We start from the raw sequence: 111338 nt of genomic DNA on the forward strand, positions 1-111338 counted from the left end.
AACCCCTACACCCGCCCGCCGATCGCCGAGTGCCTCGCCGCGCTCGGAGCGGCCGCCGCGCCGCTGCGGGACCTGGCCGAGGCGGAACTGGCCACCCGCCGCCGGCACACGGCGCGGACGGACGGCTACGGCAGCCATGACGTCCTGGGCGACGAGGAGCTGCTGCGGCTGTGCCGTGCGGTGGCGGCGGGATAGCGGTCCGGCCGCCGACACCGCCGTCGACCTGCGGCGACGGCGTCCTGAGGGGTGACTGTCAGTGATGGGGTGCAGACTGGCCGGTGGCTGGGACGAATACGTCAGAGCACAGCGGAGGTGATCGGCATGACCGAGGTACTGCTCGCCGTGGGCACGCGCAAAGGCCTGTTCATCGGGCGCCGGCGCGGTGGCGCCTGGCAGTTCGACGAGAATCCCTACTTCAACGCGCAGGCCGTGTACTCGGTCGCCATCGACACCCGCGGCTCGACCCCACGGCTGCTGGCCGGTGGCGACAGCGCGCACTGGGGCCCCTCCGTCTTCCACTCCGACGACCTCGGCCGCACCTGGACCGAGCCGGCGCGGCCGGCCGTCAAGTTCCCGCCGGACACCGAGGCTTCGCTGGAGCGGGTGTGGCAGCTGCACCCGGCGGCGGCCGAGCCGGACGTGGTCTACGCGGGCACCCAACCGGCAGCGCTGTACCGCTCGGAGGACCGCGGGGAGAGCTTCACCCTCGTCCGCCCCCTGTGGGAGCACCCGACGCGGTCCCGGTGGATGCCGGGTTTCGGCGGGGAGTGCCTGCACACCGTCCTGACCGACCACCGCGACCCACGGTGGGTGACCGTCGCCGTGTCGGCCGCCGGGGTCTTCCGCACCACCGACGGCGGCGCCGCCTGGGTCCCTTCCAACTCCGGTGTCTCCGCGGTGTTCCTGCCCGACCCGAACCCGGAGTTCGGCCAGTGCGTCCACAAGATCGCCCGGGACGCGGCCAACCCGGACCGGCTGTATCTCCAGAACCACTGGGGGGTGTACCGCAGCGACGACGCGGGCGTGCACTGGACCGACATCGGGGAGGGCCTGCCGTCCACGTTCGGCTTCGCCGCCGTGGCCCATCCGCACCGCGGGGACACGGCGTACGTCTTCCCGATCACCGCGGACTCCGACCGCGTGCCCGCCGACCGGCGCTGCCGGGTGTTCCGCACCGCGGACGCGGGCAAGACCTGGGAGCCGCTGACGGCGGGCCTGCCGCAGGGGGACCACTACGGCACGGTGCTGCGCGACGCCATGTGCACGGACGACGCCGACCCGGCGGGCGTCTACTTCGGCAACCGCACCGGTGAGGTGTACGCGTCGGCCGACGACGGCGACAGCTGGCGGCAGTTGGCCTCGCGGCTGCCGGACGTGCTGTGCGTGCGGGCGGCGGTGGTCGGATGAGCCGGGGACGGCCGTCCGGGCCTAGGTCGTGTCCGCAAAGTCCCGTCGTCCGCCCGGAGGGCGGGCCCCGCGGCGTCTGGTGCGTGCTCTCGGCGTGCCGGGCGGAAGCCCTCGTACTGGACGTACTTGGGCTTTCGCTCGGTGCGGCGAGAGCACGTGCCAGGCGTCGCGGGGCAGGCGGGACTTTGCGGACACGGCCTAGGGGCCTTGGCCACCGGTTGATCGCCTGCTGCCGTACGGCAGTAGGGTGACGCCCGTGGCACCACGACCGTTGCATGAAATCGTCGAACCGGGCTGGGCGAAGGCCCTCGAACCCGTCGCCGGAAGGATCGCCGAGATGGGCGACTTCCTGCGCGCGGAGATCGCCGCGGGACGCACCTATCTTCCGGCCGGACAGAACGTCCTGCGGGCCTTCCAGCAGCCCTTCGACGAGGTGAGGGTCCTGATCGTCGGACAGGACCCTTATCCGACCCCGGGGCACGCGGTGGGTCTGTCGTTCTCCGTCGCCCCGGAGGTGCGGCCGCTGCCCGGCAGCCTGATCAACATCTTCCGCGAACTCCACACCGACCTGGGGATCCCCCAGCCGTCGAACGGCGATCTGACGCCGTGGACCCAGCAGGGGGTGCTGCTGCTCAACAGGGCGCTCACCACGGCTCCCCGCAAGCCGGGAGCGCACCGCGGCAAGGGCTGGGAGGAGGTCACCGAGCAGGCCATCCGCGCGCTGGCCGCCCGCGGCAAGCCGCTGGTGTCCATCCTGTGGGGCCGGGACGCCCGCAACCTCCGCCCGCTTCTCGGCGACCTGCCGTCGGTGGAGTCCGCGCATCCCTCCCCCATGTCGGCGGACCGCGGCTTCTTCGGCTCGCGTCCGTTCAGCCGCGCCAACGACCTGCTGATCCGTCAGGGCGGCCAACCGGTGGACTGGCGCCTGCCGTGACGGGCGAGGCCGGCTCCGCCGGGTTCCTCGCCGTCGACTCGGGCGGCTCCGGGCTCCGGGTCGTCGTCGGGACGCCGGGCTCCGGGCCGCTCGGACAGCGGGAGTCGCGGGTCCCGGTGCGGACCGGTGCGCGGGGGATCGACGCCGGGCATCTGATGGAACAACTGGTGCCCCTGGTCCGGGCGTTGACGGCCGAGGCCGACAGGACGGAGTTGGGCGCCGCGGTCGTCGGCGCCGCCGGCTTCGGCACCCTGGGCGACGCGCTGCGCGCCGAACTGCCGGACGCCCTGCGGCGGGAGTTCGGGATCCGCCGGGTCGCCCTCGCCGCCGACGCCGTCACCGCGTACGTCGGCGCGCTCGGCCCGCGGCCCGGCGCCGTGATCGCCGCCGGCACGGGTCTGATCGCGATCGGCACGGATCTGACCGGATGGCGGCGGGCGGACGGCTGGGGCCATCTGCTCGGCGACTGCGGCAGCGGTGCGTGGATCGGCCGCGCGGGGCTGGAGGCCGCGCTGCGGGCGCACGACGGGCGGGAGTGCGGCTCGGCCCGGCTGCTGGCTTGCGCCCAGGAGCAGTTCGGCCCGCTGCCCGGGCTCCCCGGCGTGCTGTATCCGCGGACGGACCGCCCCGCCGTGCTCGCCTCCTTCGCGCCCCAAGTGGCGGCCTGCGCCGGCAGCGACCCCGTCGCCGCGGACATCCTGCGGGCGGCGGCCCGGCACATGGCCGACTCGGCGGCAGCGGTCTGTCCCGAGCGAAGCACGCCGGAAGTGGGCCTCACCGGAGGGCTGTTCAAGATGGGCGAGCCGCTGCTCGCCCCGGTGCGGGAGGAACTGGCGCACCGGCTGCCGCACGCCCGCTGTGTGCCGGCCGAAGGCGATCCCCTGCACGGTGCGGTCCGGATCGCCACCGCGCTGGCGACGGGCACGCTCACCCTTCCGAGGGACGAGAAGATGCTCTGCGTGACCTCTCGGGAGGGGTGATCCGGCCGCACGGATCCGGCCACTCCGGCATGGCTCCTCGGGGCCCGCCGCGAGGAAAACCCGCTGATCAGTTCTGATTTCCGCGTAACTCATCAGACAAAACCGGACGGATACCGCTCACCTGCACCCTCCCCGAACAGGGGAGCCACGGAAGCCAGTAACATGCGGCGCCATGAGCTCCCCCACTGGGCCCGCGTCCGGCCTGCCAGTACGAATGCCGCGCCCCCGCCAGCCCGGGCGGCACCGCCGACCCGAGCCCCTGGCGGCTCCCGAGGGCGCGCCCGCGCTCGTCCTCGCGGTGCCCGGCACGCCCAGCGCCGCCACCCGCGGCCTCGCCGAGGAGATCGTGAGCATCGCCCGCTCCGAGCTGCCCGGCCTCGACGCCCGGATCGGGTACGTCGACGGGGACGACACCGAGTTCCCCACGCTCCAGGCCGTGCTGGCGCACGCTGCCGACGAGCGCACCGCCCGCTACGAGCAGGCGCTCGCCGCGGGCGTGGAGGCCAAGGAGCCCGAGGGCCCCGTCGCCGTCGTGGTGCCCCTGCTGGCCGGTCCGGACGCCGCGCTGCTGCGCCAGGTCCGCCAGGCCGTGATGGACAGCCGGGTCGCCGCCGAGCTGACCGATGTGCTCGGCCCGCACCCGCTGCTCGCCGAGGCGCTGCACGTCCGGCTGTCCGAGGCCGGTCTGGCCCGCGCCGACCGTGCCCGGCTGTTCACCGTGGCGACCGCCGCGGACGGCATCATCCTGGCCTCCGTCGGCGGCGAGGAGGCCGTGCAGGCCGCCGGGATCACCGGCATGCTGCTGGCCGCGCGGCTCGCCGTGCCGGTGATGGCGGCGGCGCTCGACCAGGAGGGCTCGATCGCCTCCGTGGCCGAGCAGCTGCGCTCCTCCGGCTCGCAGCAGCTGGCGCTGGCGCCGTACCTGATCGGCCCGGAGATCGACGCCGCGCTGATCGAGGCGGCCGCCGCCGAGGCCGGCTGCTCCGCCTCCGAGGCGCTGGGCCCGTACCCGGCGATCGGCAAGCTCGCCCTGGCCAAGTACACGACGGCCCTGGGCATCGCCCCGCAGCAGGCACAGGGCGCACCGGTCCGCTGACCCGGCCGGTATCGCCGTACGACGACAAGGGCCCGCTCCGCACCCGGAGCGGGCCCTTCGCACATCGCGCCGGCGGGCGCTCAGTCGAACACCACGCAGGACGCCGCCGTCACCGCGACCGCCCCGGCGCGCCGCGGCCACCCCGTCCCCGGGTCGACGGCGAACCAGGTGACGTCCCCGGAGCGCTCGTTCGCGACGTACAGGAAGCCGTCCGACGCGGCGAGGGCACGGGGCCAGTGGCCGCCGCAGGGCACCGTGCCGGCCGGCCGCAGGGTCTCGCCCTCGACGGTGAACACGGAGAGCACGTCCTCGCCGCGGGTGGCGGTCCATACGAACCGGCCGTCGGGCGAGACGACGAGGCCGGACGGGTAGGCGTCACCGGCCGGTGCGCCGGGCAGCACCGGCGTCTCGGCGAGCGGGCGCAGCACCCCGTCCTCGGCGTGCCAGCGGCAGACGGTCACGGTGGGGCTGAGTTCGTTGACGACGTAGGCGTGCCCGCCGTCCGTATGGAAGGCCAGGTGGCGCGGGCCGGAGCCGGGCCGCAGGGCGGTCTCGCGGTGCGGGACGAGAGCGCCGTCCTCGAGGGTGCACACGCGCACGGAGTCGGTGCCGAGGTCGACGCTGAGGATCCACCGCCCGCTGGGGTCGGGCCGCACCTGATGGGCGTGCGGGCCCCGCTGGCGGGGTGCGAACGGTCCCGAGCCGGTGTGCCGGAGGGTTCCGGACGCGGCGGAGGCGAGTGTGCCGTCGGCGCGCAGCGGTACCACGGTGACGCTGCCGGATCCGTAGTCGGCGGTGAGGACGTGTCCGGCGTGCACGCTGAGGTGGGTGGGTCCGCCGCCGACGGGTACCGGCGGCCCGGCGGGTTTCGGAACCGTGCCGTCCACGCGGTACGCGGCCACCGCGCCCTCGGCCGTCTCGCTGACCGCGTACAGCGTGCGCCCGTCGGGCGCCAGGGCCAGGTAGGAGGGGTCGGGCAGATCGTCGGCGCTGTCGAGGAGCGTGAGGGCGCCGGTGTCCGGATCGACGGCCGCCGTCACCAACCCGGGGCCGCCCGCCGCCGTGAACGACCCGATGAACGCCCGCCGCCGCGGTCCGCCGTTCGCCACCGCTGTCCCCTCTCGCCTTCTGGGCTGTCGCAGGTGACGGTAGCAGCGGATCAGTGAAGGTCTAGACCAAACGGCCGAACGTCATGCGACCGCCGCTTCACGCGCCGACGAGCGGCGACCCGGACGGCGTCCGCAGCGGAGTCGCCAGCTCGGCGAGCGCGCGCTCCAGGCCGTGCAGATGGGCGAGCGCCGGTTCCGCGGCCGACGGCTGCGGTGCCAGGCCGGTGAGCTCGCGTTCGGCCGGACCGCCCGTCAGCGCCTCCACCGCGGCCTGCACGCGCCAGCAGGCGGCGGCGAGCCGGGCGTCATGGGAGGCCTCCGGGTCGGCGGCGACGGCAACCAGCCCGCGGACCTCTCGGGCGCAGTCGTCGAGCAGGGCGAGCACCCGGCGGGCGCGCCGCTTGCGGCCGAGCATCGGGTTCAGCGGATGCACCAGCGGGGCGACCGCGAGCCGGACGCGGGCGAGCAGCTGCTCCAGGTCGGCCACGCGCGGGGCGGGGTCGGCGGCCGGGTCGCCGGCGAGCCGCGCGGCGGCCTCGGCGGTGCAGGCGTGCACCGAGCGCAGGGCGCGCTGGATCCAGGCGTCGGTGACCGTGTGGGTGGTGACGGGCAGCACGAAGAGCACCGCGAGGACGGCGCCCAGCGCGCCGACACCCGTCTCGGCGAGGCGCAGCGCGAGCAGGGCGGGGTCCAGCAGGCCGAGGAGGCCGTAGAGCAGCTCGGCGAGCAGGGTGACGCAGAGCATCATCCAGGTGTAGGAGACCGCGGCCGTGTAGAAGATGCCGAAGACACAGACGGCGACCAGGGCGGCCGAGGGCACGGCGGCGCCCTGCAGCGGGATCGCGACCAGCAGGCCGAGGCCGATGCCGAGCACCGTGCCGAGGACCCGCCGGAAGCCGCGGACCAGGGTCTCGCCGCGCGAGGTGGTGTTCACGAAGATCCACCAGGTCGCGCCGACGGCCCAGTACCAGCGCTCTCCGGACACCAGCTGGCCCACGACCAGCGCGAAGCCCGCGCCGGCGGTCGCCTGGACCGCCTGGCGGGTGGTGATCCGGGCGAGACCGGTGCCGTCCGGCGGGGCGACCGCGGGCGCCGGGGGCTGCCGGCGCTCGTAGCACCACAGGCCGAACCGCACCGCCGCCGCGCTCAGCACGGAGAGCAGGACGGCCGCGTAGAGCTCGGGCAGGTGGCGCGGGGTCGCCTGGAGGAACTGCGCGATGAAGTAGGTCATGAAGGCGAACACGCCGAGGCTGTGTCCGCGCGGGCCCCAGCGGCGGGCGTAGACGCCCGCGCCGACCACGGCGAGGAAGAAGAGGTCGCGGAGCACGGGCTGGTCGTGCACCTCGGCCGCGACGGTGAGCACCGGCAGGCCGACCGCGGGCAGCAGCGCCGTGGTGACCGCCTGGCCGCGCACGGTGGCGTCCGTGACGGTGAACAGGGCGAGCAGCGCGGCGAGGCCGCCGGTGACGGCGCCGACGAGGGAGTGGCCGGCGAGTCCGCAGACGACGACCGCCAGGCCGACACCGAGGACCGCGCGCGTCGCGAACCGCAGCCGCGTCCGCCCCGGGTCCGGAGCCACGAACACCCTCTTCAGCACTGCTTACCGCCCCCTGAAGCTGATCGGCATGAAAAAGGCGCCGCGGGATCCGCAGCGCCATCGACCTCCCCATGACAGCATCCCTGCCGCCAGTGGCTCAAGTGCCCCGGTCACCACTGTGCCATTGGCTCAACGCTGAGGCTCGGGATGCGTCCGGCACCGGGCCATCGGACCATGGCGAGTGGTTCAGCCGACGGTCGGCGTCCTGGGCCATTGGTACAGTCATTCAAGATCATCCGAGGAGGAGGCCGCGCACCATGGCCGTGGACGAACTGGACACCCGCATCCTGCGGCTGCTGCTGGAGCAGCCGCGTACGAGCGTGCGGGAGTACGCCCGGATCCTCGGAGTCGCCCGCGGCACGCTCCAGGCCCGGCTCGACCGGCTGGAGCGGGACGGTGTGATCACCGGCACGGGCCCGACGCTCTCCCCCGCCGCCCTCGGTCATCCGGTGCTCGCCTTCGTCCACATCGAGGTCACTCAGGGCCACCTCGACGACGTGGGCGACGCGCTGGCCGGCGTACCGGAGATCGTCGAGGCCTTCTCGATCACCGGCGGCGGCGACCTGCTCACCCGCGTCGTGGCCCGCGACAACGCTCACCTGGAGGATGTGATCCAGAAGCTGATCAGCCTCCCCGGGGTCGTCCGCACCCGCACGGAGGTGGCCCTCCGCGAACGCGTGCCGCACCGGCTGCTGCCGCTGGTGGAGTCGATCGGGCGCGCGGCGAAGACCTGAGCCGGGGCTCACCGCTCCCGCTCGACGGGCCGAAGATCGACCCTGGGCATCCTGATCCGAAGATCCGCCTTGGCATCCTGATTCCATGAACACTCTCGGCGGCATCTCGGTCATCTTCGATCTCGACGGAACGCTCGTGGACAGCGAGCCGAACTACTACGAAGCGGGCCGGCAGATCCTCGCCGAGCACGGCGTCCCGGACTACAGCTGGGCGGACCACGAGCGGTACGTCGGCATCAGCACCCTGGACACCATCGCCGACTGGAAGCGGCGGTACGACCTGAGCGCACCCACGGAGGAGCTGTTCGCCGCCAAGAACCGCCGCTATCTGGAGCTGGCCCGCGCCGCGACGCCCACCTACCCCGAGATGCGGAAGTTCGTGGAGCTGCTCGCCTCGGAGGGCGTCCCGACGGCCGTGGCGTCCGGCTCGTCGCCCGAGGCCATCGCGGCGATCCTGGCCGCCACCGGCCTGGACACCTTCCTGCGCACGACCGTCTCCGCCGACGAGGTCCCGCACGGCAAGCCCGCCCCCGACGTCTTCCTGGAGGCCGCCCGCCGGCTCGGCGTGGCCCCGGCCGACTGCGTGGTCCTGGAGGACGCCGCCCCGGGCGCCGCCGCCGCGCACGCGGCCGGCATGCGCTGCATCGCCGTACCGTACGTCGCCGACCAGGCCCACGATCCCCGGTTCGCCACGGCCGGCCTGCTGTTCCGCGGCGGTCAGCCGGAGTTCACGGCACGGGCGGCGTACGACTGGCTCACCCGCGCGGTTCCGGCGTCCTGACCCTCCGGTCCCGGCCGAATCGGTCGGGACCGTTGACGCACTCCTGCCCCACCTCTACCTTCTGGTCGACAAGCCGAATGCCGTTCGAAATATCGACCAACTGAGCTGACCAACTGACCACTTCGCAACCCCGCTGATCACTTCGCAGAGGAGCAGCACATGGCACCGCCCCTCTCCCGCCGGACCCTTCTCCAGACGGCGATCCTCGCCGCGGCCGCTCCCGGCCTCGCCGCCACCACGACGACGGCCACGGCCTCCGCCGCCACCCTCCCGCCACCGGCCGCCTGGCGACTGCGCCCCTTCCACCTCAAGGACGTGGCCCTCGGGAACGGCGTCTTCGCCGCCAAGCGGCAGCTGATGCTCGACCACGCGCGCGGCTACGACGTGAACCGGCTGCTCCAGGTCTTCCGCGCCAACGCCGGGCTGTCCACCGGCGGCGCGGTCGCCCCCGGCGGCTGGGAGGGCCTGGACGGGGAGGCCAACGGCAATCTGCGCGGCCACTACACCGGCCACTTCCTCACCATGCTGTCCCAGGCCTACGCGGGCACCGGCGACCAGGCGTACGCGGAGAAGATCCGCACCATGGTCGGCGCCCTCGTCGAGGTCCGCGAGGCGCTGCGCCGGGACCCGGTGGTGCTGCCCGCGGAGGGCAGATTCGGCGGGGCGGCGGACAACATACGAGGCTCCTACCAGTACATAGACCTGCCCTCCGGCGTCCTGGCCGCAAGCCCGGCCATCACCCTCGCGGCCTGGGTCAAGCCCACCCACGACAGCACCTGGGCCCGCGTCTTCGACTTCGGCGACGACACCACCCGTTACCTGTACCTGGCCGCCCGCAACGGCGGTGGCGTCCCGCGCTTCGCCCTCACCACCGGCGGCCCCGGCGCGGAACAGGGCATGAACGGCACCGCGCCTCTTCCCCTGAACCAGTGGAGCCACCTCGCCGTGACCATCGCGGACGGCACGGGCACGCTCTACGTCAACGGCACCGCCGTGGCCCGCAACACCGCGATGACCCTCACCCCGGCGAGCCTCGGCACTCCGGCCCACGCCTGGCTGGGCCGCTCCCACTTCTCCGCCGACCCCGTCTTCGCGGGCGCCTTCGCCGGCTTCGACGTCTGGTCACGCGCCCTGACCGCCGCCGAGATCACCGGCCTCCAGGACAGCCGCCCCGCCGACGCCCCGGCCGGACGCGGCGACCTGGCCTCGTACGCCTTCGACGAGACCGAGGGATCCACCTTCGCCGACGCCTCCGGCCGCGGCCTGACCGCGACGCTGCGCCGGACCTGGGGCGGGCCGAGCCACCCCGGGTTCCTGGCGGCGTACCCGGAGACGCAGTTCATCGACCTGGAATCGAGAACCACCCCCGACTACACCAAGGTCTGGGCGCCCTACTACACCGCGCACAAGATCCTGCGCGGCCTGCTCGACGCCTACCTCGCCACCGACGACGACCGGGCCCTCGACCTCGCGTCCGGCCTGTGCGACTGGATGTACTCCCGGCTGTCCAAGCTGCCCGACGCCACACTCCAGCGCATGTGGGGGATCTTCTCCAGCGGCGAGTTCGGCGGCATCGTCGAGGCGATCGTCGACCTGCACGCGCTCACCGGCAAGGCCGAACACCTCGCGCTGGCCCGGCTGTTCGACCTCGACCGGCTCATCGACGCCTGCGCCGCGAACACCGACATCCTCGACGGGCTGCACGCCAACCAGCACATCCCGATCTTCACCGGATACGTCCGGCTGTACGACGCCACGGGAGAGGAGCGCTACCTCACCGCCGCGAAGAACTTCTGGGGCATGGTCGTACCGCACCGCATGTACGGCATCGGCGGCACCAGCACGGGCGAGTTCTGGAAGGCCCGGGACGTCATCGCGGGCACGATCGGCGCCACCACCGCCGAGACCTGCTGCGCGTACAACATGCTGAAGCTCAGCCGGACCCTGTTCTTCCACGAACAGGACCCGAAGTACATGGACTACTACGAGCGGGCCCTCTACAACCAGGTCCTCGGCTCCAAGCAGGACAAGCCGGACGCGGAGAAGCCACTCGTCACGTACTTCATCGGGCTCACGCCCGGCCATGTCCGCGACTACACCCCCAAGCAGGGCACCACCTGCTGCGAGGGCACCGGCATGGAGAGCGCCACCAAGTACCAGGACTCGGTGTACTTCGCCCAGGCCGACGGCAGCGCCCTCTACGTCAACCTCTACAGCCCCTCCACCCTGACCTGGGCCGAGCAGGGCGTCACCGTCACGCAGACCACCGACTACCCGCGCGAACAGGGCACCACGCTCACCGTGCGCGGCCGCACCACCGCGTTCACGCTGAAGCTGCGGGTGCCGTCCTGGGCGACCGCCGGATTCCGCGTGACCGTCAACGGCCGCACCGTGGACGGCACCCCGAAGCCCGGCAGCTACTTCACCGTCCGCCGCACCTGGCGCAGCGGCGACACCGTGCGGGTGAGCATCCCCTTCCGGCTGCGCGTCGAGAAGGCCCTGGACGACCCGTCCCTGCAGACCCTGTTCTACGGACCCGTCAACCTGGTCGCCCGCAACTCCTCGACGAGCTATCTGGAGTTCGGCCTGTACCGCAACGCCGCCCTCTCCGGCGATCTGCTGCCCACGTTCACGGCGGTGACCGGGAAGCCGCTCCACTACACCCTCGACGGCACGGAGTTCGCCCCGTTCTTCGAGGGCACCGAGGACCCGACCCACGCCTACGTCCGGCGCTCCGAACCGCGTGTGGTCTTCGGCGGCACCGACTCCGGCGTGGCCAACCCGGCGAAGGCGGACGGCACGACGCTGCTCGACGAGGTCTGGGCGGGGGCGCCGTTCGCGGGGAAGGGAGCGCTGGTCGCGCGGGTGGGGGCCACGGTGGACGCGTGGGTCGCGGCGGGGCTGCTGAGCAGGGCCGACGGCGACAGGATCGTCGCTACGGCGGCGAAGGCGTCGTACGTGTCCTAACGGGGGCGATGCCCCGGGCGGGTCCGGGGGGCGGCCCGGTCGTCGGGCCCGGGGGACGGCCCGGTCGTCGGCTACGACCGGCGGCGCGGCTTGCCCCGGCGAGCGCCCTTCGGGGCACCCTTCGCGCCGCCCCCTCTGGCTGCCCCGCCCTTGGCGGCGGCACCTCTGGCTCCGCCGCTCTTGGCCGCACCGCTCTTCGCCACACCGCTCCTGGCGCCGCCACTCTTGGCACCGCCGCTCTTGGCAGCGCTGCCGGACCGGCCGCCGCGCGGGCTGTCGCCGGCGGCGCGGGCCCCGGCCGCGGGCTTGCGCCGGGCCGTGCCCTCCTGCGCGTCCTTCTCGGACTGCGGGCGGGTGCGGCCGCGGGTGCTGTTGACCGTACGGCCGCGGACGATGCCGATGAAGTCCTCGACCAGGTCGGTGGTGGCGTCCTCCGGCCAGGAGAGGGCGACGCTCGACTGGGGGGCGTCCGTGACCGGCCGGTAGGTGAGGTCGCGGCGGTGGTGCAGCCGGGCCAGCGACTGCGGCACTACCAGGACGCCGATGTTCGCCGCGACCAGCTCGATCGCGTCGGCCGTGGTGGCGGGGCGCTCGAAGGCGGGTTCGCCCGGCGGCCGGTCCCAGCCGAGGACGTCGTCGAGGGGGTGCAGGACCACCTCGTCGGCGAGGTCGTCGAGGGTGATCTCGTCCGCCGCGGTGATCACGTGGTCCTTGGGGACCACGACGACGGTGGTCTCGGTGTAGAGGGGGATCGCGCTGAGGACCGTACGGTCGACGGGGAGGCGGACGAGGCCCGCGTCCGCGCGACCGTCCCGCAAAACGTCGGAGGCCTCGGCGGGCGGCACCTGGAGGAGCGTGAGAGGGACGTCGGGCGAGCGCTGCTCCCAGACCCGCACCCACTTGGCGGGCGTCACTCCGGGGACGTACGCGAGCCGGAAGGAGGGGGAATCCGCCGAGTCGGTCATCCCGCCAGGTTACCGGCTGTGGTCGGGACCGCCGGCGGTCGGTACTGGCTGTGGTCGGACGGCTCGTCGGCGGCCGATAGTCTGGACGGCATGAAGTCGCACCAGAGCACCCAGACCATGAAGCCCGCGACCGCGGCGAAGAAGCTGGGTGTGTACCTCCCCGCCACCCCCGCCGAGTTCCAGGAGGGCGTCGTCACGCGCGCCGAGCTGAACGAACTCCAGGCGAACCCGCCGGAGTGGCTGCGGGAACTGCGACGCAACGGTCCGCACCCCCGGCCGGTGGTCGCGGCGAAGCTCGGCGTCTCCATCGCCGGCCTGGCCCGCGGCGGGGTCACCGAGGCGCTCACCAGCGAGCAGATCGAGGCGCTGAAGCAGGAGCAGCCCGAGTGGCTGGAGAAGGAGCGCGCCACCCAGGCCGAGGTCCGCAAGGAGGCGGCCCGGCTGAAGAAGCGTGACGCGGAGCGCGCGCAGGAGGGCGACGCACGCGCCTGACGCGCGCCTGACACGCTCCCTGGCAGCGCACTGCCATCGGACTGCCAACCTCCCTGCCATCCGCACCGCGCCGGCGCCCGGGGTGGAAGGTTCGAATCCGTCCTGTGACGACCGTCCGGGACACCCCGTCCTGGGACGACCGTTCCAATGGGAGGATTCGGATGAAGGCACTGCGCCGTGTTCTGGTCTCCGCCGCGCTCACCCTGTCGCTCGGCGGTCTGCTGGTTCCCGAAGCCGTCGCGGCCCCGGCGGCCGCCGAGGCCGTGGCGATGGCCGCCCCCAGCTGTCGCGCGGGGGACAATCTCGACGAGGTGGCTGCCAAGTTCATCTCCCGCTGCAAGAAGGGCTCGATCCGCCGGGAGTTCCCCAGCGACCGCCTGTCACGCACGCTCGGCCAGATCTACGAGGGAAAGGTGCGGGGCGACCGCGACGACGTGAAGGCGTGGAAGCTGCTGAACGACCGCCGTTTCGACAAGTAGACGACGCGTAGGCGAGCAGACCGGCAGACGAGCAGACGACAAGTCGTCGACAAGTGGACAAGTGGACAAGGCGACATACGGCGACACACGGGAGCGAGCGTGACCGACCGACACGGCATCGACCAGCCGACCGACCTGCCCTTCGTCGCCCTGGTGGTGATGGAGGCGACCACGGCGGAGGCGGGCTCCGCCGAGGGCCCTCTGTACCAGGAGAACTTCGTCCTGGTGCACGCGCCCGACGAGGCGTCCGCCCGCGCGCGGGTCGAGCGGCGGGCGCGGGACGCGGAGACCAGCTACCTCAACGACCAGGGGCAGACGGTCACCTGGCGGCTGAAAGCGGTCGTCGACGTCAAGGAGGCCGAGGACACCGACCTCGCCAAGGACGCCGATCTGTACACCCGGCACTTCCGTGACTGGGCGGCGTACGAACGGGTCGAACCCCTGCTGTCCCGGGAGGCGTGAACCGGGTCGGTCGGTCCGGCTACGTACCGGGCATGCGACACGACACGACAGCCGCCGCCCGTGCGGCGGAGCGCGACCGCCCCGGGCCGGTCCGCGACAATCCCTCCCTGGTCACCGTGACCGGCACGGAGCTGGTCCGGCTCCGCCGGGGCTTCCTCGCCTGGTATCACCTGCTGGCCCCGGTGATCATCACCGTTCCGCTGTTCCTCGGCGCGCTCGGCTCCTCCGAGGCGAAGGCCGGCCAGACCTTCGAGGTGTTCCGGAACGTGACCCTGGAGTTCTGGGGCGTCCTGGTTCCGATGACGGCCGGCCTCGCCGCCGCGCTCTCGGTCCGCGCGGACCAGGACGCCTGGCGGCTCCTGTTCTCCTACGGCGTCCCGCGCGGCCGGTATTTCTTCGGGAAGGTCGCCGCGCTGGGCGTGCTCGGCTTCGTCTCCTCGACCGTCCTGCTGGTCATGCTCTCGCTGGGCGCCATGCTGAGCGGCCGGTTCCCGGGCGCCCTCGGCACGGTCGTCGCGGCGGTGTATCTGCCCTGGCTGGTGGGCCTGTCCATGACGGCGATGGCGACGCTGGTGGCCATCGTGTGGGGCATGGGGCCCAGCATCGGCTGTGGGGTGGCGGGGCTGCTGTGCGGGGCGCTGGTGTCGGACAAGACGTTCTGGTACCTGGTGCCGTTCGCCTGGCCGATGCGGGTGGTGCTGCCCCTGGCCGGCATCGGGCCGAACGGCGTGCCGCTGCCGAAGGACAGCCCCGTCACCGACCCGGGGGCGATCCCGGTGGCCCTGATGCTCGCCGCGGGCCTGACCGTCGTCCTCCTCCTCGTGGGTCGGCTCCACATGATCCGTAAGGAGATCTGAGATGTCCCAGGCGCAGGCGGCGCACGCCCTGCTCATCCGCGATCTGCACAAGCACTACGGCGCCCACCGCGCCCTCGACGGGGTCGATCTCACGGTCGGGACCGGTGAGGTCTACGGCCTGCTCGGGCCGAACGGCGCGGGCAAGACGACGCTGATGAAGGCCCTGCTCGGCCTCCAGCGGCCCACGTCGGGCACGATCGAGATCCACGGCCGGCCGGTGGGCCGGGACAGCCTCGCCGAGGTCGGGGCGCTCATCGAGGTGCCCGGCCTGTGGCCGCAGCTCACCGCCGACGAGACCCTGCGCGTCCACGCGCGGCTGCGCGGGGTGCCGTTCGACTGGATCGACCCGGCGCTGGAGCTGGTCGGCATGACCGGGGCCCGGGCGCGCAAGGTCCGGACGTACTCCCTCGGTATGCGCTGGCGGCTCGGTATCGCGGTCGCCCTGCTGGCCCGGCCCCGGCTGATCGTCCTCGACGAACCGACGAACGGCCTGGACCCGGTCGGCATCCGCGAGATGCGCGGCATCATCCGCTCGCTCGCCGACCAGCAGGTCGCCGTCCTCATCGCCAGTCATCAGCTCGCCGAGGTCGCCCAGGTCTGCGACCGCGTCCAGGTCCTGGTCGCCGGCCGCACCCGCTACGAGGGCACCGTGGACGGGCTCGCCGTCGACGGCGATGTGGAGGCGGGCTTCTTCCGCCTGGTGGAGACGGCGGACGCGGGGATCCGCTGAGGGGCGGGGCGGTCGGGCGTGCCGTGCCTTGGGGGCGGGGCGGTCGGGAGTGCCGTGCCTTGGGGGCGGGCGATCGGGCGTGCCGTGCCCAAGGGGTGTCGGCGGTGTGGTCACCGGGCTCCGGCCCACACCGCACGCTTCCTCCGGCCCCTCTCCTTCGCGCGCCGCCCCCGTGGCGTCACCCCGCCCTGCGGATATGCGCCCCCGGCCCCCCTCCGTCGTCGATCAGCCCCAGCTCCGCCGCGCGGGCGTGCAGTTCGCTGCGGCCGGAGACGCCGAACGCGTTGTACAGCTTGCGAATGCGGCGGTACATCGAGCGCTCGGAGCAGTAGGTGCGCCGGGCGATCTCGGACACCGTCGCCGAGGAACAGAGCATCCGCAGCAGATCCGCGTCGTAGCCGGCCGGGACGGCGGGTGCCGCTGGGGATGCGGCGGGTACGACGGGTGCGGATAACGCGCCGTCCGGCAGGGCGCACAGCCGTGTCTCGGCGCGGCGAGCCCCCGGCGGGCGATGGGCTCTCAACTGGGCCAGCAGCAGATCGATCTGCCGTTCGTCGGTGATGGCGAGGTTGAAGACGAAGTTCGCCCCGGCGCGCATGGCGTGGTAGGTGAGCCGCCCGCAGACGTCGTCGGTGACGGCGACCAGCAGGGCCGTCGGGTGCCGGACGCGCAGCGCCCGCAGCCGGTCCGCCTGGAGTTCGCTGAAGACCGGCATGAGCACGGGCAGCCGGGGTTCGCCGGGCGCGGCGAGCTGGATGTCGTCGACGAAGTCGACCCGGTCGAGGCTCGCCAGCAGGGCACTGAGCGGCGTCCCCGGCGTCGAGCAGGGCGTCTCGAGCCCGGTGTGGGCGAGGACATGGAGGCGGCTGGTAACGATGAGCTGCGGCAAAGCGGTGATCCCCCGTGATACGCGATGCCGGACCATGGCGGCTGGTCCGGCGAGGTCGTAGCAGGAACCGCGCCGCTCGCGGTCACGGCGGCGCGGTGTGCGGGCCGCGGTGGTCAGCCGGCGGCCTTGCAGAGTTTGAGTGTCTTGGTCAGCAGCGATCCGAGGCTGATCGGATCACCGTCGTCCCCCTTGGCCCGCAGCGGCTCGATGCTGCGGTATCCGGCGTCGCGCGCCCGGTCGTTGAGCGCGTACGTCGTGCCGTCGGGCGCGGTGAAGACGGCCTGGTTGTCGCCCCGGCACTCGGCGGTGCCGTGGTCGACGGTGAGCGGCCAGGTGTAGCCGAGGTTCTTCTCGCTGATCCGCTGTGTGGTGGAGGTGGGGCTGGGCAGCGGCTCCGGATCGGTGGTGGCGGGTTGGGAGTTGCCGCTGCCGCCGCAGGCGGTGAGCAGACAGCAGACGGCGAGGACGACGGCCGCCAGGCCGGGCGGTCCGGACCGCGCTCTGGTGGGGGCGCCGTCGGGCCGGGTCAGGTCGGGGGTCCGGGCGGTCGGGGGACAGTCGGCGTCGTGCGTCATCTGCTGGCTACCTCGCTCTCGGAAGAGGGGGACGGTCCGGTGGTCTTGAGGAGGGCCGCGTAGCCGTCCTCGAGGGTGGGCTGTACGGGTCGGGCTCCGGGCGGTGGCGTGGAGGCGACGACCCGGTACTCCGGTCCGGCGGCGGTGGTGACCGCGCTGACCACGTCCGCGCCGGGCGGCGGGGCCGCGGTGCCGGCCGGGAGCAGATAGGTGCAGCCGGCGGCCTGGCTGACCAGGGCGGCGGTGCTGTCGTGAAAGACCAGCCGGCCCGCGGTGAGGACGGCGACCTCGGGGCAGGTCTGGGCGACGTCGTCGAGGATGTGGGTGGAGAGCAGGACGGTGCGGTCGCCGCCGAGGGCGGCGAGCAGCGCCCGGAACCGCATCCGCTCGTGCGGGTCCAGTCCGGCGGTGGGCTCGTCCACGATCAGCACGCTCGGGTTGCCGAGCAGTGCCTGGGCGATGCCGATCCGCCGCCGCATCCCGCCGGAGAAGCCGCCCAGCCGCTCATGGCGCAGGTCCTCCAGGCCGACCTGGGCGAGCCGGATCTCCACCTGCCGCCGCCGCTCGCGCCGGTCGTGGATGCCCTTCAGGACGGCGATGTAGTCGAGGAACTCACGGGCGGTCAGGTCCGGGTACAGGGAGAGTTCCTGCGGGAGATAGCCGAGGGTGCGTTTGACTGCGGTCAGGCCGGCGCTGGTGGCCAGGTCGTGGCCGGCGACCACGATCCGGCCGGAGGTGGGGCGCAGCACCCCGGTCAGGAGGCGCAGCAGGGTGGTCTTGCCGGCCCCGTTCGCGCCGAGCAGTCCGACGGTGCCGCCTTCGATGTGCAGGTCGACGCCGTCCAGGGCACGCCGCCCGCCGGGGTGGACCTTGGTCAGTCGCTCCGTCGTGATGTTCATCGCGGTCAGGCTCCGTGTCGTCGGGGGCGTGCGGCGAGGTGGCCGAGGGCGTGACAGACCGCGGCGGTGAGCAGCACGAGGGCGAGGTTCAGCAGGGCGGAGGCTCCGGTGACGTCCGGGCGGAGGGGTCCGGCGCCGCCGCGCGCCGCCCAGATGCGCGGGGCGTCGGCCCAGGCGGCCAGGGGGTAGCCGCCGAGCGGGGAGAACACCGTGCCGGTGACGGTGGGCAGCGGGGAGAAGCGGGGCGGGAAGTGGGTCGCCCACAGCCACACCACCACGACGACGGCACGGGCCGCGGACACCGGGATGAGCAGGCCGAGCAGGCCGGCGAAGGAGGTGGCCAGCAGGGCGGCCGGCAGTACGGCAGTGACAAGAGCGACCAGCGCCGCCGTGAGGGGTCTGCCGCTGGTCTCGACGAGGGACAGCACCGCGCCGTAGAGCAGCAGCAGGGCGGCCACGGGGGCGAGTGCGGCGAGCAGCGGGCCCAGCAGGGCTCCGGTGCCGCGGGGCAGCCGGCCGGTGGCGGTGGCGGCCAGCAGCTCCGGCATCCCGTGGCTCTCCACACCGCGGCGCAGCCGGTCGGTCAGGGCGAGCGCCAGTCCCAGCGTGCAGAAGGTGTTGACGAGTACGGCGGTGACGCCGACCCGCTCGGCCGGGTCCGCCGGTCCGGTGACCACGGGCGAGGTGACCGCGAGCAGCAGGGTGAGCGCGGCCAGCGGCAGCACCGCGGCCCACACGACGCGCCGCCTGACCGCCATCAGCGCCTCGTAGCGGATGGTCCACAGCAGCGCGGTCATGGGATCTCCAGGGTTGGTCGGACGAGTCGGTGGGGCGGTGCCGGTGCGTCCACGCGTGCGGGTCCGGTCCGGCGGTGGGCTGCCCGGCGGTCGGGGCGCCGGGAGGGGCCTGCGGTGTGCCGTGCGCGCCGTCAACCGCCCTCCTCCCGTTGGTGCGTGAGCACGCCGGAGCGTTCCGCGTCGGCGAGGAGGCGCAGGGCGAGGAGGATGAGCACGGCGCCGGCCAGGGCCGCGGCGACGCCCTGCGGGGCGCCGTGCGGGGCGACCCGGTCGAGGAGCAGGAGTTTGGCCAGGCAGACAGCGGTGACCAGGCCCGCTCCGGCGCCGGAGGAGCCGGCCCGCGCGGTGGCCCAGAGCGCGCAGCCGGTCAGCAGGACGGTCAGCCCGGCCAGTTCGACGAGGACCGTGCCGGGACTGATGCCGCGGTCGGCGGCGGTGAGCGCGCCTACCAGGGCCACGGCGGCGACGGCGGTCGACCCGGCGGGCCAGCACAGCCGGCGCAGCACGGTGCGGGGATAGCCGGTCGGCAGCGTCAGATGCAGCTCCGTCATCGCCTCCCGGGCCAGCACCGAGCCGCAGGCCAGGGCGGTGGCGGCGGGCAGCGCGGTGCTGAGCAGGGCCCGGCCCAGCAGGCTGCCGCCGTGCGGCCCGGTGGCCATCGCCGCCCCGACCGCGAGCGCGGCGAGCAGCGGCAGCAGCAGCGCGCCACGGCCGCAGCGCCGGGCCTCGTAGGCCCATGAGCTCCAGGGCACGGCGGTCATGGCGTGCTGTCCTCCCTTGCGACGGGTGTGGCTCCGCCGACCCCTCGCCGGGTCGGGGGTACCCGGGCGAGGGGACGGCGGACGACAGGTACGTAGCGGTGGGAGGCAGGGCGGTTCACGGCGTCTTCCGAGCCGGGCGCACCGGTTCCCGCGGGCGGCGTCATGTGCGGGACGGGTGACCGCGCATCGCGGTCGTGGCCCAGGTGAGCAGCAGCGCGGAGGCGGCCAGCGTCCACGGTGTGGTGGACAGCAGGGGGCCGAGGGCGGCGCCGACGGGGGAGGTGAGGAAGCCCTGAGGGCCGGTCAGGACGCCGAGCAGCCAGAGGGATCCGCCCGCCGCCGCTCCGACGGACGGGGCGACGCGCACCGCGAGGGCGAGGGCGAGCGACGAGGCGAGCAGGGCCTCGCCGAGCCAGTCGGTCACCACCGGCCACCACCCCGGCCCGCCGACCAGCGCCGAGCACACCGCGGCCAGGGCCAGATCGGCACCGAGGACGACGGCCATGCGGGCGAGGAACACGGTCCCGGGCGACACGGGGAGCGTGAAGTGCAGCTCGCGGCGCGGATCGCGGCGGGGCGAGGCGACGACGAGGGAGGCGAAGAGGACCAGCAGGACGCAGGCGGCGCCGAACAACCGCAGCCCTAGCCGCTCGTCGCCCAGCAGCGGCGCCAGGAGCGCGGCCGTGACCAGTCCGAAGGCGCTGAGCGGCGCCCACAGCCGGGGCAGCAGGGCGGCTTCGGTGCGGGCCAGTTGCCAGGCCAGCCGCCAGGGCGCGGGTGGGCGCGCGGGCGGGAGGGGAGGCGGCGCCGACGGGACCGGCGCGGGCGCGTCCGCGGGTCCGGCGGTCAGCCGGGCGCCGAGCAGGGCGTCGAAGGCGGGCGGGACCAGGTCGGGCGCGGTCTCGAGGTCGCGGGTCGCCCGGCCGATGGCCCGCCAGTCCGCCATCCTGGCCCGGCAGCCGGGACAGCCGTCGAGGTGGTGCCGCGGGCCGTGCCCGGCGGGGGCGCCGTGCACCAGCCGGATCAGTTCTTCGTCGGCGAGGTGTTCTCTCATCGTCGTCCCGTTCCTTCCAGCCGCGAGGCGGCGAGCATGCTGCCCAGCCGCCTGCGTGCGTGGGACATCCGGCTCTTGACGGTGCCCACCGGGATGCCGAGCACGGCGGCCACCTCCGGGTAGGCGAGTTCGTCCACGAGGACGAGGCCCAGTACTTCACGCAGGTGTTCGGGAAGGGCGCGGACCGCCGCGCGCAGCTCGGTCCGCTCGGCCGCCAGCATGACCTGTTCCTCCACTCCGGGGTCGGGGTGCGGTACGTGCTCGGCCTCGGCGAGGTCGGTGAGCTGCGGCCGCGCCCGGCGGAGCTGGTTGTGCGCCTGGCGCCGCGCCACCCCCAGCAGCCAGCCGCGGACCGAGGACTCGCCCCGGAAGCCGGCCGCGGACCGCCACACCGCGAGCCAGGCCTCCTGAAGGATCTCCTCGGCCACCGCCGGCTCGGAGGTCAGTCTGCGGATCAGGCGCAGCATGGCCGCCGCGTGCCTGTCGTACAGGGTCCGCAGGGCGGTCTGGTCGCCTTGGGCGGCGGCGGTCAGCAGGGCTTCGTCCGAACACACACGACGTACGTAGCGGCTCGCGGGGCGGCGGTTCAGCCGCTCCCGGGGTTGATCCCTCCAATGAGGGAACGCGGTCCTGCCATTGAACTGCCATTACTGCCAGCCCTTCAGGAAGCCGTTGAGCCCGCCGACGCGCCCGTGGTTGCGTGCTTCACGGATCGCAACTCCCGGACGAAGGAGCCTCACATGGGCACCCACGGACCCGCTCAGTACGACGACGCGGACCTGTTCGACCTCGACCTGGAGATCGGCGTGGAGAAGTCGGTCGCCGGACCGGCCGTCACGTCCATCTCCTACTGCACGCCGGGCTGCACCAGCGACGGCGGCGGGTCGGGCTGCAGCCACTGCTGCTGACGGCCCACCACCCGAGGGCCGGCCACGGAGCCCGGCCGGTCCTCGGGCGGCGCCGGTGACCTCGACCGACCATCCGCACGACACCGACACAGGACGGCAGAAGGGGGCAGGCCTTGGGAGACACGCTGTTCCGCGCGGCCGACGTCTTCCTGCTCCGCGCGCCGGTGGCGCCCTCCGTGCCGGGGCTGCCCCTCCCCGGGGACGGCAGCGCGCCGGACGACCCCGACGCCTGCGCGGCGCTGCTGCGCGCCGCCGCCGCAGATCCCCTGCTCGACGAGGCCCTCATGCTGGCCTCTCCGGCGCTCAGCGCGCTGGTGCACCGGGTGGCGGCACGAGGGCGCGCCGGGCTGACGGCCGGACGGCTGCGGCGGGCCGCGTTGGCGGTGCTGCGGTACGACATCCGGATGCGGACGCGGCCGACGCCGTTCGGTCTCTTCGCCGGCGTCGCCGTGGGCGAGTTCGACGCCACCGCCAAGGCGGTCCGGGGGCCGGGGCACCGCACGCGGACCCACGCGGACGTTCAGTGGCTGACCAAGGTGACGCACCGTCTGGAGCAGGACCCGGCGGTGCTGGAGGTGCTGTCCGTGCAGGCGCACCAGGCGCTGACGGTGCGCGGCGACCGGCTGGTGCTCACCGCCCCGTCCACGCTCGGGACGGCGCCGGCGCCGGACGGCGAGGGGCGGGCCACCGTGTCCGTGCGCCACACCCCGGTCGTGGCCCGCGCGGTGGCGGAGGCGCGTACGCCGGTGCCGTATCCGGTGCTCGTGGACCGGCTCGCCGCGGCGTTCCCGAAGGCGCCGGGCGACCGGCTGCGGGCGTTGCTGGCGGAGCTGGTCCGGCAGGAGATCCTGATCACCTCGTTGCGTCCGCCGCTCGACGGCGGTGATCCGCTGCGGTGGGTGCGGGCGGTCCTGGACTCGGTGGCGGATCCCTCTCCCGCCACCGAGTCCGTCCGCGCGGCGCTGCGCCGCTTCGACCGCGAGCGCGCCGCATACGACGCCCTGCCTCCCGGTGCCGGGCGGGAGCGGCTGCGGCGGCTGCTGGCGGACGCGCGCGCCATCGCGGCGGACGACACGCCGGTGCACGTGGACACCCGGCTGGACGCGGTGCTGCATCTGCCGTACGCGGTGCGGGACGAGGTGGAGCGGGCGGCGGAGGTGATGGTCCGGCTGTCGCGGCCGAAGCGGGGGCTGTGGGCGTTGCGCAACCTGCACCGGCGCTTTCTCGACGTGTACGGCGCCGACCGGCTGGTGCCGGTGCTGGAGCTGCTCGATCCGGCGACCGGACTGGGGGCGCCGGCCGGGTACGGCTGGCCCAATGGTGAGGCCGCCCCGGTGCCCTTGGAGGACCCGCGTGACGTCGGCGTCGACCGGGCGATGGCGCGGCTGGCGGCGACGGCGCTGCGCGAGCGGCGGCGCGAGATGGTGCTCGGCGACGCGGAGTTGGCCGAGTTGTGCCCGCAGGCCGTGGATCCCGCCGTCGCGCAGAACTCGTGCGAGATCACCGTCCAGGTGGTGGCCGCCGACGCGGACGCGCTCACGGACGGGGACTTCCTCGTCTTCCTCTCGCCCTCTCCGGGGTCCCACCGGGCCGGTGCCACGCTCGCCCGGTTCGCCGATCTGGACCCCGGCTGGCGCGAATCCTTCGCGGCCCTGCACCGGGAGACGCCGGTGCACGTGGAGGGCGCCATGGCGGTGGACCTGGCGTTCCGGACCCGGTCGGGCCGGGCCGCCAACCTGGCGCACACCGTGCCCGCGACCCGGCGCCGGATCTCCGTCGGTGTCCCGGACGCGGCCGGTGTCGAGGAGCTACGGCTCGCGGACATCGCCGTCGGCGCGACCCTGGACCGGCTGACCGCCGTACACCTGCCGACGGGCCGGGAAATCGTGCCCGTGCTGGGCAACATGGTGAGCGCCCCGGCCCAGGCGCCCAACGCGGCGCGGCTGCTGTGGGAGATCGGCCTCGAGGGGCAGCGGCTGTGGGAGCCGTGGAACTGGGGCCCGCTCGCCCAGGCGCCGTTCGTGCCGAGGATCCGCTCCGGGCGGTTCGTGCTGGCCTGCGCCGTGTGGCGGCTGGACGAGCTGCGGGGCGTGGCGCGGGGGGCGCGCGGGGCCGCCTGGGACCGCGCGGTCGCCGCGTGGCGGGAGCGGTGGGACGTACCGCGCCATGTCCTCGCCGTGACGGCCGACCAGCGGCTGCTGCTCGACCTGGATCAGGTCTGGCACCGTGAGCTGCTGCGCGACCGGCTCCCCCGGCACCCCGAGCTGATCGCCCAGGAGGTGCCGGGCGAGCACGAGGGCCTGCTGGACAGCCCGCTGGCCGGGCACACCACGGAGATCGTCGTGCCCCTCACCCGCCGCGCGGCACACCCTCCGGCGTACCGCCCCTACACCGGCCACCACACCCCGCGGCGCCCGGTCCACGGACTCGGCGGCGAGTGGCTCTCCCTGAAGGTGTACGGCTCCGCGCGCACCCAGGACGACCTCCTGCGCACCGCGCTGCCCGGGCTGGTCGACCGGGCCCGCGAACTCGGCGCCGACCGCTGGTTCTTCCTCCGCTACACCGACGAGGCGGGGCATCATCTGCGGGTGCGGCTGCACGGCGGCCGGGCCGCGCTGTGGGGCGAGGTGGCCCCGGCGGTGGGCCGGCTGCTGGCCGAGTGGCAGGGGCAGGGGCTGGTGCGCGGGCATGTGGTGGCGCCGTACGACCCGGAGGTGGAGCGGTACGGCGGCGTGGACGCGCTGGAGGCGGCCGAGGAGGTGTTCCACCGCGACAGCGAGGCGGCCGTGGCGCTGCTGCGCTTGGCTCACGAGGTCCGCGGTTCCGTGCCGGGCGGCCCGTGGTCCGGCGTCCGCTCCGGACCGTCCGGGGTCCTGCCCGACGACCTCGCCGTGCTCTCCTGCGCCGCCCTCGCCCACGCGTTCGGAGCGCCCGCGCCGGGGCATCCGCTGCTCGCCGAGGACTGCGGCGACGACGGCGCGGCGGCCTGGCTGTCCCTGACCGGTTCCCGGCGCGATCTGCCCGAGGCCTACCGGGAGCGGGCCGCGGGGTGGCGCCGCCTGGTGGATCCCCACGGCGGCTGGCCCGCGCTGTCCGCCGATCTGCTGGGCGCGCCCGTGCTGGCGGCGCTGCGCGAGCGGGACGCTGCCGTGCGGCGGCTGGCGTGCGCCGTCCGGGCGAGCGGGCGTACGCCGGAGGGGCGGGTCGTGGGCAGTCTGCTGCACATGGTGTGCAACCGGCTGCTGGGCGGTTCGACCGCGCGGGAGACGGCCGTGCTCGGCATCGCCCGGGGCGCCGTACAGGACCAGCTCAACCGCCGGAGGCACCTGTCATGAGTTCCGTCGCCCTCGGGCACCGCTCCCCCGCCGTGGCCGAGACCGCCGAGCGGGCCGTCACGCTGGTCGCGCGGCGGCTCGCGGACCCCGGCGCGGTCGCCGCCGTGGCCTCCCGGGACGACAACCGGGACCCCGTGTACGACGCGGTGATGTGGGGGCCGCTCACCCTCGCCAACGGCCTGCCCGGGACCGCGCTGCTGTACGGGGAGCTGGCCCGCGTGGACGACTCCTGGCGTGCGGTGGCGCACCGTCATCTCGCCGCCGCCGGAGAGGCGATGGCCGCCGCGCCGAGCCGCGGGCTGTTCTCCGGGCCGACGGCGCTGCTGGCCGCGGCCCAGACCTGCGCGGGCGGCGCGGGCCACTACGCGTCGCTGCGGCGCCGCCTCGCGGAGTGGGTCGCGCGCGACCAGCGGGAGCGGATCGCCGTGTTCCGGGAGCGCGCGGCGCGGGGCGAGCAGGGCGTGGACTGGGCGTCGTACGACCTCGTCAACGGCTTGTCGGGCACCGCGCGGCTGCTGCTCGACGCGGCCGAGGACCCGGCCGAGCGGTGCCCGGAGGTGACGGAGGCGCTGACGGCGTCGCTGCGGCATCTGGTCACGGTCAGCGAGCCGGTGACGGTGGCGTGTCCGGTCCGGCACACCGTGCCCGGCTGGTGGGTGCCGGCCGGGCTCCAGATCAGCGAGCGGGACCGGCGCACGTATCCCCGGGGCGACTTCAACCTCGGCATGGCGCACGGGATCGCCGGGCCGCTCGCCGTGCTGGCGTCGGCGGCGGAGCGCGGTCACGACGTGCCGGGGCTGGAGGAGGCGGTGCACCGGATCGCGCGCTGGCTGCTGGGCTGGACGCTGCACGACGAGGCGGGGCCCTACTGGCCGGCGCGCGTGAGCTGGGACGACGAGACGGCAGCCGACCGGCCGCCGACCCTGTTCACCCGTACGGCGTGGTGCTACGGCACCCCTGGGGTCGCCGCGGCGCTGCACCGCGCGGGCCGGATGTTCGGGCAGCCGCACTGGCGGGCCGCCGCCGTGGAGGGGCTGCGCGCGGCGCTGCGCCGGGACGAGCGCCGGTGGGCGGTGGACGGGCCGACGGTGTGCCATGGCTTCTCCGGGCTGCTCGCGGTCGTCTCCCGCGTCGCGGCCACCGAGCCGGATCCGATGCTGCTTGCGGGCCGCGACCGGCTCGTCGGCAAGGTGCTGGAGGGCCTGGACGAGGAGGCCCCGTTCGGGTTCCGCCATCTGATGCGGTTTCCGGCGGCCGCGCGCTCGCCGGTGCCGCACCGGGCGCTGGACGTGGCCGGGATGCTGGAGGGAGCCGCCGGGGTGGCCCTGGCGCTGCTGCCCGTACGGCACGAACCGCTGCCGTGGGACCGCTGTCTGGGGCTGGCATGACCGGCGGGACGGGGGTGACCGGCGGGGCGTCGGTGGCGGGCGCGGCGGGCGTACCGGCGTACGAGGTGCGGGGGCTGGTCGTGCGGTACGGCAAGGTCACCGCCGTACATGGCGTCGACGTCGTCTCCCCGCCGGGGCGGATCACCGCGCTGCTCGGCCCGAACGGCGCCGGTAAGTCGAGTCTGCTGCGGGTGCTGTCCACGGCGGCCCGCGCGGACGCGGGCAGCGTGCGGATCTTCGGCCACGACGTGCGCCGCTCCCCCATGGCGGCCCGGCGCGCGCTGGGCCTGGTCTTCCAGGAACGCACCCTCGACAAGGAGCTGTCCGTCGAACGCAATCTGTGGTTCCACGCCCGGCTGTTCGGGATGCGCCGCGCCGACGCGCGCGGCCGGATCGCCCTGATGCTGGAGCTGTTCGGGCTTCAGGACCGGGCCCGGCAGCCGGTCGAGGAGCTGTCCGGCGGCCTCGCGCGGCGCGTGGAGATCGCCCGGGCGCTGCTGCACCGGCCGGGCCTGCTGCTGCTCGACGAGCCGACCAACGGCCTGGACCCGAGCGCCCGGAGCACGGTGTGGGCGGACCTGACCCGGCTGCGGGACGAGCTGGGCGTGACGGTCCTGTACTCCACGCACTACATGGACGAGGCCGAGTACGCCGACGAGATCGTGATCCTGCGCGACGGCCGGGTGGTCCGGCAGGGCAGTGCCGCGCGGCTGAAGAGCAGCCTGGACTCCTCACGCATCGTGGTGAGCAGCGCCGACGACGCGCGGGCCGCCGCCCAGTTGCGCGCGGCCGGGTTCGCGCCGCTGACCGGCCCGGACGGCGTCGTCGTGCACTGCCAGGACCCGGAGCGCCGGGTCGCCGACGTGGTGCGCGCCCTGGACGTCCCCGGCCTCACCCTCGCCGTACGGCATCCGTCCATGAACGACGTCTATCTGGCGGCGGCCGACGAGGGGCGGGTGAGCACCCGGTGACCCTCTCCTTCCCGGTCGGGGCGGACACTCCGGCGGAGCGGCTGGCGGCGGGCGCGCGGGCCGTCGCGGTCATCGCGCACCGGGATCTGCTGCGCCAGGTCAAGCGGCCGGGTCTGCTGGTCAGCCAGGCGGCGCAGATCCTGTTCTTCGTGCTGGTCTACGCCGTCGGCTTCGACGGCATGATCGGCGCCGTGCGCCCCGGGGTGCCGTTCAGCGCGTACGTCTTCCCGGGGCTCATCGCCATCCAGGTGGTGTCGGTCGGTGTCGCCTCCGGCCAGACGTATGCCTGGGACCGCGAGTACGGCGTGCTGCGGGAGCTGCTGGTGGCGCCGGTGCCGCGGATCTGTCTGCCGCTCGGCAAGGTGGCCGCGGGCGCCGGGATGGTCACGGCGCAGAGCGTGCTGATGCTCGCCTTCAGCCCGCTCGCCGGGGTGCCGCTGACACCGTCCCGGTTCGCGGCGGCCGCCGCCTGTTTCGCGCTGAGCGCCGCGGTGTTCAGCGTCATCGGGCTGTGTCTGGCGACGCTGATCGAGCGGGTGCAGACGCTGCAGGCGACGGTGCAGCTGGCCATGTTCCCCATGCTGTTCCTGTCCGGTTCGGTGTTCAGCCCGGCGGACGCCCCGGGCTGGCTGGCCGCGGCCATGCACCTCAACCCGATGACGTACGCGGTGGACCTGGCCCGGCAGAGCCTGCTGGGCGGCCCGGGCATCCTGCCGTGGTGGGCCGACTTCGGGGCCCTCGGCGCGGTCCTGGCCCTGGCACTGGGGCTGCTGCGGCTGCGGAGCGGCCGGTGAGGCGGGAGGACGCCGACGATCTGTACGTGACGGCGGGCCTGGTCCTGGAAGGGGTGGTCGGCTGGCTGACCGGGCACCTGGACTGGTTCGACCCGGCCGTGTGGGAGCGGCGGCTGCCGCGCCGCCCGTTCCGGCCCGGCCCGCTGCTGGAGCTGCTGGGGTTTCTGCGGCTCCTGGACCGGGTGCCGCGGCTGTCGCTTCCGCAGCACGCCGGGCTGCGGGCCGGGGCCCTCGACCTCGCGGAGCGGATCGTCGACGATCCCGAGTTCGTGACGGGTCTGCGCCGGGCCGACCCGTACTTCCCGTACCACCTCAACCTGGTCGCGCTGCTGGAGCTGCTGGGCCGCCCCAGACCGGAGCTGCGCCGGGACTGCCGGGCGCTGCTCGCGGTGGGCGCCGGCGGGCACGCCCGTCCGCACCGGCCGGTGCTGAACCGCCTGGAGCTGCGCTGCTTCCTCGACCGGTACGGCCTCCCCGCCCCGCCCGGGCTGCCGGACCGGACGGCTCTGTACCGGCAGAGCCTGCCGGGGCTGGGCGCAGACCCGCTGGCCCTCGACGAGAGCGAGGTCTACGCCTTCACACACGCCCTGTTCTACGCCACCGACTTCGGCGCCCGCCCCCTGCCACCGGGCCCGCCCGCGCCCGCCGAGACCATCGCGCTGCTGCTGGCCGCGCAGCTCGCCCGTGGCCACCTGGACCTCGTGGCGGAGCTGCTGCTCTGCACGGACCTGGCGGGCGGGCCGGACGACTCACTGCCGACCCGGGCCTGGACCGCGCTGGCCCGCGCCCAGCGGCCCGACGGGGCGGTCCCCGGCCCGGTCCACCGCCCCGCCCTGCTGACCGGCCCGACCCCGCTGAGCGGCGAGAAGGCCGCGGCGTATCTCTTCGGCACCTGCTACCACACAACGCTGGCCACGGGGCTCGCGGCGGCGGTACGGCTGTGCTCGGGGGCGGTGAGGGCAGAGGATGGCCGCTGGGCGGGGGCGGGCTCGTCGTCGGCTGTCGGCGGTGCGGAGGATGGTGGGTCCACCGGCGCCGACACTGCGGAGGATGGTGGGTCCGCCGGCGCCGGCGCTGCGGAGGCGGGTGGGTCCCCGGCCGCCGGTGACAGGAACCCGGATCCGTCCGGGGCCGCCGTCGGCGAGAAGCCGGGCCCCTTCCCCGCCGACCCCGCTCCGGAGGCGGTGCGCCGCTGGGCGGAGGCGGTGCGTGGCGCGGTGCCGGGGGCCTCCGTGGAGGAGCGGGCCGTGTGGGGCGTTCAGCTGGATCCGCTGCTGGTGGTGTGCGTGCAGCGGTACGACCGGCCGGGGCTCGCGGCGGTGCTGGATGCGGCGCACGCGCTGGGCCGTGCCGACACTCCCCTGACCCGGTCGGGCGCCGCGCTGCTCGCGGCGGGCTGGTGTGTGCCCGGGACCTCGCATGGGGCTCGGCCGGACCGGGTACACGGGGGGACCGACCGGACGTCGGGAGGCACATGATGAGCGAGCAGACACCGTCCCAGGCCGAGGGCGAACGCGACGACGTCACCGGCACCTACGATCCGCCGCGCACCACTCCCTCCCAGGCGGAGGGCGAGCGGGTGGACGACGTCGAAGAGGTGACGCAGGCTCCGCCGGGGCAGGGCGTGGAAGGGCAGGACGCGTACGCGCGTGCCCGTGACGAGGAGGAGCCGGGGGCCCACTCCGGCCAGGAGAGCCAGGCCCGTGAGCGGGTGGTGCCGGGCACGGCGAGCGCGGCGGAGGGGTACGGCCCGTCCGGCGGGACGGCGAGCGGCGAGCCGCTGACGGGTGTCGAGGAGTCGGCGGACGAGCGGACCCGCTGAGGGACGGACCGGCCGCAGGGGGCCAGGCCCGGTTATCGACTGTCGGCTGAAAGCCGGAGGTGGGCTGCCGGCGGAGAGCCGGAGGTGAGGCGGATGATCTCCGAGATGGTGACGGTGCCCGCCCATGAGGTGGCACTGGCGGGGGATCTGGTGGTGCCCGGCGACGAGATCCCGGCGGTCGTGCTGTTCGCGCACGGCAGCGGGAGCTCCCGGCACAGTCCGCGCAACCGTGCGGTGGCCCGGGAGCTGAACCGGGTGGGGCTGGGCACGCTGCTGCTGGACCTGCTGAGCGAGCGCGAGGAGCAGGACGACATCCGGACGGCCGAGCACCGCTTCGACATCGGCCTGCTGGCCCGACGGCTGGTGGCCGCGATCGACTGGATGGAGCGGCAGCCCGAGACCGAGGATCTTCCGGTGGGTCTGTTCGGGGCGAGCACGGGCGCCGCCGCCGCGCTGGTGGCCGCCGCGGAACGGCCGGAGCGGGTGTACGCGGTGGTCTCCCGGGGCGGACGGCCGGATCTGGCAGGCGACCATCTGCCGCAGGTCGAGGCGCCGGTGCTGCTGATCGTGGGCGGAGCGGACGAGATGGTGCTGGGGCTCAACGAGGAAGCGGCGGAGCGGTTGTCGGTGCCGTACCGGATCCATGTCGTCCCCAGGGCCACACACCTGTTCCCGGAGCCCGGCGCCCTGGAGGAGGTGGCCGCCGTGGCCGGCGACTGGTTCCGGGAGCGGCTGGGCGAGGAGCGGCCCAGCGAGTCTTCCGGCTGATGCCGCCGCCGTCCCGCCGGACGAACTGCGGTCCGTCCGGCGGGACGCGCTGCCGCTGACCGGCCGCGCCGGTCTGGACGTCTGCCGGTCCGAACGTCTGCCGGAGCGGATCGCACTGCTCGGTAGTGGGCGCCGGATGCCCCAGGGGATCCGGTATGTGAGCCCCGGCCGAAGCCCCCGCGGAGCCACTGCCGAGCCCCTGCGTCGCCTGGGTTTTCCGCGCATATGCCTGCCGTGCTTCGCCGTGCACCCGTGCGCCCCCATGGAAAAAGGATTCCGCAATCCGCGACCAGGTTGAACTGGGCAGTACATGATTCAAGTGCCGTTCGGTGAATGATCACCGAATTCCATGTTTCGACTGAGGCGGGTGGTATCCGATGAGCGGTTCCGCTATGGAACCAGACCAGGCATGGACAGTGGGATGTGCCCCTGGCGCATTCCCACTGCTCGGCCACGGTATCGCCTTGTTCCGCCGACCGCTGGCGTTTCTGAATTCTTTGCCGGCGCGCGGGGATCTGGTGGAGGTGCGGCTGGGGCCGCAGCGCGCCTGGGTGGTCTGCCACCCGGAGCTGGTGCACCGGATGCTGCTGGACGCGCAGACGTTCGACAAGGGGGGCTCGCTGTACGACAGACTCCGCTCGCTGATGGGCGACGGCGTCGTCACCTGTCCGCACGAGCGGCACCGCCGACAGCGCCGGCTGCTCCAGCCCGCCTTCCGCCCCTCCCGCGTGGCCGGCCACGCGGAGCTGATGGGCGAGGAGGCCGAGTCCGTGGCCGCAGGCTGGCGGGCCGGACAGGAGGTGGACGTCAGCGCGGCCATGATGACCGTGACGGCACGCGTGATGAGCCGGGTGCTGTTCTCCGACTCCCTCGACGCGGCGACCCACGCCGAAGTGCGGCACTGCCTCGCGGATGTCGTCCGCGGTCTGTTCCTCCGGACGATCGTGCCGGTCGACGCCGTCTTCGCGTTCCCCATACCCGCGAACCGCCGCTACCGGCGCTCCGTCGACCGGCTGCACGCGATCGTGGCCCAGGCGGTCGCCGAGCGACGCCGCGACGGAGCCCACCGCGACGATCTGCTGGGGACGCTGCTGGCCGCCGCCGAGAGCGACGAGGACGGGGCGGTCTCCGATCGGGAGGTCCACGACCAGCTCATCACCCTGCTGCTCACCGGTGTCGAGACCACCGCCCTGTGCCTGACCTCGGCATTCAGCCTGCTGGCCCGGAACCCGGACGCGGAGCGCCGGCTGCACACCGAGATCGACACGGTGCCGGCCGCCGGGCGGCGACCCGGACCCGGGGACCTTCCCCGGCTCGACTACACCCGCGCCGTCGTCACCGAGACGCTGCGCCACTCCCCGCCGGGCTGGCTCTTCACCCGCCTCACCACCCGGGACACCGAGCTGGCGGGCCGCCGGCTCCCCCGGGGAACGACCGTGCTGTACAGCCCGTATCTGCTGCACCACGATCCCGCGTCCTTCCCGGACCCCGAGCGGTTCCTTCCCGAGCGCTGGCTGCCGGGATCGACCGCCGCCGAGCGGGACCACGCCCTGGTGCCGTTCGCCGCGGGCAGTCGCAAGTGCCTCGGCGACGGCTTCGCCATGACGGAGGCGACGCTCGCCCTGGCGACCATCGCGGCCCGCTGGCGGCTGACCCACCGGCCCGGCCCGGCCCACGACTCCCGCCCCGCGGTGACGCTGGGGCCGAGGGCACTGCGGATGACCTGCGTACCGCGCACGCGCGAGCGGGTCGGCACCGCGCATCGCACGACGATCCGCGTACCGGACTCCCGAATGGCAGGTGACAACGGTGTCGACGACGCATGAGGAAATCACGGTCCCCCGGCAGGGCGGAATTCGCAATTCCAGCCTGAAGGAGCTGATCGACGCGCATCTCTATATGCCCTTTCCGTTCCAGCGGAACCGGCATGAGGCGGAAGCGGCGGAGGGGGTGGAGAAATGGTTGCGGGAGTGCGGACTGAGCGAGGAACCGGGCATTCCGGAAATGATCGAGTACACCCGGCCCGCCGAGCTGGCCTCCTTCAACAGCTCGGCCATGGATTCCGGAATGCTCCAGATCGTGGCCAATCAGATCGCCTACCAATTCATCTACGACGACCAAGCGGAGGCGGTCGGCCGCCACCGGCCGGAGCGGCTGCTGCCGATGCTCTGCGAGAGCATCGCGATCCTGCGCGACGGCGCGGCACCCAGCACCACCCTCGGGGTGGCCCTGACCGACCTGTACCGCCAGGTCAGGGAGCGGTGCACGCCGGCGCAGGCCGCCCGGTGGGCCTGGAAGAGCCGCGAGTACGTCCACGGTCTGCTGTACGAGGCGGTGGCGCAGACCCGCGCCGCGCCGCTGCGGATCGAACTGTGCACCTCGATCCGCTCGCTCACCGCGGGCGTCGAGCCGTTCTACCCGCTGTGCGAGGCGGCGCAGTCCCGCGAACTGAGCCCCACCGAGCTGCATCATCCGGTCATGCGGCGACTGGAGCGGCTGTCCGCCGACGCGGCCGTCTGGATCCCCGATCTGTTCTCCGCGGTGAAGGAGCAGCGGGCGGGCGAGATGATCAACCTGGCCCTCGCCCACCGGCACGCACACCACTGCTCGCTGCCGGCGGCCGTCACCCGGGCCATTCGTCAGATCAACAGCACGATCAGTGAGTTCGAGCAGCTCTACGCGGAGTTCGAGCCGGAGTTGAGCCCGGCCGGCATCGGCTACGTGGAGGGCATGATCGGCTGGATACGGGGGTGCTACTACTGGTCCCGCACCGTCCCGCGCTACGCGGAGGCGACCACCACGCCCGTGCTGATGTGAATGTCGGTGACTGGCTCCCTCACGGGGGCCAGTCATATGGCATTACCAGACGGGCGGGCCGTCAAACTCCTGAAGCCGTTGATTCACCCATCCCTGTCCTTGTCCTGTCCCAATGCGGCCAATCGGGTGTCCTTCAGGGCGTACGCTCAGCCTGCCTGCGAGGACCAGCGACAGGAAGCGGTAGGGCACATGGCGCCTGTGTCACGGCAATCGATCACCCATTCCCGGCCGTTGTTCGAACGCCAGAGGGAACTCGAAGCGCTCGATGCCGCCTTGTCGAAGCTGCGGGCCCCGGCCCACGGTGTCACACCGAGTCGTGGCGGGCTGCTGGCCTTCACCGGTCCCGGCGGGATGGGCAAGACGGCGCTCCTCACCGTGGCGCGCGCCCGCGCCACGGGCCGTGGATTCACCGTGCTCTCGTGCCGTGGCGGGGAGTCTGAGCAGGATCTGGCGTTCCGTCTGGTCCGCCAGCTCGTCCAGCCCGCACTGGCAGCGATGGACGAGTCCGAACTGCGCAGGTTCCTGGGAAGTTGGTATCCCATCGTCGCCCCGGCCCTCGGTCTGGAGGCGGCGGACAACGGGCTGCCGGACCCGACCGGGGTGCGCGACGGGCTGGACTGGGTGATGACCCGCCTCGCGGTGAAGAAGGCCCCTCTCGCCCTGCTCCTCGACGATCTGCACTGGGCCGATCTGGAGTCCCTGAGCTGGCTCACCTCCTTCGCCCCGCGCGTCGCGGACCTTCCGCTGCTGATCATCGCCGCCTACCGGCCCGCCGAACTGCCGCCCGAGGCTTCCGCCTTCAAAGCCCTGGTCGAGGACCACGGAAGCCGCCCCTACTCGCTCGCCCCGCTCAGCACCGAGGCCGTGGCGCGGATCGTGCGGGAGGAAGTGGGCGAGCAGGCCGAGGACGAGTTCTGCGCCGAGTGCTGCTCGGCCACCGGCGGCAGCCCGTTCGAGACCGTCGAGCTCGCCGTCGGACTCGCCGAACGGAACCTGAAGGGCAGCCGGGACGACCTGCCGGCCATGCGGGACCTCGCCGCCGCGGTCAAGGGCCCGGGCCTGCTCGACCGGCTGAAGCTGCTCGGCACGACCACCGTGCGATTCACGCACGCGGCGGCCGTCCTGGGCTCCCCGTTCTCACCCGACATCGCGACCACGCTCGCCGCGGTCGGCAGCCAGGCCGCCGCCGAGGCGATCGAGAAGCTGCGCGCCGCGCGCATCCTGGCCGAGGGCGAGACGCCCAACGGCGAACTGGACTTCGCGCATCCGATCATCGAGACGACGATCTACCGCTCCATCCCCCCGCACTTCCGCAGCGGCTTCCACAACTCGGCGGCGTTGGCCGTCCGCGCGGCGGGTTACGGCCCGGCCGCCGCCGCCCGCCACCTGATGGAGGTGCCCTGCGAAGGCAAGCCGGAGGCGGTCGAGAGCCTCCGGGAGGCCGCGTACGAATACCTCCGGGCCGGGGCTCCGGAGGCCGCCCGCAAACTGCTGACCCGGGCACTCCAGGAGCCGCCCCTGCCCGAACAGCGTGCCCGGCTCCTGCACGAACTGGCGGGCGCCACCTTCCTCATCGAGCCGACGGCCACGATCAGTCATCTGCGCGAGGCGCTGGCGGAACCCTTTCTCGACCCCGAGTTGCGTGCCTCCATCGTCTACCGGCTGACCCAGGCGCTCGCCCACACCGACCGGATGGCCGAGGCGGCGACCGTGGCCGAGGAGGAGGCACAGAAGACCAAACATCCCCGGATCCGGCTGCGGATGCAGGCGGATCACTTCGTCTGGAGCATGCTCCGCACCGACGCACGCGACTCCGCCGCCCGCTCCCGCAGGCTGACCCGGCTGGCCGAGCGGCTGACCGGACGCGGCCCTGAGGAGCGCTGGATCCTGGGCCTGCGGGCCTGGGACTCCCTGCTGCACGGCGAGCCACGGCGATCCGTCCTCCGCTGTGCCGAGGACGCCCTGCGCGGCGGAATGAGCTGGACCGACGAGAACCGGGGCTTCGAGGTGCCGGTGTCGGTGGCCCTGGCGTTCATGTACTGCGACCAGCCGCGGCGGGCCGAGGAGCTGTTCACCAAGGGCATGGCCGAGTGCCAGTCGAAGGGCTGGCGCGGCTCCCATCTGGCCCTCGGCCAGACGCTCTTCGGGTACATCCGCTATCGCCGGGGCGACCTCATCGGGGCTGAGCACTGGGTGCGCGAGGGCCTGCGCACCGCCGAGCGGGTCGAAGGCGCCGTGCCCGCGCAGTGGTTCGCCGTCGGCGTCCTCATCGAGACGCTCCTGGCCCGCGGACAGACGACTGCCGCCCGCGAGGTCGCCGACGAGCACCACCTGTACGGCCGCGTGGTGCCGAGCGCCGTCATCTACCCCGATCCGCGCACCGTCTACGCCGAACTCCTCCTCGCCGAAGGCCGCCGCGCCGAAGCCGCCCAGCTCCTGTCCGAGGTCGGCGAGTGGCTGGACCAGCGGGACTGGCGCAACCCCTCATGGTGCCCCTGGCGGCTGGATCTGTCGGCCGCGCTGGCCCGGACCGCGCCGGAGCGGGCCGTGCGGGTCGCCCGGGAGGCCGTGGCGCACGCCCGGGACTTCGGCGCGGCGTCCGTGATCGGTCAGGCGTTGCGCGCCGAGGCCGAGGTGACCGGCGGGCGGGCGGCGCTGGAGCTGTACGCGGAGGCGGTGGAGCACCTGGAGCAGTCGCCGTCGGCGTACGAGCTGGCCCGGGCGCTGGTCGGGCACGGCGCCGCGCTGTCCCGCGACGGCCGGCTGCACGACGCCGCCGACCGGCTCTACCAGGGCCTGGAGGTCGCAGTCCACTGCGGTGCGGAGGCACTGGCCGCCCGGGCGAGGGAGGAGCTGTCGACCGCCGGGCTGCGGCCGCTGCCCCTGCGGTACGCCCAGACGGACACGCTCACCGCGCATGAGCGCCGGGCCGCGGAGCTGACCGCCCAGGGCCACCCGGCTCCGGTGGTCGCGAAGGAGCTGCACCTCACCGAGCAGGGGGTGCGCCAGCTGCTCTCCGCCGTCTACCGCAAGCTCGGCACCGACCCGGCGGGCCTTCCGGAGGCCCTGGAGGCGCTGCCGCGGGCGTGACGGCGGTGCCGGCCGTGCGGGGCACGGCCGAAGCGGCGTGGGGCTGCGGGGTCCAGCCGAAGCGGCGTGGCGCGTGCGGCCGTACGGCGCTCAGGAGCCCGCGAGGAAACTGAGCCGGACCTGACGGTTCGGGTTGTCCCGGTTGGTGTCGACCAGACACACCGACTGCCAGGTGCCCAGTTCGAGCCGTCCGTTCAGCACGGGCAGCGTGGCGTGCGGCGGGACGATGGCGGGCAGGACGTGGTCGCGGCCGTGCCCGGGGCTGCCGTGGCGGTGCTGCCAGCGGTCGTCGGCGGGGAGCAGGGTGTGCAGGGCGGTGAGCAGGTCGTCGTCGCTGCCCGCCCCCGTTTCGATGATGGCGATGCCGGCGGTGGCGTGCGGGACGAAGACGCTGAGGAGCCCGTCGCGCCCGGCGGCCGTCTCCGCCAGGAAGGCCTCGCAGTCGCGGGTGAGGTCGACGACGGTCTCCGTGGAGCCGGAGGCGACCTGCAGCACTCGGGTGGTGAACGCATCTGACATGCCTCCATCCTGGCCCATCGGGCGCGTGCCCGGACCGACCGACCGCCCGGCTCCTGATACCGCGGGTCCAGTGGGCGAGACGCCCGTTGACCGTGACCAGGTCATCTGGCTACGTTCTGCGGCATGTTGTGTTCAGCCCTGCTCACCACGCGCGGTCACATCGACCTGCTGCGGGTGGCCTCCGCCGCGTGTCGCCGCGGCCGCTGACGCCTCTTCACCTCTTCATTCTCTCGCTGCCCTCCCCGGCTCACCTGCCTACGGGTCGCGTTCGTGTACCCGCGTTCGCTGACCGGGGCATGACGTATGACGCGTGACGCCGGGCGTCGAGGCGTACCCAGTACCCCTGTCTTCCTCCGCACCCCTGTCTCCCTCCCCCACCGTGGAGCACCATGACCATCGGCCATGCCCCACCCGATTCCACTAAGCCCGATATTTCGGGAATCCACCAAAAGGGCCCCTACGGCGACCAAGCCCCCACCCCCGGCCTCGAACCCCTCCTCCCCGCCTCCTCCCGCCGTACCCGTCTCCCCCGCTGGCTGCGCCGCACCACCGGCCCGCTCCTGCTGCTGACGCTGTGGCAGATCCTGTCCGCCACCGGCGTACTGACCTCCGACGTGCTGGCCTCCCCCGGCCGGATCGCCCAGGTCGCCGGAGATCTGATCGCCGACGGCTCGCTGCCCGCGGCCATGGGCACCTCGCTCCAGAGGGTCGCCGCCGGGCTGCTGCTCGGCACCCTCGTCGGCACCGGACTCGCCCTGGTCTCCGGTCTGTTCAGGATCGGCGAGGACCTGGTGGACGCCTCCGTGCAGATGCTGCGGACGGTTCCGTTCGTGGGGCTCATCCCGCTGTTCATCATCTGGTTCGGCATCGGCGAGGCCCCGAAGATCGCCGTCATCACGCTCGGGGTGACCTTCCCGCTCTATCTGAACGTCTACGCCGGCATCCGCGGCGTGGACGCCCAGCTGATCGAGGCCGGGGAGTCCCTGGGCCTGTCCCGGTGGGGCCTGGTACGGCACGTCGTGCTGCCGGGCGCGCTGCCCGGGGCGCTGACGGGTCTGCGCTACTCGCTCGGCATCGCCTGGCTCGCGCTGGTCTTCGCCGAGCAGATCAACGCGGACGCCGGTATCGGCTTCCTCATGGTGCAGGCACGGGACTTCCTGCGGACCGACGTGATCGTGGTCTGCCTGATCGTCTACGCCTTCCTCGGCCTGCTCGCCGATTTCGTCGTCCGCTCCCTCGAAAGGCTGCTGCTGCAATGGCGACCGACGTTCACCGGCCGGTGACCCCGGCCCGGGCCGTCCATGTGGAGGGGCTGCGCCGCTCCTTCGACGGACGTGCCGTCCTCGACGACCTCCGGCTCGATGTCCGGCCCGGCGAGTTCGTGGCCCTGCTCGGCCGCAGCGGCTGCGGCAAGTCCACGCTGCTGCGTGTGCTGGCGGGCCTCGACCGCGAGATCGAGGGCACCGTGCTGGTGCCGCGCCGCAAGGCGGTGGCCTTCCAGGCGCCGCGGCTGATGCCCTGGAAGAGGGTGTGGCGCAATGTGCTGCTCGGGCTGCCGGGCCGGCCGGAGCGCGCCGTCGCCGAGCGTGCGCTCGGCGAGGTCGGCCTGGGCCACCGTACGAACGCCTGGCCCAAGACCCTCTCCGGCGGCGAGGCACAGCGGGCCTCGCTGGCCCGGGCGCTGGTGCGCGAACCCGATCTGCTGCTGCTCGACGAGCCGTTCGGGGCGCTCGACGCGCTCACCCGGCTCAAGGCCCAGCGGCTGGTGGGCGAGGTGTGGCAGCGGCGGGGCTGCGCGGTGGTGCTGGTCACCCATGACGTCGAGGAGGCCGTGCTGCTCGCCGACCGGGTGCTCGTCATGGACGGCGGTGTCATCGCGCACGAGCAGCGGATCGACCTGGAGCGCCCGCGCGACATCACCGACCCCCGGTTCGCCGGACTGCGTGCCGGACTCCTGGAACGGCTCGGCGTCGACACCGCAGCGGAAGCCGCCTGACCACCCGATGACGAACGGAACCACCATGCGACGACGCCTCGCCCCCGCCGCCCTGCTGCTCCCGCTGGCCCTGCTGCTGACCGCCTGCGGCGGCACCTCGGCCGCCGGCACCTCGACGGGTGACGGCACCGACGGCCAGGGCTCCCTCACCTTGAACGTCGGTGACCAGAAGGGCGGTTCGGAGGCCGTCCTGCGGGCCGCCGGGGAGCTGAAGAACCTCGACTACAGGATCAAGTGGTCCACCTTCACGTCCGGTCCGCCGCTGCTGGAGGCGGTCAACGCCAAGGCCGTGGACATCGGCGGCGTCGGCAACACCCCGCCCGTCTTCGCCGCCGGCGCCGAGTCGAGGATCACGGTGGTGGCCGCCTGGCACGGCACGTCCCGGGGCGACACCATCCTCGTACCGAACGATTCGAAACTGACCGGCACCCGGGACCTCAAGGGCAGGTCGGTCGCCGTGGCGCAGGGCTCCTCCGCGCACTACCAGCTGGTCGCCTCGCTGGAGGCGGCCGGGCTGAGCTTCGCCGACGTGAAGGTCAGGTACCTTCAGCCGGCCGACGCGCTGGCCGCGTTCACCTCCGGCAAGGTCGACGCGTGGGCGGTGTGGGACCCGTACACCTCGCAGGTGCTCCAGGCGAAGCAGGGTCGCGTGCTGACCAGCGGTGACGGCATCACCAACGGCCTGACCTTCCAGGTGGCGGCGCCGGGCGCGCTGAAGGACGCGAAGAAGGCCGCGGCCGTCGAGGACTATCTGAACCGGCTGCGCCGTGCCTACGCCTGGGTGTACGACCACCCCGAGGAGTGGGCGAAGGTGTGGGCCGAGGAGACGGGTCTGCCGTACGAGGTGGCACTCGCCGCGGTGAAGCGCACCTACGCCCCCCGCGTCCCGGTCGCGGTCGACAAGCCGCTGATCGCCTCCGAGCAGAAGATCGCCGACACGTTCGCCCGGCTGAAGCTGATCCCCCGCGAGGTGGACTTCTCCCGGTTCGTGGACCCGCGGTACAACGGCGACCTCCCGGCGTCGACGAGCGCTCCCCGCGTGTACAAGGAATCCGGATGACCGTCCCGCCGGGCTGTCCTCGGGCGGACCAGGCCGGGGAAGATCCCTGACCTCGCCGCTGTTGGGAGAAGCGTGAACAGCACACACGAGGTCGAGGTAGTCGTCATAGGCGCCGGTCAGGCCGGACTGGCCGGCGCCTTTCACCTGCGCAGGTCCGGTTTCGAACCGGACCGCGACTTCGTGGTGCTGGACCACTCCCCCGGCCCGGGCGGCGCCTGGCAGTTCCGGTGGCCCTCACTGACGTACGGCAAGGTGCACGGGATGCACGCGCTGCCGGGCATGGAGCTGACGGGGGCGGATCCGGCGCGGCCGTCGTCGGAGGTGATCAGCGAGTACTTCGCCACGTACGAGCGGACCTTCGACCTGCGGGTACGGCGGCCCGTGGACGTGCGGGCCGTCCGGGAGGGTCCGGACGGGCGGCTGCTGGTGGAGTCCTCGGCGGGGACCTGGGCGACCCGGGCGCTGATCAACGCGACCGGCACCTGGGACCGCCCCTTCTGGCCGCGCTATCCGGGCCAGGAGTCCTTCCGCGGGCGGCAGTTGCACACCGCGCAGTATCCGGGGCCCGAGGAGTTCGCCGGGCAGCGGGTGGTCGTGGTGGGCGGGGGTGCCTCGGGGACGCAGCATCTGCTGGAGATCGCGCCGTACGCGGCGGCCACCACCTGGGTGACGCGCCGGCCGCCGGTGTTCCGGGAGGGGCCGTTCGACGAGAACGCGGGCCGTGCGGCGGTCGCGCTGGTCGAGGAGCGGGTGCGGCAGGGGCTGCCGCCGAAGAGTGTGGTGTCGGTCACCGGGCTGCCGCTGAACGACGCGATCCGGCAGGGGCTGGCGGACGGGGTCCTGGACCGGCAGCCGATGTTCGACCGGGTCATCCCGGAGGGGGTGGAGTGGGCATGGGGGTCCCCCCTGCTCGAGCGAAGCCGAGAGCTTGGGGGACGTCGACGCGTGGAGGCGGATGTGATCCTCTGGGCGACCGGGTTCCGGGCCGCCATCGATCACCTGGTGCCGTTGCGGCTGCGCGAGCCGGGCGGCGGTATCCGGATCGAGGGGACGCGCGCGGTCGCCGATCCGCGGATCCATCTGGTGGGCTACGGCCCGTCGGCGAGCACCATCGGCGCCAACCGGGCTGGTCGCGCTGCCGTACGGGACATCAGGCGGCTGCTGGCCGGGGAGCCGGTCGCGGCGTGATGTCCCGTCGGGTCAGCGCTTCGGGCTCTGCTTCTTCTGCTGTGCGTTGAACTCGGCCACGTTGCGCTGGTGCTCGGCGTAGTCGGCGGTGAAGCGGGTGTCGCCCGGCTTGACCGTGACGAAGTACAGCCAGTTGCCCGGCGTGGGACTGATCGCGGCACGCACCGCCTCCTCGCCCGGGTTGTCGATCGGCGTGGGCGGCAGGCCCATGCGCTGGTAGGAGTTGTAGGGGCTGTCGATGCGGGTGTCGTCCAGCGTGGTCCTCAGCGTGGACCGGTTCAGCGCGTAGTTGATGGTGGAGTCCATCTGGAGCGGCATGCCGCGCTCCAGCCGGTTGAAGATCACCCGGGCCACCTTGCCCATGTCTGCCTTGGTGGCGGCCTCGGCCTGGACGATGCTGGCGATGGTGACGGCCTGGTAGACGTTCATCGCGTTGCGCTGGGCGCCGGCGGCGATCGGGGCGCCGTTGAACTTCTTGTTCGCGGTGTCCACCATCGCCGACAGCAGCTGCTCGGGCGTGGTCTTCTCGGCCAGGGGGTACGTCGCCGGGAAGAGATAGCCCTCCGGGTTGCCCTCGGCGTCGAGCGGCAGCTTCAGATTGGCCTTGGTCAGTGACTTCTTGGTCGTTCCGGACGGCAGTTCGAGGGCCTTGTCGACGGCCTCGTAGACCTGGGACGCGCGCCAGCCCTCGGGGATGACGAGGGACGCGGGCTTCTTCTCCTCCTCGTCCTGGAGGGTCAGCAGCGGCACCGCCACGGCGGTGCCGGCCACGACGGCTCCGGAAGCGATGAGGGCCACGCGGCCCCGGCGCGTCAGTCGAATCCTGCTCCCTGGCGGAGTGTTGTTCTGCATGCGGGCACGGTAACCCGCACAACCTCACAAACCCGGCATATCGTCATCTTGTCGGCTCCAGTTGCGCATCCCGGCGCACCAGCGCCGCATAGCGCCCCTGAAGCGCCAACAGCTCCTCGTGCGTACCCCGTTCGACCGCCCGTCCGGAGTCGAGGACGACGATCTGGTCGGCACCCCGAATGGTCGACAGCCGGTGCGCGATGGTGAGGGTGGTGCGGCCCGCGGAGAGCGCGTCGATCGCCCGCTGCACCGCGTGCTCGGTGCCGGTGTCCAGGGCGCTGGTCGCCTCGTCGAGGATCAGCACCGGCGGGTCGCGCAGGATGGTCCGGGCGATGGCCAGGCGCTGCTTCTCGCCGCCGGAGAAGCGGTGGCCGCGCTCGCCGACGACCGTGTCGTAGCCGTCGGGCAGGGCGGCGATGTGGTCGTGGATCTGGGCCGCGCGGGCCGCCGCGTACAGCTCCTCGTCGGTGGCGTCGGGCTTGGCGAAGCGCAGGTTGTCGGCGACGGTCGCGTGGAAGAGGTACGTCTCCTGGGAGACCACGCCGACCGCGCGCGCGAGGGTGTCGAAGTCCAGGTCGCGCACGTCGACGCCGTCGAGGGTGACCCGGCCGCCCGTCACGTCGTACAGCCGCGGCACCAGATAGCCCAGCGTGGACTTGCCGGCGCCGGTCGGGCCGACGATCGCGAGGCTGCCGCCGGCCGGCACGGTGAGGTCGATGTCGTCGAGGACGGGGGCGCCCTCGTCGTCGTAGCGGAACGCGACGCCCTCGAAGCGGACCTCGCCCTTGACCTTGTCGAGGCGGACCGGGTGCTCGCGCTCGGTGATGTCGATCGGCAGGTCGAGATACTCGAAGATGCGCTGGAAGAGCGCGAGCGAGGTCTGGATCTGCACGCCGGTGCCGAGCAGGCTGACGGTCGGACGGAACAGGCCCTGCTGGAGGGAGACGAAGGCGACGATCGTGCCGAGGGAGACGTCGGGCCCGCCGAGGGCCAGGGCGAGGCCGGCCGTCCAGTAGATGACGGCGGGCAGCGCGGCCATGACGATCGTGATGACCGCCATCCGCCAGCGGCCCGCCATGTTCGAGCGCACCTCCAGGTCGACCAGGCGCTCGGACTCGTCGGCGAACGACTTCGTCAGCGACTCGGCGCGGCCCATGGTGCGGCCGAGCAGGATGCCGCTGACCGACAGGGACTCGGTGACCGTGGCGGCCATGGTGGCCATCTGCTTCTGGCGCTGGGTGGTGATCCTCCGGCGTTCGTTGCCCACCCGCCGGCTGATCCACACGAAGACCGGCAGCAGGAGCAGCGAGACCACGGTCAGCCGCCAGTCGAGAGCGAGCATCGCGACGATCGTCGCTGTGACGCCGGTGAGGTTGGAGACCAGCGAGGTGGCCGTGGAGGTGACGGTGGCCTGCATGCCGCCGATGTCGTTGGCGATGCGGGACTGGACCTCGCCGGTGCGGGTGCGCGTGAAGAACGCCAGCGACATGCGTTGGAGGCGGCCGTAGACCGCGGTGCGCAGATCGTGCATGACGCGCTGGCCGACGGTGGTGGAGATCAGGGTCTGCAGGACGCCGAAGACGCTGGTGAGAACGGCGCTGAGGATCATGCCGAGGGCGAGCAGGGTGAGCAGGCCGGTGCGCCGCTCGGGGATCGCGACGTCGAGGATCGCCTTCAGCAGGAAGGGTGTGGCCACCGAGACCACCGAGGAGGCGCCGACCAGCAGGCCGACGACGGCGAGCCGGCCGCGGTAGGGGCGGAAGAGCGCGAGGATCCGGCGCACCTGCCGGGGCTGTTCCTTGGCGTCGGCGGGCGGGCTCCAGACGGGTTCGTTGTCGGGGTGCATGGGCTCCTACGGAGGTGGGCGGCGGGCGGGCGCGCGGCCCACCGGAGACGATTGAGGATCGTAGCTCATTGTTACCTATACTCACAATGAATGGTGTCCTGATATTGTTCCCGTATGACCACCCCCGATCCCGACGCCCTGCTCGCCGAGCAGTTGCTGCGGCTCACCCGCCGGGTGCACCGCATCCAGAAGCGCCATCTGGAGCTGCGCGGCCTGGGTATCACCCCGGCCCAGTCCCGGCTGCTGCGCACCCTCGCGCACTACGGCTCGCCGCCCCGCATGGCCGACCTCGCCGAGCGCCTGGAGGTCGTGCCGCGAGCCGTGACCACGCTGGTCGACGGGCTGGAGGCGAGTGGGAAGGTGCGGCGGGTGCCGGATCCGGCGAACCGGCGAGTGATCCGTATAGAGCTCACGGACGACGGCCGTGACGCGCTGCGCGAACTGCGCGGCGCGCGACGGTCGGCGGCGGAGGAGATCCTGGCGCCGCTGACGGATGATCAGCGGACCGTCCTCGAGGGGTTGTTGGACACGTTGGTCGACGGGGGCGGCGAGCGGAGTTGCTGAAACCTTTCGCGAGCCGGGAACGGGAAGGCCGCGGCCACCGGAGTGGTGGCCGCGGCCTTTGTGCGCGGTGAGGCGTCAACCGGCGTCGGGAGCGGGCTCCTTGGCGGTCCGGGCCGGGACCGGCTCCGCGGTGCCGGCCTTGCGGTCCGGCTCCGTGATGCCTGCCTTGTCATCCGGCTCCGTGATGCCTGACTTGTCGTCCGGCTCCGGTACGAACGCGATCTCCCCGTTCAGGACCTTCTTCGCTCGTACGGCGTCCAGCGCGCCCTCCCAGCGGGAGACGGCGAAGACGGCGACGCAGTTGCCGAGGAGGTTGGTGGCGACGCGCATGGAGTCCATGACGCGGTCGACCCCGAGCAGCAGCGCGACCGCGCCGGCCGGGATGACGCCGAGGGAACTCGCGGTCGCGGACAGCGCGAGGAACGCCGAACCCGGCACCCCGGCCATGCCCTTGCTGGTCAGCATGAGGACGAGGACCACGGTGATCTGCTGGCCCGCGCTGAGGTCCACGCCGACCGCCTGGGCGATGAAGAGCGTGCCGACGGAGAGGTAGATCGAGGCGCCGTCCAGGTTGAAGGAGTAGCCGGTGGGCAGCACCAGGCCGACCGCGTCGTCCCGGCAGCCGGCCTGGCGCAGCTTCTGCATCATGCGCGGCATGACCGTCTCGCTGGACGCGGTGCCGAGCGCGAGCAGCATCTCCTCGCGGGTGTAGCGGACGAACTTCCACAGACTGAGCCCGGTGAGCAGCTTGAGCGCCACGGCCAGTAGGACCAGGAAGAGCGCGGCGACGGCGTAGCACAGGACGATGAGCTTGCCGTACGTCCTGATCACACCGAGGCCGTAGTTGCCGACCAGGTGGACCATCGCGCCGAAGACGGCCAGCGGGGCGAGGCGCATCACGAAGCCGACGACCGCGAAGACGACCTCCTGCGCCTGTTCGATGGCGGGCAGGATCGCGGGCACCTTGGTGTGGCCGAGGTGCAGCAGCGCGGCGCCCACCAGGCAGGCCAGGACGAGCACTTGGAGCAGCGCGTTCTCGGCGAAGGCGCCGACGAAACTCTGGGGCAGGGCGTTCAGGACGAACTCGGTTGTCGACGGCAGCGAGCCGCCCTCGGTCTTCTCGTCGACGGCCGAGGCGTCCAGCCGGGACGGGTCGACGTTCATCCCGGAGCCCGGCTGGACCACGTTGGCGGCCAGCAGTCCGATCAGCAGCGCGGCGGTGGAGGCGACCTCGAACCAGATCAGGGCCTTCAGTCCGATCCGGCCGAAGGCCTTCAGGTCACCGGCCTTGGCGATGCCGACGACGACCACACAGAACACCAGCGGTGAGATCACCGCCTTGATCAGGCGCACGAAACCGTCGCCGAGCGGCTGGAGGGCGGTGGCCGTGTCGGGCCACAGCTTTCCGACGACGATGCCGAGCACGAGGGCGCAGACGACCTGCGCGAAGAGAGAGGTACGCAGTATGCGTGCGACGCGTCGCGGGAGGGACGGTACGGACGGCGGCACGGGCACTCCTTGAGGGGGACGACGGCACACAGAAGCCCCCATGGGACTTCTGCCATACGGAAAGCGGCTTCCGCGCCGATCACTCTCGGGGTGCTCTTGATCTCGCCTGCGACCTGCGTGTGACAGGCGTGTAAATCACGCGCCATGTGACGCATCGCACACGCACATCGCACAGGCGCATCGCGCACAACTCACCTCAACAGCGCAGCCGGTCCTCGGTGAGCACGCCCTGAACGGTCGTCAGCGTGCGGTCGTAACAGCCGGACGGGCCCGCCGCGGATCCGTACAGCCGGTAGCGCTCGCTCGTCGTGCCGACCGCGTGCCGCTGGTCGCGCGGGACGTTCATGGTGTAGGTGGCGTCGCCGGTGTGGGTGTCGTCGAGCCGCGACCACGCGGTGCGCCGGCCGTCCCGCGTGGCGACGACCGTGGCCCGGTCGCCGAGGGTCAGCACTGTGCGCAACCGGTCCGCCGCGCCGAGGGTGGTCGTGCCGTCCATCGTGTACGTCCGGTGGGCGCGCGTCGTCCGGGCCGGTCCGCGTCCATCGACGGTGACCGTCTCGGCGTCGGTCCACTCGGCGTCGAGCGCGTCCGTGGTCTCGCCGTCGGTCCAGCGGTGCGCGGAGGTGTGCGCGAGGACGCGGCCGACGGTGGTGGTCACGCGGCCGTGCGAGGTGTCGACGTACCCGGAGACGGTCAGCCGGTGGCGGGCCTCGGTGTCCACACGGTGCTCCCGGCCGGGTGTGTACGTCGAGGAGTTCGCGAGGTCGCCCGTCTCGTGAACGGTGAGCGCGCCCGGGACATGGGTGCGCTTCTCGTCCTGCCAGACCAGGACGTTGACGGGGGTGCTCCAGCCGGGGCGGCCCTCGGGCACACCCACGACGGAGACCTCGATCCGGTGCGGGCGGCCGTCGTTGAGGAGTCCGGCGAAGGGCGTCAGGTCGTATGCGATCGGCTTGACGTCGAAGGCGCGCGGCCCCGGGACGACGTACCAGAGGAAGGGGTTGGACCAGCCGCCGGTCCACACGGTCGGGAACGGCGCGGCGATTCCCGCCAGTTGCCCGTCGACCCGGAGCTGGACCTCGCGGTAGGGGCCGTCGTCGGCCTGGCAGGAGTACGGCGCGGCGGACGGCACCGTCAGATACCAGTACTCCTCGCAGCCGCCGCCGGAGCCGGTGGCGTACACCTCGGCCACGATGCGCTCGCTGTTGCGCGGGGTGGTGAGGGTCGATCCGCCGGTGAGGGCGAGGACGCGGTCGGGGGTGTCCGGCGCGGCGGGTGTGCCGGCCGTGCCCTGGTAGAAGGTCAGCGTGACCTTGACGTCGATGACGCCCGTGTAGGTGTCGTCGACGACGTTGCCGATCAGCATCTCGACGTCCTGGGCGCGGCGCAGGGTGTCGCTGTAACGGGTGACGTCCTTCTCGACGGACCATTCGATGCCGTCCGGTGACGGCTGCGGGGTCGAGGTGCGGAAGATCTCCACTCCGCCGACGGTGAGGTGACCGAGGCGGTCGTACTGACGTCCCTTGACCTTGCCGTCGAGACGCAGCACCACCTTGCTCCAGCGGTCCCCGCAGTCGTCCGGCGGGGTGTAGGTGCCGCGGTAGGGGATGAAGTCACGGAACTCGGCTTCGGCGAGGGTGACTTCGCAGGACTTCGCGTCCGGCTTGGGCACAGGCGGGGCGGCGGTGACCGGGTCGTGCCAGTCGGTGCCGAACTCGGCGGGAACGTCCGCCGCTTGGGCGTCGCCCACGCCGAGCAGGGTGCTCACCACGAGGGTTGCCCCGGCGAGCATGGACATGATGAGTCGGTTTCTCATGGCGGGTGTTCTACGGCTGTTCGGGAGCGACCGCAATGAGGCACCCTCGGCCGCCTGCCGGCCTCCCTCCGGCCACGGCTTGCCTGTTCTGTGCGGTCCCGTGGAAAACCGTTTGCTATTGACCATGTCCCGACGCGACCCTTTCACGGCTTGCTGCCCCCGTTCACCCCCGACTTGAGCCACTGGGACGTCATGCAGATCCAAGACCTTCCGTATCCCGACCCGGGCGTGCCCGACGCGCGCTCGGGACCCCGATTCCTGTGGTGGCTCTTCCGCAACCAGCTGGGCGGCCAACTGAAGTCGCTGGCCTGGGGCCTGCTGCACTTCGTGTCCGTCTCCGCGCTGCCCTTCTGTGTCGGATTCGCCGTCCAGGCCGTCGTCGACCGCTCCGGCTCCCGGCTCGCCCTGGCGGGCGGGCTGCTGGTGCTGTGCGGCCTCGGCATCGCGGTCGGCGACACCTTCCTGCACCGCGCCGCCGTCACCAACTGGATCACCGCGGCCGCCCGCGTCCAGCAGCTGCTGGCCCGCAAGGCCGCGCAGCTGGGCGCGGCGCTGACCCGGCGGGTCGCGGCCGGCGAGGTGGTGGCCGTCTCCACGGGTGACGTCGAGAAGATCGGCTGGTTCGTGGAGGCCGTCTCCCGGTTCACCGCCGCCGCGCTCACCGTGGTGCTGGTCGCCGTCGGCCTGGTCGTCTACCAGCCCGCGCTCGGGGTGGTCGTCGCGGTGGGCCTGCCGGTGCTGGCGCTCGCGGTGCTGCCGCTGCTGCCCCGGGCAACCAGGCGCGCCGACATCCAGCGCGAGAAGGCGGGCCGGGCCACCGAGCTGGCCTCCGACACCGTGGCCGGACTGCGGGTGCTGCGCGGCATCGGCGGCGAGGAACTGTTCCTCGACCGCTACCGCCGCGCCTCCCAGGAGGTCCGCCACGCGGCCGTGCGCAGCGCCCGGATGTGGTCGCTGATCTCGGCGATCCAGGTGCTGCTGCCCGGACTGCTGCTGATCTCGGTCGTCTGGTACGGCGTCCGCCTGGCCCGCGAGGGCCGGATCAGCGTCGGCGAGCTGGTCACCGTCTACAGCTCCGTCATGATCATGACTTATCCGCTGCGGCACTTCGAGGAGATCGCGATGGCGTACTCCTTCTCGCGCCCCTCGGCCCGGCGGGCCGCGCGCGTGCTGTCGCTGGAGCGGGCCACCGCCACCGGTGGGTCGCGCGCCGCCGACCTGCCCTCCGGCGATCTGTACGACCCGGACACCGGTCTGCTCGCCCCCGCGGGCCGGCTGACCGCCGTGGTGTGCGGCGACCCGGACGCGGCGGGACGGCTGGCGGAGCGGCTCGGCGGACACCCCGCCGAGGCGGGGACGTCCGTGCTGCTCGGCGGGGTGCCGCTGGACGAACTGCCGCTCGACACCGCGCGCACGGCCGTCCTCGTCCAGGACAAGGATCCCGTCCTGCTCTCCGGCACCCTGCGGGATCTGCTCGACGTGCCCTCCTCGGGTGCGGTCCGCGCCGCGGACGCGCTCGCGGCCGCACAGTGCGCGGATGTGCTGGCGGCGCTCGCCCAGAGCTCGCTGGACGTCGAGGACCCGCTGGACGCCCGGATCACCGAACGCGGCCGGTCCCTCTCGGGAGGCCAGCGCCAGCGGCTCGCGCTGGCCCGGTCGCTGCTCACCGACCCGGAGGTGCTGGTCCTGGACGAGCCGACCTCCGCCGTCGACTCCCACACCGAGGCCCGCATCGCCGAGGGTCTGCGGAACCTGCGGGACGGCCGCACCACAGTCGTCTTCACCTCGTCACCGCTGCTGCTGGACCGCGCGGACCGGGTGGTGCTGGTCCACGAGGGCGAGGTCGCGGCGGTCGGGCTGCACCGGCAGCTGGTGCGCGAGGAGCCGCGGTACCGGGCGGTGGTGACCCGTGAGACCGACGACGAGACGGGTGACGGGACCACCGTGAAGCGCCTCGACGACGAGACGGCTAACGGGACCGCCGTGAAGCGCCTCGAGGACGAGGTGCTCGACGAACTCGACGAACTGAACGAACTGGAAGAGATCGAGGAGACCGCATGATCGGCGTGGCGCCACCGGACTACGACCCGGCGGCCCCGACCACGGCGAGCACTCTGCCCGTCGGCGCCCCCGCGACCGTACGCGCCTACGTGGCCGAACTGTTCCGCCGGCACCGCCGTGCCTTCCTGCTCCTCATCGGCGTGAACACCGTCGCCGTGGTCGCCTCGATGGCGGGCCCCTATCTGCTGGGCGGGCTCGTCGAGCGGGTGACGGACGGTGACCGGGAGCTGCACCTGGGCCTCACGGCGACGCTGTTCGTCGTGGCGCTGGTCGTCCAGGCCGCGTTCGTGCGGGAGGTGCGGCTGCGCGGGGCGATGCTCGGCGAGCGGATGCTGGCCGATCTGCGCGAGGACTTCCTCGTCCGGTCGGTCGGACTGCCGCCGGGTGTCCTGGAACGGGCCGGCACCGGCGATCTGCTCTCCCGGATCACCACCGACATCGACCGGCTCGCCAACGCCATGCGCGAGGCCGTGCCCCAGCTGGCCATCGGGGTGGTGTGGGCCGGGCTGCTGCTGGGCGGACTGGTCGTCACGGCACCGCCGCTGGCCGCCGCGGTGCTGCTCGCCCTGCCGCTGCTGGTGACCGGCTGCCGCTGGTACTTCCGCCGGGCGCCCTCCGCCTACCGGTCCGAGTCCGCCGGGTACGCCGCCGTGGCCGCGGCGCTCGCCGAGACCGTGGACGCCGGGCGCACCATCGAGGCGCACCGGCTGGGCCGACGGCGCGTGGAGCTGTCGGAGCGGCGGATTCGCGAGTGGACGGCCTGGGAGCGCTACACCATGTGGCTGCGGTCGGTGCTCTTCCCGGTCATCAACCTCACCCATGTGACGGTCCTCGGTTCGGTGCTGTTGGTCGGCGGGGTGTTCGTCCTGGAGGGCTGGATCGGCGTCGGGCAGCTCACCACGGGTGCGCTGATCGCCCAGATGCTGGTCGACCCGGTGGGGCTGATCCTGCGCTGGTACGACGAGCTGCAGGTGGCCCAGGTGTCGCTGGCGCGGCTGGTCGGGGTCCGCGACATCGAGCCGGACGCCGGGGACGCGTCCGTGCTGCCGGACGGCCGGGACGTGCACGCCGACCGGGTCCACTTCGGCTACCTCGAGGGCGTGGACGTGCTGCGCAAGGTGTCCCTGGAGGTGGCTCCCGGCACCCGGCTGGCGCTGGTCGGTCCCTCGGGCGCGGGCAAGTCCACGCTGGGCCGGCTGCTCGCCGGGATCTACGCGCCCCGCGACGGCCGGATCACCCTCGGCGGCGCCGAGCTGTCCCGCATGCCGGCCGAGCGGGTCCGCTCCCATGTGGCGCTGGTCAACCAGGAGCACCACGTCTTCGTGGGCTCCCTGCGCGACAACCTCCTGCTCGCCCGGACCGACGCCGTGGACGCCGAGCTGTGGGCGGCCCTCGGCGCGGTGGACGCGGACGGGTGGGCGCGGGCCCTGGACGACGGCCTGGACACCGAGGTCGGCTCGGGCGGGTTCACGCTGACGCCGGCGCAGGCCCAGCAGATCGCCCTGGCCCGGCTGGTGCTGGCCGACCCGCACACCCTGGTGCTGGACGAGGCGACGTCCCTGCTGGACCCCCGCGCCGCCCGCCATCTGGAACGCTCCCTGGCCCGCGTCCTGGACGGCCGCACGGTCGTCGCCATCGCCCACCGCCTGCACACCGCCCACGACGCCGACGTCATCGCCGTCGTCGAGGACGGCCGGATCAGCGAGCTGGGCAGCCACCAGGACCTGGTCGCCGCGGACGGAGCGTACGCGGCGCTGTGGCGGTCGTGGCACGGGTGAGACGAGGGGCACCCGGCCGGGGGCGTAGCGGCGGGTGCCGGCCGGCGGCGTAGGGCGGGGGCGGACGGCGGCGTAGGGCCGGGGCCGATCCCGACGGCGTAGGGCGGGGGCCGATCCCGACGGCGGCAGCCCGCGCCCCGGGACGGCGGCATGCGCCGACGGGGCGGGCCGTCCCCGGGCGCGGCCCCGGGGCCCCACCCCCAGGCCCTTGCCGTTGCGCGGTTCCGAACAGGGGTGGAAGTCTGGATAGCGGCGGCACCGGCTCGGGGGCGCGCCCGCAGCGCGTGGCGGGCGAAGCCTGTGTCCCCGGCACGGACGGTCGCGGTCCGCCGCCCACCGCGGTGAGAACCGCCCCGTCCCCACCCCCTGGAGGTACCCGTGAACAGCGCCGACGGATGGGGAGACGACGTCTACCAGCCCGACGCGTCCGACCAACGCGAGGACACGGGCGTGCTCGACGCGGAGGACACCCTCGAGTACGACGGTGTCGACGATCCCCTCGACCGGGGCTGGTCCCCTCCGGAGCGACCGTGGGCGGTGGAGCACACCGGGGTGACGGCGGCCGAGCGCCACGCCGGCGAGACCCTGGACCAGCGGCTGGCCGAGGAGCAGCCCGACATCACCGTGCCGGACGGCGACGGCCTCGGCGACTCCGCGGACACGGACGGCGAACTCCTGGACAACGAGGTCGGCGCCGCCCGCTCGGGCCGTCTCGTCGCCCCCGACGAAGGCGCGCACGAGGACGACGAGGCCGCGCTGGTCGCCACGGACGTCGGGATCGACGGCGCCGCCGCCTCCGCCGAGGAGGCCGCGGTGCACATCGTGGACGAGGAGTCCCTGTCCGGCTGACCCCGCCGTCACCGGGCTCTCTCCCCTGCCCCCGCCCCACCTGGAGCAGCCATGCAGCAGGACAAGCACCCCGACTACCACCCCGTCGTCTTCCGCGACCGGGCCGCCGGCTACGCCTTCCTGACGCGGTCCACCGCGACCAGCGACCAGACCATCGAATGGGACGACGGCGAGACCTACCCGGTGGTGGACGTGGAGATCTCCTCCGAGAGCCACCCCTTCTACACCGGCAAGGCCCGCACGGTGGACACGGAGGGCCGCGTCGCCCGCTTCGAACGGCGCTACGGCGAGGGCACCCGTCAGGGCTGACCTCGGGACCGACCGCGCCGGGCGGCAGCGGAGGGCCCGGGCGGTCCGGGCGGTCCGGGCGGCCCGCCTCAGATCACGTTGAGCGCCGCCGCGCCGCCCACTCCCCCGAGCACCATGAACGCCGGCATGAGCACCTTCAGCTCGACCCAGCTGCCCGCCCGGAACCGCATGCCCTTCGGCGGACCCACCGGGTACCAGCGCTTGCGCCCCACCGGGATCGGCCACAGGATCGGGCAGCCGGAGACCGTCAGCGCATCCCCGACGTCGTGCACCAGCGCGCCCAGCACGACCGGCAGCCCCAGCCACAGATACTCCTGGCCCGGCGCCGAGAACAGCCAGTCCGCTCCGTTGCCCGGTTTGTCCAGCACCCCGGCGATGATCCAGGCGCTGGTCGCGGCCAGCAGCCACACCAGGACGTCGCTGCTGGAACCGCGGGTCGCCCGCCACAGCAGGCCCTCGATCGCCAGCACCATGTGCACGAAGAGGATCGCCAGCACCGCCCAGCGCTCGCCGGTGATCGCCAGCACCGAGGTGCCGCCGCCGATCAGCACCGCCCAGACCCAGGTGTGCGTGAGCGTGCGGTGCCCGCCGGAGCGCCGCGGGTCGCCCTGCTTCTTGGTGGCCTTGTAGACGGCGTACGAGAGCTTGTCGACGATCTCGCACAGGCCGCGTGAGAGGGGGCCGAAGGCCCGCGAGATGGTCGCGGCCTTGTGGTCGAGGTCGGGGGCGAGCGCGGCGCCGGCGCAGATCAGCGCGCCGGCCAGCAGGACCGGCCAGGGCATGGCGTGCCCCGCCGCGGCGGCGGCCGCTCCGACACCGAGCCAGGCCGCGGCACCGGAGAGTGAGTGTGCTGGTCCCATCATCGCCGTTGCCCGCCCCGTTCCTCGTGTGCCGCTGTCCAGTTGACCGCGTGCGCTGACGCCACGTCGGCGACACAGCGTAGCGTTCGCGATCTTCGTACGGGCATCCGATTCCCGCATCGGGCGGGAGGCCAGGCAAGATGGGGGCGTGACCCTCATCGATCAGCTGCCGCCGACCGCCGACCCCGACGCCCTGTACGAAGCCTTCGAGTCGTGGACTCAGGAGCGCGGCCTCACCCTCTATCCCCACCAGGAGGAGGCGCTGATCGAGGTGGTCTCCGGCGCGAACGTGATCGTGTCGACGCCCACCGGCTCCGGCAAGAGCATGATCGCCGCCGGTGCCCACTTCGCCGCGCTCGCCCGGGACGAGGTGACCTTCTACACCGCCCCGATCAAGGCGCTCGTCTCGGAGAAGTTCTTCGAGCTGTGCAAGCTCTTCGGCACCGAGAACGTCGGCATGCTGACCGGCGACGCGTCCGTCAACGCCGACGCCCCGGTCATCTGCTGCACCGCCGAGGTGCTCGCCTCCATCGCGCTGCGCGACGGCAAGCACGCGGACGTCGGCCAGGTCGTCATGGACGAGTTCCACTTCTACGCGGAGCCCGACCGAGGCTGGGCCTGGCAGATTCCGATCCTGGAGCTGCCGCAGGCGCAGTTCATCCTGATGTCGGCCACGCTCGGCGACGTCTCGATGTTCGAGAAGGACCTCACCCGGCGCACCGGCCGGCCGACCTCGGTGGTCCGCTCGGCGACCCGCCCGGTCCCGCTCTCCTACGCGTACCAGCGCACCCCACTCACCGAGACCCTGACCGAGCTGCTCCAGACTCAGCAGGCGCCCGTCTACATCGTGCACTTCACCCAGGCGCAGGCCGTGGAGCGGGCGCAGGCGCTCATGAGCATCAACATGTGCTCGCGGGAGGAGAAGGAGCGGATCGCCGAGCTGATCGGCAACTTCCGCTTCACCACCAAGTTCGGCCGCAACCTCTCCCGTTACGTGCGGCACGGCATCGGCGTGCACCACGCCGGCATGCTGCCCAAGTACCGGCGCCTGGTGGAGAAGCTGGCCCAGGCCGGTCTGCTCAAGGTCATCTGCGGAACCGACACGCTCGGCGTCGGCGTCAACGTCCCCATCCGCACGGTGCTGTTCACGGCGCTGACCAAGTACGACGGCAGCCGGGTGCGCACGCTGCGGGCGCGGGAGTTCCACCAGATCGCGGGCCGGGCCGGACGCGCCGGCTTCGACACGGCGGGCTTCGTCGTCGCGCAGGCCCCCGAGCACGTCATCGAGAACGAGAAGGCGCTCGCCAAGGCGGGCGACGACCCGAAGAAGCGCCGCAAGGTGGTCCGCAAGAAGGCGCCCGAGGGCTTTGTGGCGTGGTCGGAGGACACGTTCGAGAAGCTGATCGCGTCCGAACCGGAGCCGCTGACGTCCCGCTTCCGGGTGACGCACACCATGTTGCTGTCGGTGATCGCGCGGCCCGGGAACGCCTTCGAGGCGATGCGCCATCTGCTGGAGGACAACCACGAGCCGCGCAAGCAGCAGCTGCGGCACATCCGGCGCGCGATCGCGATCTACCGCTCGCTGCTGGACGGCGGCATCGTCGAGAAGCTGGACGAGCCGGACGCCGAGGGCCGGATCGTCCGGCTCACCGTCGACCTCCAGCAGGACTTCGCGCTGAACCAGCCGCTGTCCACCTTCGCGCTCGCCGCGTTCGAGCTGCTGGACCCGGAGTCGCCGTCGTACGCCCTGGACATGGTGTCCGTCGTGGAGTCCACGCTGGACGATCCGCGGCAGATCCTCGTCGCCCAGCAGAACAAGGCGCGGGGCGAGGCGGTGGCCGCGATGAAGGCGGACGGCGTCGAGTACGAGGAGCGCATGGAGCGGCTCCAGGACGTCACCTACCCCAAGCCGCTGGAGGAACTGCTCTCGCACGCGTACAACACGTACCGCAAGAGCCACCCCTGGGTCGGCGACCATCCGCTGTCGCCGAAGTCGGTCATCCGCGACATGTACGAGCGGGCGCTGTCGTTCACGGAGCTGGTGTCGCACTACGAGCTGGCCCGCACCGAGGGCATCGTGCTGCGCTACCTGGCCAGCGCCTACAAGGCGCTCGACCACACCGTGCCCGACGACCTGAAGTCCGAGGATCTCCAGGACCTGATCGAGTGGCTCGGCGAGATGGTCCGCCAGGTCGACTCCAGCCTGCTCGACGAGTGGGAGCAGCTGGCCAACCCCGAGGAGATGACCGCCGAGGAGGCCCAGGAGAAGGCCGACCAGGTCAAACCGGTCACCACCAACGCGCGGGCCTTCCGCGTCCTGGTGCGCAACGCGATGTTCCGCCGGGTGGAACTGGCCGCCCTCGACCAGGTCGAGGAACTGGGCGAGCTGGACGCCGAGTCGGGCTGGGACGCCGAGGCGTGGGGCGAGGCGATGGACAAGTACTGGGACGAGTACGAGGAGCTGGGCACGGGCCCGGACGCCCGCGGTCCCAAGCTGCTGCTGATCGAGGAGGAGCCGCAGAACGGTCTGTGGCGCGTCCGGCAGATCTTCGACGACCCGAACGGCGATCACGACTGGGGCATCAGCGCGGAGGTCGACCTCGCCGCCTCCGACGCGGAGGGCCGCGCCGTTGTCCGTGTCACCGACGTCGGCCAGCTGTGAGCGCAGGAGAAAGGCACCCATGACGAACCCGGCCGAGAGACTCGTGGACCTGCTCGACCTGGAGCAGATCGAGGTCAACATCTTCCGTGGCCGCAGCCCCGAGGAGTCCCTCCAGCGGGTCTTCGGCGGCCAGGTGGCCGGCCAGGCGCTGGTCGCCGCCGGGCGCACCACGGAGGGCGACCGCCCGGTGCACTCGCTGCACGCGTACTTCCTGCGCCCGGGCCGGCCGGGCGTGCCGATCGTGTACCAGGTCGAACGGGTCCGCGACGGCCGGTCGTTCACGACCCGCCGGGTCACGGCCGTGCAGCAGGGCCGCACGATCTTCAATCTCACCGCCTCCTTTCACAAGCCTGAGGAAGGGAGCTTCGAGCACCAGCTGCCGCCGGCCCGGAAGGTGCCGGACCCGGAGTCCCTGCCGAGGGTCGCCGACGAGATCCGCGAGCATCTGGGCGCGCTGCCCGAGCAGTTGGAGCGGATGGCGCGCCGTCAGCCTTTCGACATCCGCTATGTGGACCGGCTGCGCTGGACGCCCGAGGAGGTCAAGGGCGCCGAGCCGCGCAGCGCGGTGTGGATGCGGGCGGTCGGCCCGCTCGGCGACGACCCGCTGGTGCACACCTGCGCGCTGACGTACGCCAGTGACATGACTCTCCTGGACGCCGTGCGCATCCCGGTGGAGCCCCTGTGGGGGCCGCGGGGCTTCGACATGGCGTCGCTGGACCACGCGATGTGGTTCCACCGGCCGTTCCGCGCGGACGAGTGGTTCCTCTACGACCAGGAGTCACCGATCGCGACGGGCGGCCGGGGTCTGGCCCGTGGGCGGATCTACGACCTGGAGGGGCGTCTGCTGGTCTCCGTCGTCCAGGAAGGGCTGTTCCGGGCGCTGTAGTCCGGGGGCTTCCGCGCAGTCAGGAGCTTCTGCGGCGCAGCCATCCGAGCAGGCCGCGCTGCCTCTCCGGCTCGCGCTCCGGCTCCGGCTGCTCCGCCGGGGGCCGGTGAGGACCGGGGGTGGGCGGCGTCCGCCGGGGCGCAGGGCGCGGTGCGGGCCGGTGCTCGCGGGCCTCCTCCAGGGCCCGGGTCAGATCGGCCCGCAGCCAGGCGATCTCGTCCGGATCGTCCGCCGTCGTGATCCTCTCGGCGAGCTGGGCCGCCGGTGAGCCCGGGGCACTCCGGGCCGGCGGGTCGGGTCGGAACCGGTTCAGATGGGCTCGTTCGTGGGGGTCCTTGACGAGTTCCGCGATCTGCACCGGGTCGAGCAGGGCGGCCAGGGCTCCGACCCGCTCCCAGGGGTCGTCGGCCTGCCGCAGCAGGAATCCCAGGTGGCGGCCCCGCCAGTTGCGGGCCCGCAGATCGAGCCCGGTCTCCAACTGGGCCCGCAGCCCCTCGGGCATACGGCCTTTCATCAGCGGCGCGTTCTTCTCGTCGACGGTGAACTGCCGTAGCTCGTCGGCGAGATAGAGCCAGACAACGGCCCTGTAGCGGTTGACGAAGAAGCGGACCGGCACCACCAACCCCAGACGCGCGAGGCGGGTGAACCGGGTCTCCGACACGCCCATGAGGGCCGCGGCTTCCCGCGTGCCGACCGTGCGCAGGCTGTCGAGCAGCGCTTCCGGGAAGCCCTCCGCCAAGCGCAGCCGGTCGACCTCCGCGCGCGGGACGCGGCGGCCCCCGCCTCCTTCGTCGGGCACGGTGCGGATGCGGCCGAGGTTCACCGCCAGATCGAACTCCGTGCGCTTCAGCCCGAGTTCGCGGGCGGCCCGACTCGGCGCCCAGGTGAGGCGGTCCGGTGACGTGATGGTGTTGCCTTGCATGTCGGTCTCCCCCGTGGAGTCGTACGCTCACGCTCTGTGCGTGCGCGATGACACCAACGTAACCGGTCCGTCCGACACCGCGACGGGCCTGTGGATAACTCCGCGGGAGAGGCTGAAGGCGCAGCTCAGAGGTCTGCGGCCGGGGTTCGTTCAGGTCGGCGGGCGTCCACGCCGAGGTGTTCGCCGACCCGGTTGACGAGCAGGGTCATCTCGTAGGCGATCTGACCGATGTCGGCCTCCGCGCCGCTGAGCACGCACAGACAGCTGCCGCTTCCCGCCGCGGTGACGAACAGCACCGCGTCGTCGAACTCCACCATCGTCTGGCGGACGCTGCCCGCGCCGAAGTGCCGGCCCGATCCCTTCGCCAGGCTGTGCAGCCCGGAGGCGACGGCGGCCAGATGCTCGGCGTCCTCGCGCCGCAGTCCCGTGCTCGCGCCCGTCACCAGTCCGTCGTTGGACAGGACCAGTGCGTGCCGTACCTGTTCGACGCGCTCGGTCAGGTCGTCCAGCAGCCAGCCGAGTCCCCGGTTGTGCGCCATGTTCCGTCTCCCCGTGTGATGTCTCCCCCTGGCCGGAGGAGATCTCTCCGCCAGCCTTCACCACGACCGGCGTGCGGGCAAGGAGGATAGGAGGCATGGCACAGAAGATGACCGACGCGGAATGGCGGGAGTTCGTCTCGTACGGCACCCGCACCGGAAAGCTGTCGACCGTCCGGGACGACGGGAGTCCGCATGTGACGCCCGTCTGGTTCGTGCTGGACGGGGACGAGGTGGTGTTCACCACCGGCAAGGACACGGTGAAGGGTCGCAGTCTGGTCCGGGACGGCCGGGTCGCGCTCTGTGTGGACGACGACCGGCCGCCCTACGCCTACGTGGTGCTGCGGGGCCGTGCCCGGCTGTCGGAGGATCTGGACGAGCTGCGGCGCTGGGCGAGCCGGATCGGGGCTCGGTACATGGGCGAGGACCGCGCCGAGGAGTTCGGGGCGCGCAACGGCGTGCCCGGCGAACTCCTGGTGCGGGTCACCATCGACAAGGTCCTTGCGGAGAAGGACGTGGCCGGCTGACCCGGGCCCTTCGCCGAGGGGCCGGTCAGCCCACGGAGTCGAGCAGCCGGGCGGTGTGCATCCGCCCGGCGTACTCGACGAGCCGGATCAGCACCTCCTTGCCGGAGTCGCGGTCGCGGGCGTCGCAGAGCACGACGGGCGTGCCCTGGTCGAGGTCGAGGGCGCGGGAGACGTCGTGGGCGCCGTAGGTGCGGGCGCCCGCGAAGCAGTTGACGGCGACCACGAACGGGATGTGCCGGTGCTCGAAGTAGTCCACCGCGGGGAAGCAGTCCTCCAGGCGGCGGGTGTCGGCGAGGACCACGGCACCGAGGGCGCCCTGCGAGAGTTCGTCCCACAGGAACCAGAAGCGGTCCTGGCCTGGGGTGCCGAACAGGTAGAGGGACAGCCCCGACCGGATGGTGATCCGGCCGAAGTCCATGGCGACCGTCGTGGTGACCTTCTGGTCCACACCGTCGGTGTCGTCCACCGACTGCCCGGCCTCGCTGAGCAGTTCCTCGGTGCGCAGCGGGCGGATCTCGCTGACCGCGCCCACCAAGGTCGTCTTGCCCACGCCGAACCCGCCGGCGACCAGTATCTTCAACGCCAGGGCCGGGCTGTCGCCGTCCAGGGCGTCGGAGTTCTCGGAGACCATCGATCACTTCTCTCGGGTGTGCCGGCAACGGTCGACGTCAGGTGGGGAGTGCATCATGGCAACTTCGGTGGCTTTCCAGGGGTTTCGACCGCTCTTGGCCCCTGAGGGACTGGATGGCGACCGACCGTCTACAGGGCCCGCAATCCTTCGATCACCTCGCGCAGAATCCGTTCGTCGGGCAGCTGTGCGGGCGGTACCGGGCGGCTGACGGTGACGCGGCCGAGCTCCATCAGATCGCCGATGAGCACCCTGACCACGCCGACCGGGAGGTCGGCCCCCGCGGCGAGTTCGGCGACCGACTGGGTCTCGACGCGGCACAGGTCGATCAGGGCGCGGTGTTCGGGCCCGAGCGCGCTGTCGTCGGCGCGTCCGTCGGCGTCCGGAACGAGCGTGACGAGGGCGATGAGGTCGAAGCGGACCCCGGTGGGGCCGGGTTTGGTGCGTCCGCCCGTCATGGCGTACGGACGCACCAGGGGCCCGGCCTCGTGGTCGTACCACTGGCTGCCCCGCTCGCGCGGGGCGCCGGTCGTGTCCTCGGTCATGGCAGCGGTCCGCCCTTCCGCCTCATCCGGCGGGCGGGCGCGCGGCGGCGCGCGGCGGGGTGTACAGATGCTCGCCGACCCGCTTGACCAGCCGGGCCATCTCGTACGCGACGAGGCCGATGTCGGCGGTCACGGCGGTGAGGACCGCGAGGCAGGAGCCGTCACCGGCGGCGGCGACGAACAGGAAGGCGTCGTCCATCTCCACCATGGTCTGGCGTACGCCGCCGGCTCCGAAGTGCCGGCCGGCGCCCTTGGCGAGGCTGTGGAAGCCGGAGGCGACGGCGGCGAGGTGTTCGGCGTCCTCGCGGCCCAGGTCGCTGGAGGCGCCGATGGCGAGTCCGTCGTTGGAGAGCACCACCGCGTGCCGCACCTCGTGCACTCGCAGCACCAAGTCGTCCAGCAGCCAGTCGAGTTCGCCGGACCTCCCCCGCTCTCGGCTTCGCTCGAGCGGGGAGATCCCCACGTCGGCCCTCATGCTCGGGTCCTGGATCATGCGGGGTCTCCTTCGCTGCTGTCGCGGCCGGGTGTGCGGTCCGGTACGGGGCCACGGCCGGGTCGCCGGCCGCCGCCGCGGACCCATCCGTCGCGGTAGGCCGTCATACGGTCCCGTACGAGTTCGGGGGTGCGCCGGTCGTCACCGCGGGGCCCGGACGGCTGGGCGGGCTCCTCGGGGCGGCGGTCGCGCAGTTGGGGGGCGAGGTGGGTCTGCCGCACCCGGCGGGGGAGGTCGTCGGGGCGTTCGGGGCTGTCGGGGGGTCGGGGCAGGCGCAAGGCGGTGACTCCCGGGGGCGGGGGTTCGGGGGTGCGCTCCGCCGCGGCCTGGCCGGGGGCGGGCGCTTGGGCCACGAGCGCGGGCCGGTCGGCCGGGGAGGGGACGGCCTGGACGGGTGTCTCCCGGGGGCCGCCGGGCACGCGCGCGTAGGCGTGTTCCTCGACCCGCTCGGCCGCGGCCGGCTCGTTGGGGGAACGTTCCGCCGCGCCGTTGTGCAGCAGGGCCTTGGGCAGCAGCACGACGGCTGTGGTCCCGCCGTAGGGCGAGGTCCGCAGGTGCACCTTGATGCTGTGCCGTGCCGCGAGTCTGCTGACCACGAAGAGGCCGAGCCGGTCGCTGTCGAACAGGTCGAGCGCCTCGGACTGGGCGATGCGCCGGTTGGCCTCGGCGAGGGTCTCCGGGCCCATGCCCAGGCCGCGGTCCTCGATCTCGACGGCGTATCCGTTGCCGACAGGCTCGCCGGTGACGCGTACGCGCGTGTGGGGCGGCGAGAACTGGGCGGCGTTCTCGATGATCTCGGCGAGGAGATGGGTGAGGTCGGCGACGGCGGTGCCGATGACGGAGGCCTCCGGGAGCTGTCGTACCTCCACGCGCGCGTAGTCCTCGACTTCGGACACGGCCGCGCGGACCACGTTGGTCAGGGAGACCGGCATCCGCCAGGCCCGTCCGGGGGCCGCGCCGGAGAGGATGATCAGGCTCTCGGCGTGCCGTCGCATCCGGGTGGTGAGGTGGTCGAGCCGGAACAGGTCGCCGAGCTCGTCGGGGTCCTCGGAGCGGCGTTCCATGCTGTCCAGCAGGCTCAGCTGGCGGTGGACGAGGACCTGGCTGCGGCGGGCGAGGTTGACGAAGACCCCGGAGATGCCGCTGGCGAGTTCGGCGCGTTCCACGGCGGCCCGCAGCGCCGCGCGGTGCACAGTGCCCAGGGCCTCGGCGACCTGTCCGGTCTCGTCCTCGGCGGGCGGTCCGGGCGGGGCCTCCGCGCGGATGTCGATCTCCTCGCCGGCGCGCAGTCTCCGCATCGCCTCGGGGAGTTTGCGGCGGGCGATCTCCAGAGCGGTGTTGCGCAGGCTCACCAGCTCGACGACGAGGCCCCGGCCGATGCGCACAGAGATGACGAGGGAGGCGGCGACAGCCGCGAGGCCGAGGAGGACCGCGGCGCCGGCCGGGGTGAGCAGCCCCCGGGTGAACGGGTCGGCGCGGTCCGCGACGCCGCCGGCCGCGTCCTGCTCGATGCTCCGCATGCCGTCCTGCACGCGCGCGTGTGCCTTCTGCCAGGCGGCCTCCGGCGCCGCCGCGACCGCGCGGGCCCCCGCGCTGCTGGACAGCACCCGGTCCTCCAGATCGGCGACGGCGGCGTAGTCGGGACTCTCGGCGAGGTCGAGCCAGGCGGCGCGCTCGGCGCCGCGGAGGTCGGCCACGGCGGACTCGGTGAGGGTGCGGCGGGTGTCGACGGCACCGGTGAACAACCGCAGCCGCTCGCCGGTGAGGCCGTCGGCGAGGCGCGCGCCGGCCAGCAGGACGTCCTCCTGGGCCAGTGCCTCGCCCGCGCGGGAGAACTCCAGCAGTACGCGCGCGTCGGAGCCCAGTTCGGCGTCCTGGATGCCGGTGAGCGCGCCGCCCACGCGGAAGGCTGCCGCGATGGTGCCGGTGTACCGCTCGTACGTCTCGTTCCAGCCCGCGCGGCGGTCGAGCACCGCGGTGCGCAGCGGGCGCAGCTCCTCGGCGCCGGTGACGAACGCGACCAGGCGCCGGGCGACTCCGGCGGGCAGCTCCTGGCCGTCGGCGACGGTGCCGTGCTCGCCGAGGCGGAGCTTCGCCACCGCGCGGTCGGTGTGCGCCGCGAGCCGTTTCAGCTCACCGCTCCCGCCGGCCGCCTCCGGGTCCGTCGCGTACCGCACGGCGACGGCTCGCTCGGCCTGGAGGGCGGCGACGGCGTCGGCGACGGGGGCCCGGACCTCGGCGTCCACGCGCTGCAACTGGCGCAGTCGGGAGACGTCCTGGGCGGTGGTGACGGTGGCGTACGCCCACAGGGCCAGCAGGGACACGACGGGCACCATCAGCAGGCAGACGATCTTGGCGCGGACGGTGCGCGGCCGTATGCGCCAGGGTGCCTCGCGGGCGGCGGGGCGGTCCGCCGGTGTTCCCGCGCCGTCGTCCGGGCCCTCGTCGGCGGGTGGTCCGGCGTGCGCGCGGCGGCCGCGCACGGCGGGCGGGGGCGGCGTCTCGGCGCCTGCTGTCGGGGTCCTTCGGGGTGTGCGCATGGCCTCCTCGCTCGGAAAGGGGGTCGGGGGTCAGCGGGCGGCGGTCTCGACCGGCCGCTGGGCGGAGGCGGTCGCCTCGCGCTCCCCCGCCGTCGGCGACAGGGCGACGAAGGCCGAGGTCAGGAAGAGATAGGACCCGAGGCCGACGGCGAGGGGGAAGACGAACTGCATCGCCGTGGCCCCGGGCAGCAGGTCGCCCGACGGCGTGACACGCACGCGGACGGCGAGCATGCCGGTGTAGTGCATGCTGCTCACCGCCGCGCCCATGACCAGGGAGGCGACGGTGACCGCGACGGGCGCCTTGATGTTCAGCGCCGCCCACAGGGCCGCCGTCGCCGCGACCACCGCGATGACGACGGAGAGTGCGACGAGCACCGGGTCGTAGGTCACGTCACCGTGCAGGCGTACGGCGGCCATGCCCAGGTAGTGCATGCTCGCGACGCCGAGCCCGGTGGTGAGTCCGCCGAGCAGCAGCGAGCGGGTGCGGTCCCGGCCGTAGCCGACGGCGAAGACGCCGGCGCAGACGACGATCATGGCTACCAGCAGGCTGAGCACGGTCAGCGGTACGTCGTAGCGGATCTCCGTCCCGCCGACGCTGAAGCCGAGCATGGCCACGAAGTGCATGGTCCAGATGCCGGTGCCGATGGCGGAGGCCGCGGTGATCAGCCAGTTGCGGCGCGAGCGCCCGGTGGCACCGAGGGCGCGCACGGTGCAGCGCAGCCCGAGGGCGGCGCCGGTGCAGGACATGGCGTACGACAGCGCGGGGGTCAGCCAGCCGAAGGCGGCGTGGTCCAGGTGTCCCATGGCCACGGGACGCTAGGGGTGCACGGGCGCACAAAGGGGGCGCATTTCGAAAGCTGTTGGAATATGACGCACAGATGTACCTGAACGATCGCGTCCAGCTCGAACATGCGCGCCGAGACGTCCTCCGCGTCGGTGAGGGATCATGCGGAACATGAGCGACGACCGCACGCACGTCCAGGAGTTCTTCACCGCCCGCGCCGCCGGCTGGGACAGCCGGTTCCCCGATGACGCCCCGGCCTACGCCGCCGCGGTCGCCGAGCTGGGGCTGCGCGCGGGCGACCGCGTCCTCGACGCCGGCTGCGGCACCGGACGCGCTCTGCCGCCGCTGCGGGCGGCCGTGGGGCCGTCCGGAGTGGTGCTCGGGGTGGACCTGACCCCGGCGATGCTGGAGGCCGCCGTACGGGCCGGCAGAGACCGGGACGGGCGGCTGCTCCTCACCGACGTGGCCGCGCTCCCCCTGCGGACCGGGGCACTGGACGCGGTCTTCGCGGCGGGCCTCATCGCCCACCTGCCCGACCCGGCCGCGAACCTGCGGGAGCTGGCGCGCGTGGTGCGCCCCGGCGGGCGGCTCGCCCTGTTCCATCCGATCGGCCGCGCAGCGCTGGCGGCCCGGCACGGGCGGGAGGTCACCCCGGACGACCTCCGCGCGGAGCCCAACCTGCGCCCGCTGCTCGCCGCGGCGGGCTGGCGCATGACGTCGTACGTCGACGAGGACGCCCGGTTCCTGGCCCTCGCCGTACGCGAGGACTGAGCCGTCGGAGACGGGTGGGCCCAGGGGTCACATCCGCCCGGCGACCGCCGCCGCGAAGGCGTCAGGGTTGTCGAACATCACGTTGTGCCCGGCGCCGGGCACGGTCACCACCCGCACCCCGGCGGCCTCCAGGGCCTCCCGGCCGTCGAGGTCCCCGCTGAGTTCGCCCTGAAGGTAGACGCGGTCGATGGAGAGGTCCTCGAGGATGTCGCGCATCATCGGCTCCGATCCGCGGCGCAGCCCGACGGCGCTGCGATGCAGGGCACGCGGGTCGGCCAGCCGCATCGTGGCCGCCCACACAGGACCCACCTTTTCCAGCACGCGCCCGTAGCCGCCGTCGACGAATTCGTCCTCCTCATAGGTGGCGATTCCGCTGCTCCCCGCCGTGAGCGGCGGAAAGGCGTCCAGGTTGGCCTCCGTGAGGACCAGCCGGGAGACGAGGTCGGGCCGCCGGCGGGCCAGCACCAGGGCGACGGCGCCGCCCATGCTGTGCGCGATCAGCTCGGCGCCGCTCACTCCCGCGGCGTCGAGTGCGGTCGCGAGAGCCTGGGCGTGTTCCTCCAGGCTGTAGCCGAAGTCCGCGGGCCGGTCGCTGATGCCGTGCCCCGGCAGGTCGACGAACAGGCTGCGCCGGCCCGCGAGTTCCGGGCGGGCGGCGATGTGGGCGTGGTAGACGGCCGAGGCCGCCCCGAGCCCGTGGACGTACACCCGCGCGGGTTCCGCACCCGGCGTCTCCGTCCACCGGATGCGACTGCCCTCACTGTCGAACTCGGCCTGCTGCATGGTGCGCCCTCCCTGGCTGTGGTCCGCTGCCGTCACATCAAGGAAGATACATCGATCACGAGGTATTGAGTGTCCGGAGTATGACCAAGCAGAAGTACTACGGATTGGATGTACAGCGAGCGTGCGGGAGAATGCGGGCATGCTGGAGCTCGCCATCCTCGGTTTCCTGTACGAAGCCCCACTGCACGGCTATGAACTGCGCAAACGCATCACGGCGCTGACGGGGCACGTGCGGCCGGTCGCGGAGAGCACGCTCTACCCCGCGATCAAGCGTCTGGAGCAGGCGGGCCTCCTGGTACGCGCCACGGAGCCCGGTGCGGTGGCCGCACCACGCCATGTGCTGTCCCTGACCGACGAGGGCAGGCGGGAGCTGCGCCGCCGCCTCGTGGAGCCCGCGCAGCGCGACATCACCGACGAGAACCGCTGGTTCACGGTGCTCGCCTTCCTCCGCCACCTGGACGACGCCGAGGCCCAGGCGGCCGTACTGCGCCGCAGGCTGGCCTTCCTGGAGGAGCCCGCGAGTTTCTTCTACGACGGTGACCGGCCGCTCGCCGCCGAGGAACTGGACGACCCGTTCCGGCAGGGCATCCTGACCATCGCGCGGGCCACCTCCCGGGCCGAACTCAGCTGGCTGCGGACCACCTTGCCGTCACTCGGCGGCTGACCCGTCGAGGTGCCGGACCGGGCAGCCGCGCACCCCCGGCGTCGGCCAGGTGCCCAGGTCGGCCAGCCGGTAGCCGTCGGGGTAGCCCTTGATCTCCCGGTTCTGCCGCGCGAAGTGCGGGGCCCGTCGCGGTGGCATCAGCCGGACGGCCCGGCCCCGCAGCCGTACCGCGCGGCGCACCAGAGCGCGAGTGGCGGTGCTCGGCACCGGATAGCGGAAGGCCCGCAGCAGCGGGTCGTCGAGCAGCGCGAGCGTGGCCGTACGCAGCAGTGGGGCGAGGGGGCGCGGGTACCAGGAGGCCATCAGGTCGAGGGTGGCGTCCGAGACCCGGCGCGCGTCCTCGTCCCAGCCGAAGTGAGCGGCCTCGTACGCGTCGAGGCAGGACTCGAACTCCTCGTAGGTCTCGGGGATGTCCTTGATGCCCATGTACCTCCCCAGGGTGCCGTAGTGCACGGCGGAGGCGACGATTTCGTGGCGGGAGAACCGGCGCCAGGCGTAGGCGTCGATCCATCGCCGGGGCATCACGACGAACGTGCACAGCACGTACCGCATGTCGTCGTCGGGGATGTCGTAGGAGCGGTGCATCCGGTTGATGCGGCGGATCGCCGTGCGGCCCTCGGTGCTGTCGAAGCCGTGCTCCACGACGGCGTCGAGGAGCAGCGAGGTATCGTCGTAGCGCTTCTGCGGACGGTCGGTCAGCTCGGCGGTCTCGGCGAGCAGTCGGCCGATGCTCGGGACGGCGTAGGTGCGGTAGAGCGCGAGTTCCAGTGCGCGGGTGTAGTCCCAGGGGAACTCGTACGCCGAACTGAGCCGGAGGATGTCGGTCGCCTCCTTGCGCGGATCCATCCGCCGAATCTGCTCCAGGCGCGCGAAGCGCTTCACTGCGCCCTCCCCCTTCTGCCGCCGAAGCTCCAACTCTACGTTGAGGGGGAGCGGTTGAACGATCAGCAAGGGAAATCTCCGAGGGGGAAGGTGGTCGGCATGTTCGGCAAGGTACGGGAGGCATGGGGGAAGTTTCAGGGTGCCGCGCGGGAGGAGCGGTCAGCCGGCCGTGACACACGGACGCACAACCTTTTCGAGGCGGCCGCCGTCTACGTGTCGGCCTGTGCGGAGAACGACCAGGAGCGCAGCGACGAGGCGGCGGGCTGGGTGTCGCCGGAGGCGCTGTCGTTCGGGGTGAACGAGCTGGCGTGCCGGGCCGTCATCGCGCTCGCGCGGGAGCGCGGCGAGTCGCCGCAGACCGTCGCCCGCGATCTCCTCGGGCTGCCGGCGGCCTGACGTCGGGGGTGCGCCGGGGGATCGCCGGAGGGTTGCCGGAGGGGGCGACGGGGGCGGATTCGCCCGGTCTCCACCGAATCCCCGCAGCTCCGCGCGGCCGGAGGAGTCGTGACAAGCGGCTCCCGGGCGCACTAGGGTGCGCGCCGTTGGACGAACCCCTGGGGAGGCTGTGATGGCCGGGACGGACGAGGACGCCGTCGCCGCCGCGGACGATGCGCTCTATGTGCTCACGGCGGTGCTGCTGACGCCGGCGAAGTTCCCGAGCGTGCTGGGCGACGACTATCCGGAGGCCTGTGCGGCGCTCGGCCTCGCGCCGCTCGCCGACGGGTACGGCCTGGTGCTGGGCCAGGACGGCGAGGGCGCGCGGTGGACCGTGGTCACCGACGACGTGTCTCTGGTGGCCGTCGCAATCGCCTCCTGGGACTGCGGGATGGAGTACGACCTGTCGCCGGACGAGCGCAGTGTGGTCGCCGCCCTGCCCGGCTGGCCCCTGGCGGTCGCCGTGGCGGCGCCCGGGGTGCCCGCGCCGCACGATCCCGACCCCGCGCTGGCCGACCACCCCCCGCTGGCCCCGCCCGACACCAGCGTCTGGGGCTCCGCCCAGCGGCGTCTCGGGGCCGACGAGATCGCCCTCCAGTGGGCGCAGTGGCGGGAGCAGATCGACGACGCCGAATTCGCCGTCCCAGGCGGGGTCGGTGGGGGCGGGAAGGAGGCCGGGCAGAGCAGTGTGCGGCGGGTTCTCGCCGAGGCACGCGCGTACGTGGACACCCCGCCGCCGCTGGGCCGTGTCCGGTCCTCCTTCGCCCCGGGCGACGCGCGGACGCTGCGCGCCGACGGTCCGGGCTGGTCCCTGGTGGCCAGGACCGACGACATCGCGTTCGTGCTGCTCGACGAGGCCCCCGGCGAGGTGCTGCCGGTGGGACGGGGACCGGAGCTGCCGGGGCTGCTGGAGGCGCTGGACAAGATGGCCGTACGGCCAAGCTGAGCGTGCCGGACCGCGCCGCAGCGCCGGTGTTCCCGCGGGGCGCCGTGGCCGGGCGTACTCAGCCCTCTCGCCCCGGGCTAGCGGCCGAGCTCCTTGCGGGTGACGCGGCGCAGCCTGCGCCGCTGTGAGGGGTCCAGCGCGAGATACGCGGCGGCCGGGACGCCCAGCACGATCAGCAGGGCGGCCCACCAGGGCAGCCAGATCAGCAGAAGAAGACCGGCCGCCACACCCCCTGCGGCGATCTTCGCGTTCTTCGACATATGCGTCGCCTCCTTCGCGGCCACTGCCGCTCTCTGCTGTGGAAAACGGCCCCGCGCCGTCGGCGGTTCCGTGCCGCGCCCCTGAGACATCCCTGACGCCCGTCCCTTAGGGCTTCCCGAAGCCTTCCCCGATCAGTGACTCAGGTCACAGCCCTGGCATGCCGGGGCGGCGGCTGCGGTGCTGTACTCTCGGCGGCTCCGACCCCCGGTAGTCAAATTTGAGGAATGCGACTCGCTGTGCAGAGGACTTCCCCGGCAACCTCCTCCGAGATCCACGAACTGGCCCGCTGCTGCGCGGGGTTCGTGCCCGGCGACCCGGCGCGCACCGGCGGTGTCGCCTTCTGGCGGCCCGACGGCGAGGCCCCGCCGGGTGTCGCCGCGGGAACCGTCACGGACCTGACCGTCGCGCTGCCCGGTGAGGACGGCGTCGAGCCGGTCACCGTGCCCGCCGTCGTGCTGCCGGTGGGCGCGGCTCTGCCCGTCCTCACGCGCGCGCGTGTCGCCGCGCAGGGACACCGGGCGGCTGTGTTCTGGGGTGCGGCGGCCCTCCTCGCCCTGCGCTGCACGGCGCGCGGCCTGCTGCTGCCCGGCCTCTCCGCGAACGACCACGACGCCTGGCGCGCGGGCCCGCTCCGCGCGGAGGAGATCGAGCAGGTGCGCCGGCTCGCCGCCGCGATGCCGCCCGAGGCGCATGCAGTCCCCGTGGACGGTATGGAGCCGCTGCGGCTGCCTGACCCCGAAGGGCTGCTGCGGTCCTTCCTGGACGCCGTCGCCGACACCCTGCCGCGCTCCCCCGCCGCGCCGCTGGTCACCGGCGGACCGGCGTACGCCGTGCCGGAACCGCAGCACCTGCCCGGGCAGCGTGCCTGGGCCGCCGATGTCGCGGCGGGCCACGACGCGGGCGTACGGATCTCGCTGCGGATCGAGGTGAGTGGTCTGACGGACGCGCCGGAGGAGGCGGCGCCCGCCTTCCGGGCCGTACCGCAGGTGCATCTGGTGAGCGATCCCTCCCTCGTCGCGGACGCGGCCGACGTGTGGACCGCGACGGACGCCACCAGCCGCGCCTTCGGCCCGGGCGCGCGGATGGACGCCCTGGTGGCGCTGCGCCGCGCGGCCCGGGCGTGGCCGGCGCTCGGCCCGCTGCTCTCGGCCGCGGTCCCGGACGCCGTGGAACTCGCCGACGAGGAGGTCACCGAGCTGCTGGGCGAGGGCGCGGCGGCGCTCGCGGCCGCCGGTGTCGACGTGCACTGGCCGAAGGAACTGGCCCGCGAACTGACCACCCGCGCGGTGGTCGGCCCGCCGGACGACGAGCCGGGCGCCGGCCGGCTCTCCTCGGACACGCCGTCGTTCCTGTCGGCCGACGCGCTGCTCGCTTTCAGCTGGTGGTTCGCGCTCGGCGACCAGCCGCTGACCCGGGAGGAGCTGGACCGGCTCGCGGAGGCCAGCCGTCCCGTCGTGCGGCTGCGCGACCAATGGGTCCTGATCGACCCTCGGGAGGCACGCCGCGCCCGTGACCGGCGGGACCGCAAGGTCACCCCGATCGACGCGCTGGGCGCGGCGCTGACCGGTTCCACGGAGGTCGACGGCCACCGGGTCGAGGTGCGGGCCACGGGGTGGCTGGCCGGGCTGCGGGAGCGGCTCGCCGACCCCGAGGGCCAGGAGCCGGTCGCCCAGCCCGCCGCCCTCGCCGCCGAACTGCGCGACTACCAGCGGCGCGGCCTGAGCTGGCTGGCCCGGATGACGTCTCTGGGGCTGGGCTGCTGTCTCGCCGACGACATGGGCCTCGGCAAGACCATCACCCTGATCGCCCTGCATCTGCACCGGCAGACCGACCCCTCGGCCGCCGGTCCCACGCTCGTGGTCTGTCCGACGTCCCTGATGGGCAACTGGCAGCGCGAGATCGAGAGATTCGCGCCCGGCACCCCGGTGCGCCGCTTCCACGGTGCCCGGCGGGACCTGGAGGCCCTGGCAGACGGGGAGTTCGTGCTCACCACCTACGGCACCATGCGCCTGGACGCGCACCGGCTGGCCGAGGTGCCGTGGGGTCTGGTGGTGACCGACGAGGCCCAGCACGTGAAGAACCCGTACTCGGCGACCGCGCGCGCCCTGCGCTCCATCGGGGCACGCGCACGCGTGGCGCTCACCGGCACCCCCGTGGAGAACAACCTCTCGGAGCTGTGGGCGATCCTCGACTGGACGACCCCGGGCCTGCTGGGCAGGCTGGGCACCTTCCGCGCGCGGTACGCACAGGCGGTCGAGAGCGGCCAGGATCCCGCCGCCGCGGACCGGCTTGCCCGGCTGGTGCGCCCGTTCCTGCTGCGCCGCCGCAAGTCCGATCCCGGGATCGCGCCGGAGCTGCCGCCGAAGACCGAGACGGACCGCGCGGTGTCGCTCACGCCGGAACAGACGGGCCTGTACGAGGCTGTGGTGCGCGAGACGCTGGCGCAGATCTCGGACGCCGACGACATGGCGCGGCGCGGGCTGATCGTGAAGCTGCTGACCGGTCTGAAGCAGATCTGCAACCACCCGGCGCAGTACCTCAAGGAGGAGCGGCCGACGATCGCCGGACGCTCCGGGAAGCTGGAGCTGCTGGACGAACTGCTCGACACCATCCTCTCCGAGGGGGCGGGCGTTCTGGTCTTCACGCAGTACGTGGGGATGGCGCGGCTCATCGAACGGCACCTGTCCGCGCGGGGCGTGCCCTCGCTGTTCCTGCACGGCGGGACGCCCGTGGCGGAGCGGGAGGCGATGGTGCGGCGCTTCCAGGACGGCGAAGTCCCGGTCTTCCTGCTGTCGTTGAAGGCGGCGGGCACCGGGCTCAACCTCACCCGCGCGGAACACGTCGTGCACTACGACCGCTGGTGGAACCCGGCCGTCGAGGCCCAGGCCACCGACCGCGCGTACCGCATCGGCCAGACCCGGCCCGTGCAGGTGCACCGGCTGATCGCGGAGGGCACGATCGAGGACCGCATCGCCGACATGCTGAACCGCAAGCGGGAGCTGGCCGACGCGGTGCTCGGCTCCGGCGAGGCCGCGCTGACGGAGCTGACGGACGCCGAGCTGGCCGACCTGGTGGAACTGCGAGGGAGCACGCGATGAACCGCAACGACGACGACACCGAGCGCACCTTCGCCGCGCTGCCGCCCGCGCGGGGGCGGGGTTTCGCCCGGACCTGGTGGGGCCAGGCCTGGCTGAAGGCGCTGGAGGACGCGGCGCTGGACGCCGAGCAGGTGAAGACGGGCCGCCGGCTCGCCCGCGCGGGAGCCGTGGGCGCGGTGTCGGTGCGGCCGGGCCGCATCACGGCGGTCGTCCAGGACCGCGACCGCACCGCGCACCGGGCCGACGTCCTGCTGGAGCAGCTGTCCGCCGAGCAGTGGGACCGCTTCCTGGAGCTGGCCGTCGAACGGGCCGGGCATGTCGCGGCGCTGGTCGACCGGGAGATGCCGCCGCACCTCGTCGAGGACGCGGCGGCGGCGGGGATCGAGCTGCTGCCGGGGCTGGGTGATCTGGAGCCGGAGTGCGACTGCGGCGCCTGGGACCACTGCGGGCACACGGCCGCGCTCTGCTATCAGCTGGCGCGGCTGCTCGACGAGGATCCTTTCGTCCTGCTGCTGATGCGGGGACGCGGCGAACGGGCCCTCGTCGGCGACCTCCAGGCGCGCGGCACCGCACGCGCCGAGGAGCTCCCGGCGCCGGCCGGCGTGGACGCCGCGGAGGCGTACGCGGCCGGCGACATCCTGCCGCCGCTGCCCGCCCTGCCCGAGCTGCCGGACGGGCCCGGGCTGCCTCCGTCGCTGGACGCCGAGGCCGCGCCCGCGCCCGGGGTCGACCCGGCCGCCCTGGAGTTCCTGGCAGCCCGAACCGCGGTGGCGGCGCATCACCTGCTGGCCGAGGCGCTGAAGGGCCGCGCGGAGGCCGGGGATGCCGAGCTCACGGTCGCTCAGGACGCCGTCCGACTGGCTGCCGGAGGGCCCGGGCGTGCGGTGCTGGAGCGGCTGGCCGAGGGCTCGGGACGCGGCCGGGAGGAACTGTCGGCGGCCGTACGGGTCTGGGAGCAGGGTGGTGTGGCCGCGCTGTCGGTGTACGAGGAGGAGTGGGCGGTCGAGGGGGACGCCCTGGCACGCGCGCGTGCGGCCCTGGAATCGGCCTGGGACGAGGACGAGCGGCCGCCGCTGCGCGCGCGGGGCAACCGCTGGACGGTCGTCGGCGCGCCGAGCCAGCTGCGTCTGGGCCGGGACGGCCGCTGGTGGCCGTACCGCAAGGAGCGCGGCCGCTGGATCCCGGCCGGCAGCCCGGCACAGGACCCGGCGACCGCACTGGCCTCGGCGCAGACCGCGCCCGAGGAAGGAGTCTGATGACCCGGTTGCCGCGCGGCATCCTGCCCTCGCGCTAAGGCAGTTCGCCCTCGGCGAAGGACGGAATCAGCGATTCGAGGCCGCTCGGGAGGTGACTGGGGAAGCCGCTGGGAAGCTCGGTGGGAAAGTCGCTCGGCAGTTCACTGGGGAACCCGCTCGGCAACTCGCTCGGGAACTCGGAGGGCAGCGACGGCATGTCGCTGGGCAGGCCGCTCGGGATCCCGAACGACGGGGCCGGCGAGCGGCTGGTGCCGGGCTCGGCGGATGGCCGGTCGTCCGGCGTGTCGTCGCCCCCGGAGGCCACCAGCAGGACCGCCACGACGACGGCGACGGCCACCAGCGCGGCCAGGGCGATGAGGACGGGTGTGCGCCGCCTCGGCGGGGGCTCGGGGCCCCCGGGAGGCGGTCCGAAGCCGCTCGGGGGCGGTGCGTCGGCCGGCGGTCCGGGTGGCTGAGGCGGTGGGGGCGGCGTGGCCATACGGCCAGGCTCCCCGCCGTACCGGCCGGAGCGCGACCCCCGCGCGGGGTTCGACACGGACTCATGCCGTGGACCGCATGATTCCGCGACATTCCGCGCGGGGCCTCGCCGAGTGGGAGCGGGCTCAGCCGCGCGCGCCCAGCAGGTGGTCCATGGCCAGCTGGTCCAGGTGCTCGAAGGCCATCCCGCGCGCGGCGGCCGCGTCGACGTCGAAGTCCTCGAACGCCGAGCGGTCGGCGAGCAGCGCCTGCAGGCCGTCGGCCGCCGTGGGCTGGGCCAGTTCGTCGAGGCGGGCGGCGCGCAGGGCCTCCTGGACCTCGGGGTCCGCGCGGAAGGCGGCCGAACGCTCCTTCAGGATGAGGTAGTTGCGCATGCAGCCCGCGGCGGACGCCCACACGCCGTCGAGGTCCTCGGTCCGCGGCGGCTTGAAGTCGAAGTGGCGCGGCCCGGTGTAACCGGCGCTCTCCAGGAGGTCGACCAGCCAGAAGGCGGCGCGCAGATCACCGGCGCCGAAGCGCAGGTCCTGGTCGTACTTGATGCCGGACTGGCCGTTGAGGTCGATGTGGAAGAGCTTGCCCGCCCACAGGGCCTGCGCGATGCCGTGCGGGAAGTTCAGCCCGGCCATCTGCTCGTGCCCCACCTCCGGGTTGACGCCGTACAGCTCGGGCCGCTCCAGGCGCTCGATGAACGCCAGCGCGTGGCCGACGGTGGGCAGCAGGATGTCGCCGCGCGGCTCGTTCGGCTTGGGCTCGATGGCGAAGCGCAGGTCGTAGCCCTGGGAGGTGACGTACTCGCCGAGGAGGTCGAAGGCCTCCTTCATGCGGTCGAGGGCAACGCGTACGTCCTTCGCGGCGCCGGACTCGGCGCCCTCGCGGCCGCCCCAGGCGACGTACGTCTTCGCGCCCAGCTCGACCGCCAGGTCGATGTTGCGGATGGTCTTGCGCAGCGCGTAGCGGCGCACGTCGCGGTCGTTGGCGGTGAACGCGCCGTCCTTGAAGACGGGGTGCGTGAACAGGTTGGTGGTGGCCATCGGGACGGTCAGACCGGTGGCGTCCAGAGCCTGGCGGAAGCGCTTGATGTGCGACTCGCGCTCGGTGTCGGAGGACCCGAACGGGATCAGGTCGTCGTCGTGGAAGGTGACGCCGTAGGCGCCCAGCTCGGCCAGGCGCTGCACCGTCTCGACCGGGTCCAGGGCGCGCCGCGTGGCGTCGCCGAACGGGTCCCTTCCCTGCCAGCCGACGGTCCACAGGCCGAAGGTGAACCTGTCCTCGGGGGTGGGCTGGTAGCTCATGCCGCGGCTCCTTGCTCGCTTGCTGACTATTTCGTCATGGCGGTTTACAAATTAGTATGCGGTCGCGTCTCTGGGAAGAGACACGGTGTCCCCGATCGCAACGAGTCACAATCCACACATATCCCCGCTGAGCCGCGGAAGAGGGAGAGCCCCGATGTCAGCAGCCGAGGGTCCGCTCGTCGTCGGCGTGGACACGTCCACGCAGTCCACCAAGGCGCTGGTCGTCGACGCGGCCACCGGGCAGGTCGTGGCAAGCGGCCAGGCGCCGCACACCGTCTCGTCCGGAGCGGGCCGCGAGAGCGACCCGCGGCAGTGGTGGGACGCGCTGTGCGAGGCGTTGCGCCAGTGCGGTGACGCCGCCCACGAGGCCGCCGCGGTGTCCATCGGCGGACAGCAGCACGGCCTGGTCACGCTGGACGAGCGGGGTGAGCCGGTGCGCCCCGCGCTGCTGTGGAACGACGTGCGCTCGGCACCGCAGGCCCGCCGGCTGACCGAGGAGCTGGGCGGCGCCAAGTTCTGGGCCGAGCGCACCGGGCTCGTCCCCGCGGCCTCCTTCACGGTCACCAAGTGGGCCTGGCTCGCCGAGCACGAGCCGGAGGCGGCCCGCGCCACCAGGGCCGTGCGCCTGCCGCACGACTACCTGACCGAACGGCTCACGGGGCAGGGCACGACCGACCGCGGCGATGTCTCCGGGACCGGGTGGTGGGCGTCGGGCAGCGAGTCGTACGACAGCGAGATCCTCGCCCACGTGGGGCTCGACCCGGCGCTGCTCCCCCGCGTGGTGCGGCCCGGCGAGGTGGCCGGGACCGTGCGCGACAGCCACGACCTGCCGTTCTCCAAGGGCACCCTGGTCGCGGCGGGCACCGGCGACAACGCCGCCGCCGCGCTGGGGCTCGGACTGCGCCCGGGGACGCCGGTGATGAGCCTCGGCACCTCGGGCACGGTGTACGCGGTGTCCCGGCACCGGCCCACCGATCCGACCGGCACCGTCGCGGGATTCGCCGACGCGCGCGGTGACTGGCTGCCGCTGGCCTGCACCCTGAACTGCACCCTCGCCGTGGACCGCGTCGCCGAACTGCTGGGTCTCGACCGCGAGGCCGTCGAGCCCGGCACGACCGCCACGCTGCTGCCGTACCTGGACGGCGAGCGCACCCCGGACCTGCCGAACGCCTCGGGGCTGCTGCACGGCCTGCGGCACGACACCACCGCCGGGCAACTGCTCCAGGCCGCGTACGACGGCGCCGTGCACTCCCTGCTCGGCGCGCTGGACCTGGTCCTCGACGAGGACGCGGACCCCTCGGCCCCGCTGCTGCTGATCGGCGGCGGCGCCCGCGGCAGGGCCTGGCAGCAGACCGTACGACGGCTCTCGGGGCGCCCGGTGCAGGTTCCCGAGGCCAGGGAGCTGGTCGCGCTCGGCGCGGCCGCCCAGGCGGCCGGGCTGCTCACCGGCGAGGATCCGGCGGCGGTGGCCCGCCGCTGGGACACCGCCCGCGGCCCCGTGCTGGAGGCCGTGGAGCGGGACGAGGAGACGCTGGCCAGGATCGCCGGGGTACTCTCCGACGCGGCCCCGCTGCTGGAGCGGAGCCCGCGGACCAGCTGAGGACGGACGGAGGCATGACCGCACCGCTGCACGAGACCCACCCGGCCGGTCCCGGGCGGGCGCTGCCCGACACCCAGCAGGGCATGCGCCGCCGCAACCTCGCCCGGGTGATGCACACCGTCAGCGCCGAGGGGCCGCTGTCCCGCGCGGCCGTAGCCTCGCGCATCGGGCTGACCCGGGCGGCGGTGTCGACCCTCGTCGACGAGCTGATCCGCTCCGGACTGTTGCAGGAGCTGGGCCCCGAGCGACCGGGCCGGGTCGGCCGGCCCGGATCCGCGCTCGCGGTCAGCGCGCGGGGACCCGCCGGGTTCGGCGCGGAGGTCGGCGTCGACCATCTCGCGGTCTGCGCGGTCGACCTGCGCGGCGAGGTGCGGGCCCGCGCGGTGCGGCACGGCACCAACCGGGGCCGCGCGCCCGAGCCGGTGGTCGAGGAGCTGACCGGACTGGTGCGGCAGGTCGTCGCCGAGGCGGAGGGCGAGGGCCTGTGGCCGGCCGGGCTCGCCGTGGCCGTGCCGGGCCTGGTCGCGCGCGACGGCCGCACGGTCGTCCGCGCCCCGAACCTCGACTGGCACGACACCGACCTCGGTGCTCTGCTGCCCTTCGAGGCCGGGTTGACCGTGGACAACGAGGCCAACTTCGGCGCGCTGGCCGAACTGTGGCTCGGCGAGAGCACGCCGTCCGACTTCCTGCACGTCTCGGCCGAGATCGGCATCGGCGCGGGCGTGGTCGTCGGCGGGGGCCTGCTGCGCGGCACCCGCGGCTTCGCGGGCGAGCTGGGCCATGTGCCGGTCCGCCCGGACGGGCCGGAGTGCGCCTGCGGCGGACGTGGCTGCCTGGAGCAGTACGCCGGTGAGGAGGCGGTCCTCCGGGCGGCCGGCCTGGAGCCGGGCGAGGACCGGGTCGGACTGCTCGCCGGCCGCGCCGAGGAGGGCGACGAGGACGTACGCCGGGCCCTGCGCGACGCGGGTGAGGCGCTGGGCATCGCGCTGACCGGGGCGGTGAATCTGCTGGACCCGGAGAGCGTGGTGCTGGGCGGTGCGCTGGCCGGCCTGGCGCCCTGGCTGCTGCCGTCGCTGCGGTCCGAACTGGCCCGGCGCACGGCGGGTCCGCCCTGTCCGGTGGCGGTCTCCCGGCTGGGACCGGAAGGCCCGTTGCTGGGTGCCGCGCACTCGGTGATCCGGGCGGTGCTGGACGATCCGGCGGCGGTGGCGGGGCGGGCGTGAGCCCGGCGCGGTCACGGGGCGGGGGTGGCCTGGCTTCGCACGCCAACCACCCATGTGGGTGAGCGAGTTGTCCACATCGGCACGTTCGTCCACGGAAGATCGCCAGGGCCTTCTGCCCGTCCCGGAAGCGCCGTACCGTGATTCGTGCGAGCCGCACCCGTCCTGCGAGGACGGCGTTGCGAGTCTCGCTGACCACGGCAATCTTCTGGCGAGCGGGGGGGGACGGCACATGTCCGGCGAGCAGACACGCGTTCTGACGGTACGGCCCGAACCGGGCGAGTACGCCTGGACGTTCGGCGGCGCGCCGCCCATCGCCCGGATCGCTCCGGGCACGGTGCTCGACCTGTACACCGAGGACTGCTTCGCCGGGCGGGTGCGCTCGGAGAAGGACCTGGTGTCCGAGGTGTGCGAGTTCCCGTTCCTCAACCCGCAGACGGGTCCGTTCCACATCGACGGCGCCGAGCCCGGGGACACGGTCGCGGTGCACTTCGTGTCGATCGAACCGGCCCGGGACTGGGCCGCTTCGACGACCGTGCCGCTGTTCGGCGCGCTCACCTCGACGCACACCACGGCCACCCTGCAGCCGCCGCTGCCGGAGACCGTCTGGATCTGGCAGCTCGACCGGACCCGCCGGACGGCGCTGTTCCGGGCGCACGACAGTGATATCGAGGTCGAGCTGCCCCTCGACCCGATGCACGGGACCGTGGGCGTGGCCCCCGCCAACCTGGAGGTCCGCTCGGCCCTCGTGCCCGACGCGCACGGCGGCAACATGGACACGCCCGAGATGCGGGCCGGCGTCACCTGCTATCTCGGGGTGAACGTCGAGGGAGCGCTGCTCAGCCTGGGTGATGGCCACGCCCGGCAGGGCGAGGGCGAGACCTGCGGGGTGGCGGTCGAGTGCGCGATGAACACCATGGTGATCGTCGAACTCCTCAAGGACCTGCACACACCCTGGCCGCGCATCGAGTCGGACACCCACATCATCTCCACGGGCTCCGCCCGCCCGTTGGAGGACGCCTTCCGGATATCCCAGCTCGACCTGGTGCGGTGGCTGGTCCGCGACTACGGGTTCAGCGAGCTGGACGCCTACCAGTTCGCCACCCAGGCCGTGGAATCCCCGCTGGCCAACGTGTGCGACACGAACTACACCTGCGTGGCCAAGCTCCGCAAGGAATGGCTGCCCGCCCGCGAGACTCACCGCGGACTGCACGCCCGACTGCGGGAGACGGCGGCGACGCTGCGGGGCTGAGCCCGCGGGCCGCCCCTTTCCGCAGAGCACTTGAAAGGCACTCTCCATGGACCGGGCACGACCGCTCCCCACCCGGCGACGGCTCCTGCAAGGCGCCGCCCTCGCCGCCGTCCCGTACACGCTGCTGCCCGAGACACGCGCCGACGCGCTGACCCGGGCCCCCGACCACCCGCGCGCCGTCTGGCATCCGGCGCACACCGCCAACTACACGCCCGCGAACCGGCCGACGAGCCATCCCGTCGACTTCGTGATCATCCATGTCACCCAGGCGTCCTACTCGACCACCCTGGGCGTCTTCCAGAACCGCAGGAAAGAGGTGTCCGCGCACTACGTGGTGCGCTCGGCCGACGGCCACCTCGCGCAGTGCGTCCGCGAGTCCGACATCGCCTGGCACGCGGGGAACTGGGACTACAACACCCGCAGCATCGGCATCGAACACGAGGGATGGGTGGACCAGCCCGGCTATTTCACCGACGCCCTGTACGAGCGGTCGGCCCGGCTCACCGCGACGATCTGCCGGAAGTACGACATCCCCAGGGACCGCTCGCACATCATCGCGCACTACGAGGTGCCGGGCTCCGACCACACCGATCCCGGACCGCACTGGGACTGGAGACGGTACATGCGGCTGGTCAACCGGGCGTGACCCGCGCGGGCGCCGCATACAGCCGTTCGGGTGAGCACGGTCGAAACGGTTGTCCGCCCGCCCGGCCGGAGTGACGATGTTGCGGGCCCCGCCGCCCCACCGGCACGAGCGGGCCGCACTTCAGCACTACGCCAGCCGCATCGACTGCCGGGAGGCCGAGGTGACCGATCCCTGGGTGGCTCTGGAGCCGGGAGCCGACCCCGTCGAGCGCGCGCGGATCCTGCGTCGCGCACACGAGACCTTCACCGAGGCGGGCACCGTGCCCCGGCCGGTGCGGGCCGTGGTTGCCGACTCATGGCGGCGGTCGGCGCGGGCCGGCGTCGGACCGGACGGCGGCGCGAGAGTGGAGCTGACCGACGGCGACCTCGGCGCCTACCGGGCGGAGCATCCACTGGCCCGGGTGATGCCGCTGTGCCGTGAGCTGATGGGCTCGTTCGCCCTCGACGGGGAACACCTCATCGCGATGTGCGACGCGCACGGCCGGCTGCTGTGGGTCGAGGGGCATCCGGCGACCCGACGCCAGGCGGGGCGGATGAACTTCGTGCCGGGTGCCCGGTGGGCGGAGAGCGTAGTGGGGACCAACGCCCCGGGCACGGCCGTCGCCCTCGACCGTCCGGTGCAGGTCTTCGCGGCGGAGCACTTCGTACGCCAGGTCCAGTCCTGGACGTGCGCGGCGGCACCGGTGCACGATCCGCGCACAGGGCGCGTGCTCGGCGCCGTGGACATCACCGGCGGGGACGGGCTCGCGCATCCGCACAGCCTGGCCTTCGTGCAGGCGGTCGCGCGGGCCGCCGAGTCCCAGCTGGCGCTGCTGGATCCCGGCCAACCGGCCGACGACCTCGTGCAGTTGACCGCTCTGGGCCGGGACGAGGCGACACTGTGCGCCAGGGGCCGCCGGATCCGCCTGAGCCGCCGGCACAGCGAGATCCTGGTGCTGCTCGCCCGGCACCCGGAGGGACTCACCGGCGACGAGCTGCAGTGCGCGCTGTACGACGACGAGTCGGTGACCCCGGTGACCCTGCGCGCCGAACTGGCCCGGCTGCGCGGAGTGCTGGGCCCTGGGCTGCTGGCCTCGCGGCCCTACCGGCTCACCGTCGAGGTCGAGTCGGACGTCGCCGTCGTCGAGCGGCGCCTGGAGTCCGGGGCCGTCACAGCGGCCGCGTCGGCGTACGCGGGGCCGCTGCTGCCCGCCTCCCGGGCTCCGGCGGTGGTCCGGCTCAGGCGCCTGCTGGCGGACGGCCTACGGTCGGCCCTGATCGCCCGCCGGGACCCGGACCTCCTCGCCGACTGGGCGCACGCGCCGTGGGGTGAGGACGACCTCGACGTATGGCGCGCCCTGGCGGCGGTACGGCCGACGGCCCCGGTGCGGGCACGGCTGGCAGCGCTGGACACGGAACTGACGGCACCGCCGGAGCGGGTCCGGCCGGTGGCGCCGGAGCATCGGGGAGTGCCGGGGGATCGGGGGCCGCGGGGCGACCGGGGAATGCGGGGCCATTGGGGGCCGCTGGGCGACCGGGGAATGCCGGGAAACCAGGGACGGCAGGGCGACTGGGGATCGTAGGGCTGGGGATGCCGGGCGATCGAGGTCTGCCTGGCGAGCGGGGACGGCCTGGCGCCCGAGGATCGGGCAGGACGACTTGGGACCGTAGGGCTGGGGGATGCCGGGCGATCGAGGTCTGCCTGGTGACCCGGGACTGCCAGGCGACCGAGGATCGCAGGTGACGACCGGGATCGCGGGCGATCGACGTCTGCCGGGCGATCGACGTCTGCCGGGCGATCGGCGTCTGCCGGGCGATCGGCGGCCGACGAGCAAGGGCATAGGAGCGGGAGCCGGCCGGGGGCGTGCGGGCCAGAAGCCGCGGCCGGGGGGCGCCTGGGGCGCGCGGCTGAGCGCTCCGGACGGGACGTCGGGCTCCGGCGTGCAACGTGGGTGCAACGTCCGCCTCCCTACCCTCCCGCACCAGAGAGCCGCCCAACGGCGGGCGGCGCTGCACCAGGAGGCTGCACCAGCATGACCCGATACGCGGCACCCGGTACGCCGGGCTCGATCGTCTCCTACCAGTCGCGCTACGACCACTTCATCGGCGGTGAGTACGTGCCGCCGGCCCGCGGTCAGTACTTCGAGAACCCGAGCCCGGTGAACGGTCAGCCGTTCGCCGAGGTGGCGCGGGGCACCGCCGAGGACGTGGAGCGGGCGCTGGACGCGGCGCACGCCGTGGCGCCGGCGTGGGGCCGCCGTTCGGCGACCGAGCGCTCGGACATCCTGCTGAAGATCGCCGACCGGATGGAGACGCATCTGGAGCAACTGGCGGTCGCCGAGAGCTGGGAGAACGGCAAGCCGGTCCGCGAGACGCTGGCCGCGGACATCCCGCTCGCCATCGACCACTTCCGCTACTTCGCGGGCGCGATCCGCGCCCAGGAGGGCTCGCTCGCCGAGGTCGACGACGACACGGTGGCGTACCACTTCCACGAGCCGCTCGGTGTGGTGGCACAGATCATCCCGTGGAACTTCCCGATCCTGATGGCGGCCTGGAAGCTGGCGCCGGCCCTCGCGGCGGGCAACGCGGTCATCCTGAAGCCCGCCGAGCAGACCCCGGTGTCCATCCACTACTGGCTGAGTCTGGTCGCGGACCTGCTGCCGCCCGGTGCGGTGAACATCGTCAACGGCTTCGGCGAGGAGGCGGGCAAGCCGCTGGCCTCCAGCCCCCGGGTGGCGAAGGTCGCCTTCACCGGCGAGACCTCGACGGGGCGGCTGATCATGCAGTACGCCGCGGAGCATCTGAAGCCGGTCACCCTGGAACTGGGCGGCAAGTCGCCCAACATCTTCTTCGACGACGTCTGGGAGAAGGACGACGAGCTGCGGGACAAGGCGCTCGAGGGCTTCGCCATGTTCGCGCTGAACCAGGGCGAGGTCTGCACCTGCCCGTCCCGGGGGCTGATCCAGCGCGGCAACTATCCCGACTTCCTGGAGGCGGCGGTCGCCCGCACCGAGCAGATCAAGGCCGGTCATCCGCTGGACACGGACACGATGATCGGCGCGCAGGCCTCCGGCGAGCAGCTCGCGAAGATCCTCTCCTACCTGGACATCGGGCGGAAGGAGGGCGCCAAGGTCCTCACCGGCGGGGAACGGGTCGAGTACGACGGCGAGTTGAAGGGCGGGTACTACGTCCAGCCGACGATCTTCGAGGGCGACAACCGGATGCGGATCTTCCAGGAGGAGATCTTCGGGCCGGTGGTGTCGGTGACGTCGTTCGACGACTTCGACGACGCCGTCAAGATCGCCAACGACACGCTGTACGGCCTGGGGGCCGGCGTGTGGACCCGCGACGTCAACACGGCCTACCGCGCCGGCCGCGCCATCCAGGCGGGCCGCGTCTGGACCAACTGCTACCACGCGTATCCCGCGCACGCGGCGTTCGGCGGCTACAAGCAGTCGGGGATCGGCCGGGAGACGCACAAGATGATGCTGGAGCACTACCAGCAGACGAAGAACCTCCTCGTCTCGTACTCGCCGCAGAAGCTCGGCTTCTTCTAGATGCAGAAAAAGGGCGCCTGACCAGGGCAGATGCCCGGCAGGCGCCCTCGCACCTCTCCGCCTAGGCCAGGGCGAACTGGCCAGGACCCCAGGGCACTTTCAGCAGGACAAGACGGTGGCCGCCCTCTGCAGGGCGGCCACCGTGTCTGTCTGAGCTCAGTCAGGGCGGACAGACGCTCCGTAGTCGTCGGTCTCGGAGCACCGCGACATCCGCCTTTGTCGCCGGCCAGGCCTGGATGAGGTACCACTCGGTGACCTCGTCGGGGGTCAGGTCGACGGCGGTGTCCCGGCCGCGGGCGTGAACACGCAGGCGGTAGCAACCGGGACCGTTGCACGACAGGACGGGGAGTTCCTCATCCAGGTCGTCCATCAGGCCGCGGACCCGTAGGTCTCCGGAGGTGGAGGGCGTCGAGACCTCCACGATCTCCTGCCAGTCACCGCTGTCGGGTTCGGGTTCGGTTTGATGGAGGGTGACGGTGACGTGGACATCGCCGGTGTGGATGCCTGTTTCCCGTTATGCCCTCCAGAGCAGACCGTCGAGCATGGAAAGGCGCCGACACTGGCGGTCAGCAGCAGGGCAGCGGACGCAGCCTCAAGGACAAGTTCCTGGTGTGGATTAAGTAGGCAGACAGCGCCCGGCAGAGGACTGAGAGATGAGCGACGAGGTCGAACGGGGCAGTGGCGCCGTCCCGGTTCAGTACCACCAGTTCGACATCAGCGACGAGGACGGGCCGACCGGCCCCGACCTGGAACGTGGACACGACGGACTCATCCTCGGTGTCCGCCCACACCACCCGCGGAAACGCCTCCGCGTGCCCCGCCGGTACCTCCACATCGAGCGGCGCCCGGCCCGCCGCGCCGGCCCGCCAGCTCTCCACCAGGGCATGCTGACGACAAGCCGGAAGCGTCGCGGACAGAAGGACCACCGGCACCCTCAGCCTGCCAAGCCACCACAACAGCCGGTCCATCAACGTGGACATGTGCACGTCGTAGCCGTGGACCTCGTCAAACACCACGACCTTCCCGGACAACCCGGCCAGGCGCACGAACACATGACTGGAGCGCAGCGCGGCCATCAGCGCCTGATCCACCGTGCCCACCCCCAGCGGCGCCAGCAGGCCCCGCTTGTGAGCAAACCACTCGGCAGCCTCCCCATCACCGTCGTCCTGGCCATCGACATCGACCCCGACCGGACGCAGCTCATCGGCCGCATCCGCCGGCATTTTGCGGTCCTTGAGATATTCGCCAGCTGTGGAATGCAACAGCCGGACGGGCGGCGCCTCCTCCCCCAGTCCCGCCAGCAGCTGGTCGACGGCATCGAAAGCCTGATTGCCGGTCACCCGTGACGGCATCGCCACGTAGAAACCCCGCAGACCGAACCGGCGCACCAGGGCAGCCGTCGCCTGCAGCGCGGCTTTCGTCTTCCCCTCCCCTGTCGGGGCGGCCACCACCACGATCCCCGGCCCCCGCATCCGGCCAACCACCGTCTCGACCGCCTCCTGGACCGGATGCGGCCGCTCCTCGAGCGGGAGCAGGTCTCGAAACCCCGTTCCCCGTGGCGGCCGCCACGGCCGCCACGCCAACCGCTCGATCTTTCGCACCTCATCCCGCCGCGCCTGCAGCAGATACGCAGGCAGATCGACGCCCGTGCCGACGTAGTCCTTCTCCGGCCGCGCCGAGGCGATCCAGTCACTGACCTACGTCAACCCCGCCAGCGCCACCACCGCCTCAGGGCTCAAACGAACCTCCTGCCACGGCAGCCCTTCCGGCTCCGGCAGCCCCCACAGGGAGATGACCTGACGTACCAGGTCATCACAGACGGCAGCCCACCAAGGCCCCCCGTTGTCCCCCACCGCGTCCCGCGCCTGGCGCACCGACGCCGCGACGGGATCACCCCGTGATGCCCGCCCAGAGCCCACGCAATCGTGCGCGCCGTCGCCGGCGCCGCCCCCAGGCCTTAAGGATCCGTGTCATGTGTACCGCTGTCAGTAGCCCCGTGGTGACAATCCGTACGCGTCCCAGGCCCTCTCCACCGCGTCAACCGCCGGATATGAGCGGCCGCCACCGGCCCCATGGTCGGCGCGGCGATGTCGTCCCGCAGCCCTGGAACGTCGGCGACAGCTTCCCAAGATCATGCACACCACACAAAACCGACACCCAGCCATCCGCATCACTCAACGGACCGAACGCCCGATCCAGCTCGACACGGCAATGCGGCCCCACCAACACATCCACCAAACCCTCAGCCATCACCGCCATATCCAGCACATGGCAGATCAACGGATGGGGGACCCGCCCCCCACCCGCCTTCCCCCACCCACCTCGAACATCAACCCCACCACGCTCAATACCGACCACCCATCCATCCAAACCCACACACCGCCCCCCGACGACACGCTTTCGGCCCACTGTGGCCACGTCGACCAACCCCCGCACCGCACGCACCTTGACTCGACAACTCACCAAACCCCCGCCCGGCAGCTGCCGCTAACGAGCGGGCTCGGAATCCTCCCCGCCGACGCGGGGGTGTTCCGCTGATGGAGGGTTCTGCTCAGCGGTCAGGCGGGAACACCGGCCCGGTCCAGGACGGCGGCCATCTCGTCCTCGGGAAGCGCCGGGTTGGCACCTGCGCTGGAGGCCAGTTCGGGGACATGGAGCGCCTCGCGGAGCCGGTGGAGCGGCAGGCGCGGGTCGCCGACCGCCGCCTGGCGCGTCCAGACCGAGGGGTCGTGGCTGAGCCGTTCGATCAACGCGGGTGTGGCGGCCGGGTCCCGTACGGCCAGCCGGCGGTAGTTCCCGTCCGGATGGTCCGCGTAGCGCGCGGCGAGGCCCTCGCGGGGGAAACGGGGGTGTGTCTCCGCCATCCAGGCGGAGAACGTCCCGCCGAGCCGCGCGTACACACGCATCAGGACCTCCTCCGGGGTGTCGGGGTGGTGAATGCCCAGGCGGTTCTCCACCACCGGGTCCTCAACGCGAGCGAGTAGGCGCAGCAGGTCGGGCGGCAGGTGAGGGCTCTGGGCGGCGGCGCGTCGGAGCAGTGGGTGGGCGGAGGTCGCGGCCCGGCGCAGCACCTCGGGGTCGGCAAGCCCGTCCCGTACCCACTGCACGCCGTCGCCCCTGTCGAAGTCCCCGACCGTGAAGTCGATCGCCATGCGCCGCTTCTCGTCCAGCTCGGGCCTGAGGGAGACCGCGAGCCGTACGGCCTCGTCGGGGTCGACGGCGAGCCGCTCCACGAGGTCGGCGGGCAACGACGGGTTCTCGGCGAGGGCCGCAAGGTGTGTCCGCTCGGCGACGCACCGCTCGGCGTCGGCGCGGACGAGGAGCCCTCGGCGCAGCGCCTCGGCGGCGGACATCGGATCGCGGAGGAGTTCGGCGGTGACGCGTGCGTCGCGCCGGCACTCCCACAGCGCGGCGGCCCGCCGCACCTCGGGGTCAGGGTCGGTCAGCAGCGTCGACCGCTCGCCCGGCGGCAGGATCTCCCATGCACGCACCGCTTCCCGGCGCGCTGCCGAACTGTGATGAGTAGCCATCGAGGCCACGAATGACGGCGCCAAATGGGGCGAGTTCAGCAGCGCCGTCCGGACAGAAGGGGCGGGGTCGTCGAGCAGGCGGACGCACACGGCGTCCGGGAGCGGCGCGACCTTTGTGCGTGGGTAGTACCCCTCGGGTCCGTACGCAAGAGCAGCCCGCACCTTGGGAGAAGGATCGTCCACGAGCCGGGCCCGCTGTGCAGGCTCCGCCTTGGCGCTCATGGCGAAGTCGATCCGGGCGCGCGGGTTCGGGTGGGCCAGGATCACCACGACGGCCGGCTCAGGGAGTCCGGCCCGCTGGAGGGCGTCACGGGGCGGAAGGTCACCGCCCCCGTCGAAGGCGAGCAGGCGCAGTAGCAGCGGTGTCGGCAGCGCCGGATTGCGGGCGACTCCGTCCAGCGCGGATGCGTGGAACGCCACCATGATTCCCCTACCCCTGTGTCTTCCTCGATTGGTCCGCGCCCATGATCTCCCGTATGCCCGTCAGGAACCGCCGGACAGCACCAGCTGTCCGGCTGGGTCTGCGCTGTCCAAGTACCGGGAAACCCGGCCATGCCGAGAGACATCGGGTCCTTGCCATGCCCGACATCTGTCGGCCACCGTTCCACCCACCCTTGGGACTCTGGCCAGCACAGACGCCGATCGAGTGCAAGGTGCTAGTGCTGTGACCGGAACGTTCGCCGGATTGGTGTTGGTGGCCCTTGAGCCGGTTGGATGTGCCGAACCGCGCCGACAGCACCCGCTCGGCTTCCAGAGCGGTCTCGCTCTTGCCATCGCCCGGAGCAGCGGTCACCAGCAAAATCCCACCGTGCCGCCCGCTGCCCTCCATTCGGCTTCCGCCCCCACGGCGGCGAGTTCCTCCGCCACCGACCGCTGCAGCGGATTCGGCTGCCCCGTAATGCCGTATGCCTGGGCGAAATCCTTCCGCTCCAGCTCCACCGGCAGCAGACCCGCCTCACGCACCAGGTGCTCGGCGTCCGCACACGACCGCTCAAAGTGCTCGGCCAAAGAGGTGCTCAACTCCCGCTGCCGACGGCGTAGATATTTGTCCTGGCTCACCAGCCAGTCCGCCAGAATCACCACACCGGTCACCAACACGGCCGCAGGTGCCTCCATGCGCTCCGGCGGCACCGGCGCGCCCAGCGCCTCGAATACGACGCCGGCATGCGCCTCCCGTTGCCTGCCCAGGCCCGGCCACCCAGCAGATCCATGTTCACCGGATGAAGATCCACAAGCTCGTGGAACCGGCCATGATGCCCACCGATGATTTCCGCGACCCGGCGCATCGCCGCGTTGAAAGAGGTGTCGCCGTCCTGGAATCCCAGTGCGGCCAGAACCGCGGCAGCGGCGCGCATCCCGGCCACCTCGTGTGGCATCCACTCAACCCCGATGCGGCCCCGGTCCTTCCGCAGAACCTCACTCAACCGCTCACGGGCACGGGCGTCGCACAGCTGAAAGCCCGACAGTTTCCCCAGGTCATGAAGCCCGGCACACAAGCCGGTCACCGCCCGCGCCCGGGCGGGATCATCCGCCATGCCCAAACCGGCTGCGATGCAGCGCCTCTGGTTCTCCGAGAGATATCGATCCCACAAGAACAACGCCATGGCCGCCACATCCAGCAGATGCCGCACCAACGGATACGGCGGAAGGCCCAGATCCAGGCCCCGCACCTTCCCCCACACCGACTCATCCACTTCCGAAACCGGCCTGCGCATCAACGCGCTCCCTCCCCCGGCCTCAGGTGCACCCGAATCCAACGACTCAACCACAAGCCACTGACAACCCTCACACACAGCTCGATACAGTCCTCCTGTGAAGACACCACGCACCACGCAGGCTCAGGCAGCTTCAGTAAAGGGATGGCAAAACTCCCGATAACGAGCAGGTCAGGAAGGGTGGTCCCCGCCGACGCGGGGGTGTTCCGATCAGCGCGCACCAGCCCCACTGGCATTCGACGTGGTCCCCGCCGACGCGGGGGTGTTCCGATCGGCCGCACAGTGATCTGCCACATCCACCTGTGGTCCCCGCCGACGCGGGGGTGTTCCGTCGACGCCGAGGCTGGACTTTCCGAACCCGGGGTGGTCCCCGCCGACGCGAGGTGCTTTGTTCCGAACGACGAATGCCGCTCTCTTGGCGTGACCGTGACCCTGCAGATTCAGGAGTGTTCCGGGGTGACAGGTCAGCACACAGTGCCCGGCTTCGCCAAACGTGGCCCGCTTGCCGGCCTACCTGTCTAATCGGCACCTCGCCCCGCTCACGACCAAGATCCGGGCCATACGCGGGCCAAAGCTCGCCATCTGCGCTTGGAACCTCACATTCACGCTGGTCAGGACCATGCGCGTGATGTGCCACCAGCAGACGAAGAACCTCCTCGTCTCGTACTCACTGCAGAAGCTCGGCTTCTTCTAAGGAACCGACAGAGGGCGCCTGAGCTGAGCAGGTGCCAGGCAGGCGCCCTTGCCTTTCCGAGCCAAGCCCGGGCTAACGTGCCTCCTGTGGCATCGTCCTGCTCGTCCCACCGTCGCATGGAGTTCTCGATGAGATCGGAACCGGCCGTGTGGCGTTGACAGCGCGTCGCATCGAGGATTGGACCTCATTGACAGCACCGTCGTCGGTCCACTCCTCGCCGGCGGGAAGGGTCTTGTCCGCTGGGAGTAGGCGTGCGACAGGGAGTGCCGTTGCAGCCAGTCCAGCGCGCCGCCTGCCACTCCTCCCACGGATCAGAGCTTCACGCCAACCAGCGCCGCTCGATGTAGCGCGAAGCTCGCACGCTGGCAGGCCCGGGATCAAACGGCTCTCCGTCACGAGCCGCTGTCATCAGCTTGGCACGTCGGCTCTCTGCAAGTCCCTTGGTGAGGGGGACTCCGACTGGTGTTGGATGGCAATAGCTGGATGGCTTCGAACGGGAGAAGTATCGAGAGTGCTGATCGTTTTCAGATGTCGGTCGTGCGGTGCTCCCTTGTCCAACCCGCTACAGCAATGTGAGTGGAAGCCCCTGCCGCCAGTGAGGGGCAGGGAGCACTACACCTACGGCCCATCGACAGTGCGGGTGGGTTCCTTCTCCGATGACCCGGAACCATACGGTCCCGCTGGTTCGGCTGCCACCTGGGTGATCAACCCGCTGGACGGTGTACTGCTGCGGCCTCATACGGATCAGTCTCGACGTTACGGGTGTTGCAGACTAGACGGGCTCAACGGACCGAACTTGCTGTGCGCCCGCTGCAATAGCGAGGTCGGCATCGAGATCTCCGATTGCTGGACCGAATACGACATCCGACTGTTGAGCACAGCGGTGTCCGAGAGCCTCCACCGTCGACCGACGAGTCTCGACATCAGCACGACAGCAGGACACGTTTCCGCAGAGGTCGAAAGCTTGCGCAGCCGAACATCTGGCGCTTGAGCATCTTGATCCGGTTGACATGACCTTCGACAACGCCCGATTTGTGCCGGACGGCGTCGAGCCAGTCCGGCAGACGCCCGCTCCGGCGTCCGGGGAGCATGGCCGCGAACGACCGGACGTGGCGGGTGAGAGCCTCGAGTTCTGGGCACTGCGTCCGAATGTCCTTGAGCTGGAACTGTTGCCGCACGATGAGAGTGCCGTGGTATTTACCACAGCTGTGGATCAGTAGCTGCTCACGCTGTCTCGTGGTCCAGGTGGATGAGCCCTTCAATGGCGCGCAGGCGGGTCTGCAGGGCGGGGTCCGGGGTCAAGGTGCTGGTGAGCAACAGCACTCGGGCCGTCGGGTGTTCCGGAGCGTAGAGGTCGTCGTCGCCGTCGTCGCCGGGGATCGGGTTGGGCTGGATCTCGATCCGTCCGTTGGGGCTGCCGGCGAGATGGTAGACGCCCCGGTAATCACTGTCGCGCTCGGTGAAGACCAGCCCGAGGCAGTCAGCGACGAGCTGGACCAGCTCGCCGACGGTATGGGTGCTGGTGCCGTAGGTGTGGTGGTCGGTCATGGTGCACCAGACCCTACGCCGCGACGGTGGCTTGGCGCTCGACCAGTGGGCCGCGTTCGAAGCGGGCCCCAGCTCGGACGAGGTTGACGAGGTGGGGTGCGTTCACGGCTCGCCCCCGCTGCTGGGCGGACTCGACGAGCTTGAAGACCATGGCCAGGGCGGCGGTGCGGGCGTCGGCGCCGCGAGGGACCCTGGTGGTCTTGTCGTCGGTGATCTTCTCGACCTACGGTGCCGGCGCGATCGAGGGCGAAGAATGCGCGTAAGGGCTGGGACGGGGAGCCCACGAAAGCCTTCTCGGTGGTCTCTCCACCGGTGCTCATCGCATGGGGAGTCGACGCTATCGCGGACATCCTCTGTTGGGATGCCTCGGGTGCGGTCCCGGAGAAATGGTCCGTACTGGTGTGGAAGCGTGGCTCCCACGAGTGGTGTCGCTACGAGTGCGGCATGGTGGAATTCCTGCGCCGCACGCTGCAAGGAGGACTGGACAGCAACCCACTTGGTGACGCCGCCCTCTGGCGAAAGCAGCGCGCCAAGTTCCTGAGCAGGGAAGAGGAAGACCGACTCCTCGACGAGGGGATCGACCCTTGGGAATGACCGGGTGAGCGGTTCACTCGGCGAGGGCGCGGGCGGCCCGCCAGGCTTCTTCGGGCGGGCCGCCGCGCCTTCTCTTGGCGACCCGATGGTGCCAGTGCGGATGAGACGTCAGACAGCACCTCGCCTCGGAGTCCAGAGCCCTTCTCGTCCGTCCAGTCACCGCAGGAGTCCTGGGCGGTCGCCCAGAAACCCCGTCAGGACGTTCCCGCTGGGGCTTCCTCATATCACGCGCTCTCACGCGCGCGCTCACACAGCTCTCACCAGCTGGGCCCACTGGACTGGGCCCGGACGCCGATGGGCAGTCGTTACAACCTGTGCCAGGTGGGTGCCGCCACGGCTCACGGGCGGATTGCCACCCCCACCACACGCAGCCACGGCGAGCAGAGTCGCCCCCGCCAGCAGCGCGCAGGCTTCGCGGCATGGGGGCGCTATCGACCGACCTGATGGCCATCTTTTTCCCAGACTGCGGGCAGATGCAGCAGCCCTTCGCGGCTCGAGCGCTGCGTGGCGCCGGATGGCCGCCCAAGCCCGGCTGCGCCGGGCCGCGTTCATCGGTGGTCCGTCCAAGGCCCGCGCGGCTGTATGAGGATCCGGTCCAGTTTCGGGTGCACGAACGGAGCGAGGTAGACGAGGACGAACGAGCCGAGCGCTCCGATGACGGTGGCGGGCCACGCCCAGGCGCGCCGCGTGGCGATCGCCGAGTCGCACGTCGCGGCACGGGAGTCCACGGCCCGCTCCGGCAGTCCGGCCTGGGTGGCGTCGTAGACGACGGCGCTTTCTCTTCCGGTGAGGGCGGTGCCGCACTTGAGGGGTGTGCCGTCGCCGGCCTCGGCGTGCACGCCGAGCAGTAGCGCGCACAGGCCGATGAGGAGAAGGGCGCCGGTCAGGAAGGACAGCACCGTATAGACGGTGCCGTCAATCGTCCATCGCGCTGTGCCGGCTGATCGCTTTGCAGTCATGGTTGGTTGCTTACCCCGTCCGTGGGCCTCAGGTGGCGGGGTTGCGTTTCCTCTCGTGGCGGAGAGCCGTAGCCGTGGCCACCGCGCCGAGTCCCTCCCACAGGCCCACTCCGAGGAAGCCGGACGGTGCACGGCCGCCGATCACGGCGATCGTGAAGACCGTGCAGGTGAGCAGGCGGAAGGGAACGGTCCAGCGGAAGAACGCCTTCCAGTCGGACAGGGCGGCCAGTACGTAGTACACGCCCATGTTGAGCGCCGCCATGGAGGAGGCGGTCAGGAAGACCAGCGTGTGGTCTCCGGCTGCGCGCCGGCCGTCCTCAACGGGCCCAAAGCCCATGATCGTGAGCAGGGAGTCCGGGATGACGAGCCCCAGCACGCCCATGGCGGCGGCGAGCACGCCGAACACAGCCATGGTCCAGCCGGACAGAGAGCTGGGCAGAAGCCGCACGAAGTCCTCCGTATGTCAGGGGAGTTGAGCAAGCCTGATGCACCCTGCATACCGTGAGGACCCGGCTGGGTAGCGCAGCGGGTCACACGCCGACCGGCCAGGTCTGCTCCTCCGGGCTCTCCGCGGCCAGGGGGAGCAGTGGCGTGAGGGCGTGGGTGTGGTCGAGGTGGCAGAAGGCGTCGTAGCGCTCGGCCAGGATGGTGGGGACGTAATTGCCGAAGCGCTCGTACTGCGGTCGGTAGACGACGCCGATCGCCCGGTGGCCGTGCTCCTCGTGGAACCACTCGGCGCGGCCGGTGGTCGCCGGGCGCTGGAACTGCACATGGGGGAAGAGGAACAGGGCCCGCTCGCCGGACAGCGCTCGGTGCAGCAGGTCTTCCAGGCTGCCGGTGCGCGCGGGTGGGACCTCCATGATCCTGGGCGCCTCGCCCCATGCGTCCGCGGCGATCACCGTGCCCGAGTACGAGCCGAATCCCACCAGCACGACGCCCTTGCCGATATGGCGTTCGCGGACCAGCTGGCCGATGTTGACCTCGCCGATGTCGGCCATGTCCGTCGCGCGGGCGTCCCCGACGTGGGTGTTGTGCGCCCACACCACCGCCTTGGCGGTGGGACCGTGGTGGTCCATCAGCCGGTCCAGGGTGTCGGCCATGTGGTGGTCGCGGATGTTCCACGACTCGGGGCCGCTGTCCAGCATGGCCCGGTAGTAGCGCTCGGCTCCGGCGAGCACCTCGGCGTTCTGCCGCGCGGCGAACTCCGCGAGCGAGCCGACAGGTGGTGCCGCCTGTGCGGCCCGGCGCCGCAGTTCCGTGAGCAGGGACACCACCTGCGACGCACAGCCTTCGGGGGTGAGGCTCGCGGCCACGGCGTAGGACTGCGGGTCCTCGGCGTACGGCTCGAAGCACCGGTACGCCTCCAGTGCGTGTGCCACCCGGTCGGGGTCGTGCTCGCGCAGATGGTCGAGCACGGCGTGCAGCGACTCCCACAGGCTGTAGACGTCGAGCCCGAAGAAGCCGACGCGCCGGTCAGGTGGCAGGTCCTCGTTGTGCCGGCGCAGCCACCGGGTGAAGGCGGCCACGTCCGTGTTGGCCCACATCCATGTCGGCCAGCGGCGGAAGCCCGCCAGCACCTCCCCGGGATCCTCCGGTGCGCCCGGTGCCGCGACCACCGAGCAGTGCACGGCATGGCAGTCGGGCCAGTCGCCCTCCACGGCGACGAAGGAGAAGCCCTTCTCCTCGATCAGGCGCCGCGTGAGCACGTCACGGACCTGGTAGTAGTCGGCGGTTCCGTGGGACGCCTCACCCAGCAACACGTAGCGGGCGTCGCCGATGCGGTCCAGCAGCGGATCCAGCGACGTCTGATCGGTCAGGGGCAGGGCGGCGTCGCGGATGCGGGCCTGCTCGGTGTCGGGCATGGCGGGCTTCCCTTCACGCAGGTGCACTACCGGGTCCCCGTGGTGCCGCACCGGAAACGCTCCGCGAGGGGCCGGCCGGCAGCAGGGAGCGGCTTCATGGGCGGCTGCCCTCAGCGGGGGGCTGGGTACGCCGCCATGAAGGCGATAATCAAATAGCGCATTGCGGGGCAGCTCACCGGGGATTACGAAAGTGAGTACCGCCCCCCACACAAAGCCAACTAAGTCAACAACTTCAACAAATTCAACAAAGAGGCATAGCGGCCATGGCCAAGCGAGTAATCACCCTGGTCACCGACGATATTTCTGGTGAAACGAGCGACGATGTCTCCCCCCACACGTTCAGTGTCGACGGTGTTTTCTATGAGATCGACCTCGGGGCCGACAACTATGACAAGCTTCTCGAGGCGCTCTCGCCGTACATCAGCAGCGGCCGTAAGACCGGGACAGCGGCGAAGCGCGGCCCGGCCAGGCCGCGTGTGGCTGAGGCCGGAGCCGACCCCGCGGCGGTGCGCGCCTGGGCCAAGGAGCAGGGCATCGACGTCAGCACACGCGGACGCGTCGCCAAGGACGTGATCGAGAAATACAACGCCGCGCACGGCTGAGGCGGCTCCGTACGCGGTGGCCGGTCGGCGGCCCGAAGGCGACGACGGCCCGCGGAACCGGCCCTGCAGGAGAAATCTGTCCCAACGCCCGCGAGGGCTGTTTTCCCAGGCGAGCCGGTGGGCACCCGGTGCGGCAGCCGCACATCGGGCGACCTGTGCGGTAGTCATCTGCGGACCGACAGCAGGAGGGCACCGTGAAGCTGGCGGAATTTCTGGCCGAGGTCCGCGACCGCGGGGAGTACCACAGCCAGGAGGAGGCCGAACACATCAGTGAGGCCGTGCTGCGCGTGCTCGCCATGCGGATCACGCCGGAGGAGGCCGACGACCTGGCGGCTCAGCTGCCCGCTCCCCTGGATGATGTTCTGCACGAGCAACGGGGGCGGCCCCAGTCCCTCGGTCGTGAAGAGTTCCTGCAACACGTAGCGCAGCACACCGGCGCCAGGCCGCGGACCGCGGAATGGGATGCCAGTGCCGTGCTGTCGACTGTCGCCGACGCAGTGTCCGGTGGACAGGTCAACCATCTGCTGTCCCAACTGCCGACCAGCTACGCGGAACTGTTCGGCAGACCAGGACTGAGCTGACCGCTCAAGGACGGCCCGCGGAATTACCATGTTCAGATGGGCATGGGTTATTTCCCGACGGGCCGGTCGCGGAGTGCGGATCCGTACCGGGCCACTCGTGCCGTCCGCAGAGCGACGCCATGAAAGTAGAACTGATCCAACAGGCTGCCAACGTGCTGTTCGATGTCCCGGCCGACATGCACGAGGAGATCATCGCGCTCATCACAGCTGTCGCCGGGGACCGCACGCCACAGGCCCCGCAGCTCGCCGCAGCCTTTGGTGAATGGTGCTGGCTGGTCTACACCGTCAAGGATGACGTGGTCGACGTGCTCGACATCGGGTGCGCCCGGTGATCGAGGCGACGCACGCCCCGGCTACCGGCTCCCGGCTCCCGGCTCCCGGCTACCGGCTACCGGTGGGGAATGACCAGTTCACGGCCGCGGTAGAAGCCTTCGCTCTCCTCTACGACGTACGGGGCCATCGCCGCACGCCGCTGTGCCTCGGCCTCGGAGGCCCGCCAGGCGTCGCATGCATCCTTGGAGTCCCAGAACGACACCCCGGTGATCTCCTGTCCGTCGTCGGACCAGTAAGCGAAAGCGCGGAGCATGCCCTGGGGTGAGGTGTCCGGCCGCCACGCCGTCTCGAAGTCCTCCAGGGTGTCCGGCCGAATACGACGGGTCGTGACCCAAACGAACCGCTCCTCCATGACAAGCCTCCTCAGCAACACCGCCCGCTGGGCTCGGCCCCCCGGCCCACCGTAGAGGGAAAGCACCGACTGCGCCTCACCGCTCCCTCCCGACTCGTGCACCTCGCGCCCGGCGTGCTCCGGCGTTCGGTGGGGACGGTCAGTGCCTCTTCACCTCCGCGGCCGTCGCCCGGATGGCGGAGTAGGCGGGATGCGACGCGCCACTACGTTGCGTCGTAGACGCCCGTCATCTGCTGTGGAGGTTCCCGCATGGCCACCACGTCCCCCCGTCCCGGCACGTCCGTACCGATCGAGGTCGAGCCGGGAGACGATCGCTACGACGCGCTGCGCCGGGGCTTCAACCAGCGATGGGTCGCCACGCCGGACCACGTGGTGATCGCGACCGGCACGGCGGACGTGGTGGCCGCTGTGAACGCGTGGCTGGAGCGTCATCCCGGCGACGAGACACCGCCACGGAGGATCACCGTCCGGTCAGGGGGCCACTGCTACGAGGACTTCGTCTGCGGCGACGACGTGGCCGTCATCATCGACGTCGGCTCCATGAACCGGGTGTACTACGACTCCGAGATGGACGCCTTCTGCGTCGAGGCGGGGGCGAGCAACTGGCACACCGCCACGCGGCTGTACCGGCACTTCGGCCTCGCGCTGCCCGGCGGCTCCTGTTACTCCGTCGGCGCCGGCGGCCACATCACCGGCGGCGGCTTCGGTCTGCTGTCCCGTCTGCACGGGCTGACGATCGACTATCTGTACGCCGTGGAGGTCGTCACGGTACGAGACCGCGCCCGCGCCGAAGTGACCGTGGCCCGCAAGGACTCCTCGGAGTCCGCACTGCGGGACCTGTGGTGGGCGCACACCGGCGGCGGAGGGGGCAACTTCGGCGTCGTCACACGGTTCTGGTTCCGCGGCCTGCCCGAGCCGCCCGCCCAGGTGCTGCTGCGCACCATCGCCTGGGAGTGGAAGCTGTTCGATGAGCACCCCGAGCGGTTCACCGCGCTGGTGCGCCGCTACGGGCAGTTCTTCGAGCAGGAGCACAGCGGCACCGCCGGCGACTTCCCCGGCCCGTACGACTACCGTGACCTGTTCACTCTGCTCAAACTGAACCACCGCAAGGCCGGCAAGATCGGCCTGATCGTGCAGATGGACGGCACCCGCGAGGACTCGCTGGAGCGGCTGCGGCGGTTCCTCGAGTGGATCGCCCCCGAACGGGAATACCCGCAGTCCCCGCTGGACCTGCAGACGGGCGAGCACCCGCCGCTCGGCACCCTCTACATCCCGACGCGCCTGCCCTGGCTGACCGCGACGCAGACTCTCAACGACTCCGGGCCCAACCGGTGCGGGAAGTACAAGTCCGCCTACCACACCGCGGGGTTCACCGAAGAGCAGTTGGGAGTCATCCACAAGTACCTCACCGACTCCGCGTACGGCAACGACCAGGCGCTGCTCCAGGTCGACTCCTACGGCGGCCGTGTCAACGACGTGCCATCGGACGCGACCGCGGTCCCCCAGCGGGACTCCGTCCTCAAACTCCAGTTCCAGACCTACTGGACCTGGGACAAGGACGCCAACCGGGACGGAGTCTTCGACTACCAGGACGCCCGCGCCGACCCGACCATCGCCGCGCCGCACCTGAACTGGATCCGCGGCTTCTACCGCGCCATGTACGCGAGCACCGGCGGCGTACCCGCCATCCCCGAGCCGGGCGTGCCTGATCCGTTCCACAACACCGACGGCTGCTACGTCAACTACTGCGACGCGGACCTCAGCGACCCGTCGTTCAACCCACCGGAGACCGGCCAGCCCTGGCACCGCCTGTACTACAAGGACAACTACCCCCGTCTGCAGCGCACGAAGGCCCACTGGGACCCGCGCAACGTCTTCCGCCACCACCAGTCCGTCCGCCTGCCGTAGGCCGGCCGGTCAGCCGCCCCGCCCCTCAGCCCTCGCCGTCGGGATGGCGCGGGCAGGAAGCGACGACCACGAAGGGCCACAGGGACTGGAGGAACGTCACCAGGCGTTCCGCGACCCCGGCGGCGCCCTGATGGCGTATCCCGAGCAGGAACCAGACCGCGGCGACGGCGCCGTGGCGCAGGGAACCGCCGCTGCTCGGTGCCGGGACCAGTACGACCGCCACCGCCGCCACTCCGCCGCCGCCCAGCGCCACCCGTCCGGCGAGCGCCGCCGCACGCAGCCCCCAGGCGGTGAACAGGTGGCAGGCGCCCAGCACGAGCAGCGCCGCGGTCATCACCCGGAATCCGGCAGCGCCGTAGGCCGCCAGGACGCTGATCGTCTGCGTGGCGGGGTCGTAGGCGGGCCCTTCGAGCAGCGCCGCGATCGTCCACCCCGCGGCCAGCACGACCGGCGCGCACCCCGACGAAAGCAACGCCCATACGGGAACACGTCGCATCGGACCACCGTAAAACGCCCGTCGTTCCTCGGCAGCGCACACACGGCGAGGCCCGCTCTCGCTCCCCGTGCGCGATCATGAGTGGGGAGCACAGGACGTGGAAGGGTACGTACGCCACCCGGGTCAGGTGATGAGGAGGGCCCCATGGACGCCGCCGGCGAAGGACGGCAGCAGTTGGACGCGGTCAGTGTCCGCAACGCGAAGCAGACGCTCCTCCAGTTCCTCGCCCGCGCGGGCGTCGGCTCCGGCGACGCGGCGGAGCTGATCGGGCTCGTGGAGGCCGGTGCCCTCGCCCTCGCGCATCGCAGCGTCGGCGGGGCCGGGCGCACGCCGTCCGCGGAGAAGGGCGAACTCTACGCGGCCGGGTGGCTGGACGGCGCCCAGGCCGTCGTCGACGACCTCGACGAGCTCGCCCGGCGGGCGCTGCGGGACGCCGTCGCCTCCGGTGTGGCGGATCACTCCCCGGACGCCCGCCCTCCCGTCACGAGGATGCAGGTGGAGCGGGCCAAGGTCGCGGTCGTACCGCTGTACCGCTCGTTCGCCGCCGACTCCGACCTCGATCCCGAGGTCTCCGAGCATGTGCTCACCGTGGTCCTGCGCACCATGAACGCCGGGCAGCGCGCCGACTACGCAGGGCGGCTGGACCGGTTCGTCTCGGAGCACCGGGAACGGCTGGCGCGGCTGTACGCGGCATACGGACCCGGCAGTTCCGTCCCGGTCCACGGCCGCTACTCCCTCATCCACTCCCCCACCGGCGTCGCCGTACTGGAACGGCTCGTCACGGCCCCGTCGGCGCTGCGGCGGGAGTGGGACGCCGCCGAACTGCCGCCCGCGTGGCTGGAGGGGCTCACCACGGCCTGGGGGTCGCCCGCCTGACGACACCGCCGCGCGGCCCGGCGTGTGGTCGTGGCCGTGGCCGGGCACTCGGGGCGGGTCCGTCGGGTCCCGAGGGAAGGGTGCGGTCGCGGTGGAGGATCGGCGCTACGACGACGAGGGCGGTGTGCCGGCGGCGGGTTACGCCGGGATCGCGGGCGCGTTCGCGGTGGGCGCGGCGGCGTATGCGACGGCGTTCCGGCGGCTCGGGCGGCGGGCGCCGGACCAGGTGCCGCCGTGGGACGTGGTGCTGCTGGGGACGGCGACGTTCAAGGCGGCACGGCTGCTGTCCAGGGACAAGGTGACCGGCTTTCTGCGGGCGCCGTTCACCCGCCGTGCCGGGGAGGGCGAGGGGAGCGAGGTGACGGACGTGCCGCGGGGCGGTACGGCCCGCCGCGCGGTCGGCGATCTGGTGTCCTGCCCGTTCTGCATGGGCGCCTGGGTGGCCGCCGGTCTGACCGGCTACTACGCGTGGGAGCCGCGCTCCGCGCGCCTGGTGTGCGCGGGGCTGAGCGCGGCCACGGTGGCGGACTGGCTCCAGTACGCCTGGAGCGGGACGCAGCAGGCCGCCGAGAGCTGACCGGCGGCGGGGGCGGGATCCGGGGATTGACAACGCCGATCACTGGTACTCGGTGATCGTCCTCACCGGGGCCACAGAGGGCAGGAGTACGTATGTCCATGTCTGTGTCGATGCCGCTGACGGTCGACGCCCGGGAGCACGGGCTGGCCGGTGACGGGGTGACCAACGACCAGCCGGCGTTCGAGCGGCTGGTGGGCGAGGTGGGAGCGGCCTGTGCCGCGGACGGGCGGCCCCGGACCATCCGGGTGCCGGCCGGGCGCTATCTGATGCGGGACCGGCCCACGCTCTGGTACAGCGGGGTGTCGCTGATCGGGGCCGGGCGGGGCGCTACCTGCTTCGTCCTGGAGAATCCGGGCGCGCCGCACACCCCGGTGCCGCTGGCCTGGTTCACGACCGCGCAGCACGGTGCCGGCCGGGACCGGTACATCGCCGACATCACCTTCGCGCACTTCGAAATCGACGGATCGGGCGTGCGGACGGAGGGGTATGAGGTGCTGGCCAAGGGGCTGGGGCTGCAGTACGTGCTGCGCGGGCGGTTCAGCGACCTGTACATCCACGACACGGCGGCGACCGGGTTCGGCTGCGACTTCCTCCAGGACACCGTCGTGGAGGGGGTGCTGACCGAGCGGTGCGGGCGGCAGGATCCCGGCGAAAAGATGGGCGGCGCGGGAATCGGGATCGGCGTCGGCGGCTGGGGCGACGTCGAGCGGACGGCGATCATCGGCTGTACCGCGCGCGGCAACGGCACCAACGGCATCTTCCTGGAGTTGCAGCAGGAGCACTGGCCGCCGCCGCGGGGCATCCGCATCACCGCCTGCCACTGCGAGGACAACCGGTTCGGCATCTCCGACTGGGGCGCCGACGGGCTGGTGGTGTCCGCCTCCACGATGGTCGGCAACCACGAGGCCGGGTTCGACGTCTCGTCCCAGGGCACCACGAGTGTCGGCGGGCGTGGCGGCATCGTCACCGGCTGTGTCATCGACGGCAACGTCCGCGACGGTATCGGCTTCGGCAACTCCCCCGGCCCGTACGCCTTCCGCGGCAACCGCATCAGCAACAACGGCCGGTACGGCTACTGGGGGCACAACCTGGAGGGCGGCGACCAGGCGCCGGCCACGGACGTGGTGCTGGAGTCCAACGACATCTGCGGCAACGCGCTCGACGGCATCCGCGTCGACGCCGGGCTGCGGGATCCGGCGCTGATCGGCAACCGGATCCGCGCCAACGGCCGCCGCTCGGCACCGGGGACCTCGGGCGGCGGCGCGACGGTGCGCTGTTCCCCGTTCGCGCTGGTCGACGAGGGCGCCCACTGGCCGCCGAACGGCCACCGCGGCAAGCCCGTGACGGTGGGCGGGCAGAGCGCGCGGGTGACGTACAACACCGAGACGGAGCTGGGGCTGGCGCCCTGGCGGCCGGGCGCGCAGACCGCCTGGATCCACGGCACCCCCGCGCCGGGCTCCGGCTACGACCTGCCCGACAGCCCGGCGGTGCGCGCCGGGATCACCTTCGACTCGCCGGTGTCCCGGCCCCAGCTGACCGGCAACCGCTTCTGGGACGACCCGCGGTCGCCGCGCCAGATGCACGGCTTGTGGATCACGGCCGACGGCGCCATGACCGGCGGGCGGGTCAGCGGCAACGACTTCTACGGGCACGCCTCGGCGGCCACGCGGTTCGACACGCCGCCGGTGAACGTGCGGTGGCGGGACAACGACACGCCCGGCGAGGACGAGCCCGGCGAGTGAGACCGCGCTCAGCGCCGCTGCCGGGTCTGCGCGCTCGCGCCCAGGCGCAACCGGGCGCCCTGGCGGAGGAGTTCCTCCTGGACGAGTTCGACGGGCACCTCGCGCGGGGTGCGGCCGGAGCGGACGGCCAGCGCGGCGCAGACACCGGCGGCCTGACCGGTCGCCATGGAGATGGGCATGACGCGGTACGAGGAGTGCGCCACGTGGGAGCCGGAGATGCAGCGGCCGGCGACGAGGACGCGTTCGGTGTCGCGGGGCAGCAGGCAGCGCAGCGGGATGTCGTAGAACCGGCCCTGCGGGACGCGCATCAGGATGGTGCCGGAGCCCTTCGGGTTGTGGATGTCGACGGGGTACGCGCCGTGCGCGATGACGTCGGGGAAGGAACGGGCGTCCATGATGTCGTGGCCGGTCAGGTGGTAGTCGCCGAGGATGCGGCGGGTCTCGCGGACCCCGATCTGGGTGCCGCTCTGCACGACGTACGACGTCTCGAAGCCCGGCACGTGCAGCCGCAGGAACCGTTCGATCTGCTCCAGTTGGCGGCGGGCGACGTACTCGGCGCGGGTCAGGTCCCACACGTCGGTGCCCAACGCGCCGGTGACGCGGGTGCTGTTGACGCTCACCTCGCCGCTGTGCGGGGTGCCGAAGAACAGGATGTCCTCGCGGGGCAGGGTGAGTTCGCCCGCCTTGGTGGCCTCCTCGACGAGGTCCCACAGGCCGTGCACGCCCTTCCACTGGTCGGGGTGTTCCCGGACGTACTCGGAGAACCGCGGGCGCAGGAAGTCGACGACCCGGAACATCAGTGTCATCGGCTGCACCAGTCCGTCCTTCGGGCGGCCGATCTCGCACGGCGCGCCGCAGGCCGTGGCCACGTCGCCGTCGCCCGTGCCGTCGACGACGACGCCCGCGTCGATCACCACCGGTCCCGACTTGGTCTCGAAGACCACCCGCCAGCCGTCGTCGAGGGGCAGCGCGGTGGAGGCGAAGGCGTGCAGCAGCAGACGGACGCCGGCGTCGTCCAGCAGGTCGAGGAGGACGAGCTTGTAGATCTCCGGGTCGAACGGCACCGTGTAGCCGGTCTTCAGGGACGGCCGGACGCAGCCGCCGCGCGCGTTCAGCCGGTCCAGGAGCTGCCACAGGAAGCCGGCGACCACCGCCTCGCCCTCGCCGTGGTCGTTGGGCAGCAGCTGGTCGCCCAGCTCGCCGGGTTCGGTGAACACCGCCTGTTTGCGCTCGTTGTGGAACGACATCAGCGGCATGACGAGGGCCGCGGTGGCGTTGCCGCCGAGGAAGCCGTAGCGCTCCACGAGGACGACTTCCGCGCCCGCCTCGGCCGCCGCGCAGGCGGCGGCGGTGCCGGCCGGTCCCCCGCCGACGACCAGGACGTCCGTCCGGCCGCCGTCGCGGGCCGGGCGCTCCGGCAGGGTGATGGTCCGGGACTGTGCGGGTGGTTCCAGGATGGGCATCGCTTCTTCCCGTCGGCAGGTGGATGCGCTACGGCAGGCCCGGCGTCCGGCGCGGCAGGGGCGGGCCCGGCGGCGGACGTCAGGTCGTGGTCCCGGTACCCGGCCTGAGCAGGTGCAGGCCCGGCTCGCTGGCGTCCGAGGCGGCCGGGGCCGCCGCGTCCAGGGTGTCGAGCACCGCGCCGACGCGGGCGCAGGTCTCCCGGGCCCGGCCGCGCAGCCGCTGCACGCGCGCCTCGAAGTCGCCGCGCCGCTGCGGGAATTCGTCCCAGAGCCGGTCCACCTCGGCGAGCAGCAGCCCCGCCTGCTCGCGGGCGACGCCGACCAGGGCGGGGGCGCCGAGCCGGCGGGCGAAGTCGAAGACCTTGCCGGAGTACGGCAGCGGCAGAACGGGCAGCCCGGAGAGCGCGGCGAAGATCAGGAAGTGCAGGCGCATGCCGACGACGAGGTCCAGGTGGCTCATGAAGCCGAGGACCTGGCCGGGGCTGTAGACGCTGTGCAGGATGCGGCCCCGGTCCGGTGCGGTCATCCGGGACAGGACACCGTGGGCGTGGTGCACGTCCTGGCGTTCCATCGGGACGAAGACGACATGGGAGTCCAGCCGTCGGACGAGGAAGTCCGCCACGTCGGCGAGGAGCGCGTGGTAGTCGCCCTCGTCGAGCTTCTCGGCGGCCCGGCCGGGTTCCCGGACCGACATGCCGACCAGTCGGTGGGCGTCGGCGGGGATGCCCTCCTGGCGCATCATCTGGTCGGTGAAGGGCTCCGGCGCCAGCAGCAGGGCGGGGTCGGCGGTGACGGTGATGTCGCGGTCGAGTCCGGTCTCCTCCAGGACGAGGTGCGACTCCTCGTCGCGGACCACGACCTCGTCCATGGCCGGCAGCACCGCGCGCACCGCCTCCCGGTCCTCCGCTTCGCGCAGCGGGCCGGCGCCGATGGCGTAGGCGAAGGTGCGGACGCCGCGGGCCTGGGCCGCGCCGACGACCCGGAGGTAGCGGCGGGCCTCGCCGTCGTAGAGGATGCCGCCGCCGCCCAGGACCAGCAGGTCGAGGCGGGAGATCACGTCGAGGACCTGTCGCTGCGGGACGCCCTCCCAGTCGACCACCTCGTCGAGGGTGGGGTGGTGGGCCCGGGTGTGCTCGGCGTTGCGGCTGAGGGCGATGAGGCGGGCGTGCGGGCGGTGGGTGCGCAGGCAGCTCAGCATGCAGGTGAGAATGGCCTCATCGCCGAGGTTGTAGCCGCCGTAGGAACCGAGCAGGCCGATGCGCGGGCTCGCTTCGGTGGAGCGGGGAGGCTGTGCGGTCGTGATCATCCGGCACTCCTGTTCCGTGGCGGGTCGCTGCCGCGGGTTCGGGCCCGAGTTGCCGTCACAAGTCGGGAGAAACCCCCTGCTGAGGCACTTTTCGGCGGACGGTGTCCGGGCGGGTCCGAGCGGTGGCGGACGGCCCGTACGCCGTCGGGGTCGACGGCCGGTACGCCGTCGATGTCATACGCACGGCAGCCGCGAGATGCGTCGCGGCGGAGCCCGTCACCGCCGGGATCCGCGGCCGGGACCTCGTCCTTCGCCCTGGACCGGCCCGGCCGCCACCCGGCGGCCGACTCCCGCGCCCATCCTTCCACGGGTGCCGACGGGCCACCATCGCAGGGGACAGGGGCAGGAAGTGGGGCCCGTCGCGGGCGTGGTGGGGGCGCGCCCCCGACAGGTCTCCCCGCTGCCTCCGCTCCCCCAGCCCGGCTGTTCCCGATGAGATTCCTGACATGAGCTGCGACCACAGGGGAAACCGGGGCGGCAGATCGAGCCGCTCGGTCGGGCGAGGAGTGGTGACGCTCTGTAGTTCACTCCGCTGCCGTACATCACCGAGCCCCGGCCGCCCGGAGGACGGAGGCTGTTCGGGTGCCCCGGTGGTCCGCCGGGCACGCCCGTCGGCCGGCGGTCACGCGGTCACCGCCGCGTCCGGCCCCGGAGCACCGGTTCGCGTCGTCCCCACGGAGGAGGCCTGAATGAGCACCCTTTCTTCCCGGACCTGGCAGCACGCCGTCGTCACCGGCGGGGCCGGGTTCGTCGGCTCGCACCTGTGTGCCGCCCTGCTGGAGTCGGGCGCCGCGGTCACCTGCGTGGACGACTTCAGCACCGGTCGGCAAGAGAACGTGACGCCGCTGCTCGACCGCCCCGGATTCACGCTGGTGCAGGCCGATGTCGCCGAGGGCTTCGAGGTCGACCGGCCGCCGGATCTCGTGCTCCACTTCGCCTCCCCCGCCTCCCCCGCCGACTATCTGCGTCTCCCGCTCCACACGATGGAGACCGGCAGCCTGGGCACCCGTCACGCCCTGGAGCTGGCCCACCGCGCGGGCGCCCGCTTCGTGCTCGCCTCGACGTCCGAGGTGTACGGCGACCCACAGCAGAACCCGCAGGACGAGCGGTACTGGGGCCATGTGAACCCGGTCGGCCCGCGCAGCGTCTACGACGAGGCCAAGCGCTTCGCCGAGGCGCTGACCACCGCGCACGCGGACAGCGAGGGCACCGACACCTGCATCGTGCGGCTGTTCAATACCTACGGCCCCCGGATGCGCGGCCATGACGGCCGGGCGGTGCCGACGTTCGTCCGGCAGGCGCTGGACGGCGAACCCCTCACGGTCACCGGCGACGGCCGCCAGACCCGGTCCCTGTGCTACGTCGACGACACCGTGCGCGGCGTCCTCGCGGCGGCGGCGCACGGACTGCGCGGCCCGGTGAACATCGGCAACCCGGCCGAGATCACCATGCTCGACCTGGCCCGTCTGGTGATCGAGCTGACCGGGTCGGACTCCGAGATCCGGTTCATCGAGCGGCCGACCGACGATCCGGCCGTGCGCTGCCCGGACATCACCCTGGCCCGCGACAAGCTCGGCTGGGAACCGCGGGTCGACGCCGAGGAGGGGCTGCGCCGCACGATCGCCTGGTTCCGCTCCGGCGCGGACCACCGGGACCACTGACTCCGCCGTCGTCCATCGCGCCGCCCGCCCCCGCGGCCTCGCGGAAGCGGCCCGCGGAAGCCGACCGCAGGAGCCGACCGCAGGTGCCGACCGCGGAAGCCGACCGCCCCTTCGCCGAAAGGCCTGGTCCATCCATGCGCATCCTCGGAATCAACGCCCTTTTCCACGACCCCGCCGCCGCTCTGGTGATCGACGGCCGCACCGTCGCCGCCGCCGAGGAGGAGCGGTTCTCCCGCCGCAAGCACGGCAAGCGGCCCGTGCCCTTCTCCGCCTGGGAGCTGCCGGAGAAGGCCGCCGCCTGGTGCCTGCGCCGGGCGGGCCTGCGCCCGCAGGACCTGGACGCCGTCGCCTACTCCTACGACCCGGCCCTCGCCCGGCCCGCCGACGCGATGGGCCTGGACGACCCCTGGGACCATCTGCGGCAGACCTACGCCCGCGAGGCCCCGGGCTTCCTGAAGGCCGCGCTGCCCGGCCTCGACCCGGACATCGTCCGCTTCGTACCGCACCACATGGCGCACGCCGCCTCCAGCGCGTTCTGCGCGGACGGCGCCGAGGACTCCTCCGTGCTGGTCCTGGACGGTCGCGGGGAGCGCGCCTCGCATCTGGCCGCGCGCCGGGTCGGGGACAAGCTGGAGGCGCTGTACGCCCAGGAGCTGCCGCACTCGCTCGGTCTGGTCTACGAGGAGCTGACCGGGCATCTGGGGTTCCTGCGCTCCTCCGACGAGTTCAAGGTGATGGCCCTCGCCTCGCACGGCACCCCGCGCATGCTGTCCGAGCTGCGCCGCTACGTCCACCCGACCGGCGACGGCGGGTTCCGGGCCACCGGAGTGCCCTGGCACGAGTTCTGTCCGCCCCGGGGCGCCGAGGAGCCCTGGACGCAACAGCACGCGGACGTGGCCGCGAGCGCCCAGGCGGTGCTGGAGGAGACCCTGCTCGACCTGGTGCGCTGGCTGCACGGCCGGACCCGTCACAGCGTGCTCACGCTCGCCGGGGGCGTCGCCCTGAACTGTGTCGCCAACTCGCGGATCGCCCGCGAGGGCCCGTTCTCCCGGGTGTGGGTGCAGCCCGCGGCCGGCGACGCGGGCACCGCGCTGGGCGGCGCGCTGCTGCTGTCCGCCGGGGCGGGTGAGGCGCCGGAGCCGATGACCGGCGCCGATCTGGGCCGGGACTGGTCCGACGCGGAGCTGGGGGCGTGGCTGAAGACGGCGGCCGTACCGTTCGAGCGTCCGCCGGACATCGCCGAGACGGTGGCGCGGACGCTCGCGGACAACGGGATCGTCGCCTGGTTCCAGGGCCGCTCGGAGTACGGCCCGCGGGCGCTCGGCCACCGGTCGCTGCTGGCCCACCCGGGGCACGCGGGCAACCTGGAACGCCTCAACGACGTCAAGGGCCGCGAGCAGTTCCGGCCGGTGGCGCCGATGGTGCTGGCCGACCGCGCCGCCGAGATCTTCGACGGGCCGCTGCCTAGCCCGTACATGCTGTTCGTGCACGACGTGGCGCCGGAGTGGAAGGACCGCATCCCGGCCGTCGTGCACGTGGACGGCACGGCCCGCATCCAGACCGTCGACCCGGCCCAGGAGCCGCTGGTGGCGCGGATGCTGAGCGAGTTCGAGAAGCTGACCGGGCTGCCGGTCGTGGTCAACACCAGCCTCAACACGGCGGGCCGGCCCATGGTGGACGACCCGCGCGATGCCTTGGAGTGCTTCGGCTCCTCGCCCGTCGACCTGCTCGCCATCGGCCCGTACGCGATCCGGCGCGGTGACTTCTTCCGCACCGGGGCGAACGGGAGGAACTGATGAACGAGCACGGAGCGGAGCAGCCGGACGCGGCGCGGTACCCGCGGGCGGCGGAGGAGTCGCCGGCGGCTGAGGAGACCGCCGCGACCGCGTACGCCGTCGTGATCCCCACCCTCGGCCGCCCCAGCCTGCGCACCTGTCTGCGGGCGCTGGCCGCCGCCGACGGTCCCCCGCCGGAGCGGGTGGTCCTCGTCGACGACCGGCGCGACGCCGCGGGCGCGCCCCTCGCGGCCGACGTGCCGGAGCCGCTGCGGTCGCGCACCACGGTCGTGCCGGGCGGCGCCCGGGGGCCGGCGGCGGCACGCAACACCGGGTGGCGGGCGGCCGGTGCGGTGCCGTGGATCGTCTTCCTGGACGACGACGTGGTGCCCGGCCTCACCTGGGCGGCCGATCTCGCCCGCGATCTGGCGGCGGCCACGCCCCGCACCGGCGCGGTGACCGCGCAGATCCACGTCCCGTTGCCGGCCGACCGGCGCCCCACCGACTGGGAGCGCAACACGGCCGGGCTGGCGACCGCCCGGTGGATCACCGCCGACATGGCGTACCGGCGTACGGCGCTGGAGGCGGCCGGCGGCTTCGACGAGCGGTTCCGGCGGGCGTTCCGGGAGGACGCGGACCTGGCGCTGCGGGTGACCGGTGCCGGGTGGGAGGTGGCCGAGGGGAGCCGGATGACGTCCCATCCGGTGCGGTCGGCCGACCGGTGGGTCTCGGTACGGCTCCAGGCGGGCAACGCGGACGACGTCCTGATGACGCGGCTGCACGGCCGTACCTGGTGGCACCGGGCGGAGGCGCCCCGGGGCCGGCTCCCCCGGCATCTGGCGGTGACCGGGGCGGCGGTGGCCGCGCTGGCGTGCGCGGCGCTGCGCAGGCCCCGCGGAGCCGCGGTGTGCGGCGCGTTGTGGCTGGCCGGGACGGCCGAGTTCGCGCTGGCGCGGATCCGGCCGGGGCCGGGCACCCGGGACGAGATCGTCACGATGGCGCTGACCAGCGTCGCCATTCCGCCGGCCGCCATCTGGCACTGGCTGCGGGGACAGGTCGTGCACCGGGGGACGCCGCCCTTCGACCCGGCGGGGACCCCGGGGCCGCCGTCGGCGCGGCGGGAGCCGGAACGGGAGCGGGTGGGCTCATGAGCGACCGCCCGTGGATCTACGAGGGACCCGCGCCGCCCGTCCCCTCGCCCGGCGGCGCGCTCCCGGCCGCCGTCCTCTTCGACCGCGACGGCACCCTCGTCGTCGACGTGCCCTACAACGGCGACCCCGCGCGCGTGGAGCCGAAGCCGACGGCGCGCGCGGCCGTGGACGCCGTGCGGGCGCGGGGCGTCGCGGTCGGCGTGGTCAGCAACCAGTCGGGCGTGGCGCGCGGGCTGCTGACCCGTGCCCAGGTCGAGGCCGTCCGGCGGCGGGTGGAGGAGCTGCTCGGCCCGTTCGGGGTGTGGGCGGTCTGCCCGCACGGCCCCGACGACGGCTGCGCCTGCCGCAAGCCCGCGCCGGGGCTGGTGCTCGCCGCCTGCGCCCGGCTGGGTGTCGACCCCGCCCGCACCGTCGTCATCGGCGACATCGGCGCCGACCTGGCCGCGGCCCGTGCGGCAGGCGCCCGGGGCATCCTGGTCCCGACTCCGGCGACCCGCCCCGAGGAAACGGCCCACGCCCCGGAGACGGCCCCGGACCTGCTGTCGGCGGTACGGCTGGTCCTGGACCGACCGGGACCCGCCTCCGCGAGGCCGCCGCGCATGCCGGTCGCCACGTGCCCGCCGGGTGCCGGCGAGGCGCCGCACGACGCACCCGACACGGTGTCCGTCACCGAAGCCCCGCATCCGGTCACCGCCCCGCACGCGACCGCCCGGAACGGCGCCCGGGGCGCGGCATCCCCGGTTCACTCCCCACAGCCCACCGCCACGCCGCCGCACACAACCGGCCGAGGCAGCGCACAAGGCGACGACCGCAGCACGGCGCCTCCGACCGCCGCCAGGCCGTCTGCCGCCACGCCGCCGCACACAACCGGCCCGAGCGGCACACCGAACGGCGCCCGCGGCGCCGCGTCCCCTGGCGGCGCCCCGAAGGCCGCTGCCACGCGGGACTCCACACCCGTCCCCACCCCCGCCCCCGTCCGAACGGCGGCCCCCTCATGACCCCCGCCCCCCGGACCCTCGTCGTCCGTCTCGACAGCGCCGGTGACGTGCTGCTCGCGGGGCCGGCCGTGCGGGCGGTGGCCGCCGGGTCGGCGTACACGGCGTTGTTGTGCGGGCCGCAGGGGGAGCAGGCGGGGCGGATGCTGCCGGGAGTGGACGAGGTGTTGGTGCACGACGCGCCGTGGGTGGGTCTTGAGCCGGCGGCGGTGTCGCGGGAGGGGACGCGGCGGCTGCTCCAGGCCCTGACGGAGCGGCGCTTCGACCGGGCGCTGATCCTGGTGTCGTACCACCAGAGCCCGCTGCCGGCGGCGCTGCTGCTGAAGCTGGCGGGGGTCGGCTGGACGGCGGCCGACAGCGAGGACTATCCGGGCGCGCTGCTCGATCTGCGCCACCACCGGCGGCCGCACCGGCACGAGGCGCTGGCCGCGCTGGATCTGGCGGAGGACGCCGGGTTCGCGCTGCCGCCGGGTGACGACGGGGCGCTGCGGGTGAGGAAGCCGCCGGACACCACGCATCTCACCGGCCCCGAGCCGTACGTCGTGCTGCATCCGGGCGCCGCCGTCCCGGCCCGCGCGTGGAGCCCCGCCCGGGCGGCGCGGGCCGCGGCGGCGCTGGCCGCGGAGGGCTACCGGGTGGTGGTCACCGGGGGGCGCGGGGAGCGTGAACTGACCGCGCGGGTCGCCGGGCGGCACGCCCTGGATCTCGGCGGGGCCACCGATCTGCGGCAGCTGGCGGGGGTGCTGGCCCGGGCGCGGGTGACGGTGACCGGGAACACCGGTCCGGCGCATCTCGCCGCCGCGGTCGGCACTCCGGTGGTGTCGCTGTTCGCCCCGGTGGTACCGGCCGAGCGGTGGCGGCCGTACGGCGTGCCGTCCGTGCTGCTCGGCGACCAGCGGGCGGCCTGCGCGGGCACCCGGGCGCGCCGCTGTCCCACGCCGGGCCATCCGTGCCTGGACGGGATCGGCGACGCGGAGGTGCTCGCCGCGGTGGCCGCGCTGAGCGGCGACGGGGCGGCGGACCGCCCGGACCGACCAGTCGGGATGAATGACTTGACGGAGACAAGGAAGACGGCCAACCAGACATCAGAAACAAAAGGGGCAGATGAGCGAGGAGTGGCCTTGTGAACATTCTTCTGTGGCATGTGCACGGCTCCTGGACGACGGCGTTCGTCCAGGGCCCGCACACCTACCTCGTCCCCGTGCTCCCCGACCGCGGCCCGGACGGCCGCGGCCGCGCCCGCACCTTCTCCTGGCCGGCCTCCGTGCGCGAGGCGACCCCGGAGGAGCTGCGCGAGGCGGAGGTCGACCTG

Annotated in this window: 105 protein-coding genes and 2 pseudogenes (2 of these 107 cut by a window edge); 64 read left to right on the forward strand and 43 right to left on the reverse strand. The window is 72.8% G+C overall.

Features of this window, described 5'->3' with window-relative positions:
- The 5 genes from ACZ42A_RS34535 to ACZ42A_RS34555 all read left to right on the forward strand — a co-directional run.
- Positions 1-195: the final stretch of a HEAT repeat domain-containing protein gene (locus ACZ42A_RS34535; protein WP_468531274.1), read on the forward strand. It extends 1926 nt beyond the left edge of the window; the window shows 195 of its 2121 coding nt (coding positions 1927-2121); the start codon falls outside the window, past its left edge; the stop codon is at positions 193-195.
- 126 nt (positions 196-321) lie between these two features.
- Positions 322-1407 (forward strand): WD40/YVTN/BNR-like repeat-containing protein, encoded by a 1086-nt coding sequence (locus ACZ42A_RS34540; RefSeq protein ID WP_468531275.1) that lies wholly within the window; start codon positions 322-324, stop codon positions 1405-1407.
- Positions 1408-1663: 256 nt separating this feature from the next.
- Complete coding sequence (locus tag ACZ42A_RS34545; RefSeq protein WP_468531276.1) at positions 1664-2341, forward strand: uracil-DNA glycosylase; 678 nt, start codon at positions 1664-1666, stop codon at positions 2339-2341.
- Positions 2338-3321, forward strand: a complete 984-nt coding sequence (locus tag ACZ42A_RS34550; RefSeq protein ID WP_468531277.1) for an N-acetylglucosamine kinase — start codon at positions 2338-2340, stop codon at positions 3319-3321. Before ACZ42A_RS34545 ends, ACZ42A_RS34550 begins: the two co-directional genes overlap by 4 nt.
- 172 nt (positions 3322-3493) lie before the next feature.
- Positions 3494-4417, forward strand: coding sequence for a sirohydrochlorin chelatase (locus tag ACZ42A_RS34555; RefSeq protein ID WP_468531278.1), 924 nt, complete (start codon positions 3494-3496; stop codon positions 4415-4417).
- An 80-nt stretch (positions 4418-4497) separates the two neighbouring features.
- Here the strand turns inward: ACZ42A_RS34555 and ACZ42A_RS34560 are convergent, their stop codons facing one another.
- Together ACZ42A_RS34560 and ACZ42A_RS34565 are read right to left on the reverse strand one after the other, a co-directional pair.
- Positions 4498-5526 (reverse strand): lactonase family protein, encoded by a 1029-nt coding sequence (locus tag ACZ42A_RS34560; RefSeq protein WP_468531279.1) that lies wholly within the window; start codon positions 5524-5526, stop codon positions 4498-4500.
- Between the two features lie 97 nt (positions 5527-5623).
- On the reverse strand, positions 5624-7123 hold the full coding sequence (locus ACZ42A_RS34565) for an FUSC family protein (RefSeq protein WP_468531280.1): 1500 nt from the start codon (positions 7121-7123) through the stop codon (positions 5624-5626).
- 257 nt (positions 7124-7380) lie between these two features.
- Between ACZ42A_RS34565 and ACZ42A_RS34570 the strand changes: the two genes are divergently transcribed.
- The 3 genes from ACZ42A_RS34570 to ACZ42A_RS34580 all read left to right on the forward strand — a co-directional run bounded on the left by ACZ42A_RS34570 (position 7381) and on the right by ACZ42A_RS34580 (position 11605).
- Positions 7381-7857 carry an Lrp/AsnC family transcriptional regulator gene (locus tag ACZ42A_RS34570; RefSeq protein ID WP_468531281.1) on the forward strand — a complete coding sequence of 159 codons (477 nt, stop codon included), beginning with the start codon at positions 7381-7383 and terminating at the stop codon, positions 7855-7857.
- Between the two features lie 85 nt (positions 7858-7942).
- Complete coding sequence (locus ACZ42A_RS34575) at positions 7943-8638, forward strand: HAD family hydrolase (protein WP_468531282.1); 696 nt, start codon at positions 7943-7945, stop codon at positions 8636-8638.
- Between the two features lie 159 nt (positions 8639-8797).
- On the forward strand, positions 8798-11605 hold the full coding sequence (locus tag ACZ42A_RS34580) for a beta-L-arabinofuranosidase domain-containing protein (RefSeq protein ID WP_468531283.1): 2808 nt from the start codon (positions 8798-8800) through the stop codon (positions 11603-11605).
- Positions 11606-11676: 71 nt separating this feature from the next.
- Here ACZ42A_RS34580 and ACZ42A_RS34585 read toward each other — a convergent pair whose 3' ends face one another.
- On the reverse strand, positions 11677-12570 hold the full coding sequence (locus ACZ42A_RS34585; protein WP_468531284.1) for a LysR family substrate-binding domain-containing protein: 894 nt from the start codon (positions 12568-12570) through the stop codon (positions 11677-11679).
- Between the two features lie 90 nt (positions 12571-12660).
- On the opposite strand from ACZ42A_RS34585, the gene ACZ42A_RS34590 reads away from it, so the two are divergent.
- The 5 genes from ACZ42A_RS34590 to ACZ42A_RS34610 all read left to right on the forward strand — a co-directional run bounded on the left by ACZ42A_RS34590 (position 12661) and on the right by ACZ42A_RS34610 (position 15590).
- A complete protein-coding gene (locus ACZ42A_RS34590) occupies positions 12661-13062 on the forward strand; it encodes a DUF5997 family protein (RefSeq protein WP_468531285.1) in 402 nt (133 codons plus the stop codon).
- Between the two features lie 161 nt (positions 13063-13223).
- Positions 13224-13541: a hypothetical protein gene (locus ACZ42A_RS34595; RefSeq protein WP_468531286.1), complete on the forward strand. Its 318-nt coding sequence runs from the start codon at positions 13224-13226 to the stop codon at positions 13539-13541.
- Positions 13542-13640: 99 nt separating this feature from the next.
- Positions 13641-14003: a DUF4288 domain-containing protein gene (locus tag ACZ42A_RS34600; protein WP_468531287.1), complete on the forward strand. Its 363-nt coding sequence runs from the start codon at positions 13641-13643 to the stop codon at positions 14001-14003.
- Between the two features lie 32 nt (positions 14004-14035).
- Positions 14036-14860, forward strand: coding sequence for a lantibiotic immunity ABC transporter MutE/EpiE family permease subunit (locus ACZ42A_RS34605; protein ID WP_468531288.1), 825 nt, complete (start codon positions 14036-14038; stop codon positions 14858-14860).
- 1 nt (position 14861) lies between these two features.
- Positions 14862-15590 carry an ABC transporter ATP-binding protein gene (locus ACZ42A_RS34610; RefSeq protein ID WP_468531289.1) on the forward strand — a complete coding sequence of 243 codons (729 nt, stop codon included), beginning with the start codon at positions 14862-14864 and terminating at the stop codon, positions 15588-15590.
- 178 nt (positions 15591-15768) lie between these two features.
- Here the strand turns inward: ACZ42A_RS34610 and ACZ42A_RS34615 are convergent, their stop codons facing one another.
- The 7 genes from ACZ42A_RS34615 to ACZ42A_RS34645 all read right to left on the reverse strand — a co-directional run bounded on the left by ACZ42A_RS34615 (position 15769) and on the right by ACZ42A_RS34645 (position 21119).
- Complete coding sequence (locus ACZ42A_RS34615; RefSeq protein ID WP_468531290.1) at positions 15769-16479, reverse strand: helix-turn-helix transcriptional regulator; 711 nt, start codon at positions 16477-16479, stop codon at positions 15769-15771.
- 113 nt (positions 16480-16592) lie between these two features.
- Positions 16593-17054 (reverse strand): DUF2511 domain-containing protein, encoded by a 462-nt coding sequence (locus ACZ42A_RS34620; protein ID WP_468531291.1) that lies wholly within the window; start codon positions 17052-17054, stop codon positions 16593-16595.
- Positions 17051-17953 carry an ATP-binding cassette domain-containing protein gene (locus tag ACZ42A_RS34625; RefSeq protein WP_468531292.1) on the reverse strand — a complete coding sequence of 301 codons (903 nt, stop codon included), beginning with the start codon at positions 17951-17953 and terminating at the stop codon, positions 17051-17053. Before ACZ42A_RS34625 ends, ACZ42A_RS34620 begins: the two co-directional genes overlap by 4 nt.
- A 5-nt stretch (positions 17954-17958) precedes the next feature.
- Complete coding sequence (locus tag ACZ42A_RS34630; protein ID WP_468531293.1) at positions 17959-18750, reverse strand: hypothetical protein; 792 nt, start codon at positions 18748-18750, stop codon at positions 17959-17961.
- Positions 18751-18881: 131 nt separating this feature from the next.
- Positions 18882-19511, reverse strand: a complete 630-nt coding sequence (locus tag ACZ42A_RS34635) for a hypothetical protein (protein ID WP_468531294.1) — start codon at positions 19509-19511, stop codon at positions 18882-18884.
- A 160-nt stretch (positions 19512-19671) separates the two neighbouring features.
- The gene (locus tag ACZ42A_RS34640; RefSeq protein ID WP_468531295.1) at positions 19672-20565 is read right to left on the reverse strand and encodes a hypothetical protein; all 894 of its coding nucleotides are present in this window, start codon (positions 20563-20565) and stop codon (positions 19672-19674) included.
- Positions 20562-21119, reverse strand: a complete 558-nt coding sequence (locus tag ACZ42A_RS34645; protein ID WP_468531296.1) for an RNA polymerase sigma factor — start codon at positions 21117-21119, stop codon at positions 20562-20564. Before ACZ42A_RS34645 ends, ACZ42A_RS34640 begins: the two co-directional genes overlap by 4 nt.
- 186 nt (positions 21120-21305) lie before the next feature.
- Between ACZ42A_RS34645 and ACZ42A_RS34650 the strand changes: the two genes are divergently transcribed.
- The 11 genes from ACZ42A_RS34650 to ACZ42A_RS34700 all read left to right on the forward strand — a co-directional run bounded on the left by ACZ42A_RS34650 (position 21306) and on the right by ACZ42A_RS34700 (position 36458).
- Entirely contained in the window at positions 21306-21473 is a 168-nt protein-coding gene (locus tag ACZ42A_RS34650; RefSeq protein ID WP_468531297.1) for a gallidermin/nisin family lantibiotic, read from the forward strand.
- 113 nt (positions 21474-21586) lie between these two features.
- Positions 21587-24808: a lantibiotic dehydratase gene (locus ACZ42A_RS34655; RefSeq protein ID WP_468531298.1), complete on the forward strand. Its 3222-nt coding sequence runs from the start codon at positions 21587-21589 to the stop codon at positions 24806-24808.
- Positions 24805-26196 carry a lanthionine synthetase C family protein gene (locus ACZ42A_RS34660; protein ID WP_468531299.1) on the forward strand — a complete coding sequence of 464 codons (1392 nt, stop codon included), beginning with the start codon at positions 24805-24807 and terminating at the stop codon, positions 26194-26196. Before ACZ42A_RS34655 ends, ACZ42A_RS34660 begins: the two co-directional genes overlap by 4 nt.
- Complete coding sequence (locus ACZ42A_RS34665; RefSeq protein WP_468531300.1) at positions 26193-27167, forward strand: ABC transporter ATP-binding protein; 975 nt, start codon at positions 26193-26195, stop codon at positions 27165-27167. The genes ACZ42A_RS34660 and ACZ42A_RS34665 overlap by 4 nt, the downstream gene beginning before the upstream one ends.
- Positions 27164-27961: an ABC transporter permease gene (locus tag ACZ42A_RS34670; protein ID WP_468531301.1), complete on the forward strand. Its 798-nt coding sequence runs from the start codon at positions 27164-27166 to the stop codon at positions 27959-27961. Before ACZ42A_RS34665 ends, ACZ42A_RS34670 begins: the two co-directional genes overlap by 4 nt.
- Positions 27958-29439 (forward strand): DUF6895 family protein, encoded by a 1482-nt coding sequence (locus ACZ42A_RS34675; RefSeq protein ID WP_468531302.1) that lies wholly within the window; start codon positions 27958-27960, stop codon positions 29437-29439. The genes ACZ42A_RS34670 and ACZ42A_RS34675 overlap by 4 nt, the downstream gene beginning before the upstream one ends.
- A complete protein-coding gene (locus ACZ42A_RS34680; protein WP_468531303.1) occupies positions 29439-29783 on the forward strand; it encodes a hypothetical protein in 345 nt (114 codons plus the stop codon). Before ACZ42A_RS34675 ends, ACZ42A_RS34680 begins: the two co-directional genes overlap by 1 nt.
- Before the next feature lie 93 nt (positions 29784-29876).
- Positions 29877-30551 (forward strand): dienelactone hydrolase family protein, encoded by a 675-nt coding sequence (locus ACZ42A_RS34685; protein WP_468531304.1) that lies wholly within the window; start codon positions 29877-29879, stop codon positions 30549-30551.
- 392 nt (positions 30552-30943) lie between these two features.
- Positions 30944-32377: a cytochrome P450 gene (locus tag ACZ42A_RS34690; RefSeq protein ID WP_468531305.1), complete on the forward strand. Its 1434-nt coding sequence runs from the start codon at positions 30944-30946 to the stop codon at positions 32375-32377.
- On the forward strand, positions 32361-33368 hold the full coding sequence (locus ACZ42A_RS34695) for a (-)-alpha-amorphene synthase (protein ID WP_468531306.1): 1008 nt from the start codon (positions 32361-32363) through the stop codon (positions 33366-33368). Before ACZ42A_RS34690 ends, ACZ42A_RS34695 begins: the two co-directional genes overlap by 17 nt.
- Before the next feature lie 189 nt (positions 33369-33557).
- Positions 33558-36458, forward strand: a complete 2901-nt coding sequence (locus ACZ42A_RS34700) for an ATP-binding protein (protein ID WP_468531307.1) — start codon at positions 33558-33560, stop codon at positions 36456-36458.
- Positions 36459-36548: 90 nt separating this feature from the next.
- Here ACZ42A_RS34700 and ACZ42A_RS34705 read toward each other — a convergent pair whose 3' ends face one another.
- On the reverse strand, positions 36549-36977 hold the full coding sequence (locus ACZ42A_RS34705; protein WP_468531308.1) for a secondary thiamine-phosphate synthase enzyme YjbQ: 429 nt from the start codon (positions 36975-36977) through the stop codon (positions 36549-36551).
- A 123-nt stretch (positions 36978-37100) separates the two neighbouring features.
- On the opposite strand from ACZ42A_RS34705, the gene ACZ42A_RS34710 reads away from it, so the two are divergent.
- The 5 genes from ACZ42A_RS34710 to ACZ42A_RS34730 all read left to right on the forward strand — a co-directional run bounded on the left by ACZ42A_RS34710 (position 37101) and on the right by ACZ42A_RS34730 (position 41221).
- Positions 37101-37184, forward strand: a complete 84-nt coding sequence (locus tag ACZ42A_RS34710; protein WP_374222749.1) for a putative leader peptide — start codon at positions 37101-37103, stop codon at positions 37182-37184.
- Positions 37185-37366: 182 nt separating this feature from the next.
- Positions 37367-38260, forward strand: coding sequence for an ABC transporter permease (locus ACZ42A_RS34715; RefSeq protein WP_468531309.1), 894 nt, complete (start codon positions 37367-37369; stop codon positions 38258-38260).
- A complete protein-coding gene (locus ACZ42A_RS34720; RefSeq protein ID WP_468531310.1) occupies positions 38233-38973 on the forward strand; it encodes an ABC transporter ATP-binding protein in 741 nt (246 codons plus the stop codon). The genes ACZ42A_RS34715 and ACZ42A_RS34720 overlap by 28 nt, the downstream gene beginning before the upstream one ends.
- 25 nt (positions 38974-38998) lie before the next feature.
- Positions 38999-40033 (forward strand): ABC transporter substrate-binding protein, encoded by a 1035-nt coding sequence (locus ACZ42A_RS34725; RefSeq protein ID WP_468531311.1) that lies wholly within the window; start codon positions 38999-39001, stop codon positions 40031-40033.
- 72 nt (positions 40034-40105) lie between these two features.
- Complete coding sequence (locus tag ACZ42A_RS34730) at positions 40106-41221, forward strand: NAD(P)-binding domain-containing protein (RefSeq protein WP_468531312.1); 1116 nt, start codon at positions 40106-40108, stop codon at positions 41219-41221.
- 12 nt (positions 41222-41233) lie between these two features.
- On the opposite strand, the gene mltG is transcribed toward ACZ42A_RS34730, so the two are convergent.
- Complete coding sequence (gene mltG / locus ACZ42A_RS34735) at positions 41234-42073, reverse strand: endolytic transglycosylase MltG (protein WP_468531313.1); 840 nt, start codon at positions 42071-42073, stop codon at positions 41234-41236.
- Positions 42074-42116: 43 nt separating this feature from the next.
- Entirely contained in the window at positions 42117-43919 is a 1803-nt protein-coding gene (locus tag ACZ42A_RS34740; protein ID WP_468531314.1) for an ABC transporter ATP-binding protein, read from the reverse strand.
- Positions 43920-44033: 114 nt separating this feature from the next.
- Between ACZ42A_RS34740 and ACZ42A_RS34745 the strand changes: the two genes are divergently transcribed.
- Positions 44034-44483, forward strand: a complete 450-nt coding sequence (locus ACZ42A_RS34745; protein ID WP_468531315.1) for a MarR family winged helix-turn-helix transcriptional regulator — start codon at positions 44034-44036, stop codon at positions 44481-44483.
- A 75-nt stretch (positions 44484-44558) separates the two neighbouring features.
- Here the strand turns inward: ACZ42A_RS34745 and ACZ42A_RS34750 are convergent, their stop codons facing one another.
- Positions 44559-45992, reverse strand: coding sequence for a cation:dicarboxylate symporter family transporter (locus tag ACZ42A_RS34750; RefSeq protein ID WP_468531316.1), 1434 nt, complete (start codon positions 45990-45992; stop codon positions 44559-44561).
- Between the two features lie 196 nt (positions 45993-46188).
- Positions 46189-47808, reverse strand: a complete 1620-nt coding sequence (locus ACZ42A_RS34755; RefSeq protein ID WP_468531317.1) for a peptide-N4-asparagine amidase — start codon at positions 47806-47808, stop codon at positions 46189-46191.
- A gap of 192 nt (positions 47809-48000) precedes the next feature.
- On the opposite strand from ACZ42A_RS34755, the gene ACZ42A_RS34760 reads away from it, so the two are divergent.
- The 4 genes from ACZ42A_RS34760 (at position 48001) to ACZ42A_RS34775 (ending at position 52805) form a co-directional block, all read left to right on the forward strand.
- Positions 48001-49869, forward strand: a complete 1869-nt coding sequence (locus ACZ42A_RS34760) for an ABC transporter transmembrane domain-containing protein (protein WP_468531318.1) — start codon at positions 48001-48003, stop codon at positions 49867-49869.
- Complete coding sequence (locus ACZ42A_RS34765) at positions 49866-51647, forward strand: ABC transporter ATP-binding protein (RefSeq protein ID WP_468531319.1); 1782 nt, start codon at positions 49866-49868, stop codon at positions 51645-51647. The genes ACZ42A_RS34760 and ACZ42A_RS34765 overlap by 4 nt, the downstream gene beginning before the upstream one ends.
- A 378-nt stretch (positions 51648-52025) precedes the next feature.
- A complete protein-coding gene (locus ACZ42A_RS34770) occupies positions 52026-52496 on the forward strand; it encodes a DUF5709 domain-containing protein (RefSeq protein WP_468531320.1) in 471 nt (156 codons plus the stop codon).
- Positions 52497-52547: 51 nt separating this feature from the next.
- On the forward strand, positions 52548-52805 hold the full coding sequence (locus ACZ42A_RS34775) for a type B 50S ribosomal protein L31 (RefSeq protein WP_468531321.1): 258 nt from the start codon (positions 52548-52550) through the stop codon (positions 52803-52805).
- Positions 52806-52873: 68 nt separating this feature from the next.
- Here ACZ42A_RS34775 and ACZ42A_RS34780 read toward each other — a convergent pair whose 3' ends face one another.
- Positions 52874-53668 (reverse strand): metal-dependent hydrolase, encoded by a 795-nt coding sequence (locus tag ACZ42A_RS34780; RefSeq protein WP_468531322.1) that lies wholly within the window; start codon positions 53666-53668, stop codon positions 52874-52876.
- 145 nt (positions 53669-53813) lie between these two features.
- Here ACZ42A_RS34780 and ACZ42A_RS34785 point away from each other — a divergent pair, with 145 nt between their 5' ends.
- Together ACZ42A_RS34785 and ACZ42A_RS34790 are read left to right on the forward strand one after the other, a co-directional pair.
- Positions 53814-56327, forward strand: coding sequence for a DEAD/DEAH box helicase (locus tag ACZ42A_RS34785; protein ID WP_468531323.1), 2514 nt, complete (start codon positions 53814-53816; stop codon positions 56325-56327).
- Between the two features lie 19 nt (positions 56328-56346).
- Positions 56347-57213: an acyl-CoA thioesterase gene (locus ACZ42A_RS34790; RefSeq protein WP_468531324.1), complete on the forward strand. Its 867-nt coding sequence runs from the start codon at positions 56347-56349 to the stop codon at positions 57211-57213.
- Between the two features lie 19 nt (positions 57214-57232).
- Here ACZ42A_RS34790 and ACZ42A_RS34795 read toward each other — a convergent pair whose 3' ends face one another.
- Positions 57233-58135: a DUF6397 family protein gene (locus tag ACZ42A_RS34795; RefSeq protein WP_468531325.1), complete on the reverse strand. Its 903-nt coding sequence runs from the start codon at positions 58133-58135 to the stop codon at positions 57233-57235.
- 125 nt (positions 58136-58260) lie between these two features.
- The gene (locus ACZ42A_RS34800; protein WP_468531326.1) at positions 58261-58674 is read right to left on the reverse strand and encodes a roadblock/LC7 domain-containing protein; all 414 of its coding nucleotides are present in this window, start codon (positions 58672-58674) and stop codon (positions 58261-58263) included.
- 95 nt (positions 58675-58769) lie between these two features.
- On the opposite strand from ACZ42A_RS34800, the gene ACZ42A_RS34805 reads away from it, so the two are divergent.
- Complete coding sequence (locus ACZ42A_RS34805) at positions 58770-59198, forward strand: PPOX class F420-dependent oxidoreductase (RefSeq protein WP_468531327.1); 429 nt, start codon at positions 58770-58772, stop codon at positions 59196-59198.
- 25 nt (positions 59199-59223) lie between these two features.
- Here the strand turns inward: ACZ42A_RS34805 and ACZ42A_RS34810 are convergent, their stop codons facing one another.
- From ACZ42A_RS34810 to ACZ42A_RS34830, 5 genes are all read right to left on the reverse strand, one after another.
- Entirely contained in the window at positions 59224-59829 is a 606-nt protein-coding gene (locus tag ACZ42A_RS34810) for a GTP-binding protein (protein WP_468531328.1), read from the reverse strand.
- Between the two features lie 128 nt (positions 59830-59957).
- On the reverse strand, positions 59958-60371 hold the full coding sequence (locus ACZ42A_RS34815) for a DUF742 domain-containing protein (protein ID WP_468531329.1): 414 nt from the start codon (positions 60369-60371) through the stop codon (positions 59958-59960).
- Between the two features lie 22 nt (positions 60372-60393).
- Positions 60394-60864 (reverse strand): roadblock/LC7 domain-containing protein, encoded by a 471-nt coding sequence (locus ACZ42A_RS34820; RefSeq protein ID WP_468531330.1) that lies wholly within the window; start codon positions 60862-60864, stop codon positions 60394-60396.
- Positions 60861-63404, reverse strand: a complete 2544-nt coding sequence (locus tag ACZ42A_RS34825; protein ID WP_468531331.1) for a sensor histidine kinase — start codon at positions 63402-63404, stop codon at positions 60861-60863. The genes ACZ42A_RS34820 and ACZ42A_RS34825 overlap by 4 nt, the downstream gene beginning before the upstream one ends.
- Before the next feature lie 30 nt (positions 63405-63434).
- Complete coding sequence (locus tag ACZ42A_RS34830; RefSeq protein WP_468531332.1) at positions 63435-64208, reverse strand: MHYT domain-containing protein; 774 nt, start codon at positions 64206-64208, stop codon at positions 63435-63437.
- Between the two features lie 151 nt (positions 64209-64359).
- Here ACZ42A_RS34830 and ACZ42A_RS34835 point away from each other — a divergent pair, with 151 nt between their 5' ends.
- Positions 64360-64959 (forward strand): class I SAM-dependent methyltransferase, encoded by a 600-nt coding sequence (locus tag ACZ42A_RS34835; RefSeq protein ID WP_468531333.1) that lies wholly within the window; start codon positions 64360-64362, stop codon positions 64957-64959.
- A gap of 27 nt (positions 64960-64986) precedes the next feature.
- Here the strand turns inward: ACZ42A_RS34835 and ACZ42A_RS34840 are convergent, their stop codons facing one another.
- Positions 64987-65742 carry an alpha/beta fold hydrolase gene (locus tag ACZ42A_RS34840; protein WP_468531334.1) on the reverse strand — a complete coding sequence of 252 codons (756 nt, stop codon included), beginning with the start codon at positions 65740-65742 and terminating at the stop codon, positions 64987-64989.
- Positions 65743-65881: 139 nt separating this feature from the next.
- Between ACZ42A_RS34840 and ACZ42A_RS34845 the strand changes: the two genes are divergently transcribed.
- Entirely contained in the window at positions 65882-66406 is a 525-nt protein-coding gene (locus ACZ42A_RS34845) for a PadR family transcriptional regulator (RefSeq protein ID WP_468531335.1), read from the forward strand.
- Here the strand turns inward: ACZ42A_RS34845 and ACZ42A_RS34850 are convergent.
- The gene (locus tag ACZ42A_RS34850; protein WP_468531336.1) at positions 66392-67288 is read right to left on the reverse strand and encodes an oxygenase MpaB family protein; all 897 of its coding nucleotides are present in this window, start codon (positions 67286-67288) and stop codon (positions 66392-66394) included. The genes ACZ42A_RS34845 and ACZ42A_RS34850 overlap by 15 nt on opposite strands.
- Positions 67289-67387: 99 nt before the next feature.
- Here ACZ42A_RS34850 and ACZ42A_RS34855 point away from each other — a divergent pair, with 99 nt between their 5' ends.
- Both ACZ42A_RS34855 and ACZ42A_RS34860 read left to right on the forward strand, forming a co-directional pair.
- Positions 67388-67684 carry a hypothetical protein gene (locus ACZ42A_RS34855; protein WP_468531337.1) on the forward strand — a complete coding sequence of 99 codons (297 nt, stop codon included), beginning with the start codon at positions 67388-67390 and terminating at the stop codon, positions 67682-67684.
- Positions 67685-67856: 172 nt separating this feature from the next.
- Entirely contained in the window at positions 67857-68669 is an 813-nt protein-coding gene (locus tag ACZ42A_RS34860) for a hypothetical protein (RefSeq protein ID WP_468531338.1), read from the forward strand.
- Between the two features lie 77 nt (positions 68670-68746).
- Here the strand turns inward: ACZ42A_RS34860 and ACZ42A_RS34865 are convergent, their stop codons facing one another.
- Positions 68747-68929 (reverse strand): hypothetical protein, encoded by a 183-nt coding sequence (locus ACZ42A_RS34865; protein ID WP_187752970.1) that lies wholly within the window; start codon positions 68927-68929, stop codon positions 68747-68749.
- A 237-nt stretch (positions 68930-69166) separates the two neighbouring features.
- Here ACZ42A_RS34865 and ACZ42A_RS34870 point away from each other — a divergent pair, with 237 nt between their 5' ends.
- Positions 69167-72028: a DEAD/DEAH box helicase gene (locus tag ACZ42A_RS34870; protein WP_468531339.1), complete on the forward strand. Its 2862-nt coding sequence runs from the start codon at positions 69167-69169 to the stop codon at positions 72026-72028.
- Complete coding sequence (locus ACZ42A_RS34875) at positions 72025-73284, forward strand: SWIM zinc finger family protein (RefSeq protein WP_468531340.1); 1260 nt, start codon at positions 72025-72027, stop codon at positions 73282-73284. The genes ACZ42A_RS34870 and ACZ42A_RS34875 overlap by 4 nt, the downstream gene beginning before the upstream one ends.
- 34 nt (positions 73285-73318) lie before the next feature.
- On the opposite strand, the gene ACZ42A_RS34880 is transcribed toward ACZ42A_RS34875, so the two are convergent.
- Both ACZ42A_RS34880 and xylA read right to left on the reverse strand, forming a co-directional pair.
- On the reverse strand, positions 73319-73762 hold the full coding sequence (locus ACZ42A_RS34880; protein WP_468531341.1) for a hypothetical protein: 444 nt from the start codon (positions 73760-73762) through the stop codon (positions 73319-73321).
- 124 nt (positions 73763-73886) lie between these two features.
- Positions 73887-75053 (reverse strand): xylose isomerase, encoded by a 1167-nt coding sequence (gene xylA, locus ACZ42A_RS34885; RefSeq protein WP_468531342.1) that lies wholly within the window; start codon positions 75051-75053, stop codon positions 73887-73889.
- A gap of 154 nt (positions 75054-75207) precedes the next feature.
- On the opposite strand from xylA, the gene xylB reads away from it, so the two are divergent.
- The 6 genes from xylB (at position 75208) to exaC (ending at position 83306) form a co-directional block, all read left to right on the forward strand.
- On the forward strand, positions 75208-76653 hold the full coding sequence (xylB, locus tag ACZ42A_RS34890) for a xylulokinase (RefSeq protein ID WP_468531343.1): 1446 nt from the start codon (positions 75208-75210) through the stop codon (positions 76651-76653).
- 14 nt (positions 76654-76667) lie between these two features.
- Positions 76668-77876: an ROK family transcriptional regulator gene (locus ACZ42A_RS34895; protein WP_468531344.1), complete on the forward strand. Its 1209-nt coding sequence runs from the start codon at positions 76668-76670 to the stop codon at positions 77874-77876.
- Positions 77877-78105: 229 nt separating this feature from the next.
- Positions 78106-79125: an acetamidase/formamidase family protein gene (locus tag ACZ42A_RS34900; protein WP_468531345.1), complete on the forward strand. Its 1020-nt coding sequence runs from the start codon at positions 78106-78108 to the stop codon at positions 79123-79125.
- 46 nt (positions 79126-79171) lie between these two features.
- Complete coding sequence (locus tag ACZ42A_RS34905; RefSeq protein WP_468531346.1) at positions 79172-79771, forward strand: N-acetylmuramoyl-L-alanine amidase; 600 nt, start codon at positions 79172-79174, stop codon at positions 79769-79771.
- 160 nt (positions 79772-79931) lie between these two features.
- Positions 79932-81332, forward strand: coding sequence for a GAF domain-containing protein (locus ACZ42A_RS34910; protein ID WP_468531437.1), 1401 nt, complete (start codon positions 79932-79934; stop codon positions 81330-81332).
- 450 nt (positions 81333-81782) lie between these two features.
- The gene (gene exaC, locus ACZ42A_RS34915; protein WP_468531347.1) at positions 81783-83306 is read left to right on the forward strand and encodes an acetaldehyde dehydrogenase ExaC; all 1524 of its coding nucleotides are present in this window, start codon (positions 81783-81785) and stop codon (positions 83304-83306) included.
- Between the two features lie 160 nt (positions 83307-83466).
- On the opposite strand, the gene ACZ42A_RS34920 is transcribed toward exaC, so the two are convergent.
- From ACZ42A_RS34920 to ACZ42A_RS34945, 6 genes are all read right to left on the reverse strand, one after another.
- Positions 83467-83727 (reverse strand): hypothetical protein, encoded by a 261-nt coding sequence (locus tag ACZ42A_RS34920; protein WP_468531348.1) that lies wholly within the window; start codon positions 83725-83727, stop codon positions 83467-83469.
- A gap of 145 nt (positions 83728-83872) precedes the next feature.
- On the reverse strand, positions 83873-84907 hold the full coding sequence (locus tag ACZ42A_RS34925) for a hypothetical protein (RefSeq protein WP_468531349.1): 1035 nt from the start codon (positions 84905-84907) through the stop codon (positions 83873-83875).
- Between the two features lie 436 nt (positions 84908-85343).
- Positions 85344-85769 (reverse strand): HD domain-containing protein, encoded by a 426-nt coding sequence (locus ACZ42A_RS34930; RefSeq protein ID WP_468531350.1) that lies wholly within the window; start codon positions 85767-85769, stop codon positions 85344-85346.
- Between the two features lie 95 nt (positions 85770-85864).
- A complete protein-coding gene (locus ACZ42A_RS34935) occupies positions 85865-87259 on the reverse strand; it encodes a Mucin-2 (protein ID WP_468531351.1) in 1395 nt (464 codons plus the stop codon).
- 366 nt (positions 87260-87625) lie between these two features.
- Entirely contained in the window at positions 87626-87934 is a 309-nt protein-coding gene (locus ACZ42A_RS34940; RefSeq protein ID WP_468531352.1) for a hypothetical protein, read from the reverse strand.
- The gene (locus tag ACZ42A_RS34945) at positions 87925-88551 is read right to left on the reverse strand and encodes a CRISPR-associated endonuclease Cas3'' (RefSeq protein WP_468531353.1); all 627 of its coding nucleotides are present in this window, start codon (positions 88549-88551) and stop codon (positions 87925-87927) included. Before ACZ42A_RS34945 ends, ACZ42A_RS34940 begins: the two co-directional genes overlap by 10 nt.
- A gap of 1704 nt (positions 88552-90255) precedes the next feature.
- On the opposite strand from ACZ42A_RS34945, the gene ACZ42A_RS34950 reads away from it, so the two are divergent.
- Entirely contained in the window at positions 90256-90465 is a 210-nt protein-coding gene (locus ACZ42A_RS34950) for a hypothetical protein (RefSeq protein WP_468531441.1), read from the forward strand.
- Positions 90466-90469: 4 nt separating this feature from the next.
- Here ACZ42A_RS34950 and ACZ42A_RS34955 read toward each other — a convergent pair whose 3' ends face one another.
- On the reverse strand, positions 90470-90793 hold the full coding sequence (locus ACZ42A_RS34955; protein ID WP_468531354.1) for a hypothetical protein: 324 nt from the start codon (positions 90791-90793) through the stop codon (positions 90470-90472).
- Positions 90794-90806: 13 nt separating this feature from the next.
- Positions 90807-90989, reverse strand: a pseudogene (locus tag ACZ42A_RS34960) (IS256 family transposase); the annotation flags it as partial.
- Positions 90990-91237: 248 nt separating this feature from the next.
- Between ACZ42A_RS34960 and ACZ42A_RS34965 the strand changes: the two are divergent.
- Positions 91238-91387: a hypothetical protein gene (locus tag ACZ42A_RS34965; RefSeq protein ID WP_468531355.1), complete on the forward strand. Its 150-nt coding sequence runs from the start codon at positions 91238-91240 to the stop codon at positions 91385-91387.
- A 548-nt stretch (positions 91388-91935) separates the two neighbouring features.
- Here ACZ42A_RS34965 and ACZ42A_RS34970 read toward each other — a convergent pair.
- From ACZ42A_RS34970 to ACZ42A_RS34980, 3 genes are all read right to left on the reverse strand, one after another.
- On the reverse strand, positions 91936-92346 hold the full coding sequence (locus ACZ42A_RS34970; protein ID WP_468531356.1) for a hypothetical protein: 411 nt from the start codon (positions 92344-92346) through the stop codon (positions 91936-91938).
- 28 nt (positions 92347-92374) lie between these two features.
- Positions 92375-92758: a hypothetical protein gene (locus ACZ42A_RS34975; protein WP_468531438.1), complete on the reverse strand. Its 384-nt coding sequence runs from the start codon at positions 92756-92758 to the stop codon at positions 92375-92377.
- 118 nt (positions 92759-92876) lie between these two features.
- On the reverse strand, positions 92877-94208 hold the full coding sequence (locus tag ACZ42A_RS34980) for an erythromycin esterase family protein (protein ID WP_468531357.1): 1332 nt from the start codon (positions 94206-94208) through the stop codon (positions 92877-92879).
- A gap of 263 nt (positions 94209-94471) precedes the next feature.
- Here ACZ42A_RS34980 and ACZ42A_RS34985 point away from each other — a divergent pair, with 263 nt between their 5' ends.
- The 3 genes from ACZ42A_RS34985 to ACZ42A_RS34995 all read left to right on the forward strand — a co-directional run bounded on the left by ACZ42A_RS34985 (position 94472) and on the right by ACZ42A_RS34995 (position 95723).
- On the forward strand, positions 94472-94810 hold the full coding sequence (locus tag ACZ42A_RS34985; RefSeq protein WP_468531358.1) for a histone-like nucleoid-structuring protein Lsr2: 339 nt from the start codon (positions 94472-94474) through the stop codon (positions 94808-94810).
- A gap of 194 nt (positions 94811-95004) precedes the next feature.
- Positions 95005-95391 (forward strand): DUF2267 domain-containing protein, encoded by a 387-nt coding sequence (locus ACZ42A_RS34990; protein WP_468531359.1) that lies wholly within the window; start codon positions 95005-95007, stop codon positions 95389-95391.
- A gap of 119 nt (positions 95392-95510) precedes the next feature.
- Positions 95511-95723: a hypothetical protein gene (locus tag ACZ42A_RS34995; RefSeq protein WP_468531360.1), complete on the forward strand. Its 213-nt coding sequence runs from the start codon at positions 95511-95513 to the stop codon at positions 95721-95723.
- Positions 95724-95779: 56 nt separating this feature from the next.
- Here ACZ42A_RS34995 and ACZ42A_RS35000 read toward each other — a convergent pair whose 3' ends face one another.
- Positions 95780-96076, reverse strand: coding sequence for a hypothetical protein (locus ACZ42A_RS35000; protein ID WP_468531361.1), 297 nt, complete (start codon positions 96074-96076; stop codon positions 95780-95782).
- Between the two features lie 249 nt (positions 96077-96325).
- Here ACZ42A_RS35000 and ACZ42A_RS35005 point away from each other — a divergent pair, with 249 nt between their 5' ends.
- Positions 96326-97984 (forward strand): FAD-binding oxidoreductase, encoded by a 1659-nt coding sequence (locus ACZ42A_RS35005; protein ID WP_468531362.1) that lies wholly within the window; start codon positions 96326-96328, stop codon positions 97982-97984.
- A gap of 25 nt (positions 97985-98009) precedes the next feature.
- Here the strand turns inward: ACZ42A_RS35005 and ACZ42A_RS35010 are convergent, their stop codons facing one another.
- A complete protein-coding gene (locus tag ACZ42A_RS35010; protein ID WP_468531363.1) occupies positions 98010-98480 on the reverse strand; it encodes a DUF998 domain-containing protein in 471 nt (156 codons plus the stop codon).
- 144 nt (positions 98481-98624) lie between these two features.
- Between ACZ42A_RS35010 and ACZ42A_RS35015 the strand changes: the two genes are divergently transcribed.
- The 3 genes from ACZ42A_RS35015 (at position 98625) to ACZ42A_RS35025 (ending at position 101675) form a co-directional block, all read left to right on the forward strand.
- Complete coding sequence (locus ACZ42A_RS35015) at positions 98625-99356, forward strand: hypothetical protein (RefSeq protein ID WP_468531364.1); 732 nt, start codon at positions 98625-98627, stop codon at positions 99354-99356.
- A 91-nt stretch (positions 99357-99447) separates the two neighbouring features.
- A complete protein-coding gene (locus tag ACZ42A_RS35020; protein WP_468531365.1) occupies positions 99448-99933 on the forward strand; it encodes a DUF1360 domain-containing protein in 486 nt (161 codons plus the stop codon).
- 92 nt (positions 99934-100025) lie between these two features.
- Positions 100026-101675: a right-handed parallel beta-helix repeat-containing protein gene (locus ACZ42A_RS35025; RefSeq protein ID WP_468531366.1), complete on the forward strand. Its 1650-nt coding sequence runs from the start codon at positions 100026-100028 to the stop codon at positions 101673-101675.
- A gap of 8 nt (positions 101676-101683) precedes the next feature.
- Here the strand turns inward: ACZ42A_RS35025 and ACZ42A_RS35030 are convergent, their stop codons facing one another.
- Complete coding sequence (locus tag ACZ42A_RS35030; RefSeq protein WP_468531367.1) at positions 101684-103138, reverse strand: FAD-dependent oxidoreductase; 1455 nt, start codon at positions 103136-103138, stop codon at positions 101684-101686.
- A 79-nt stretch (positions 103139-103217) separates the two neighbouring features.
- Entirely contained in the window at positions 103218-104444 is a 1227-nt protein-coding gene (locus tag ACZ42A_RS35035) for a polysaccharide pyruvyl transferase family protein (RefSeq protein ID WP_468531368.1), read from the reverse strand.
- Between the two features lie 689 nt (positions 104445-105133).
- Between ACZ42A_RS35035 and ACZ42A_RS35040 the strand changes: the two genes are divergently transcribed.
- From ACZ42A_RS35040 to ACZ42A_RS35065, 6 genes and pseudogenes are all read left to right on the forward strand, one after another.
- Positions 105134-106105 (forward strand): NAD-dependent epimerase/dehydratase family protein, encoded by a 972-nt coding sequence (locus ACZ42A_RS35040; protein WP_468531369.1) that lies wholly within the window; start codon positions 105134-105136, stop codon positions 106103-106105.
- Between the two features lie 134 nt (positions 106106-106239).
- Positions 106240-107901, forward strand: a complete 1662-nt coding sequence (locus ACZ42A_RS35045) for a carbamoyltransferase family protein (RefSeq protein WP_468531370.1) — start codon at positions 106240-106242, stop codon at positions 107899-107901.
- Positions 107901-109031, forward strand: coding sequence for a glycosyltransferase family 2 protein (locus ACZ42A_RS35050; RefSeq protein ID WP_468531371.1), 1131 nt, complete (start codon positions 107901-107903; stop codon positions 109029-109031). Before ACZ42A_RS35045 ends, ACZ42A_RS35050 begins: the two co-directional genes overlap by 1 nt.
- Positions 109028-109627 (forward strand): annotated as a pseudogene (locus ACZ42A_RS35055) (D-glycero-alpha-D-manno-heptose-1,7-bisphosphate 7-phosphatase); the annotation flags it as partial. The gene ACZ42A_RS35050 and the pseudogene ACZ42A_RS35055, both read left to right, overlap by 4 nt.
- Positions 109628-110025: 398 nt before the next feature.
- Positions 110026-111153, forward strand: a complete 1128-nt coding sequence (locus tag ACZ42A_RS35060; protein ID WP_468531372.1) for a glycosyltransferase family 9 protein — start codon at positions 110026-110028, stop codon at positions 111151-111153.
- Positions 111150-111338: the 5' portion of a glycosyltransferase gene (locus tag ACZ42A_RS35065; protein ID WP_468531373.1), read on the forward strand. The gene runs 777 nt beyond the window's last position; the window shows 189 of its 966 coding nt (coding positions 1-189); its start codon is at positions 111150-111152; its stop codon lies beyond the right edge, outside the window. Before ACZ42A_RS35060 ends, ACZ42A_RS35065 begins: the two co-directional genes overlap by 4 nt.

It is taken from the genome of Streptomyces sp. NPDC030838, assembly GCF_055572035.1.

Excerpts from the sequence above, each read along its gene's own strand:
- ACZ42A_RS34540 (WP_468531275.1), top strand. The coding sequence starts at position 322 with ATGACCGAGGTACTGCTCGCCGTGGGCACGCGCAAAGGCCTGTTCATC.
- ACZ42A_RS34555 (WP_468531278.1), top strand. The coding sequence starts at position 3,494 with ATGAGCTCCCCCACTGGGCCCGCGTCCGGCCTGCCAGTACGAATGCCG.
- ACZ42A_RS34570 (WP_468531281.1), top strand. The coding sequence starts at position 7,381 with ATGGCCGTGGACGAACTGGACACCCGCATCCTGCGGCTGCTGCTGGAG.
- ACZ42A_RS34575 (WP_468531282.1), top strand. The coding sequence starts at position 7,943 with ATGAACACTCTCGGCGGCATCTCGGTCATCTTCGATCTCGACGGAACG.
- ACZ42A_RS34580 (WP_468531283.1), top strand. The coding sequence starts at position 8,798 with ATGGCACCGCCCCTCTCCCGCCGGACCCTTCTCCAGACGGCGATCCTC.
- ACZ42A_RS34585 (WP_468531284.1), bottom strand. The coding sequence starts at position 12,570 with ATGACCGACTCGGCGGATTCCCCCTCCTTCCGGCTCGCGTACGTCCCC.
- ACZ42A_RS34590 (WP_468531285.1), top strand. The coding sequence starts at position 12,661 with ATGAAGTCGCACCAGAGCACCCAGACCATGAAGCCCGCGACCGCGGCG.
- ACZ42A_RS34595 (WP_468531286.1), top strand. The coding sequence starts at position 13,224 with ATGAAGGCACTGCGCCGTGTTCTGGTCTCCGCCGCGCTCACCCTGTCG.
- ACZ42A_RS34605 (WP_468531288.1), top strand. The coding sequence starts at position 14,036 with ATGCGACACGACACGACAGCCGCCGCCCGTGCGGCGGAGCGCGACCGC.
- ACZ42A_RS34610 (WP_468531289.1), top strand. The coding sequence starts at position 14,862 with ATGTCCCAGGCGCAGGCGGCGCACGCCCTGCTCATCCGCGATCTGCAC.
- ACZ42A_RS34620 (WP_468531291.1), bottom strand. The coding sequence starts at position 17,054 with ATGACGCACGACGCCGACTGTCCCCCGACCGCCCGGACCCCCGACCTG.
- ACZ42A_RS34625 (WP_468531292.1), bottom strand. The coding sequence starts at position 17,953 with ATGAACATCACGACGGAGCGACTGACCAAGGTCCACCCCGGCGGGCGG.
- ACZ42A_RS34630 (WP_468531293.1), bottom strand. The coding sequence starts at position 18,750 with ATGACCGCGCTGCTGTGGACCATCCGCTACGAGGCGCTGATGGCGGTC.
- ACZ42A_RS34635 (WP_468531294.1), bottom strand. The coding sequence starts at position 19,511 with ATGACCGCCGTGCCCTGGAGCTCATGGGCCTACGAGGCCCGGCGCTGC.
- ACZ42A_RS34640 (WP_468531295.1), bottom strand. The coding sequence starts at position 20,565 with ATGAGAGAACACCTCGCCGACGAAGAACTGATCCGGCTGGTGCACGGC.
- ACZ42A_RS34650 (WP_468531297.1), top strand. The coding sequence starts at position 21,306 with ATGGGCACCCACGGACCCGCTCAGTACGACGACGCGGACCTGTTCGAC.
- ACZ42A_RS34660 (WP_468531299.1), top strand. The coding sequence starts at position 24,805 with ATGAGTTCCGTCGCCCTCGGGCACCGCTCCCCCGCCGTGGCCGAGACC.
- ACZ42A_RS34665 (WP_468531300.1), top strand. The coding sequence starts at position 26,193 with ATGACCGGCGGGACGGGGGTGACCGGCGGGGCGTCGGTGGCGGGCGCG.
- ACZ42A_RS34680 (WP_468531303.1), top strand. The coding sequence starts at position 29,439 with ATGAGCGAGCAGACACCGTCCCAGGCCGAGGGCGAACGCGACGACGTC.
- ACZ42A_RS34685 (WP_468531304.1), top strand. The coding sequence starts at position 29,877 with ATGATCTCCGAGATGGTGACGGTGCCCGCCCATGAGGTGGCACTGGCG.
- ACZ42A_RS34690 (WP_468531305.1), top strand. The coding sequence starts at position 30,944 with ATGGAACCAGACCAGGCATGGACAGTGGGATGTGCCCCTGGCGCATTC.
- ACZ42A_RS34700 (WP_468531307.1), top strand. The coding sequence starts at position 33,558 with ATGGCGCCTGTGTCACGGCAATCGATCACCCATTCCCGGCCGTTGTTC.
- ACZ42A_RS34705 (WP_468531308.1), bottom strand. The coding sequence starts at position 36,977 with ATGTCAGATGCGTTCACCACCCGAGTGCTGCAGGTCGCCTCCGGCTCC.
- ACZ42A_RS34710 (WP_374222749.1), top strand. The coding sequence starts at position 37,101 with ATGTTGTGTTCAGCCCTGCTCACCACGCGCGGTCACATCGACCTGCTG.
- ACZ42A_RS34715 (WP_468531309.1), top strand. The coding sequence starts at position 37,367 with ATGACCATCGGCCATGCCCCACCCGATTCCACTAAGCCCGATATTTCG.
- ACZ42A_RS34720 (WP_468531310.1), top strand. The coding sequence starts at position 38,233 with ATGGCGACCGACGTTCACCGGCCGGTGACCCCGGCCCGGGCCGTCCAT.
- ACZ42A_RS34725 (WP_468531311.1), top strand. The coding sequence starts at position 38,999 with ATGCGACGACGCCTCGCCCCCGCCGCCCTGCTGCTCCCGCTGGCCCTG.
- mltG (WP_468531313.1), bottom strand. The coding sequence starts at position 42,073 with ATGCAGAACAACACTCCGCCAGGGAGCAGGATTCGACTGACGCGCCGG.
- ACZ42A_RS34740 (WP_468531314.1), bottom strand. The coding sequence starts at position 43,919 with ATGCACCCCGACAACGAACCCGTCTGGAGCCCGCCCGCCGACGCCAAG.
- ACZ42A_RS34745 (WP_468531315.1), top strand. The coding sequence starts at position 44,034 with ATGACCACCCCCGATCCCGACGCCCTGCTCGCCGAGCAGTTGCTGCGG.
- ACZ42A_RS34755 (WP_468531317.1), bottom strand. The coding sequence starts at position 47,808 with ATGAGAAACCGACTCATCATGTCCATGCTCGCCGGGGCAACCCTCGTG.
- ACZ42A_RS34760 (WP_468531318.1), top strand. The coding sequence starts at position 48,001 with ATGCAGATCCAAGACCTTCCGTATCCCGACCCGGGCGTGCCCGACGCG.
- ACZ42A_RS34765 (WP_468531319.1), top strand. The coding sequence starts at position 49,866 with ATGATCGGCGTGGCGCCACCGGACTACGACCCGGCGGCCCCGACCACG.
- ACZ42A_RS34775 (WP_468531321.1), top strand. The coding sequence starts at position 52,548 with ATGCAGCAGGACAAGCACCCCGACTACCACCCCGTCGTCTTCCGCGAC.
- ACZ42A_RS34780 (WP_468531322.1), bottom strand. The coding sequence starts at position 53,668 with ATGATGGGACCAGCACACTCACTCTCCGGTGCCGCGGCCTGGCTCGGT.
- ACZ42A_RS34790 (WP_468531324.1), top strand. The coding sequence starts at position 56,347 with ATGACGAACCCGGCCGAGAGACTCGTGGACCTGCTCGACCTGGAGCAG.
- ACZ42A_RS34795 (WP_468531325.1), bottom strand. The coding sequence starts at position 58,135 with ATGCAAGGCAACACCATCACGTCACCGGACCGCCTCACCTGGGCGCCG.
- ACZ42A_RS34800 (WP_468531326.1), bottom strand. The coding sequence starts at position 58,674 with ATGGCGCACAACCGGGGACTCGGCTGGCTGCTGGACGACCTGACCGAG.
- ACZ42A_RS34805 (WP_468531327.1), top strand. The coding sequence starts at position 58,770 with ATGGCACAGAAGATGACCGACGCGGAATGGCGGGAGTTCGTCTCGTAC.
- ACZ42A_RS34810 (WP_468531328.1), bottom strand. The coding sequence starts at position 59,829 with ATGGTCTCCGAGAACTCCGACGCCCTGGACGGCGACAGCCCGGCCCTG.
- ACZ42A_RS34815 (WP_468531329.1), bottom strand. The coding sequence starts at position 60,371 with ATGACCGAGGACACGACCGGCGCCCCGCGCGAGCGGGGCAGCCAGTGG.
- ACZ42A_RS34820 (WP_468531330.1), bottom strand. The coding sequence starts at position 60,864 with ATGATCCAGGACCCGAGCATGAGGGCCGACGTGGGGATCTCCCCGCTC.
- ACZ42A_RS34825 (WP_468531331.1), bottom strand. The coding sequence starts at position 63,404 with ATGCGCACACCCCGAAGGACCCCGACAGCAGGCGCCGAGACGCCGCCC.
- ACZ42A_RS34830 (WP_468531332.1), bottom strand. The coding sequence starts at position 64,208 with ATGGGACACCTGGACCACGCCGCCTTCGGCTGGCTGACCCCCGCGCTG.
- ACZ42A_RS34835 (WP_468531333.1), top strand. The coding sequence starts at position 64,360 with ATGAGCGACGACCGCACGCACGTCCAGGAGTTCTTCACCGCCCGCGCC.
- ACZ42A_RS34840 (WP_468531334.1), bottom strand. The coding sequence starts at position 65,742 with ATGCAGCAGGCCGAGTTCGACAGTGAGGGCAGTCGCATCCGGTGGACG.
- ACZ42A_RS34845 (WP_468531335.1), top strand. The coding sequence starts at position 65,882 with ATGCTGGAGCTCGCCATCCTCGGTTTCCTGTACGAAGCCCCACTGCAC.
- ACZ42A_RS34855 (WP_468531337.1), top strand. The coding sequence starts at position 67,388 with ATGTTCGGCAAGGTACGGGAGGCATGGGGGAAGTTTCAGGGTGCCGCG.
- ACZ42A_RS34860 (WP_468531338.1), top strand. The coding sequence starts at position 67,857 with ATGGCCGGGACGGACGAGGACGCCGTCGCCGCCGCGGACGATGCGCTC.
- ACZ42A_RS34865 (WP_187752970.1), bottom strand. The coding sequence starts at position 68,929 with ATGTCGAAGAACGCGAAGATCGCCGCAGGGGGTGTGGCGGCCGGTCTT.
- ACZ42A_RS34875 (WP_468531340.1), top strand. The coding sequence starts at position 72,025 with ATGAACCGCAACGACGACGACACCGAGCGCACCTTCGCCGCGCTGCCG.
- ACZ42A_RS34880 (WP_468531341.1), bottom strand. The coding sequence starts at position 73,762 with ATGGCCACGCCGCCCCCACCGCCTCAGCCACCCGGACCGCCGGCCGAC.
- xylA (WP_468531342.1), bottom strand. The coding sequence starts at position 75,053 with ATGAGCTACCAGCCCACCCCCGAGGACAGGTTCACCTTCGGCCTGTGG.
- xylB (WP_468531343.1), top strand. The coding sequence starts at position 75,208 with ATGTCAGCAGCCGAGGGTCCGCTCGTCGTCGGCGTGGACACGTCCACG.
- ACZ42A_RS34895 (WP_468531344.1), top strand. The coding sequence starts at position 76,668 with ATGACCGCACCGCTGCACGAGACCCACCCGGCCGGTCCCGGGCGGGCG.
- ACZ42A_RS34900 (WP_468531345.1), top strand. The coding sequence starts at position 78,106 with ATGTCCGGCGAGCAGACACGCGTTCTGACGGTACGGCCCGAACCGGGC.
- ACZ42A_RS34905 (WP_468531346.1), top strand. The coding sequence starts at position 79,172 with ATGGACCGGGCACGACCGCTCCCCACCCGGCGACGGCTCCTGCAAGGC.
- exaC (WP_468531347.1), top strand. The coding sequence starts at position 81,783 with ATGACCCGATACGCGGCACCCGGTACGCCGGGCTCGATCGTCTCCTAC.
- ACZ42A_RS34935 (WP_468531351.1), bottom strand. The coding sequence starts at position 87,259 with ATGGTGGCGTTCCACGCATCCGCGCTGGACGGAGTCGCCCGCAATCCG.
- ACZ42A_RS34945 (WP_468531353.1), bottom strand. The coding sequence starts at position 88,551 with ATGCGCAGGCCGGTTTCGGAAGTGGATGAGTCGGTGTGGGGGAAGGTG.
- ACZ42A_RS34950 (WP_468531441.1), top strand. The coding sequence starts at position 90,256 with ATGACCTTCGACAACGCCCGATTTGTGCCGGACGGCGTCGAGCCAGTC.
- ACZ42A_RS34955 (WP_468531354.1), bottom strand. The coding sequence starts at position 90,793 with ATGACCGACCACCACACCTACGGCACCAGCACCCATACCGTCGGCGAG.
- ACZ42A_RS34965 (WP_468531355.1), top strand. The coding sequence starts at position 91,238 with ATGGTGGAATTCCTGCGCCGCACGCTGCAAGGAGGACTGGACAGCAAC.
- ACZ42A_RS34970 (WP_468531356.1), bottom strand. The coding sequence starts at position 92,346 with ATGACTGCAAAGCGATCAGCCGGCACAGCGCGATGGACGATTGACGGC.
- ACZ42A_RS34975 (WP_468531438.1), bottom strand. The coding sequence starts at position 92,758 with ATGGCTGTGTTCGGCGTGCTCGCCGCCGCCATGGGCGTGCTGGGGCTC.
- ACZ42A_RS34980 (WP_468531357.1), bottom strand. The coding sequence starts at position 94,208 with ATGCCCGACACCGAGCAGGCCCGCATCCGCGACGCCGCCCTGCCCCTG.
- ACZ42A_RS34985 (WP_468531358.1), top strand. The coding sequence starts at position 94,472 with ATGGCCAAGCGAGTAATCACCCTGGTCACCGACGATATTTCTGGTGAA.
- ACZ42A_RS34995 (WP_468531360.1), top strand. The coding sequence starts at position 95,511 with ATGAAAGTAGAACTGATCCAACAGGCTGCCAACGTGCTGTTCGATGTC.
- ACZ42A_RS35000 (WP_468531361.1), bottom strand. The coding sequence starts at position 96,076 with ATGGAGGAGCGGTTCGTTTGGGTCACGACCCGTCGTATTCGGCCGGAC.
- ACZ42A_RS35005 (WP_468531362.1), top strand. The coding sequence starts at position 96,326 with ATGGCCACCACGTCCCCCCGTCCCGGCACGTCCGTACCGATCGAGGTC.
- ACZ42A_RS35010 (WP_468531363.1), bottom strand. The coding sequence starts at position 98,480 with ATGCGACGTGTTCCCGTATGGGCGTTGCTTTCGTCGGGGTGCGCGCCG.
- ACZ42A_RS35015 (WP_468531364.1), top strand. The coding sequence starts at position 98,625 with ATGGACGCCGCCGGCGAAGGACGGCAGCAGTTGGACGCGGTCAGTGTC.
- ACZ42A_RS35025 (WP_468531366.1), top strand. The coding sequence starts at position 100,026 with ATGTCCATGTCTGTGTCGATGCCGCTGACGGTCGACGCCCGGGAGCAC.
- ACZ42A_RS35030 (WP_468531367.1), bottom strand. The coding sequence starts at position 103,138 with ATGCCCATCCTGGAACCACCCGCACAGTCCCGGACCATCACCCTGCCG.
- ACZ42A_RS35035 (WP_468531368.1), bottom strand. The coding sequence starts at position 104,444 with ATGATCACGACCGCACAGCCTCCCCGCTCCACCGAAGCGAGCCCGCGC.
- ACZ42A_RS35040 (WP_468531369.1), top strand. The coding sequence starts at position 105,134 with ATGAGCACCCTTTCTTCCCGGACCTGGCAGCACGCCGTCGTCACCGGC.
- ACZ42A_RS35045 (WP_468531370.1), top strand. The coding sequence starts at position 106,240 with ATGCGCATCCTCGGAATCAACGCCCTTTTCCACGACCCCGCCGCCGCT.
- ACZ42A_RS35050 (WP_468531371.1), top strand. The coding sequence starts at position 107,901 with ATGAACGAGCACGGAGCGGAGCAGCCGGACGCGGCGCGGTACCCGCGG.
- ACZ42A_RS35060 (WP_468531372.1), top strand. The coding sequence starts at position 110,026 with ATGACCCCCGCCCCCCGGACCCTCGTCGTCCGTCTCGACAGCGCCGGT.